The following is a 113,062-nucleotide window of genomic DNA, read 5'->3' on the forward strand; positions in this document are numbered from 1 at the left end:
CTGATCGACTGAGGCGCGATCTTCATGGTGTCGGCCCACTCGGCGAGGCTGAGCGCCGGATCCGCCGCGAGCGCGGCGGCGAGCAGGTCCGGCCAGTCATCGAGCCGGGCGGGGCAAGGGCGGAAGGTCTGCCGCAGCAGCCCGGCCGCCTGGACGGGATCGCGCTCGGCGAGGCGGACGATCGCGTCGGGGTCGTGGACATGGCCGAGCGGCTCGCCGCATCCGCCCGCGGGCATCGGCAGGTTCAGCACCTGCGCGCCGATGCCGAGGAACTCGTTCTGATGCGATTCATGCGCGGCGTGGAACACCGCCTGGCCGGCCTGGACACGCATGCGCCCGCGATCGCCAGCTTCCACGTAGCCGCCGGCGAGCACCAGCGCGACATAGCCCTGCGCATGGCGGTGCCGGGGCATGCGCTCGAAGGCCGGGTGAAGGGAGATCGCGGTCGACATCGGTTCAGCCTCTCGCCAGGACGTGAGGCCGCGCTGCGAGGCAGCGCGGCCGAGCCGGGGAGTATGGCCGGCGCTCGCGCGCCGGCTGAAGGTCAGGCCCGCGCCGGCGCCACCAGTTCCTTCACCAGATCGGCGTAGCGGCGCAGTGGACGGCCGAGCATCGACTCCAGCCGCCGCACGGTGCCCTCGGGCGATGTCATGCCGTGCTGCTGGATGCGCGCCATCATCAGCCGCATGTCGTAGGCCATCCAGCTGGGCATCGCCGCGGCCAGCTGCGCCTCGAAGGCCGGGAGGTCATTGCCGCCGAAATGGATCTCGCGCCCCAGCGCCTCGCGCCACACGCCGGCGGCGGATTCGCCGGTCATGGCCTCCGGCCCGATCACGTCCAGCGTCAATCGCGGCAGCGGCGCCGGAGCCGCGTCGCGACGCAGCAGCTCGGCCACCGCCAGGTCGGCGATGTCGCGTGTGTCCACCATCGACACGCCCGCCGAGCCGATCGGCATTGGATAGACGCCGTAGCCCTCGATCACCGGCTTCACCTGCAGGTCGTTCTGCATGAAGTAGGCCGGACGCAGGATGGTCACGGGCAGGTCCAGGCTCTCGATCATCCGCTCGATCGTGTGCTTGCCAGTGAAGTGCGGCACGTCGGTGAAGCGGTCGGCATGGATCACCGAGAGATAGACGATGCGCTCGATGCCAGCCTCGCGGGCCAGGCTCAAGGTCTGCAGCCCTTGCGTGACTTCGTCCGGCGTGACGGCGTTCAGCAGGAACAGCGTCCGCGCGTCCGCCAGCGCGGCGCGCATCGACGCGACGTCGGACAGATCGCCGACGACTTCGCGCACGCCCGGGGGCAGGGTGGCCTTGCCGGGCTTGCGCACCAGCGCGCTCACCGAAGCGCCTTGGCGCGCCAGACCTTGAACGACGAGGGAACCGATGGTGCCGCTGGCACCGGTGACGAGGATGCTCATGGAAATCTCCTTGGGAGCGGTTGGGGTTGCGATGACTGAACAATAGGGCGTTGCACTTCATAAACACAGACGCCAGAATGAAGACACGTCGTCTTGGATATGAAACACATGGCCGATATGGACCTCAACGCGCTCGCCGACTTCAACCTGGTGGCGACGCATGGCGGCTTCGGCCGGGCGAGCCGCGCCAGCCGGCGCTCGAAGGCCACGCTGTCGCGGCGGGTCGCGGATCTGGAGGAGCAACTGGGCGTGCGGCTCATCGAGCGCAGCACCAAGGGGCTGGAGCTGACCGAGGCGGGCCTGCAGCTGCTGAGCCGCACCGAGGGTCCGATGCACGAGGTGGCCGATGCGATCGCGTCGGCCCTCGACGGCGCCGGCAAGGTGCGCGGGCAACTGCGGATCGCGGCGCCGCTGCTGTTCTCTCAGCTCGCGATGGGCCGGCTGTGCGCGGCGCTGCGGCGCGAGTACCCGGAGCTGCGGGTGGACGTGGTCGCGGAAGACCGGGTGGTGGACCTGGTGGAGGAGCGGTTCGACGTCGCGATCCGGCCGAATCCGCGGATGGACTCGGCGCTGGTGGGGCGCTGCTTCGCGACGGACCGGCTGGTGGTCGTGGCCGCGCCGGAGATCGCGATGCCGGCGCCCAGCCCCGAGCCGGTGAGCGTGCCCGCGGTCGTCTCGACGGCCCGCGAGGGGGAGCTCTGGTCGCTCGAGGGCAGCGGCCTCGCGTTGGCGCCGCAACCGGTGCTGCGGCTGTCGTCGATGCAGATGGTCCGCGACGCGGCGATCGCCGGCGCCGGGGTCGCGTTGCTGCCGCAGTCGATCGTGTGGCATCAACTGGCGCGCGGCGAGCTGGCGCAGTGGGGCGTGGTGCCCGGCAAGGAGGTGGAGCTCTGGGTGCTGCACACTTCGCGGCGGCTCGCCAGCCCGAAGGTCAAGGCCTTCGTCGAGTTCCTGGTCGGGCAGTACCGCCAGGGGCAGTTGATGCTGCCCGGCTGATCCGCCGGCCCAGCCTGTCACCCATGTCCTGGCACACCTTCACCGCAACGACCCCACCTACCTCATGAAACTCATCGTGGCTGTTCATTTCGATGGCGAGCAGGCCAACGCCGCCGCCGTAGCCTTCGACGCCTGGGACGCGGCGGAGCCGGTGAAGACCTGCTTCACGCGCGTCGCCCAGGTCGAGAAGGCCGCGCGCGGCGAACTCGACCTGCGCGAGCTTCCCTGCGTGATGCAACTGCTGGGCGAGCACCGCCTGGAGCCCGAGCTCCTCGTGATCGACGGCTTCGTGCACCTCGATGCCGATGACACGCCGGGCCTGGGGCAGCACCTGTTCCAGGTGCTGGGCGGCAAGGTGCCCGTCGTCGGCGTGTCGAAGAAGCGCCTGCCGGGCCTGCCGGCGCAGTTCGAGGTCGTGCGGGAAGAGGAGTCGCCGCCGCTGGTCGTGACCTGCGCGGGCCTCGACATCGGCGCGGCCAAGGTGCGGGTGCGCGCGATGCACGGCAGGAAGCGCGTGCCCACGCTGATGAAGCTCGCGGCCCGCCTGGCCAAGAACCAGGAGTGATCCCGGGCCGCCGGCTCACCACGTTGGCGCCGTGGTTTCATGGGGCCCGGATTCAAGCTGGCGCGGGCGTGGCCGATATTGCTGGAATGAACATCACCAACTCCCCCAGCGTCGACGCAGCGGTCAGGAATGCATCCAACGGCACGCCCGGCACCGCCGGCAACGGGGCTGGCCTGTTGGTGCTCCGCAAGGCCCTGGACGCACAGGAAGCCGGCGCCGCCGCGCTGCTCGAGGCCCTACCGCAGGCGCCCGCCCTGGCCACCGAGGGCAGCCTCGGGCGCAACATCAACACCTACGCCTGAGCGGGCCGCTTCGCCCAGAAGCGCGCGCAGGTCGATCGCCTCGGCCATCCGCCGGTAGCCGGCGTCGCCGGGATGCAGGTGGTCGCCGGAGTCCAGCGCGGGATCGAGCCGCGACGGATGCGCGGCGTCCCGCAACACCGCGTCGAAGTCGACGACGCCGTCGAACGCGCCCGCGTGGCGGATCCATTCATTGAGCGCCTGACGCAGCGCCTCCTTCGCGGGGCTGTGGTGGCCTTCCAGCGGCGTGCCTTGCAGCGCGTGCTCGAAGGGCGGCACGGTGCCGGCGATCACCCGCACGCCGCGCGCATGCGCCTGCTTGACAAGGCGCTGGAACGCCGCCGTCAGATCGGTCAGCGTCGCCGGCGCTTCGGCGGGCGCGAACGGACTGCCCGGGAAGCCGATGTCGTTGGTGCCCAGCAGAACGACCACGGCCCTCACGCCGGCGTGCGCCAGCACGTCCCGTTCGAAGCGCGCGATCGCGCTGTCGCCCCAGCCGCCGCGCAGCAGCCGGTTTCCCGCGATGCCGGCGTTGAGCACCGCCACGCCATGCGGCGCGAGCCGTCGTGACAGGTGATCGGGCCAGCGCTGGTCCCGGCCGATGCTGGAGCCGTTGCCATCGGTGATGGAGTCGCCGATGGTCACCACCACCGGCGCGGGCTGGCCTGACGCAACCTGCAGCTCGGTGACGAAGGCGCGGGTGGTGAAGGTCTGGAGCACCGGCGCGTCGCGGCGGCCCACGGCATTGCCCTCCAGCAGGAGCGTCTGCTCCTGGGCATCCCAGTGAAAGCCGCCGAGCGTGGCGCGTTCGGGCAGATGGAGGTCCACCTCGAGGCGATCGCCCGCCGTGATGGGCAAGGAAAGCGGATCGGAGACGGCACGCCCGCCGGGCGCGACGAGCGTGCCGCCGCGGCCGTTGAATCGGACCGCGACCGCGGGGCCATCGCCGATCGTGCGCACGGTCGCGGAGCCGAGCTTCAACGGCGCGGCGCTGTACTCGTTGCTGAAGACCAGCCGCAGCTGCTCGCCGCCAACGCTGGTACGCAGTGTCTGTCGCAGCGTGACGTCGCGCAGCTCGGGCGGCATGCCGAGCGGCGCCACCCAGTCCTTGCTCCAGACGGGCTGAGCGGGCGAGATCCAGCTGGGCTGCCAATGCACCGGCGCGGCGTCAGGCGCGGCGGCCGTGGCGCTCGTCGCGAGCAAGGCCGCGAGCGAAGCGGAGAAGACGGAGCCGGCGAGGAAAGAGGCGAGGCGGTATGTCATGGCCGCACTCTCACCAATTCCATAGGCGTTGGGAAGGCGACAGAATGGCAGCCCGCCCATTCGAAAATGGAATGCCATGGACCGCCTTCGCGCGATGCACGTGTTCGTCCGGGTCGCGGAGCTGGGCAACCTGTCAGCCGCGGCGCGCTCGCTGTCGACCACGCAACCGACGGTGAGCAAGCTGATCGCGTCGCTCGAGGCGTCGCTGGGCGTGCGGCTGTTGCAGCGGGGGCCCGCGCGCGTGGTGCTCACCGACGAGGGCCAGCGCTTTCTCGAACGCGCGAGGCGACTGCTCGAGGACTACGACGAGGCGGTGGCCGACCTCGATGAACGCACGCGGCAGCCACGCGGGCTGGTGCGGATCTCGGCGCCCGTCGCGCTGGGCGAGCTCAAGCTCAACGCGCTGATGCTGCGTGCGCTGCGGCAGTACCCGGAGCTGCAGATCGACCTGATGCTGGAGGACCGCTTCGTCGATCCGGTGGAGGAGCGCGCCGATCTGATGGTGCGCATCGGCGGGGTGCTGCCGCCGGACCTGGTGGCGCGCGAGCTCGCGACCTGGCCCCGCTACATCGTCGCGTCGCCCGACTATGTGAAGCGCCACGGCCGGCCGCGCGCGCCGGCGGACCTGGCCCGTCATGACTTCCTGCGGTACGCGCACGTGTCCGATGACGCGATCACCCTCAGCGGCCCCGATGGCATCGTGGCTCTGACGATCCCGGCCCGCTACCGCGTCAACCATGCGGCGGCCCTGCTCGAGGCCGTGCGCGAGGGCGCGGGCATCACGTTCCAGCCCAGCTGGATGGTCAAGGACCTGCTCGCGCGCAAGGCGCTCGTGCGCCTGCTGCCGCGGTGGAGCGGCCCGGCGCAGACGGCTTTCCTCGTGCACGCGCCACGCCGGCAGCAGCCCATGCGGGTGCAGGTGGTGAGGGATCTGCTGGTGCGCGGGATCCAGTCGCTGTAGGGCCGCGAACAACCCCTAGATGTCGACTTGAGGGGCTCCCCGGCCACGCCTAGATTCGCTAGCGAGTGGTGAGCACCGTCCGGATCACCGGGCGGGCCGCCACCGTCGACGCGTCATCTTGCGCGTCCAATTCAAGGGAGAACTTCAATGAACGAGCCCAAAGTTGGCCTGGCCAATCCGTATGCAGTCGCTGAACTCGCGGTTGGCCGAAACGTGCGATGGCAGGCGATCACGGATCGCGATGCCTTCGTCAAGAAGACGCTTGGCGCGTCGGTGGAGGAGCTGACGTCCCCGGTCCGGGGCAATCTGCTCGTGAGCGGCCTGGCCGACACGCATCAGTCGCTGGCCGGCATCCAGGAGATGAAGCCCGAGCAGCGGGCCAAGGCGGTGGGGTCGCTCGCCAAGGGCGGACCGATGGAGGCGATGCTGTCCAAGCTGTCCCCGGACGCCGTGGCGCGCGTCGTCGGCGCGCTGGCGGGCGGGGACAAGAGCGCCGCGCCGGCGACCACGGCGACCAAGGGTGTCTCCGCTCCCGGCTATACGCCGCCCGGGGCCACCTGGGCCGATCCTGGCGACTTCTTCGAGGAGGCCGCGGAGTACTTCGACCCGGTGCAAGGCGCGCTGGGCGACTGCTACTTCATCGCGGCGCTGTCGGCGGTGGCGTGGTCGCGTCCCTACGTGGTGGCGCAGCGCACGCGGGCGACCAGCGCCTCGCCGGCGGATTTCGCCGATCGCATCGACTTCTATTCCGGCGGCCTGAAGACGATGGAGGTGACGGAGCGCGTGCCGCTGGTGACGAGCACGCATGCCTGGATCTATGCGCGCTCGTCCGAAGCCGGCGAAATCTGGCCGGCGGTCTACGAGAAGGCCTTCGCGAAGTGGAAGACCAATGACGCGACCGACGAGCCCAACTACGGCCCGATCGCCGGTGGATGGCCGGTGCAGGCGACGACGGAGCTGACCAACCTCACCGGCGTGACGAAGACCTGCTCGGCGATGAGCGAGGACGACATCTGGACGGCGGTGCGGTCCAACTGCCTGTCGTATCGGACCTTCAATCCGATGACCGCGTGGACCTTCTGCCAGACGCCATCACCGGTGGACTACGCCGGGAGCGGCATCGTCGGGTACCACGCCTACACGATCCTCGGCTGGGCGTACGTGAACAACACGAAGTACGTGGTGCTGCGCAATCCCTGGGGCTTCAACAGCCCGGTCATCAACAGCCTGGCCGGCAACTGGTCGGCGTATGACCAGAGCTTCTGGCGCTCGGTGCCGTTGAACGCCGGCGGCGTGTTCGCGATCCCGGCGGCCACCTTCAAGAAGTACTACTGGCAATTCGGCTGGGCGAGCTGAGCCGGGACGAGGCCAGTGCTGAGTTCGCCGGCGGCGCTCACGCGCGGTAGCCCGCCATGAAGACCCGCACGGCCTCGCGCAGCAGGGCCCGGTTCTCCCGGGCATCCGGTATCTCGAGCTTCAGCATGCCGCGGATGTGCGCGGAGCCGAAGAACATCGACAGGAACAGGTCCGCGGCCTGAAGCGGGTTGCGCACCTTCAAGGTGCCCGCCGAGTGAGCGCGGCGCAGATACGCCGCCAGCTCGTCTTTCACGCGCTGCGGGCCTTCCTCGTAGAACGCGCGGCAGGCCTCCGGCTGCGCCCCGGCGACGCCGTAGACGGAGCGCAACGCGCCCAGGGCATCGTCGCCGCGCGCCAGCGCCAGAAACCGGGTGCCGACCGCGAGCAGTGACTTCTCAGGCTGATGCGGATCCAGCGCCTCGGAGCCCGGGACGCCGGTCACCACGGGCGCCGTCCGATCGCGCACGACCGCCTGGAACAGCCCCTCCTTGGAGCCGAAGTTGCTGTACACGGTCATCTTGGAGACCCCGGCGTCCGCGGCGATGGCATCGACGCTGGCGCGCTCCAGGCCGTGTTCGTTGAAGTGCTTCTGAGCGGCTTCCAGGATGCGCCGGCCGCGCTCGGGATCGCGGGGCCGGCCGCGTGGGGGCTTGGGGGCGGGAAGTGGAGGCTGGGCCATGGGCGTATTTACTGGACTTGACAGTCCACTATAGCCAACGCACATTACTGGACTTGTGAGTCCAGTAATTGACGGAACTCGCCCCTCTCCCCCCTGTACGCAACACGGAGCCCATCACCATGGATGACGTCATCATCGTCGGCGGCAGCTTTGCCGGCCTCGCCGCCGCCCTGCAGCTCGGCCGCGCCCGCCGCAAGGTCACCGTCCTCGACACCGGGCTGCCGCGCAATCGCTTCGCGGGTCATTCGCATGGCCTGCTTGGCCACGATCACAAGCCGCCGCTGGACATCCTGGCCGAGGCGCGGCGGCAACTGGCGCGCTATCCCACGGTCAGGCTGGTCAATGCCCGGGCCGACGGCGTATCCGGGGCCATCGACGATTTCTCGGTCCTCACCGGTGAGGGCGAACGCCTCGGGGCGCGCCGCGTGATCCTGAGCTATGGCGTCGCCGATCAGATGCCGGGCGTGCCGGGCTTCGCCGACTGCTGGGGCACCTCCATCGTGCCCTGTCCCTATTGCGATGGCTTCGAGGTCGCCGGCCGGCACTGGGGTCTGGTCTGGTCCAGCCCGCAGTCCCATCAGTCTGCGCGGCTGTTCCAGGACTGGACCGACAAGCTGACGGTCTTCGCCGATGGCCACGACCTTCCGCCTGAGATCCGGGCCGATCTGGCGAATCGCCACATACCGGTCGTCGATGGCCGGATCGTCGAGATCGCCCATCGCGACGGTCACATCGCCACCGTGAATCTCGATGCCGGCCGCAAGATGGCGGTCGACGTGCTGTTCGCGCATCCGCGCAACAAGCCGTCCGCGAGCCTGCATGAGTCGCTGGGTCTCGCGACGCTCGAAACCCCCGTGGGCATCGCGCTCAAGGTCGACGAGCGCCGCCAGACCAGCGTGCCCGGCATCTACGCCGCAGGCGATCTCGCGACGCCCTTCCTGCCCTCGGTCACCCAGGCGTCGTCGCAGGGCGCGATGGCGGGCATCTTCGCCCAGCAATCGATGCTGGCTTGAGCGCACGGATGCCTTTCTCCGGTCGCCGCGGGCGATCGCCGCAAGGGTGATCCCGGCGAGGCGAGCTCCCTTTGCTTCCTGCCCGCGGCGGCGCGGCGCTTCAGCGCACGCGCAGCGAATGCGTCCAGTTGTGGTCGGAGGCCTGCACCATCCAGTAGTAGTTCGCCTCCGAATTGCCCTCGCCTGGCCACGGATTCATGTAGTTCACATAGGGAGTGCCATTGGCGACGTGATAGCCGGTGCCCACCATGATGTGACCGCCGCCCGACGTCCAGCCGAAGCGGATGACGAAGGGCTTGTTCGCGTTGATGTCAGAGACGATGGTGTTCCACGAGGAGGCGGAGTCGAATGGATTGCTGCCGATGCCCCAGTGGGCGAGCACGTCCTGAACGCTGCCGGCCGCGCCGTAAAGGTAGTCGGGCTTGTTGGCGTTGCTGCTCCAGTTGAAGGTGCTGTTGCCGCAGGCGTAGTTGATGCCGAAGGCCCAGTTGACGATGCTGCACTGGCTGGGCGGCGTCTTGTAGAAGCCGATCACGGCCTTGCTCGAGGCGGCCCAGCACCAGTTGTCGTGTTCCTGGGTGGTGGAATTCACGCTCAGCGTCTTGTGCTGGGCGAAGGCCAGGGGCGCCAGCAGGCACAGGCCCAGGCAGGCGAGCGTCTTCTTGAGTTTCGCGTTCATGCGATGTCCGTTCGATGTTGTGGAGGGATGTCGTGGGGCGGTGCGGCTCAGCGCTGCACGTCGAGGTTCTTGCTGACTGCGGCGCGCAGCGACTCCATCAGCTGCGAGGCGTCAAACAGGCCGGCGTCCGGCTGGGCCTTGTTCAGGCCGAAGCGCAGCAGGGATTCCTGGGCGGACTTCATCGCCGCAAAGCGGGCCTTGCCATCGTTGGTGGAGATCACTTCCAGCAGGTCGGACTGCGCCTGGTAGACGCGGATGAAGCGCAGGTTGCTGCCGTCCGCATTGCCGTGAGCTGCGCGCACGGCTTCGTACTCACGAGCGAGGCCGGCGCCGCCGAAGGAGACGGCCTGCCAGCGTCCTCCCATCACCTCCACGGTCACCAGGCCGATGGGCTTGTCGCCCACCTGCACGACGAAGCGCCAACTGCCGGTGGGTGTGGCCATGCCGCTGAGATCGGTCCGGCCGCCGGCCACGTCCTGCGGTTTGACCGTGTGAATCTCGAAGCCGTGGCCAATGCGTGCCTGCATGAGTTCTTCCATGCTGGACACGTCGAATGCCATGTTGTCGGGCGCCAGGCCGGCGTAGGCCTGCAGCTTGCTCTGCTGGTACTCGGCCAGGCCCTGTTGCGCGGCGAGCTGGGCCTGGCTGCGCGCCAGCTGGCTCTGCGCGAAGGAGGCCGGGCCGTTGCCGGCGGCCGATGCGGCAAGGGGCTGCGTCGCCAGGACGATGGCGCACAGCAGTGCGCCTGGAAGGGTCGATGCTTTCTTTTTGAACATGAGGTTTCTTTCGGTTGGAGGACAACTGCGCGGAGATCCCGCAGGCTTGGCGGCTGCGCCGCCTGCGCTGCGATTCGATGAAGACCGGCTCTTCTCGCGGAGACGGCGTTCAGCGACGGGTCGTGGCGCCGTCGGGTTGCGGCGCGCACTGGGGGTCAGGCCCATTCGATGAGGGCGAGCGAGCCCGGCCGCCGGGGCGCAGCGGGGTTTCGGACATGGCTCCGCCCTGACCTGCAACTCGGCAGGCCTGTCGGACTCAGGGAATGGAAATAAGGTCGCTGCGTTACAGCGGCGTCAGGCGCAGAGCACGCCCGGCTGCAGTTTCACGAGCGCCATCAAAGCCCCTCAGGGCCTTCGTCGGTGAGCGGAATTCGGGATTTGCGTGCGCCGGATATGGGCGGTTTCGTACCCATGGCTGTGCATATGGGGAAATCCCAGGCGCTGATGGAGAAAATATGTCGGGCGCATATCAACCAGGATGGATCAGTGCTGCACCACAAAGTCCGCACGAGTATGGGGCGAAATACCCGCATACCTGCACCAACTTCGCGCCGCTCCCACTGTCCTTGGTACCTGAGAGATTCGCATGAGGCTCCGCCCCTGCTTGCTCCTTCGGTGGAGTTGTCGGATGTGTCCGAAAACTCACTCTCCAGCGTCGGCTGTTTGCGAATCCAGTACTGGGCCTGAGCGTGTATGGGAGATTGCGCCTTCGGCGTCACGTGCGGCTGATTTCAATCAGCTTGCACGGCACTCTCCTGGATTCGTGAATCGATCTTGCCAATATCGACCAATCTCCCTATGAGAGGTTTCCCGAGGGCGAATTTCATGCGCCGGTCATGACTTTTTACGGGAAATGATGCAGGAATATCCTGGGGCGTAAGACCGACCGTCCCTATTCGGGCCGCTTCATGAAGAACTTCTCTCCAAGCTCGAAGTAGTCGCCCGGGCCCCCACCCCTCAGGATGAGGCCGGCCGCAGCGGTGTCGAACGTTCCGTCCTTCAGCAGGGTCGGCGAGATATGCATGAGCAGGACCTGCCCCAGGACCATCCAGGTGTCGACGGCATCGCCGCCCACCGTGTTCAACCGGATGAGCTGGGAGACCTTGCATTCGAATGCGACTGGACTCTCTCCAACGCGGGGCGGGGCCACCTTGATGGACGCGATCTCGGTCAGGTTCCCGAGCTCGAATTCATTGACATCGTGAGGAACCTGGGCGCAGGCGGCCTCGATCCGACACAGAGGTTTCCGAGCTGATTGACGCGCTGCATGGAGCGATGAAGCAGGCGCTACGCGTCCCGGATGACGATCATGACATCCGCTATCAGGAGCATCGCGCCGCGCATGCGCGCCTGCCAGGCGGGAAGAGCGCCGACTACCTGCTGGTCGTGGTGCACATGTTCCAGGGACGTTCGCTGAATGCGAAGCGAGCGCTGTATCGGGCCATCGTCGAGCGATTTGCCGCAGCCGGCGTACCGGCCTCTGAAGTGAACATCCTGCTAAATGCGCCGCCGCTCGAGGATTTCGGCTTGCGGGGCGGTCAGCCGGCCTGCGATCTCGACCTGGGGTTCAAGGTGGACGTCTAGCGGGATAGGGCTCGCTTGCTGAGGCACTGCATTTGCCCCCGGAGGAGCACTTCGGAGGTCACGCCGTGTCAGAACTCAACAAGAGAGCCCTCACTGCCGCCAATGCCGCCATCGCGTCAGGCGATATCGAGCAGTTCCTGCTTCATTGCGCGGATGACATCGTCTGGACCACGGTCGGCGAACCGCCCATCGTGGGGAAGGAGGCCGTGCGGCAATGGATGAAGGACGCTTACGCCGAGCCGCCCCGCTTCACCGTGGAGCAGCTCGTGGCGGAAGGCGACTGGGTAGTCGCTTTGGGCACCATCCAGGCCGAGGACGCGCAGGGCGTCACCTCCCCGCACTCGTACAGCGACGTCTGGCGCTTCGAGGACGGCAAGATGGTCGAGTTGCGCGCCTTCGTCATCAAGCACGCGTAGCGGTCTTCACCGTGGAGCGTGACGCGACGTCACCTCGACGCCGCGCTCGAGGGTCCGGATGCCGCGGCCGGTGGCAAGTCGCACAGCGGCCGGGAGCCGGCCGGCGGCGTCGAGCTGATGTGGTAATCCATCTCGCCCTCCGCGCGGGCGCGCACCATCTCGGCGACCACCGCCTCGCGGGTCAGCGGCGCGCCCGAGCGGATCTCCGCGCCGACATTGCGGCAGTTCCTGTCGAGCTTGCGAGGGGCTGGCTCCGTCTTTGGTTGAGACATCGCCAGCATGGGCGCGAGAGAGAGCAGCACGGCGGCTGAAGCAGTGGCCAGGCGCATGGGAACCTCTTCATCAAGGAACGAAAGGACCGGACGCGCGAGGCGTCCGGCGCATCAAGACAATCCGAAGGTCTTGCGCAGCCCCGCATCGACGGGACCGGCGGGCATGAAGCGGCGCAGCCGTTTGAGCAGCGTGGCCTCGCCCTTGGGCGTGGTCCGCATCCGCCACGGACCGAGCGCCGCGTCGACGATCGTCCTGGCCACGCCCTCGGGCTCCGGCGCCTTCCTGATGTTCTTCTCCATCGCGGCGACCACGAGCTGGCGCTCCGCGTCATAGGCGGCGATGGGCGAGGCCGCCTGCGGCGCGTTCAGGTCCAGATTGGTCCGGGTGAACGACGGCTCGACCAGCGCGACGCGGATGCCGAAGGCCCGCAGCTCGTGGTCCAGCGTCTCGGACAAACCCTCGACGGCGTGCTTCGACGCCGAGTACGCGCCCATGTACGGCGACGGCAGGAAGCCCACCACGGAACTGACATTGACGATCCGGCCCGCCCGGCGCTTGCGCATCGACGGCAACACCGCCTGCGCGGTGCGAAGCACGCCGAACACGTTGGTGTCGAAGAGCGCTTTCGCCTCTTCCACCGAAGTCTCCTCGGCCGCCCCAAGCAGCGTCACGCCCGCGCTGTTGACCAGCACGTCGATGCGGCCGGTCTGGGCCAGGACCGCCTGGATCCCGCGCTCGACGGACGCGCTGTCCCGGACATCCATCTCCACCAGGGTGACGCCCGCGATCGGCGATGCCTTGGCGACATCGCGCACCGTGCCGAACACCTTGCAGCCGCGCTTGGCGAAGAGTTCGGCGCTTGCTCGACCGATGCCCGACGACACGCCGGTGATCACGACAACTTGAGAATCAGACACGGGAATCCTTCGTAGGGGAGTGGGGAGGAGAGCGCCGATTCAGCCCCGCGGGCTAGCCGGCTTGAGCTTGAACCAGATGGCATACATGGCGGGCAGGAACACCAGCGTCATCGCGGTTCCCGCGAGGGTCCCGCCGATCAGCGTGTAGGCCAGCGTTCCCCAGAACACCGAATGGGTCAGCGGAATGAAGGCCAGGATGGCGGCGAGCGCGGTCAGGATCACCGGGCGCGCCCGCTGCACCGTCGCCTCGACCACCGCGTGGAAGGGCGCCAGGCCGGCCTGCTCGTTGTGATGGATCTGCCCGATCAGGATCAGCGTGTTGCGCATCAAGATGCCCGACAGCGCGATCAGGCCCACCAGCGCGTTGATGCCGAAGGGCTTCTGGAACAGCAGCAGCGTCGGCACCACGCCGATCAGGCCCAGCGGACTCGTGAGGAAGACCATCACCATCGCGGACAGCGAGCGCACCTGCAGGACGATGATCAGCAGCGTGACCGCGACCATGATCGGGAACAGCGGCAGCATCGCGGCCGTCGCCTTGCCCGACTCCTCGATCGAGCCGGCCTGCTCGATGCGATAGCCGCTAGGCAGCTTCGCGATCAGCGGCTGGAGCTGACGCGTGATGGCGGTCGAGACATCCGGCGGCTGCAGGCCTTCGGCGATGTCGCCCCGGACCGTGATGGTCGGCACGCGGTCGCGCCGGCGCATGACGGCCTCTTCCGGACGGACCTCGATCTCGCCGACCTGCGACAGCGGGATGCGCTGCCCGTTGGCGCCGGTCAGCGTGAAGTCGCCGAGCCGGGCCGGGTCGAGCCGGAAGTCGCCGGCCGCGCGGGCGATGACCTGCACGCTGCGGATGTCCTGCCTCACTACCGTGACCGGCACGCCGTTGAGCAGGAACTGCAGCTGCTGCGCCACCGCGCTGGAGCTCAGGCCCACGGCCTGCAGCCGGTCCTGCTGCAGCGTGAAATGCAGCGCCGGGACGCGCGAATCCCAATCCGAGTTCACCGTGCGCATCAGCGGACTGTGGTCCATCACCTGCCGCACCTCGGCGGCGATGCCGCGCAGCACCTCGGGGTCGGGGCCGCTCACGCGATAGGCCACCGGATAGGGCGAGTAAGGCCCGAACACGAGCTGCGTCACGCGCAGCCGGGCCTCGGGCGCGAGGCCGTCGGCGATCGCCCGCCGCAGCCGCAGCTTCAGGGCCTCGCGCTCGTCCTGGCTGTCCGTGCGCACGACGATCTTCGCGAACGAGGGATCAGGCAGCTCCGCGCCCATCGAGAAGTAGAAGCGCGGCGCGCCCTGGCCGATGTAGGAGGTCACGATCCTGGCCTCGCCCTGCTTGGCCAGCCAGGCTTCGACCTTCGCGGCGGCGCCGCTGGTCTGGCCGATCGACGAGCCATAGGGCATCTGCACTTCGACCAGGACCTCCGGCCGGTCCGAGACCGGGAAGAACTGCTTCTTCACCGCGCCCATGCCCAGCACCGACAGCACGAACAATCCGACGACCGAGGCGGCGACCAGCCATTTGCGGCCGATGACCCAGCTCAGCATCCGGCGGAAGCGCTGGTAGTTCGGCGTGCCGTAGAGCGCGTCATGCCCGCCCTCGACGCGCTGGAGGTCGGGCAGCATCTTCACGCCGAGGTAGGGCGTGAAGACCACCGCCACCACCCACGATGCGATCAGCGCGATGCCGACGATCCAGAACATGTTGCCGGTGTACTCGCCGGCCGAGGACCGGGCGAAGCCGTTGGGCATGAAGCCCACCGCGGTGACCAGCGTGCCCGAGAGCATCGGCGCCGCGGTGTGGCTCCACGCGTAGGCGGACGCGGCGATGCGGCTGTAGCCTTCCTCCATCTTCACCACCATGGTCTCGATGGCGATGATGGCGTCGTCCACCAGCAGGCCCAGCGCCAGGATCAGCGACCCCAGCGTGATGCGGTCGAAGTTCTTGCCGGTGGCCAGCATCACGACGAAGACCACCGCCAGCGTCAGCGGCACCGCCGCCGCGACCACCAGGCCCACCCGCCAGCCCATGCTGACGAAGCACACCAGCATGACCACCAGCAGCGCGGCGAAGAACTTCACCATGAACTCGTCCACGGCCGCGTCGATGTTCACCGCCTGGTCGGTCACCTTGGTCAAGGCCTGGCCCAGGGGCAGGGCGGCGTTGATCGCGCCGACCTCGTGGTCCAGCGCCTTGCCCAGGTCCAGCCCGTTCCATCCCTCGCGCATGACCACGCCCAGCAGCAGCGCCGGTTCACCGCCATTGCGGACCAGGAAGGTGGCCGGGTCCTCGTAGCCGCGCGTGACCGTGGCGATGTCGGACAGCTTCAGCGTGCGTCCCTGCGCCACCAGCGGCGTGTCGCGGATCTTGCGCAGTTCATCGAAGGCGCCGTCCAGGCGGACGAACACCTGCGGCCCGCGCGTCTCCACCGAGCCGGACGGCGTCAGGGCGTTCTGGTTGTTGAGCGCGGCGAAGACGTCCTGCGGCGACAGACCCAGGGTCGCCAGGCGCTCCTGCGAGAACTGGACCTCGATGCGTTCGGCCTGCTCGCCGACGATGTTGACCTTCTTGACGCCCGGCACGTGCAGCAGCCGCTGGCGCAGGGTCTCCGCGTCGCGCACCAGCAGCCGCGGCTCCTCGCCCTTGGCCTTGAGCGCGTACAGCGCGAAGGTGACGTCCGAGTACTCGTCGTTGACGAACGGGCCGAGCACGCCGGGCGGCAGGTTGCGCGCCTCGTCGCCGATCTTCTTGCGGGCCTGGTAGAACTCATCGAGCACCGCCGACGGCGGCGTGCCGTCCTGCAGCGTCAGCGTGGTGAAGGCCAGGCCCGGGCGGGTGTAGGTCTCGCTGCGGTCGTACCAGCGCAGCTCCTGCAGGCGCTTCTCGATCTTCTCGGCCACCTGGTCCTGCATCTCCTGCGCGGTCGCGCCGGGCCAGGCCGAGACGATGGTCATCACCTTGATGGTGAAGGCGGGATCCTCGGCGCGTCCGAGCTTGAAGAACGAGACCACGCCCGCCACCGAGATCAGCAGGATCAGGAACAGCGTGATGGCGCGCTCGCGCACGGCCAGGGCCGACAGGTTGAATCGGCCTTCGCTCACGGACGCGCTCCCGCCGCGGACGGCAGCGTCGCGCCGGACCCGACGCGGACCTGCTCGCCCTCGCGCAGCAGATGCGCGCCAAGCGTGACGACCCGCTCGCCCTGCCGGATCTGGCCGCCGATGCGCGCGCCCGATTCGTCCAGGCGCTCGACCGCGACCGGCCGCCACGAGACCTTGGCCGGCTCGCCCTGGACGACCCACACGCCAGGCCCCTTGCCGGCGTCGAACAAGGCGCCGAGCGGCACATAGGCGCCCGCGCCCGGAGCAGCCGGGCCCTCCGGGATCTGCAGCGTGACGGTGGCGCCCAGCGGCGCGCTGGCGAGCTCGCCCTGCAGCACATAGCGGGCCTCGAAGGTGCGGGTCAGCCGGTCCGCCGCGCTCGAGAGCTGCCGCAGGGTCGCGGGCGACCCGTCGCCGCTTCGGCCGAAGAGCGTCGCCTGGCCGCTGGAGCCGAGGGCGGGCCTCAGCGTCTCGGGCAACTGGACGATCGCCTCGCGCCGCCCCGCATGCGCCAGACGCAGGACGATCTGTCCCGCCGCGACGACCTGCCCAGGTTCCGCGAGCGTCTCGGTGACGACGCCGTCGCCATCGGCCAGCAGTTCCGCGTAGCGGCTCGCGTTGCCCGCGACTTCCGCCTGCGCCAGCGCCGCGTTGAGCTGCGCCTGCGCGGCATCGGCCGCCGCCTTGACCTGGTCATAGGCCGACGAGGAAATCGCGCCGGTGCCGCGCAGGTCGCGGTAGCGGGCCTCGTCCTCGGCGGCCTGGCGGGCCCGCGCCCGCGCCGCCGTCACGGCTTCCTGCTGCGCGTGCGCCGCGAGCTTCAGATCCTCGGGATCGATCCGCATGAGCACCTGGCCGCGCTTGACGGCCTGCCCGGCGTCCACGCGCCGCTCCAGCACCTTGCCCGCGACCCGGAAGCCCAGGTCGCTCTGCACCCGCGCGGCCACCGTGCCGGTGAACGAGCGCGACGCGGGCGCCGCGGCCTGCACGGTGGCCACGCGCACCAGCGGCGCCTCGGTCCGGGGATCTGCGACTGGCTTTTCGCCGCATGCCGCCAGCACGGCCGGCAGGGTGAGAACAAGCGTGAAAACAGGAAGGCGACGCCGGCGCATGAAAGCCCCAATGACGAGTGATCAGGCTTTCATTTTGGAACTGGTGACCAATTTAGTCAATGGTCACTTGGTGCGAACGGCGAAAGATTCAGGGCGACAGGCTTCTCAAGACCAGGCTGGCCAGATGCGCCGGGGCTTCCTCGGACAGGTGCAGGCTGTGCTGGAGCAGGAGCGGGTTGAAGCAGGGGCGCATGACCAGATAGATGGCCGTGACGGTCTCGTCGAGCGGGGTCTTGCGCTCGAAGTCGCCGCTGGCGCGGCCTTCCTGGAGCACGTCGCGGAGCAGCTGCTGCACGCGCCGGTCGTAGGCGTCGACCACGGCCCATTGCTCCGTGGCGGCCGAGGCGGCGATCTCGTAGAGCTTGCGGTCCTGGAAGAGCAGCCGCAGGCTGGCCTCGGTGAACGCCTTGAACAGGCGGCGGATCTTGTCCGGCGGCGACACCGCCTCCGCCAGCGAGGCCGCGACCGAGGCCTCGATCCTCTCGATGCACTGGGCGCAGATCATTTCGCCGATGGCCTGCTTGGATTCGAAGAACTTGTAGATGTAGGCCTTGGAGAAGCCGACCGCCTTGGCGAGATCGGACACCGTCGTCTTCTCGTAGCCATAGCGGCTGAAATGCTCGGTGGCCGCGGCCACGACCTGGTCGCGGACCTCATGGTCGGCGGGGCCCCGCGACGGGGCAGGAGTGCTGCTTGTCGTTTTCATGGCGGCAGCTTACGCGACCCGGCGAGACTGGACAACGAGTGACCATTTGGTAATATGGTCACTTCCGGCCCCCGATCCCGTTCTTCGTTCTTGAGAGGTTTCCCATGTCGCGCAGCATCGCCGCCGCATCCCTTGTTGCATCGCTGATGGCGGCCGGCCTGGCCGCAGGGTGCGCCGTCGGGCCCGATTACGTCCAGCCCCGGCCCGTCCTGCCGGAGCGGTTCCACGGGCAATCGCCGGTGGATCAACGGCGGGCGGCGGTGGACGCCGACCTGGTGCGATGGTGGGAAGGCTTTGGCGATCCGCAACTGACCCGGGTCGTCGCGCTGGCACTGGCTCAGAACCTGGACCTGGCCCGCGCGGCCGCCCGCGTCGCCCAGGCGCAAGCGGGCGTGGGCGCCGCCAACGCCGCGCTGCTGCCCATCGGCACCGTCAGCGGCCAGGCGGCGCGCGCCTACCAGTCCGTCGAAACCCCGCTGGGACGCGTGCTCGATGCGAGGCCCGGATTCGACCGCCATGGCAGCGCCTACGAGTTGAATGGCAACGCGAGCTGGGAACTGGACGTCTTCGGCGGCCTGCGCCGCGAGCGGGAAGCCGCGATCGCGGAATACCAGGCCTCGGAAGCCGGCGCCGTGGCGGCGCGGCTGGCGGTGGCGGCCCAGACGGCCGACCTCTACATCGCCATCCGCGGACTGCAGGCGCGTTTGACGATCGCCCGGGATCAGGTCCGGACGCGCCAGGACCTGCTGTCCACCGTCCGTTTGCTGAATGGAAAGGGACTGGCGGCGGATCTGCAGGTCAGCCAGGCCGAAGGCGCGCTGGCGCAGGCTCAAGCGGGCGTGCCTGAACTCGAACAGGGTCTGGATGCGGCCATGAACGCGCTGGACGTGATGCTCGGAAGCCCGGCGGGCACCGGCGCGGCCGGGCTCGAGGCAGCGGATGTGCCCATCGCGCCGGGCATCGCCGGCATCGGCGCGCCCGCCGACCTGCTGCAGCGTCGCCCTGACCTCATCGTCGCCGAGCGGCATCTGGCCGCGTCCAACGCGCGCATCGGCGCCGCCATGGCCGAGTACTACCCCAAGCTCTCCCTGAGCGGCCTGATCGGCAACGCGACGTCGGTGTCGGCGGGCCATCTCTTCACCGGCGGCGCGAGCCAGGCGGCCGGCGTCGTGGGCCTGCGCTGGCGGCTGTTCGACTTCGGCCGCATCGACGCGCAGATCCGCCTGGCGCGGGGCCAGGAAGCCGAGATGCTGGCCGCGTACCGCCTGGCCGTCCTGCGCGCCGGCGAGGACGTCGAGAACGCCTTCACCGCGCTGGTCAAGCGCGAAGAGCAGGCGGCGGTGCTCGCCCAAGGCGTGGACGCGCTCCGGCGCGCGCGCCAGGCCTCGTTCGCGGCTTACCAGAAGGGCGTCGTCAGCCTGATCGAAGTGCTGCAGGCCGACGAGAACCTGCTTCGCGCCTCCGATGCGCAGGTCCAGGCGCGGGCCGGATCGGCGCGCGCGGCCGTCGGCGCCGTCAAGGCGCTCGGCGGCGGGTGGCAGCCGGCCGGGTCCACCGCCACGGCCGCGCTCGCCCAGCCCGCCGGCAACCGCTGATTCAACACCACGGGCCAATGAGCCCGATCACAGGAGACAACCCCAGCATGAAGATCAACCAGGTTCAGCGCCGCGCGCTTGCCGTCCTCGCGGCCGGACTCGCCGGCACCGGCATGGCCCAGGCGGCCGCATTCCAACTCAAGGAGCAGAGCGCCGCGGGCCAGGGCCGGGCCTTCGCGGGCTCGATCAGCCAAGGGGGCGATGCGACCGTGGTCGCCAACAATCCCGCCGCCATGACGCTGCTGGACGGGCGCCTGTTCCAGGCCGACGTCGCGGTCATCGACTACTCGGTCAAGTTCCGCGGCGCGGGCAGCGATGCGCTGGGCCGGCCCTTGACGGGCGGGAACGGCGGCAACGCGGGCGAGACGTCCCCGGTGCCGTCCCTGTACTTCCACACGCCGCTGAGCGACCGGATCCACCTGGGTCTGTCCGTGACGGCGCCGTTCGGCTTCAAGACCGAGTACGACGAGGGCTGGGTCGGCCGGTATCACGGCATCAAGACCGATCTGAAGGCGGTCGACGCGGGCGCCGCGCTGTCCTACCAGGTCAACGACGTGCTGTCGCTCGGGGCCTCCGTCTTCGTCGAGCGCCTCGAGGTGAAGCTGCGCGACGCGGTCGACTTCGGCGCCTTGCTGGCTGCTTCGCGGGTGCCCGGCTTCCTGCCCGGCAGCGCCGATGGCCGCCTGGACATCGACGGTCACAACACCGAGCTGGGCTACACGCTGGGCGCGCTGCTGCGGCCCGCCGACGGCTTGTCCATCGGCCTGGCCTATCGCTCCGAGGTCAAGCATTCGCCGGACAACGCGAAGGTCGGCTTCACGGTGCCGGCGGCGGCCAACGCGATCCTGTCCGCCGCCCGGCCCGGGACCTTCGTCAACACGACGGCCAGCACCGACATCACCTTGCCCGCGTCCTGGACGCTCAGCGCGACCCAGCGCTTGGACGACCGATGGACGGTGATGGCGGACTACTCGCACACGTCCTGGGGCAAGTTCAGCAACGTCGTCCTGGACTTCCAATCCCAGCTGCCCAGCGAGACGCTGCACTTCGGTTATCGGAACACGTCCTTCTATTCGATCGGCGCGGAGTACCGGGCCAATGACCGCTGGACGCTGCGCGGGGGCCTGGCCTACGACCAGACGCCCGTGACCGACGCCGTGCGCGATGTCCGTGTTCCCGACGTGGACCGCCGATGGCTGTCGCTCGGGGCGACCTGGCGCGCGAGCAAGCGCCTCACCTACAGCGTGGGCTACACGCACCTGTTCCTCAAGGATCCCTCGGTGGACCTGAGGTCCGCGTCGGGGAGCACCTTGCAGGGCTCGTACAAGCTGGGAAGCAACATCCTGGCGGTCTCCGCGCAGTACGCCTGGATGCCGTGAGGGCGCGAGGGGAAGGGCATGCCGTCAATCGACGGCGGCGGACTCGTTCTCCGTGTGCCGGTCGGGCTCCGCCGCGCGGAGGATCTCGTTCAGGACGGACGTGGCGTAATTCCCGGCGGGCAAGGCGAACGTGAGCACCAGTTGATCGGCTTGCGGCCATTCCCACGACAGGTCCGCCGGGCTCGCCACGAGGGCCCGGCGCTCCTGATCCAGACCGGCGTGCTCCATGCCGTCGCACAAGGTGGCGTGACGCTCGGCCACACCGTTCTCCAGCGCCTGCGTTTGATCGGTGGTGCTCACGCGGCCCCGTCCCCAGAGGGGGCCGGTGGGCCGGCCGGCCTCGTCCATCACGTCGCCGGCCAGGGTCTGGCCCCAGAGTCCCTGCTGAATCCGCAGCGCCAGCACTTCATTGAAGACGAAGGAGCGCACCGCCGACAGGTAGATGCCCTTCTTCTTCGGGTTGCGCACGCGGATCTCGCGCGCCAGCATGGCGCGGCCCTGCTCGACGTTGCCGCCGTCGTGGCCGAAACGCTGAGCGCCGAAGTAGTTGGGCACGCCCTGTGACGCGACGGCCTGGAGATTGGCCTCGATGGCGCCGCGGTCGCCGCTCACGTCACGCAGCACGATGCGGAACCGGTTGCCCTGCAGGTCGCCCGGGCGCAGCTTCTTCACATGGCGGCTCTGGCTCAGCACCTTGAATTCCGGATGCTGGAGCTGGGTCAGGTCGGGCGTCTCGCCCTTGGGCAGATAGATGCTGAACCACTGGCGGGTGATGGCGTAGCGGTCCTTGAGGCCGGCATAGCCCACGTCCCGTTCGCCGACACCGGCCGCTTCGGCCAGCTGCTGGGCGACGAAGGCGGTGTTGGCGCCGTTCTTCTCGACGTCCAGCCAGAGGTGTTCGCCCTCACCGGAGGGAAGCTGCAGCGGCAGCTCGGTCACGATGAAATCCTCGTTGAGGAGCTTCAGCGTGGCGCTGGCGCCGGTGACGGGATAGGCGTTGGGCCAATGCGGCAGGGCCGTGTATTGAGCGTCGGTCATGAGGGATTCTCCCCCGTGACGCACGGGGTGCCTGCCGCACGCCGTCTTCCCTCAGGGGAAGGTCAGGTCCAGGCCGAGCCTCGTGCCGAGGCTGAAGGTCAGCAGCACCAGGCCCGTCACCAGCAGCACGAAGACCGCGGCCGCCATCGCGCCCGCGCGGAGCACCGCGCGCTGTTTCTGCGCCCCGTTCTCCTTTCTCGCCTGGTCGTAATGCCACTTGATGGCGAAGAACATGCCGATGCCCAGCACGGCGACCTTGAACGCAATGAAGACCGTGGGGACCCATTCCATGATTTCTGACTGCCGTCTTTGTCGAGCCGCCACTGTGCGCCCGGCGGCATGAAAAATACAGATTCAGATGCATCGAAAAAGACCGGATCAGAATCCCACCCCTCATGAAGCGTTATGAAGTCCTTGCCGACGACCTGGCGGCGTCCATCGCCGCGGGGCAGTTGCGTCCCGGAGACCGCCTGCCGTCGGTCCGTGGAGCGAGCCGGGACCGCGGCGTGAGCCCCTCCACCGTCTTCGAGGCCTACTACCTGCTGGAGGCGCGCGGCCTGATCGAGGCGCGGCCGCGGTCCGGCTACTTCGTCAGCCAGGCGGCGATTTCCCATCCCGAGCCCCATGCCTCGGACCCGCTGGGCGAGGAGCGCCGCGTCGAGATCTCGGAGCTGGTGTTCCAGGTGCTCGGCCTGTCGCGCAACCGGGCCGTCGTGCCACTGGGCTCGGCGTTTCCGAGCCCGGCGCTGTTCCCCCTGGACAAGCTGGCGCTGGCGCTTGGCAAGGCCGCGCGCGGGCTGGACCCGTGGCGCACGGTCGAGGACCTGTCGCCGGGCAGCGCCGAACTGCGGCGCCAGATCGGCCTGCGCTACCTGGGCGCCGGATGCAAGGTCGACGCGGACGAGATCGTCGTGACCAACGGCGCGATGGAGGCGCTGAACCTGTGCCTGGAGGCGGTCACGGCGCCCGGGGACCTCGTCGCCATCGAGTCGCCGGCCTTCTATGGCGCCTTGCAGGCGCTGGAGCGCCGCGGGCTCAAGGCGGTCGAGGTGGCCACCCATGCGCGCACCGGCGTCGACGTGGCCGCGCTGGCGGCCGTCGTCGAGCGCCATCCCGTCAAGGCGTGCTGGCTGATGCCGAATTTCCAGAATCCGCTGGGCAGCCTGATGCCCGACGCGGCCAAGGCGGCGCTGGTGGCGCTGCTCGCCGAGCGCGGGATTCCGCTGATCGAGGATGACGTCTACGGGGAGCTGTATTTCGGCTCACGCCCGCGCCCTGCCAAGGCCTGGGACAAGACCGGCCTGGTGCTGCATTGCAGTTCGTTCTCGAAGTCGCTGGCGCCGGGGTTCCGCGTCGGCTGGGCGGCCGCGGGCCGGTTCGCCCGGGACGTCAGCCGTCGCAAGCTCATGAGCTCGCTGGCCACGCCGGTGCCGATGCAGGAAGGCTTGAGCGAGTACCTCCGGCGGGGCGGGTACGACCGGCATCTGCGGCAACTGCGGCAAGCGCTCGTCACCAACCGTCAAGCCGTGCTGAAGACCATCGCCCAGTGCTTTCCGCCAGGCACCCGCGTCACGCAGCCGGAGGGTGGCTATTTCGTCTGGGTCGAGTTGCCGTCTCGAATCGACGCGCTGGCACTGCACCGCGTCGCGCTGTCTCATGACATCGGCATCGCGCCGGGGCATCTGTTCTCGGCCGATCGCCGTTTCACGCACCACCTGAGGCTGAATTTCGGGCATCCGGACCACCCGCGGGTCGAGGGCGCGCTGAGGAGCTTGGGGCAGCTTGCAACGGCGCTGGGGCGCTAGCGTCGCTTCGTCGAGCTGCTGCCCAGCGGGCGGTTCTGACGCCACGTCCGCGGCACTCCAAATCTCAGCCCACCCGGCCGAAGGAAACACCCCTTCCAGCACGAGTCTCCAGTTCACGTTAGGGTGGCGGATCCTTGAGGTTCCGCCATGACCACCACCGCCATTCCCACCGACGCCACCGCCTCGCCCATCCTCTCCGTCCAGCCCCTGGGCATGCCCTGGGAGACGGTCGACCCCTTCCTGTTCTGCGTGCACCACAACGACGCCTATCCGCGCGGCAACGGCCGCCACGGCCCGGACGCGTCGCTGCTGGCGGGGCGGCAGATGGGCTCGGACTTCTCGGGCAAGGACGGCTGGAGCATGTATCACGGTCAGCAGGTGCCCGGCTTCCCCGCCCACCCGCACCGCGGCTTCGAGACCGTCACCATCGTGCGGCAGGGCCGCATCGACCACGCCGATTCGCTGGGCGCGGGCGCGCGTTTCGGCGGCGGCGACGTGCAGTGGCTGACCGCTGGCAGGGGCATCGTCCACGCGGAGATGTTCCCGCTGCTGCGCACCGACCGCGCCAACCCGCTGGAGCTGTTCCAGATCTGGCTCAACCTGCCCGCCGACAGCAAGATGGTGGAGCCGCACTTCACGATGTTCTGGTCGCAGGACATCCCGCGGCACACCTTCGTCGACGACGCCGGACGCGCGACCGAGGTGGTGGTCATCGCGGGCGCCCTCCCCACCGCCGGCGAGGCCGGCGGACCAGTGATCAAGCCGCTTTCGCCGCCGCCGGATTCGTGGGGCTCGCGACTGCATTCGGACCTGGCCATGTGGACACTGCGCCTGGAGCCTGGCGCGCAATGGACCTTGCCCGCGGCGCTGGGCGACGGCACGCGACGCAAGCTGTACTTCTTCGCCGGCAGCCGCATCACCCTCGGCGGCGAGCCCGTGACCGCCGGCCATGGCGTCGAGGTGCGGGCGGGCGCCGATGTCGTGCTGGCCAATGGCGACGAACCCGCCGAGCTGCTGATGCTGCAGGGCCGCCCCATCGGCGAACCGGTGGCGCAGTACGGCCCCTTCGTCATGAACACCGAGCAGGAGCTGCGACAGGCCTTCGACGACTACCGCCGCACCGAGTTCGGCGGCTGGCCGTGGCCGGATCAGGCGCCCGTGCATGGCGACGAGGAGGACCGGTTCGCGCGACATGCGGACGGCCGGACGGAGCGGCCGCCGGCGCAGGACTGAGCCACCGCGGCGGGCGCCGTCACACGATCCGCCAGGGCACGCGGTTAAGCTGGCCGCAAGGAGCCTGCGATGAACGTTTCCCAGCGCGTCGGCGCCATCAGCTACCGTTTCGACAGCCTGCGCGAGCTGATGGCCAAGGCCACGCCGGAGCGCTCGGGCGACCGGCTCGCGGGCATCGGCGCCGGATCCGAGCAGGAGCGCGTGGCCGCCCAGATGGCCTTGGCCGATCTGCCGCTGAAGACCTTCCTCAGCCAGGCCCTGATCCCGTACGAGGACGACGAGGTCACCCGGCTGATCGTCGACGGCCACGACGCCGTGGCCTTTCAGCCGATTGATCACCTGACGGTCGGCGGGTTGCGCGAATGGCTGCTCTCGGACGCGGCGGACACGGTGGCACTGACGCGCCTGGCGCCCGGCCTCACGCCGGAGATGGTGGCCGCGGTCAGCAAGATCATGCGCAATCAGGATCTGATCCTGGTCGCGCGCAAGTGTCAGGTCGTCACGCGCTTTCGCAACACGCTGGGACTCGCGGGCCGGCTGGCCACGCGCCTGCAGCCGAACCATCCGACCGATGACGTCAGCGGGATCGCCGCCAGCGTGCTGGACGGGCTGATGTACGGCAGCGGCGACGCGGTCATCGGCATCAATCCCGCCACCGACAACGTGACCCAGGTCTCGCACCTGCTGCGCTTGCTGGCGGAGGTCATCGAGCGCTTCGAGATCCCCACGCAGAGCTGCGTGCTCACGCACGTGACCAACACGATGCAGTGCATCGAGCGCGGCGCGCCGGTCGATCTGGTGTTCCAGTCCATCGGCGGCACGGAGGCGACCAACCGCGGCTTCGGCGTCGACCTGACGCTGCTGGCCGAGGCGCGCGCGGCGGCCTTGTCGCTGGCGCGGGGCGCTGTCTTCGACGACGGCGGGCGCGGCCGGCACGTGATGTATTTCGAGACCGGCCAGGGCAGCGCGTTGTCCGCAGGCGCCCACCACGGCTGCGATCAGCAGACGATCGAGGCCCGGACCTACGCGGTGGCGAGGCACTTCGAACCGCTGCTCGTGAACACGGTGGTCGGGTTCATCGGGCCGGAGTACCTGTACGACGGCAAGCAGATCATCCGGGCCGGGTTGGAGGACCACTTCTGCGCCAAGCTGCTGGGCCTGCCGATGGGCTGCGACATCTGCTACACCAACCATGCGGCGGCGGATCAGAACGACATGGACGTGCTGCTGACGCTGCTGGGCGTGGCGGGATGCAACTTCATCATGGGCATCCCGGGCTCGGACGACGTGATGCTCAACTACCAGACGACGTCGTTCCACGACGCGTTGTACGCGCGAAGGGTGCTGGGCCTGCGCGCCGCGCCGGAGTTCGAGCGCTGGCTCGAACGGATGCGCATCGCGCAACCCGGCGCGCCCGGTCATCTGCTGGACGGCATGTCCCCGGCCTTCGCCGCCTTGCTGCCGTCGCCTTGAGCGAGTCACCATGAGCGACACCCTGACCCCCAACCCCTGGCACACGCTGCGCCGCCACACGCCGGCGCGGATCGGTCTGGGCCGGGCGGGCATCAGCCAGCCGACGGCGGCGCACCTGGCGTTCCAGCTGGCCCACGCGCAGGCGCGGGACGCGGTGCATCGCGAGTTGGACCACGTGGCGCTGGCGGCCTCCCTGAACGGCGCGGGGCTGGAGACGCTCGACCTGCACAGCGCCGCGGCGGATCGGGCGGCGTATCTTCAGCGGCCGGATCTCGGACGCCAGCTCGACGACCGGTCGATGGCCGTGCTGAGCGCGCGCGACAGGGCGCCGCAGCCGGATCTGGCGCTGGTCGTGGCCGACGGTCTGTCCGCGTTGGCGATCGAGCGGCATGCCCTCGCGTTCATCGAGGCGCTCCGGCCGCTGCTCGCCGACGGGTGGCGCTGGGCACCCGTCGCCATCGTCCGTCAGGCACGCGTGGCCATCGGGGATCCGATCGGTCAGGCGCTGGGCGCGAAGCTTGTGGTGGTGCTCATCGGCGAGCGCCCGGGCCTGAGCTCCCCCGACAGCATGGGCGTCTACGTCACCTGGGCGCCGCGCGCCGGCCGCGTGGACGCGGAGCGCAATTGCATCTCCAACGTGCGGCCGGAAGGCCTGGCGCCGCAAGCCGCGGCGCGGCGGCTGGCGTGGTTGCTCAACGAAGCGCGGGCCCGTCAGGTGACAGGTGTTGCGTTGAAGGATGAAAGCGCGGATGCGGCGCCGCCGGTCGAGACGCGCGAGTCGTTCCGGCTCGGTGGGCGCTGATCACTGCAACGGCCGCCTCAAGGCTCATCCCCTCAAGGCTCCGAGAGCTGATTCCCCCACGACTTCACAAGCGACTGGATGGTCTGCGCGGCCACCTTGCAGGCCGGCGTCAGCTTGCCGTGCCGCGGCGTCGCCAGCGTCACGTGACGCATCAGGTCCGGCCGCACGAGCTTCGCCGCCTGCACTTTCCCGGCGCGCAGGTCCTCCGCGAAGGCGTAGGGACCCAGGATGGAGTACAGCCCGGGCTGGGTGGCCACCAGCGTGCGCTGCACCGTGAGCGAATCCGCCTCGGCCACCGGCTCCAACTGGAAGCCAAGTCCTCTGGCGGTCTCATCAAGCGCATTGCGCCAATGGCTGGGACGTCGCGGAAGGACCAGGCGAAGCCCCTTCAGTCGCGAGAAGGGCAGCGTCGGCTGCTGCGTGAGCGGGTCGCCCGGCGCGCTCACCAAGTAGGTGCTGACGCTGCACAGCAGCTTTTCGTCCCGCCCAGACGGCTTGCTGAAGCGGAACAACACCGCGAGGTCCAACGACCGGCTGTCCAGAAGCGCATCGAGCTCGGTCCCTTGCGCCTCCACCAAGTCGAGCGAGATGCCGGGATGCTCGCTTTGCAACCGCTCGAACAGGCGAGTGGCGAGCGGGTGCGCCGCCGTGGGGATGATGCCTAGCGTCACCCGGCCGACGATGCGTCCGGAATCGGACTTCAGCTCGAGCGCCATCTGCTCGGTCTCTTGAAGCCAGGGACGCAGCCTGGCCGCCACGCGCGCGCCGAGCTCGGTGACCACAACGCCGCGGCCGGTCCGGCGGAACAACGGGCCCGCGTATCCAGACTCGAACTCCGTGATCTGGCGGCTGACGTGCGACTGGGCGGTCTGCCTATGGGCCGCCACCTTGCTCAGACTGCCGGCCTCGACGACCTCGAGGAACAGGCGCACCGCCGCGATGTTCATGCGTGTCTCCGTGAGATATGCCAATTCTGGCATGGCTGATTCATCTGACGTGTGGCTAGGCGGATGGTCGACGGATTTCTACATTCACGCCAACCGACCCGTATCCGCAACCGGCGCGACGCCGGCGACAGAGAGAAAACGGCCAGGTTATCCACCCATTCCCGGCACTGCGATATCAGGAGACATCCATGCAAGCCCCAGACCTCCGCGGCCTCGTGCCCGCACCCGTCACCCCCTTCACCCGCGACGGCGCCGTCGACTACGCCGCCATCCAGCGCCTGGGCAGCTGGCTGGGCGGTATCGACGGCGTCAAGGGCCTGACCGTTCTGGGTCACGCCGGCGAAGGCACGTTCCTGGAGCGGGACGAGCAGCTGCGCGTCATCGAAGCCTTCCGCGAGTCGGTGGGCGGCCGCCTGCCCATCATTGCCGGCATCACGCTGGAAGGCACCCAGGTCGCGGCCGAAGAAGCCAAGCGCGCGGTCAAGGCGGGCGCTTCGGCGGGCCTCGTGTATCCGTCGCACGGCTGGCTGCGCTTCGGCTACCAGGACGGAGCGCCGCAGGACCGCTACAAGGCCATCCACGAGGCCAGCGGCCTTCCGCTCATCCTGTTCCAGTACCCGGACGCCACCAAGGCCACGTACAGCCTGAAGACGCAGCTGGACATCGCCGCGCTGCCCGGCGTCTTCGCGATGAAGAACGGCGTGCGCAACATGAAGCGCTGGGACACCGAGATTCCTGTCATCCGCAAGGAACGTCCGGACCTGCAGATCCTGACCTGCCACGACGAGTACCTGCTGCACACCATGTTCGACGTGGATGGCGCGCTGGTCGGCTACGGCAGCCTGACCCCGGAACCGCTGATCGAGCTGATCGCCGCGGGCAAGGCCAAGGACTACGCCAAGGCCCGTGCCATCCACGACCGCCTCTTGCCCGTGACCAAGAACGTGTACCACCGCGGCAGCCATATGGAGGGCACCGTCGCGCTCAAGCACGGCCTGGTGGCGCGCGGCATCCTGGAACACGCCACCGTGCGCAGCCCGCTGCTGCCGCTGGCGGAGGGCGCCGGCGAGGAAATCGCCGCGGCGCTGCGCTCCGCGGGTCTGGCCAGGTAAGCGAGCAGCCAGGGCGCCGCGGGAGACGGTCGAACCGCTCCCGCGGTGCCGCCGGTGGCTGGCAACCGGCGTCAGTGGCGCGCCGGCGCCCCGTGGCACGAAGAAGACTTCGGTCACCCGGCACACCTACACGTCCGGCGAGGAACGCCGGCATAGGAGACAAAACATGTTCCGTTTCTCCGTCGCCGCGCTCGCGGCCGTGGCAGGGATGGCCGGCGGGCAGTGCCACGCGCAGACTTCGGTCGCGCTGTCCGGCACGGTCGACGTCGGCGTCCGCCATGTCAAGAATGGCCGGCTGGGCAGCATCGACTCCGAAGTGAGCGGCGCCAACACCACCAGCAAGCTCGTCGTCCAGGTACGGGAAGCGCTCGGCGATGGCCTGAATGCCAGCGTCTATCTCGACAGCACCCTCCTCGGAGACACCGGTGCGGTGAACACGCCGTTCTGGGACCGCCGAGCGACCGTCAGCCTGGCGCATGACCGCTTCGGCGAGATTCGTCTCGGCCGTGACTGGGCGCCGACCCACATCCTGTGGTCCGACCTGGACCCCTTCATCACGCTGGGCATCGCCGGCGCGAACAGCTTCCGCTCCGTCTTCGCGTCGCGGGCGCTCGGCCAGGCTTTCGGCGTGAGCACCGATGCCAACCAGCTCAACCCGACGCTGCGCATCGCCAACACCGCCCAGTACTTCCTGCCGACCGGACTGGGCGGCGTATTCGGCTCGCTGCTGGTGAGCGCGGGAGAAGGCGGCTCCGCCGGGGCGGGCTCGGCCAAGACCGACGGTGGCCGCCTGGCCTGGCGCGGGGAGCGGCTGATGGCCGGTGTCGCGCAGGTCACGACGCGCAACGCCAACGCCGGCCGCGACTTCACCGACCGCGTGTGGGGCGCCTCCTACGACTTCAAGGTCGTGAAGCTGAGCGTGGGACAGCGGCAGTGGCGCTACGGCGCGGACAAGACCACCAATACGCTCTTGGCCGCATCGGTGCCCATCGGCGCCGGCGACCTGAAGTTCACCGTCATCCGAGCGGACCAGAAGGGGGCGACCGCGGCACAGAGCGCCAACGATGCGATGCTGATCGGTGCCGGCTACGTGCACCATCTGTCCAAGCGCACTGCGTTGTACGCGCATGCCTCGCGCATCGCCAACAAGGGCGGCGCCTCGTTCTCCGTCACGGGCGGTCCGGCGGTCAGTGGCGTTGCCACCGCGGCCAACTATTTCGGGGGCCAGAACTCGACGGCCTTCGAAAGCGGTATCCGACATAACTTCTGAGGTCCGTTCCCATGGAAGAAGCGATGAACCCCGGCGCCGCCAGGGCGAGGTGCACGAGCGAGGCAGCGCCAGCGCCGTCCCCAGCCGCGCCGGACGAGGCGCCTTCGCCTGCGGCGCTCAAGGCGGCGAAGCTGTTGTTCCGCCTCGAGAACGTGCCGTTCTGCCGGTGGCATACGAAGACTCGCGTCGTCATGGGGACGGCCACGTTTCTGGATGCCTTCGATGCGCTCAGCCTCGCTTTCGTGCTGCCGGTGCTGGTCGGCCTCTGGCATCTCAGCCCAGGTCAGGTCGGCATGCTCATCGCGGCGGGCTACATCGGGCAGGTGATCGGCGCCTTGCTGTTCGGTTGGCTCGGTGAGAAGTGGGGGCGCGTTCCGGCTGTCTCCACCGCGGTCGCGGTGATGTCCGTCATGAGCGTTGCCTGCGCGTTCGCCGGCAGCGTGCAGATGCTGTTCCTGCTGCGCTTCCTGCAAGGCATCGGCGTGGGCGGAGAGGTCCCGGTCGCGGCGACGTACATCAATGAGATGTCGCAGTCCAAAGGCCGCGGACGCTTCTTCGTCCTGTACGAGCTCATCTTCCCGCTGGGTCTGATGGCCGCGGCGCAGGTCGGTGCGTTCGTCGTGCCGCACTACGGTTGGGAGTGCCTGTTCCTGGCGGGCGGCATTCCCGGCCTGGTGGTCCTGATGTTCATGACCCGGCTGCCCGAGTCGCCGCGCTGGCTGGCGTCAAAGGGACGCTGGGACGACGCCGACCGCGTCATCCGTTCGCTGGAGGCGGCCACGCCGCGCCGGCAGATGGACGTGCATCGCGAGCAGGACCAGGTCCAGGCGCGCGAACGCAGCCTGGCGGCGGGTTTGAAGTCCACCAGGAAAGCCAGCTGGAAGGAGCTCTTCTCGCCGCTCTATCGCCCGCGCACGCTCATCGTGTGGGTGCTTTGGGCCTCCTCCTACTTCGTCGCCAACGGCATCAACAACTGGTTGCCCACGCTCTACAAGACCGTGTATCACCTGCCGCTGCAAGACGCGCTGCGACTGGCCTCGGTCACGAACGTCCTGAGCGTTTGCGCCGTCTTCGCCTGCGCCATGCTGGTCGACAAGGTGGGGCGCCGCCGCTGGGCCACCGGGAGCTTCATCGTCGCGGGCGCGCTGCTCCTGGCGCTGGTCGCAACGGGGGCGCAGGGCGTCTGGGCGGTGGTGATCTTCGCTTCCGCCGCCTATGCGGTGATGGGGACGACCACCGTGCTGCTGTACCTCTACACGCCGGAGATCTATCCGACGCGCATGCGGGCCATCGGCACGGGGCTGGCGACCTCCTGGTTGCGAGCCGCCTCCGCGGCGGCACCGGCGATGGTGGGAATGATGCTCACGGCTCAGGGCGTGGCCAGCGTCTTCCTGATGTTTGCCGGCGCGACCGTCGTGGGCCTCTTCGCCTCGAGAAAGATGATTGAGACGACCGACAAGGCGCTCGAGGAAATTTCGCCCTGAGCGACCCTGGGCGACCCTGGGCGGCAGCGACGCGTCCTACAGGAATGAACACGGAGACACCATGAAACTCGTGAATCTGCTGGCCGCCATGATGGCCACCGCCTTGATTCCGCTGGCGGCGCATGCACAGCCGTTCCCGGAGAAGGGCAGCACGCTGCGCATCATCGTGCCGTTCGCCGCCGGTGGCGGAGTCGACAACGCGGCGCGCTTGCTCGCCGAGCAGCTCCGCAAGCAATTCGGCACGCCAGTGGTCGTTGAGAACAAGGCCGGGGCGAGTGGCACGCTTGGCGGCAAGGCCGTCCAGACGGCCCCGGCCGACGGCTACACCATGCTCTTCTCGGCTGCGACTCATGTCCTGGCCAGGCAGGTGATGGCGACACCGCCCTACGACCCGCAGACGGACTTCGTGCCGGTGGCGCGAGTCGGAGAAGCGCCACTGATGCTGGTCATCGCGCCGGCACTCGAGCCCAGGACGCTGGGTCAGATGATTGACGCCGCCAGGTCCAAGCCGGACGAGTGGATGGCCGCCATCCCGGCGGCCGGTGCGCCCAGCCATCTGGCGACGCTTCTCTTCGCCAAGCAGGCCGGGTTGAAGCTCACGTACGTTCCGTACAAGGGGACGCAACCGGCGCTCGTCGACGTCGGCGGCAATCACGTCAGTCTTCTGCTGGATTCCATGGTGTCGCTCCTGCCGCTGGCGAAGTCGGGCAAGGTCCGTCCTCTGGCCATCACGGCGGAGAAGCGCAGCCCTCTGGCGCCGGATGTCCCGACGATGCAGGAGGGCGGACTCAAGGCGTTCAAGTACACGTCGTGGTACGGCGTGTGGGTGCCGAAGGGAACGCCCGCCGACCGGGTCGCCAAGTTGAGCGCGGCGGTGACGCAAGCCTCGGCAGCGCTGGGGCGTAGCGGTGCCTATGGGGCAATCGGCATCGATGCGCTGTCGGAAGGCAGTGAGCAGTTCAGGAAGTTCATCGCCGCCGATGTCGCTCAAGGGACCGAGCTTTTGAAGAGCTCCGGGTTCAAGCCTGAGTGACGCGGTAACGACGGCGGCCGGAGGTGGGGAGGTAAGCGAGAACGTCTTGCGGCGGCCAGGATCGACCGGCCGCGGGTGACCGCTTTTGACCGAAGAAGCTCTAAGCCTCGCGCATGGCGCGCGCGTAGTCTCCTGGCGTCTTGCCGACCAGCCGGCGGAAGTCGGCGCTGAAGTGGGCCTGGTCGAAGTAGCCGAGATCCTGCGCCAGCGCCGCCCACGACACCGGCTGCCCGGCCTGCACGCGCGCCACCGCCTCGTGCATGCGATAGCGCTTGATGACCCACTTCGGGCCTACGCCCACATAGTCATTGAACAGGCGCTGAAGCGCGCGCACGCTCGTGGCGAAGCGGCCCGCGAGCGCATCGACCGAGTGCAACTCGAGGTCGTCGGCGGCGCAGTCGACGATGCGGCCGGCGAGCCGCGCGGGCTCGTCCAGCGCGGGCAGGCGAGCGCGCAGGAAGGCTGAGGCGAGGGCGATGGCCTCCGCGTCCTCGCAGTCCAGCACTTCGTTCAAGACGAGCGCATCGGCGCCGAAAAGTGTGGCCAGCGGCAGCGACTGGTCGGCCAGTTCCGACACCGGCCGACCGAGGAGGCCCCGAAACGCGCCTGGCCGGAACTTCATGCCAAACGCCATTGAGCGGCCCGTCAGCACACGCGTCCAGCGCCCCGTATGCACACCCCACGCGGCGGACGACTGGGGTTCGATGACGATGTGGACATTGGGGTGCGGCAGTGTCTCCTGCACCTGCGGTTCGAGCCCCTCCAGATTCCAGCGCACGCTCCAGAAATGCTCGATCCGGTCGGCCAGGTCGGGCGGCGGCGCGAAGCGGGCGTGGGCAAACTCGCCTGGCGACAATCGATGCAGGACGCCGCGTGCTTCGCGGCTCAAGGGCTGTCGCGTTTTTCCAATCGTCGACATCAGGTTCGTTGCTTCAATGCGAGCTGACGGCCGATCCCCGGCCGATTCGATTCATGATGCCATGAAGATTTTTCGACCCTTGATCGGCGCCATGCTGTGTGCCTCCCTCGGAGCGAACGCCGCCGATGCGACGTCGCCAGGTTCTGCGAAGGGGCCTGCCTTGACCCCCCACACCGCCAGCGGAACGTTCGACGTCCAGCTCTCACCGCAGCCGCCCACCGAGGCGGCGTCCCAGGCCGGCCTGGGCCGGAGGACGCTGGACAAGCGGTTCCGCGGCGCGCTGGAGGCCTCCAGCGTCGGCGAGATGCTCTCGTTCCGCAGCGCGGTCGCAGGCTCGGCTGGCTACGTGGCGATGGAGACCGTGCGCGGCACGCTGGATGGCCATGCCGGCAGCTTCGTGCTGCAGCACAGTTCGACGATGGACCGTGGCGTGCCCACGCAGTCGATCACCGTGGTGCCGGACTCGGGCACCGGCGCACTCGCCGGGCTGGTCGGCCGCATGGTGATAGACGTCGCGCCGGGCGCTGGCCATGCCTATCGCTTCGAGTACACATTGCCGGATTCGGCACCTTGAGAGCGCCAAGCCATGTCATCGCCCGCGCGGGTCGCTGCGCTGGGCGGTACATGGGAAGAAGCAGGCCGGTCGAGTGGCTCAGCTTTGCTGATCCGACGGCTGGGGCGCTGCTTCCGCGCTCTCCTCACTCCCCAGCGAGCCAAGCGCGCGCCGAAGACCGCTCGCACTCGGCGACTCGATGTAGACGCATTTCTTGTTGTGCCGTTTGCAGTGGTCCTTCACGCGCCAGTACGCGTCGTGGCTGATGCAGCCCGTCTGGCAGATCACCAGGTCCGCGGCTGCCAGGCTCGCGTCGAGCTTCGCGACCGCGTCTTCCTCTCCGCCGTCGTGATGGAGGAACCGGCCGCCCGTGCGCTCGATCAGCTGCCGGTAGATCGGCACCACCGCCGGCCTGCCGCCGACGCACAGCACCGAGCGCTCGTCGAGCGACGGCAGCGCCGCCTCGGGCATCTGCACCGCATCGCCCGGCCGCGCCGATTCCGCCTGAAGTTCCAGCTGCCGCTCCCGCTGCGACAGCGCCTGCTGCAGTTCCTCCGCCCGGCGTTGCTCGCGCTCCGCCTGCTGCCGCGCGGTCAACAGCGCGCGCTCCAGCTGATGAATCCGATCCTGCTGCGATTGCAGCTGCCTGGCCTGTTCGTGCCGATGGCGCAACCCCGGGATGCTGGCCTCGAGCTGCTGCATCTCATCGCGCAGGCCCGCTGTCAGCGTGTCCTTCGCCATCAGCTCACCGCGCAGCCGCAGGCATTCCGCCTGCGACGCCTCGAGCGCCTGCGCCCGCTCCGCCAGCAGCCGCGTGCTGCGCGACTGCGCTTGCGCCAGCTCGCGCGTCAGCACGGCGTTCTCGTCCTCCAGGGTCTCCATGCGCTGCAGGTCCGCGCGGTTCGCCGCGCCCACCTGGTGCTGCAGCATGTGAATGTCGCGCAGCACCTGCTCCTGCAACGCCGCGTCGCAGCGCGCATGCGTCAGCGCGCCCCACAGCGCGCCGCCGACATCGTTGCCTTGCTGCGCCGCGTTCCACCAGCGCGTCAGCGCCTCCGCCGTCTTGTGCTGCGAGGACTGCTTCAGCGCGAGCGCGAAGCGCTGGTCCAGTTCCTTCTGCAGCAGCTCCGAGACCGGACCGCGCCGCGCGCATTCATTGATCGCGCCGCAGTGAAGCTCGTAGTCGTTGGCCAGCGTCTGCCCGCCGAGCACCTTGCCCAGCTTGCGCCGCAGCACCGGCATCGGCAGGCAGACGCCGATCACGGGGCACAAAGCCTGCGACGGCAGCTCCCACAGGCGCCGCCGGCGCGAGCCGCGTGACACCGGCGTGTCGTCCGCGGATGCCGATGGCGACGTGCTTCTCGGCGCATCACCGCGTGCCAGTGCTTGAGCCAGTGGCAGGCCCGCGACCGCCGCGGGCACCGCGTCGCCCTCCTGCATGAAGACGCCGGCGCCGGTGACCGGTCCCGCCGGCGCGGCCTCGGGCCGGGCCAGCAGGTTCAGCATCGAAAGGGAAGAAGGCTTGTCGCACATGGAGATGGACTCCTCACTGCAGGGTGGACGGCTGGAGCGCGAAACGCACCGGGTACTCGACCCAGCTGACCAGGCGCTGTTCACCGCGCCGGGCCGGGATGTAGGGGCAGGACTCGGCAACGCGGCGCGCCGCCTCGTCGAGCAGACGCCAGCCGCTGCCGCCGGATATGACGACCTCGGACGCACGGCCGTCGGCATCGACCTTCACGCGCAGCACGACCTGGCCCTGGATGCCGCGCTCGCGCAGCAGGGCGGGGTAGTGACGCGCGGTCTGGCGCTCGCTGCAGAAGCGGTGATCGGCGGGCAGCGCCGCGGGAGTCTCTGAGGACAGGGCTGTCGAGGGCATCGTCACGACCGGCGTCGAATCGGCGGTAACTGCGACGGCAGCCGCGATTGCTGGGGCCGGGGCCACCGCGACCGTGACAGGTCGCGGCGCGCTGGTGGCGTGCTGATCGAGGGCCGCAGCCGGCGTGATCTGAACCGGAGGCGGCGGGATGTCCGGCGTGGGCGGTGCGCTCAGCATCGAACGCGGCAGTGTCACCTGCAACGGAGGGGGCGTGACCGCAGGCGCCACCGCCGATGGCAGCAGCCGAGCGCTGATGGTGATCGGCGCGGGCGCCTTCGGCCGCGGCGTGAAGGCGCTCGCGAGCGCGAGCAGCAGGGCCGCGTGAATCGCGCCCGCGACCGCCCAGCCGGTCCAGCGCGGCAGACCGCCGTGCAGCCGCAGCGCCGGCGCGCTCACGTCCGCGCCTCCAGCGCGCCGCCCAGCATCGGCAGGATCGCCAGGCCGTGCTCGTCCTTGAGCAGCCGCAGGCGCGTGTCGTAGAGCTGCTCCAGCAGCGGCAGCGTCGCCGGCAGCGCGTCGCAGTCCGCGAGCAGCCGGCCGGCCTTCATCAGCCATAGCCGGTCGAAATGATTCATGGCGAGGTTCAGGTCGTGCAGCACCGCGATCAACGCATGTCCGCGCGCCTCGGCGAACGCCGACATCGCCGCCATCAGCGAGACGCTCAACCCCGGATCGAGCGCGGCCACCGGCTCGTCGACGAGCAGCAGGCCATCGCGCGCGTCCCAGGCCTGCGCGAACACGCGCGCGAGCTGCACGCGCGCCTGCTCGCCGCCCGACAGCGTGTCGAAGCGGCGGCCGTGGAGATGCTCGGCATGCGCGTGGGCCAGCGCCTCGCGCACGATCGCCTCCTGGCGGCCATCGCCCTGGCGCGCGACGCGTCCGAGCGCGACCACCAGCTCCACCGGCAGCCCGAACGCGACGCCATGCTGCTGCGGCAGCACCGCGCGGCGCCGCGCCAGCTCGGCCGGCGACCAGGCCGCCAGAGGCTGTCCGGCGAATCGCAGCGAGCCGCCGTCAGGCCGCAGCTCGCGCGCGATCAGGCGCAGCAGCGTCGACTTGCCCGCGCCGCTGGGGCCGAGGATCGCGATGCGCTCGCCCGGATCGACGCGCAGCGTCACCGGTCCGATCGCGGCGGCGCCCAGCCTCACGCGCACGTCCTGCAAGGTCAGCAGCGCGGTCATCAGGCGCTCCCCATGCGGCGCACCGCGCCGCGCAGCAGGACCAGGAACCACGGCGCACCGATCAGCGCGCTGAACACGCCGACCGGGATCTCCGCCGGCACCGCCAGCGTCCGCGCGAAGGTGTCCGCGATCACCAGCAGCAGCGCGCCCGCGAGCATCGCGCTCGGCAGCACCCGGCGCTGGTCCGCGCCGACGAGCTGCCGCGCCAGATGAGGCGCCATCAGGCCGATGAAGCCGATGCTGCCGCACCAGGCGACCGCCAGCGCCGATAGCAGCGCCACCATGCCGATGCACTGCCAGCGCAGCCGCTCGACATCGATGCCCACGTGCGCCGCCGCGGCCTCGCCGAGCGCGAGCGCGTTCAGGCGCGGAGCGGCGCGCAGCGCCAGGGTGCCCAGCGCCAGCAGCGCGCCGCCCATCACCGCGGCCATGATCCAGTTCGCGCCGGCCAGCGAGCCCAGCGTCCAGAAGTTGATCGCGCGCAGCTGCTCGTCGCTCGCGATGAAGCTGCACAGGCCGACGATCGCGAAGGTCATCGCTTGCAGCGCGAGTCCGCACAACAGCAGCGCCGCGATCGAGCCCGGCGCGAGCCAGCGAGACAGCCGGTCCAGCGCGAAGCACACCGCCACCGCGCCGGCGAAGCCCACCAGCGGCAGCAGCCACAGCCGCGCCTGCGCAGGCAGTGCCGTGTGCAGGCCGGCGAAGACCGTCAGCGTCAGCGCCACCGCGGCGGCGGCGCCGCTGGTGACGCCGAGCAGGCCAGGCTCCGCCATCGGATTGCGGAACAGCGCCTGGCTCAGCGCGCCGGACAAGCCGAGCGCCGCGCCCACGGCGAGCGTCAGTCCGATGCGCGGCAGCCGCAGTTGCCACAGCACGTGGGCGCCGCCGCTCTTGGGGGCCTCGCTCCAGGGGCCGTTCAACCAGTCGGCCGCGGCGATCGGCACCGCGCCGAACTGGATGACGGCGATCACCGTCAGCACCAGCGTCAGCGCGAGCAGCATCGGTCGTGGCCAGGCGCGGCGCGCCGGCCCGGTGGCCAGCGGCGAGGGCAGGGCGGATCCGAGCGTGCTCATCGCGTCGTCCGGGCAGTGGCGCTCACGCCGTCCTGGCCGTGCCCGCCGGCGCATGCAGGCCCTGCGCGAGCGTCGCCAGCGCGCGCGGCGCGCGGGGACCGAAGCCGAGCAGCGCCATCGTCTCCATCACGAGCACGCGCTTGTGCTGCCCGGCCGGCGTCTGCGCCAGGCCAGGGAGCGTGAGCAGGCCGTCGATGCCACCGCTGGCCTCGACGCCCTGCGTCGTCGCGAGGATCACGTCCGGCGCCGCGGCGATCGCCGCCTCCGGCGACAGCATCTTGTAGCCCTGCGTGTCGCCCAGCGCGTTGACCGCGCCCGCGTAGCCGATCATCGCGTCGGCCGCCGTGGCGGCGCCCGCGATGCGCGCCTGATTCGCGGCGTTCGACAACACGAAGAGCACGCGCGGCGCGCGATGGCCGGCAGCAAGCCTGGTGACCTGCGCGCGGCTCGCCGTCCATTCGGCCTGCAGCTTCTGCGCGAGCGCGCCGGCCTGCTCTTGGCGGCCCAGCAGCTCGCCCAGGCGCCGGGTGCGGTCGATGACGCCTTCGAAGCGATGCTCGGCGCGCAGCACGTGCAGCGGCACCTTGGCCGATTCGAGCTGGCGCAGCACCGCCGGCGGGCCGGCGTCCTCGGTGGCGACGATCATCGTCGGCGCCAGCGACAGCAGACCCTCCGCGGCCAGCGTGCGCGCGTAGCCGACGTTGGGCAGCTTCGTCGCCGCGGCCGGGTACAGCGAGGTGCTGTCCACGCCCACCAGCTCGGCTTGCGCGCCGAGTTCGTAGATGAGCTCGGTCAGCGCGCCGCCGACGCTGATGACACGCTGCGGCGCCGCGGCCGCGCGGCCGCCGATCGTCAGCAGCGCCGCGGCCGGCGCGAGCGTGAGCACATGGCGCCGGCTCAGCACGGCACCGCCTCCGGCGCGCCCTCGGCCAGGCTTTCCAGCAGCTGGCGCCAGTCGCAGCGCTCGGCCTGGCCGGGCTTGCGTTCGCCGAACATCATCGCGATGGTCCGGCCCTTGGCGTCGAACAGCTCCAGCGAGCACACCAGCCCATCGACGGTGGGCTTGCGCACGATCCAGGCGCTGGCGATGTGGTCCTCGCGCAGGTGCAGGTTGAAGCGCGGATCCAGCACGTTGATCCAGGGGCCCATCATCGCCACCTTGTGCACCGGGCCGCTGTGGATCTGGATCATTCCGGCATTGCCGACGAAGACCATGAGGGACACGCCTTCCTGGGCCGCGCGGCTCAGCAGCTCCTGCGCGCTGGACAGCGCCACCGGCTGCGCGAAACGCGGCTCGGCCAGGCGCAGCGCCTGCGTGCGGCTCAGGCCGTGGCGCTTGAGCAGCCCGAAGAAATCGTGCGTGTCGCGCAGCGAGGCCCATTCGGCGCGGAAGCTGGCGACGTCGATCGCCTCGTCCGGCGATTCGGCCGGCTCCTGCCAGGCGGCGCCCGGCTCGAGGCCGGGCTGCTGATCCTCGGCCGCGAAGCGCTCGACCAGTGCCTCGTAGGCCGGCAGGTCGCTGTCGGGACGCAGGAAGATCTTGTGGATGGCCTGGCCGGCCGCGTCGAAGAACTGCAGGCTGCGCTGCTCGGCGCCATCGGACAGCCGCTCGATGACGGCGAAGCCATGGCGCCAGTGGCTGTAGAAGACGCGCAGGTCGATGTCGCCGGCCAGCACCAGGCCGATCAGCCGCTGCGGCCCCTGCGCGCTGGCGCCGCGGTAGACGCCGACCTTCTCGTGCACGCAGGACTCGTTGCGGGTCAGCGCCATCAGCGGGCCCAGCGGCTCGAGCGCGCCGATCAGGTCCTGCCAGTCGGCGCGCAGGCGGCGCGCGCGCAGCGGGGACTCGCCGTCGGCGAACGGGCCGGCGTGGGCGGCGAGCAGCTCGCCTTCGGACACGCGCAGCGCGCTGGCGATGTCGCGGTGGCGGGCCTTGCGCTCCTGGCGCGCGGTGGCGAAAGCCTGTCGCAGGGCGGTGAAGCTGGCATGCATGGAAAGGAACTCCTGGTCAGAAATCGGCGCGCAGGGACACCTGGAAGGCGCGGCCCGGCGCGGTGAAGGCATCGATGGTGGACAGCGACCGGGCGTCGTTCGCGACGCCGTTGACGTCGCTCCAGCGCCAGTACTTCTTGTCGAAGACGTTGGTGATCGCGGCGGTGACGCGGAAGGTCTTGTCGAAGCGGTATTCGCCGCCGAGGTCGATGACGTCGTACTTCTTCGGCGTGAAGAAGGTCGACGCGCTGACATCCGAGGGCTTCTTGCCGGAGCTGTGGATCCAGGTGGCGTCCAGTGACCACGGCCCGGCGTCGTAGCGCGCGCCGACCTTGCCGCGCAGCGGCTGCACCGTGTCCAGCGGCGTCTCGACGCCGTTGCGGAGGCTGTGGCCGCGCGACTTCGCGACCGAGGCGTTCAGGTTCAGCCCCGGCATCACGTCCCAGACGACGCGCGCCTCGACGCCCTTGATGCGGGCCTGGTCCAGGTTGATGTACTGGAACACCGCCGGGTCGTTCGGCCGGAACGAGCCGCTGACGATCTCCTGCGAGATGAAGTCGCGGTAGCGGTTGTCGTAGGCGCTCAGCTGCCAGCGCAGCGTCTCGTCGACGCGGCCGCGCAGGCCCAGCTCCCAGCTGTTGGCATGCTCGGCCTTCAGGTCGGGATTGGCGATGCTGGTGTAGCCCGCCGCGGGATTCGAGAAGCTGTTGTTGACCTGGTCCGGTGCCGGCGCGCGGAAGCCCTGCGCCCATTGCACATAGGGCTGCACCAGCGAAGAGACGCGCCAGATCACGCCAAGCCGCGGCGTGACGGCCTGGTCGCTGAGCGTGGCCACGGCGCCGGTGTAGCCGCCGGTCTTCGGCGCGAGCTTGTAGTGCTCGAAGCGCAGCGCGGGGATGATGGTGAAGTCGCCGGTCTCGATCTCGTCCTGCACGAAGGCGCCCGCCAGCGTGTAGGTGGTGTCCGGGAAAGGCTTGTTGGGGAACTCGCCGCTGTTGGGCGTGCCATCGCGCAGTGCGCGCACCTGGTTGCGGCTGGCGTCCAGGCCGTAGGTCAGGCGCTGGTTCGCGAGCTGCGTCTGCGCCTGCGTGCTCAGCCCGATCAGGCGCTCCTTGTAGGTGCCCGTGCGGGTGCGGTCGGCCGCGGTGCTGCGGTCCTCGAAGGACCATTGCCGCGTCTGGCTGTCCTGCACGTACACGGTGGTCGTGACCTGCTGCACCCATGGCGCGTTCAGGTCCTCGTAGCGGTGCTCCAGCGACACGCGGCCGCGCTCGAGCTTGTCGCTCGCCTGCGTGCCCAGGATGGTGCCGCTGGTGGTCACGGCGCTCAGCACGTCGGTGTCGGTCTTGCGCTGGCGGTACTCGACCGTGCCCATCAACCGGTGGTTCGCGTTGACGCGATAGCCGAGCTTGGCCATCACGCTGTCGGTGTCGATGTCGGAAGGATTGGGCATGGTGCGCAGTTCGTCGGGACGGCCATCGTCGCCGCGGTTCTTCGTCTCATGGCCGCGCCGCGCCGAGGCCTGCACCAGGCTGCTCCAGTCGCCTGACTTGAAGGCGAGCGCCGCGCTGGCGTACTTCGAGCTGTCCACCGTCGCCAGGCCGATCCGCGCGGTGCCGGCGAAGGTCTTGCCGTCGACCAGCAGGTCCTCGGGCGACAGCGTGCGCAGGCTCAGCGCGCCGGCCAGGCCGTCGCTGCCGTAGGACGTCGACGTCGGCCCGCGCAGCACTTCGGCGCCGGCCAGGCTCGCCAGGTCGACGAAGTCCGCGCGGCCGCTGTAGAACGGTCCGAACGAGAAGCTCTGCGGCACGCGGATGCCGTCCACCATCATCAGCACGCGGTTGCCCTCGAGGCCGCGGATGTTGAGGCCCTCGTTGCCCGCGCGGCCCAGCGACGAACCCACCGCCGTGAAGCGCGGCGCCATCGCGGGAACGTCGATGTCGACCTCGTCGGAGAGGAGGTCCTTCAGGTCGCGCGCGTCGCGGCGCTCGAGCTGCTTGCGGTTCTTCACCGTGACCGTGTTGGGCACGGCGTCGACCGGACGTTCGGTCCGGGTCGCGGAGACGGTCAGCTCACCGAGCTGCCGGGGCTGGTCGGCGGCGGGCGCATTCGTGGAAGCCGGCGTGGTCTGGGCGAAAGCCAGTGGGAACGCGAGCGACAGGGCGAGCGCGACGGGCGTCGGGCGCAGGGGCATGGTGTCGAAATCCTTGTAGTTCTTGGATCTCGCACGGGCTGGCACGACGCGGGCTGGTGCGGGCGGTCCTCGCGGACGGCCGGATGCGGGGAAAGGAATGGAACGCCGCAGGGGACCGGTCCTCGGCCGGCCGCCGTCCGGCGGCTTCAGGCGATCACTTGGTCAGGATGAGCTTGCCCAGCGACGTCACGCGCAGCCGGTAGAGCTGGCCGGCGTGCTCGATCTCGACCTCGCGGTCGTTGCCCATCAGGGCCTGGCTGCTGATGCGCCGGCGCTGGATCAGCGGAGCCGCTTCGCGCGGCGATCCTGCGGCGACCCGCGCGCCGTCCAGCGCAACGGCTTGCAGGGCCTCGATGTGGGGGTGGTGATGGGCATTCATGGGCTCATCTTAATGAGAACCATTCGCAATAGCAACCGATGATCGCGGCGATTGATCTTTTTGTTCTTTTCTTGATCGATGGGGGCGGCGTCAGAGAGCGAAACGTGGCTGCGAACGCTTCGCATGCAGAGCGGGCAGGGTGGGTCTTGTCCCCATTCGCCGTAGGGATGACGACAATGCGCGCCATTCCACACGGACTCTGAGGAGAAGAACATGAAGGGCGACGCCAAGGTCATCGAGTACTTGAACGCGCAGCTGAAGAACGAGCTCACCGCGATCAACCAGTACTTCCTGCATTACCGGATGCTGAAGAGCTGGGGCTTCGAGAAGCTGGCCAAGCACGAGTACGCCGAGTCCATCGAGGAGATGAAGCACGCCGACAAGCTGATGGATCGCATCCTGATGCTGGAAGGCCTGCCGAATCTGCAGGACCTGGGCAAGCTCTACATCGGCGAGAACGCCGTCGAGGTCCAGCACTGCGACCTGAAGATCGAGATGGGCAGCCATCCCCTGCTCAAGGAAGCCATTGCCTACTGCGAAAGCGTGCGCGACTACGTGTCGCGCGAGGTGCTCGAGGAGATCCTCTCCGACACCGAAGAGCACATCGACCACCTGGAGACGCAGATCGACCTGATCGCCCAGGTCGGCGAGCAGAACTGGCTGCAGAGCCAGATGGGCGACGCCAGCTGAGCGCCAGCCACGCCCATCCCCGGGGACCCAGCCCGCGCCAGGACCCCGAAGCCCCGCCCCGGCGGGGCTTTTTTGCGTCTGGCCGGCGCTGGCGTGCCGTCGTTCACGGCGAGTTCTCCGACGCGGCGCAGGGCTTCCCCAATCTTATTGAGAGGAATTCGCGTTTGCGTTAGTATCGCGGCCATCCCAGGTTCATCGTGATCTGCCGCCGCCATGATCGTCTGCCTCTGCCACCGAGTTTCCGACCGCGACATCCGCCGCAGCGTCGCCGACGGCGTGCACAACTTCGAGGTGCTGCAGGACGAGACGCAGGTGGCCTCCGCCTGCGGCAGCTGCCATGACTGCGCGCGCGAGGTGTTCGACGAGGCGCTGCGCGCCTGCGCCGCGGCCCATGGCGTGACTTGCGCCAGCCCGGCCCGCGTCATTCCGATCGCCCTGGCGGCCTGACCCGAGAACGCGCGCGCTGGCCGCGCCCTGGCCGCGCGCTGACCGAAAAGGCCGCCGCAAAGAAGAAAACCGCAGACCGGTTGCCCGGTGCTGCGGTTTCTTTTTTGGTCGCCTGGGACGCCGGCGAGGCGCCCCGGGCTCCGTGGCCGATTACTTGGCGGCGGAAGCGCCGTCGGCGGGCTTCTCAGCCTTGTCGGCCTTCTTGTGGGTCTTGTGAGCGGTCTTTTCGCCGGCCTTGTGGTGCTTGCCCTTGTGCTCGGCCTTGGCGTCGGACGCCGGCGCGGCGGTCGCCGCCGGCGCGGCTTGCGTGGCGGGGGCAGCCGGGGTGGCGGTGCCTTGGGCCATCGCGGCGCCAGCAATCAGCAGGGCGGGGATCAGGGCCAGGGTCTTGACGGTCTTGAAGGCTTGCATCTGGTTTACTCCAGCGGGTTGAACAAGGTGATCAGACAACGGCGCGGCGACACGATGTGTTGACATCGATCGTCAGCTTTGCAATGCGTTACGAGATCCGCACGGGTCCTTCACGCGTCAGGTCTTGCGCGCTGTCGCCGCCGGGAGCGCTCGGGCAAGATCGCCCGGACGCCCATTGGGCATTCGACAAGATCCTGGAGACCCTTCGATGACCGCCACCCCCCATGCCTTCGACTGGACCTGCGGCTATGCCAGCCAGCGCAGCCCGGTGTTCGCGCGCAATGTCGTGTCGACCTCGCATCCGCTTGCCGCGCAGGCCGGCTTGCGCATCCTGGCGCAAGGCGGCAACGCGGTGGACGCCGCGATCGCGACCGCCGCCTGCATGACCCTGGTCGAGCCGTGCAGCAACGGACTGGGCTCCGACGCCTTCGCGATCGTCTGGGACGGCAGTTCCCTGCAAGGGCTGAACGCCTCCGGCATCGCCCCGCGGGCATGGACGCCGGACTACTTCGACCGCAAGCATGGCGCCGGCACGGCGATGCCGCGTCGCGGCTGGGACACGGTGACGGTGCCGGGCGCGGTGGGGGGCTGGGTCGCGCTGAGCGAGCGCTACGGCAAGCTGCCCTTCGCCGACCTGATGGCCCCGGCGATCGAGATCGCCGAGCGCGGCTACGCCGTCCCAGTGGTGGTGCAGGGCAAGTGGCGCATGGCGTCCGAAGTCCAGGACCTGGTCTCGCAGCCTGGCTTCGCGCAGACCTTCCTGCCGAATGGCCGCGCGCCGCGGGTGGGCGAGCAGTTCCGCTTCCCCGGCGCGGCCCGGACGCTGCGGCTCATCGCCGACACGCGCGGCGAGGCCTTCTACCGCGGCGAGGTCGCCCAGGCCACCGCCGCCTTCGCGCGCGAGACCGGCGGCGCCATCACCGCGGCCGACTTCGCCGCCTACGCGCCGCAATGGGTGGACACGATCTCGATGGACTACGCGGGTCACACCCTGCACGAGATCCCGCCGAACGGGCAGGGCATCGCGGCGCTGATCGCGCTGGGCATCCTGAAGCACTTCGACCTGGCCGGACTGCCGGCGGACTCCACCGCCTCGCAGCACCTGCAGATCGAGGCGATGAAACTGGCCTTCGCCGACGTCTACCGCTACGTCAGCGATCCCCGGACGATGAAGGTCCAGGTCGACGAGCTGCTCGATCCCGGCTATCTCGCCACGCGCGCGAAGCTCATCGACAGGCACAAGGCCCAGGACTTCCAGGCCGGCAATCCGGTCAAGGGCGGCACCATCTACCTGACCGCGGCCGACGAGAGCGGCATGATGGTCAGCTTCATCCAGAGCAACTACATGGGCTTCGGCTCCGGCGTCGTGGTGCCGGGCTACGGGCTGTCGCTGCAGAACCGCGGCCACGGCTTCACCCGCGAGGCGGGCCATGCCAACGTGGTCGAGCCGGGCAAGCGGCCCTTCCACACCATCATCCCGGCCTTCCTGATGAAGGACGGGCAGCCGCAGATGAGCTATGGCGTGATGGGCGGGAACATGCAGCCGCAAGGCCACACGCAGACGCTGGTGCGCATGCTCGACTACCGCCAGCACCCGCAGGCCGCCTGCGACGCGCCGCGCTGGCGCTTCAACGAGGGGCTGTCGATCAACGTCGAGCCGACGATGGCGCCGGCCACGATCGAGGGGCTGCGCGCGCTCGGCCATCAGATCGGCGACATCCACGACAGCTATCAGGACTTCGGCGCGGGCCAGTTCATCTGGCGCCTGGGCGATCCGGCGGTCGACGGCTACGTCGCCGCGAGCGATCCGCGCCGGGACGGCGCGGCGGCCGGCTGGTAATACAAGGACAAGGCGCAAGGCGCCGCGCCGGGCCTGCGCGGCGACCCCTCCCGCTAGCGTTTCCATCAAAAGGTGAACCACTCCACTCCTGCTCTCTGACTAGGGCCTGGTCAATCCTTGCTGATGGAGAGCCCGTGAATGTGTTGACCAAGCCCCTCTTTGTTGCCATCGCCGCCAGCCTGATGGGGTGTGGCGGTGGCGGCGATGCGGCCCCCGCCGCCCTGGCGTTCGAGGCGCCTCCCGTGGAGATGGCGACGCCATATCCCGCCGACGTGGTCCACCGGACGGTGCTGGGCATCCTCGTGTCCACGCCGACGCGGCCCAATCAGCGCTCGGTCGAGGAACTGCGCCAGATGCTGTTCTCGAGCGAAGCGCCGAGCCTGAGGTCGTTCTACCGGCTCGCGTCGGGCGGCCGCCTGAACGTGACCAGCCGGGCGCTGCTGCCGCCGGACAGTCCGGTCACGGGCGAGGTCATCGAGGTCACGATCCCCGAACCCTCGGGCGGCGACTGCTCGACCGACACCTGGGCCGTCGCGGCCAAGGCCGAGGCGGTGAAGCGCGGCCACGACCCGTCCGGCTACGGCACGGCGTTCTACATCTCGCCCCGGGTGACCGGGTGCGCCAACGGCGTCGGCACGGTGGGCACGATCGGCAAGGTCAATCACGGCATGCGGGTCGTCTACTTCGACAAGTCGGACACGCCCGCCACGTCGCCGCTGACCCTGCGCACGCTGGTCCATGAAATGGGCCACAACCTCGGGCTGGGCCATGCGCGCACCTTGACCTGCCTGGACGCGGCGGACCGGCGCGTGGCCATGTCCGACCGCTGCACCGAGGACGCCCAGGGCGATCCGACCGACGGCATGGGCTCGACCGGCCGCGTCTCGCGTCCCGGTCCGAAGCCGGGCGACGACTACAGCCCGATGGATCCGAATCCCCGGCTCTTCGCCGCCTCGCGGGCCCACGACCTGGGCTGGCTGACGCCCGATGAGGTCGTCACGGTCAGCGCGCCCGGCACCTTCCGGCTGCGGCCGCTGTACTGCGCCATCGGCAATGGCGCGCCGCGCGCGCTCCGCGTGGCGTCGACGACGCCGGGCCGTGACTACTGGCTGGAGACCCGTATCCCCTGCGGCGGGCCCTACGACGACTTCCGCAACGGCTCGACCCATCACAGCGTGCCGGAGACGACCGTTCATGGCCTGCTGATCCGCCAGGCCAGCGCGGGTCCGGGACCGTCGGCCAGCACCTGGCTGCTGGATCTGCACCCCGGCACGACCAACGCCAGCAGCGGCTTCGTCGACGCGGCCCTGAGCCTGGGGGAAGTCTTCGCCGACCCGCTGCCGGGCGGCCAGCGCTTCGAGATCACGGCCGTCGAACCCGACGGCACGATCCACGTCCGCCTCTGGTGACGATGGCGGCGGCAGGCGGTCCTGCCCTGTCTTTCCTCACTTGTCGATCGCACAAAGGCGCTGATAGCATCGGCGCCTTCTTCCTCCCCGGAAGCTCTCACGCCACGATCCCCGATCGGAGCCGACTGATGACCAAGCTGCTCGACCGCACCAAACACGACGCCCTGGCGTCGGTGCGCGCGCCTGGCATCCGCGGCCTGGCGCGACGACCGTAGGCGTCCAGCGCGACGCCTTGCCGGCTCGGCACGAGCCGGCGCACCAGGTCCCTGTCTTCCGCGATCGAGGCGCCTCCCGCGCCGCGACCGCCCGGTCCGTTCCCGGCGCACGACGCCGCGCGCGGACCGCTTCCGGAGTTCCGTCATGCTGCCCAAGAGGCCTTCCACGTGGGTCGACCGTCTGCTCGACCGCTTCCTCGACCTGCTGCGGCGGCCCGCCGGCGACCTGCTGCGCAACCTGGTCTACCGGCGCCTGTGGACATCGATCCTGATCAGCTCGCTGGGCGGGCAGATCACGCTGCTGGCGCTGCCGCTGACCGCGGCGGTGCTGCTGCACGCGTCGCCGACGCAGATGGGTCTGCTCACCGCGATGGAGCTGGTGCCCTTCGCGCTGTTCTCGCTGCCCGCCGGCGTCTGGCTCGACCGCGTCCGCAAGCTGCCGGTCTACATCGTGGGCGAGCTGACGCTGGCCGTGGCCGTCGGCTCCGTGCCGCTCGCGCACTGGATGGGCTGGCTCGGCATGCCGTGGCTCTACTTCGTCGGCTTCCTGCTCGGCACCGTCTACACGATCGCGGGCAGCGCCTCGCAGATCGTGCTCACCCAGGTCGTCAGCCGTGACCGGCTGGTCGAGGCGCACGCGAAGAACGCGCTCGCCTCGTCCGGCGCCGAGGTCGCCGGCCCCGGCGTCGCCGGCGCGCTCATCAAGCTGGCCGGCGCGCCGCTCGCGCTGGCGGTGGATGCGCTGCTGCTGGTCGTCTCGGCGGCGATCCTGCGCGGCGTCAAGGTCAACGAGACCCTGCACCGCCTGGACGGCGCGCACTTCTGGCGCGACCTCAAGGCCGGCATCGCCTTCGTGCGCGGCAAGCGCATGCTGGTCGCGCTGGCCTGCGCGGTCGGCGGCTGGCAGATGTTCAACCAGGCGGCGCAGGTGGTGCAGATCCTCTTCGCCACGCGGGTGCTGGGGCTGTCGGCGCAGAGCGTCGGCCTGTCCTACATCGCGCTGGGCGCGGGCACCGTGCTGGCGAGCGCCATCGGCCACCGCGTCAGCGCGCGCATCGGTCCCGGCCCCTGCCTGGTGAGCGGCTTCGCGCTGTGCGGCATCGGCTGGGCGGCGCTGTGCGTCGCGCCGGCCAGCGCGCTCGGCGTGGCGGCCTTCGCGTTCACGCTGTTCATGTTCGGCGTCGGCGCGGTGTTCATCTTCATCAACTTCCTGTCGCTGCGGCAGGCCGTCACGCCGGCGCCGCTGCTGGGCCGGATGACGAGCACGATGCGCTGGCTGATCCTCATCCCCGCCGGCCCCGGCGCGCTGATCGGCGGCTGGCTGGGCGAGCACGTCAGCCTGCGCGCGGCGCTGGCCTTCGCGGGCGTGGGCGCGCTGCTGCTGGCGGTGCTCGCGTGGCAGGTGCGGGCGATCCGCACGGTGAAGGCGCTGCCCAGGGTCGAGGACGAGGAGTCGCCGCTGGGCGCCGAGGCCATGCCCGGCACGCCGCCCGCCGCCGCGAACCTGCAACCCGTCAACGGCAACTGATCGCCCCAATCCGCCATGCATCCCATGCCCGCCGACGATCCCATCCTCATCGAAGTTCCCCAGCGCCTGGAGACCGAACGCCTGGTCCTGCTCAGCCCGCAGGCCGGCGACGGCATCGCGCTGAACCGCGCGGTGCTCGAGGCCCGCGAGCACCTGCTGCCGTGGATGCCCTGGGCCCGCGAGGTCCCGGGCGTCGAGCAGTCCGAAGCCGTCGCGCGCCGCATGCAGGCCCAGTTCCTGCAGCGGCAGCACCTCGCGTACCACCTGCACGAGCGCAATGCCGATGGCCACGCGGGCCGCCTGATCGGCGGCGCGGGGCTGCATGCGCTGGAGTGGAAGGTGCGGCGCTTCGAGATCGGCTACTGGCTGGGCCCCGCCCATACCGGGCGCGGTCTGGCCAGCGAGGCCGTGCGCGCCCTCGCGCGCATGGGCTTCGAGCGGCTGCGCGCCAGACGCATGGAGATCCGCACCGATGCCCGCAACACCGCCAGCCGCGTGGTCGCCGAGCGCTGCGGCTTCACGCTCGAAGGGCAGTTGCGGCAGGACGCGCTCGATGTCGCCGGCCGGCCCTGCGACACCTGCATCTATGGCATGACCTCGCTCGCCGAGCTCAGCGGCCCGTCCCGCTGAGCGGGCGGCCCTCAGGCGGTCGGGCTGAAGCGGTCGACCGCGTCGGTGATGATGCCGTCCACGCCGTTGGCGATCAGCCATTGCGCGGCCGCGGCGTCGTTGACGGTATAGACCAGCGCCTTCATCTCCGCCTCGTGCAGCCGCGCGACCAGCGCCTGGTCCATCAGCGCGTAATGCGTGATCACCGCGCGGCAGCCCAGCGACTGCGCGAGCTGCAGCCAGCCGTCGCCATCGAGCTTCTCCAGCAGCAGCCCGCGCGGCACCTGCGGCGCGGTCTCGCGCGCGCCGCGCAGGGCCTCCGGCTGGAAGCTGCTGAACAGCACCGACACCGGCGCCGTCTCGCCCCACAGGCGCAGCACCTCGCGGCCGACGACCTCGCCAGTGAGGAATTCGCTGCCGGGCGTGGGCTTGAGCTCGATGTTCAGCGCGTGCTGGTTGCGGCGCACGAAGGCCGCGACCGCATCGAGGCTGGGCGGCGGCTCGCCGGCGAAGGCGCGGCTGTGCCAGCGCCCCGCGTCCAGCCGCGACAGCTCGCTCCAGGTCAGGTCGGCGGCGCGGCCGCGCGTCGTGGTCGTGCGGTCCAGCGTCGCGTCATGCAGCAGGAACGGCACGCCGTCGGCGCTCAGCTTCACGTCGCATTCGAAGGCGTGATAGCCGTGGCGCGCGCCTTCGCGGAAGGCGGCCAGCGTGTTCTCCGGGGCCAGCTTGCCCGCGCCGCGGTGCGCCACCCAGAAGGGCAGGGACCAGGGCCACGCGGGCTCGTCGAGCGGATGGGTCGAGGCTGTCATGTCGTTCTTCCTGTCTCTGGCGCGAGTGGCGGTCTCAGTCGACGCGCTGCCCGGTCGCGGGGTCGAACCAATGTAGCCGTTCGCCGGGGGCCTTCAACAGCACCGTGTCGCCGGGACGGGGCGGCGTGTCGGTGCCGTCTATCCGCAGCGTGAAGGGGTCGCCGCCGAGACGGCCGTACACCAGGCGCTCCGCGCCCAGCATCTCGACCATGTCCACCGTCAGCGGCCAGGCGGTGGCGTCCGCCGCGGCCGCCTGTCCGTCGTGCGGCAGCGCATGCTCGGGCCGCAGGCCCAGGATCAGCTCGCCCTCGCGCGGCGCCGGATGGGGAAGATGCAGCGCGCTGCCGCCGATGACGAAGCGCGCGCCCGCGGCGTCCGACTCGGCGCGCCCCTTGACCAGGTTCATCGCCGGCGAGCCGATGAAGCTCGCCACGAAGGTGGTGGCCGGCCGGCCGTAAACCTCCTCCGGCGTGCCGAACTGCTCCATGCGGCCGCCGTTCATCACGACGATGCGCTGCGCCAGCGTCATCGCCTCGACCTGATCGTGGGTGACGAACAGCGAGGTCACGCCCAGCTCGCGGTGCAGCTTCTGGATCTCGAGCCGGGTCTGCACGCGCAGCTTGGCGTCGAGGTTGGAGAGCGGTTCGTCGAACAGGAACACCTGCGGGTCGCGCACGATCGCGCGGCCCATCGCCACGCGCTGGCGCTGGCCGCCGGAGAGCTCGCGCGGCTTGCGCTGCAGCAGGTGGCCCAGCTCCAGGATGCGCGCGGCCTTGTCGACGCGCTCGCGGATCTGCCCGGCGGGCAGCCGGCGGATCTTCAGGCCGTAGGCCATGTTCTCGAACACGCTCATGTGCGGGTAGAGCGCGTAGTTCTGGAACACCATCGCGATGTCGCGGTCGGCGGGCTCGACCTCGTTGACGACGCGGCCGCCGATGGCGATCTCGCCGCCGCTGATCTCCTCCAGCCCCGCGACCATGCGCAGCAGCGTGGACTTGCCGCAGCCCGACGGGCCGACGATGACGACGAACTCGCCATCGGCGATCTCGGCATCGACGCCGTGGATCACCGGATTGGCCTTGGCGCCGGTGCCATAGCGCTTGACGACGTTGCGCAGGGAGATGCTGGCCATCGGACTCTCTCTCTTCTCTTGTCTCTTTTGCGGGGCCTGCCCGGCCTACTTCTCGGCGTCCACGAGGCCCTTCACGAACCATCGCTGCATCAGCACCACGACCAGCGCGGGCGGGATCATCGCCAGCATCGCGGTGGCCATGATGACGTTCCAGTCGTTGGCCGCGTCGCCGCCGCCGATCATCCGCTTGATGCCGATGACCACGGGATACATGCTCTCGTCGGTCGTGACCAGCAGCGGCCACAGGTACTGGTTCCAGCCGTAGATGAACTGGATGACGAAGAGCGCCGCGATGCTGGTGCGCGACAGCGGCAGCAGCACGTCGCGGAAGAAGCGCAGCGCCCCGGCGCCGTCGATGCGCGCGGCCTCGACCAGCTCGTCGGGCACGGTCAGGAAGAACTGCCGGAACAGGAAGGTCGCCGTCGCCGAGGCGATCAGCGGCACCGTCAGGCCGGCGTAGCTGTTGAGCATCTTCAGGTCGGAGACGACCTGGTAGGTCGGCCCGATGCGCACCTCCACCGGCAGCATCAGCGTGACGAAGATGGCCCAGAAGAAGAAATTGCGCGCCGGGAAGCGGAAGTAGACGATCGCGAAGGCCGACAGCAGCGAGATCGCGATCTTGCCCACCGCGATGACCATCGCGCAGACGAAGCTGATCCACATCATCTGGCCGACCGGCGCCTTGGAGCCGGCGCCATTGCTGCCGAACAGCGCCGCCGAATAGGTCTCCAGCAGATGACCGCCGGGCAGCAGCGGCATCGGGGCCTGGACGATCTCCGCGGCGGTGTGCGTCGAGGCGACGAAGGCGATGTACAGCGGGAACGCGACGATCAGCACGCCGAGCACCAGGACCAGGTGCGACAGCATCGTGAGGGCGGGGCGGCGCTCGACCATGTCAGTACTGCACCTTCTTTTCGACGAAACGGAACTGGAGCACGGTCAGCGCGATCACGATGGCCATCAGCACGACGCTCTGCGCGGCCGAGCCGCCCAGGTCCAGCGCCTTGAAGCCGTCGTAGTAGACCTTGTAGACGAGGATGGCGGTGTCCTTGCCGGGGCCGCCCTGGGTGGCCGCGTCGATGATGCCGAAGGTGTCGAAGAACGCGTAGACCACGTTGATCACCAGCAGGAAGAACGAGGTCGGCGACAGCAGCGGGAAGGTGATGGTCCAGAAGCGGCGCCACGGGCCGGCGCCGTCGATGGCGGCGGCCTCGATGAGCGACTTGGGAATGGACTGCAGCCCGGCCAGGAAGAACAGGAAGTTGTAGGAGACCTGCTTCCACACCGCCGCCATGACGACCAGCGCCATGGCCTGGTCAGGGTCCAGCAGGTGGTTCCAGGCGATGCCCAGGCGCTGCAGGCCGTAGGCGACGACGCCGATGGACGGCGCGAACATGAACAGCCACAGCACGCCCGCGATCGCCGGCGCCACCGCGTAGGGCCAGATCAGCAGCGTCTTGTAGACCGGCGCGCCGCGCACGACGCGGTTGGCCATCGTGGCCAGCAGCAGCGACACCGCCAGCCCCAGCACCGCGACCAGCAGCGAGAACACGGCCGTCGTCTTGAACGAGGCGAGGTAGCTGTCGTCGTCCAGCAGGTGCTGAAAGTTGGCCAGTCCGACCCACTCGGTCGACAGGCCGAAGGCGTCCTGCTGCTGCAGGCTCTGCAGCAGCGCCTGGCCGGCCGGCCAGAAGAAGAACACGCCGATCACCAGGGCCTGCGGCGCCAGCAGCAGCCAGGGCAGCCAGCGCGACCGGAACACCACGCGTTTTTGTTGGGACATCCTGGGCGCCGCCTCGATCCCGCGGGGTCAGGACTTGTTGGCCTTCTGGAAGCGCTCCAGCAGCTCGTTGCCGCGCTTGACCGCCGCGTCCAGGCCGTCCTTGGGCGACTTGCGGCCGGCCCAGACCTGTTCCAGCTCCTCGTCGATGACGGTGCGGATCTGCGCGAAGTTGCCCAGCCGCACGCCGCGCGACTTGTCGGTCGTCTTGCGGATCATCTGCTGCACCGCGACGTCGGTGCCGGGGTTCTGCTTGTAGAAGCCGCTCTTCTCGGTCAGCTCATAGGCCGCCCTGGTCACCGGCAGGTAGCCGGTGCGCTTGTGGCTGTCGGACGCGACCTGGGCCTGCGCCAGGTACTGGAAGAACGCCGCCACGCCCTTGTACTCGGCCGGCTTCTTGCCGGACATCACCCACAGGCTGGCGCCGCCGATGACGGTGTTCTGCGGCGCGCCGGGCACGTCGGGGTAGTAGGGCAGGGTCGAGATGCCGAAGTTGAACTTGGCGTTCTTCTTGACGTTGGCGTAGAGGCCGGAGGAGCCGGTCATCATCGCGCACTCGCCCGAGAAGTAGCTCGAGTCCGCGCTGTTGCCGCGGCCCTTGTAGACGAACAGCCCCTGCTTGGCCATGTTGGCCAGGTTCTCGATGTGGCGCACGTGCAGCGGCGAGTTGAACGCCAGCCGCGCGTCCAGGCCGCCGAAGCCGTTGTTCTTCGTGGCGTACTCGACGTTGTGCCAGGCGGAGAAGCTCTCCAGCTGCGTCCAGCTGACCCAGCTGGTGGTGAAGGGGCACTTGGAGCCGGCGGCCTTGAGCTTGGCCGCGGCGGACACGACCTCCGGCCAGGAGGTGGGCGGCTTCTCGGGATCGAGGCCGGCGGCCTTGAACGCGTCCTTGTTGTAGTGGAAGACGGTGGTCGAGCTGTTGAACGGGAAGCTCAGCATCTGGCCATTGGGCGCCGTGTAGTAGCCGGCGACCGCGGGCACGTAGGCGGCGTTGTCGAACTTGACGCCGGCCTGCTGCATCACCTGGCCCACCGGGACGACGGCGCCCTTGCTGGCCATCATCGTGGCGGTGCCGACCTCGAAGACCTGCAGGATGTGCGGCGCGTTGCCGGCGCGGAACGCGGCGATCGCGCCCGCCATCGACTCGTCGTAGCTGCCCTTGTAGGTCGCAACGACCTTGTAGTCCTTCTGGCTGGCGTTGAAATCCTTGGCCAGGTCGTTGACCCAGTCGCCGAGCGCGCCGCTCATCGAATGCCACCACTGGATCTCGGTCTGCGCCGAGGCGGCGAGGGGGGACAGCAACGCGGCCAGCGCGATGGCCGCGGCCGGCAGGGAGGTCTTGACGGGCTTCATGGGTCTCCGATGCTCGATGGGATGGTGTTGCGCGGCGATCCGGAGCACGTCGGAGGGGACGGTCCGGCGACGGCCGGCGAGCTTATCGGGGCATTGTGACACTGGCGAACAACGCGCCCTCCCTGGATTGCTCCACAGAGTCCCTCGGCCGGGATTGCCCTCTGGCGCTGGGGTAGGATTCCGCCCATTGCCCAGTCCGGGCCGGCCGCCGATCGCGGCCATTCGCGAACGCCACATCCAAGCCCGTGTCCGACGGGGGCGGGGACCACAAGTCCGGGGCGCTGTCCGGACGCGGGCCCCACGCTTTCCCCCAGCCTGGCATCGGCGTTCCACAGGGACGCCGGGTTGCCGCAACCCCGGTGCGCGAGCACCTGGCCGCCATGAACGCACCGCATCCGCCGATGCCCGCCGACCCCGCGATGGCCGGCGAAACGACCCAGCCGCAAGCCACCGCCGCCCGGCTGCGCGAGATCCCGTACAACTACACGTCCTTCTCCGATCGCGAAATCGTCCTTCGCCTGCTCGGCGCCCGCGCCTGGGAGCTGCTGGACCAGCTGCGCGGCGAGCGCCAGACCGGGCGCTCCGCGCGCATGCTCTACGAGGTGCTGGGCGACATCTGGGTGGTGCAGCGCAACCCCTACCTGCAGGACGACCTGCTGGACAACCCCAAGCGCCGCGAGGCGCTGATCGGCGCGCTGCGGCACCGGCTGGGCGAGGTGCAGCGCCGCCGCCATCCCGAGGACGACGCGCAGCGCGACGCCTGGGTGGGCGAGCTGCTGACCGCGGCCGAAGCGGCGGTGGGCGCGTTCTCGCACCAGTTCGAGCAGGTGGCCGAGCTGCGCAAGCGCGCGATCAAGGTCTTCGCGAAGACGACCGCGAAGGACAACGTCAAGTTCGACGGCCTGTCGCGCGTCTCGCACGTGACCGATGCGACCGACTGGCGCGTCGAGTACCCCTTCGTCGTGCTGACGCCCGACACCGAGGCCGAGATGGCCGCGTTGGTGGCGGGCTGCTTCGAGCTCGGCCTGACGGTGATCCCGCGCGGCGGCGGCACCGGCTACACCGGCGGCGCGGTGCCGCTGGTCTGGAACAGCGCGGTGATCAACACCGAGAAGCTCGAGGCCATGCGCGGCGTCGAGATGAAGGCGCTGCCGGGCCTGGACCGCGAGGTCCCGACCATCTGGACCGAGGCGGGCGTCGTCACGCAGCGCGTGTCGGACCTGGCCGAGCTGCATGGCTTCGTGTTCGCGGTCGACCCGACGTCGGCGGAGGCCTCGTGCATCGGCGGCAACATCGCGATGAACGCCGGCGGCAAGAAGGCCGTGCTGTGGGGCACGGCGCTGGACAACCTCGCCTCGTGGCGCATGGTGACGCCGGACGCGAAGTGGCTGGAGGTGGTCCGCGTCGGGCACAACCTGGGCAAGATCCATGACGTCGAGGTGGCCAGCTTCGACCTGCACTACTACGACGCCACCGGCAAGACGCTGGAGCGCACCGAGCGCCTGGACATCCCGGGCCGCACCTTCCGCAAGGAAGGGCTGGGCAAGGACGTCACCGACAAGTTCCTGGCCGGCCTGCCCGGCATCCAGAAGGAAGGCTGCGACGGCCTGATCACGAGCGCGCGCTGGATCGTGCACCGCATGCCGGCGCACGTGCGCACGGTCTGCCTGGAGTTCTTCGGCAATCCGAAGGACTGCGTGCCGTCCATCGTCGACATCAAGGACTTCATGTTCGGCGAGATGAAGAAGCCCAATGGGGCCATCCTCGCCGGCCTGGAGCATCTCGACGACCGCTACCTGAAGGCGGTCGGTTACGCGACCAAGAGCAAGCGCGGCGGCCTGCCGAAGATGGTGCTGATCGGCGACATCGTCGGTGACGATGCCGATGAGGTCGCGCGCGCCACCAGCGAGGTGGTGCGGCTGGCCAACGGCCGCTCGGGCGAGGGCTTCGTGGCCGTGAGCGCCGACGCGCGCAAGAAGTTCTGGCTGGACCGCAAGCGCACGGCGGCGATCTCCAAGCACACGAACGCGTTCAAGGTGAACGAGGACGTCGTGATCCCGCTGCCCCGCATGGGCGAGTACACGCTGGGCATCGAGCGCATCAACATCGAGCTGTCGCTGCGCAACAAGCTGGCGCTGGTGGAGGCGCTGCGCGGCTTCTTCGCCGCCGGCAACCTGCCGCTGGGCAAGAGCGACGACGCCGGCGAGATCCCCAGCGCCGAGCTGCTCGAGGACCGCGTGCAACAGGCGCTGGCGCTGCTGGACGAGGTGGGCGCGCAGTGGCGCACCTGGATGCAGGAGCTCGATGTCGAACGTGGCGGCGAGCGCAGCTTCTTCGAGCAGCTGCAGGACTACACGCTGCGCGCGAGCTGGAAGCGGCAGATCCTCAAGCCGCTGCAGGACGTGTTCGCGGGCGCCTCGTTCGCGCCCATCCTGGCCGAGTGCAAGCGCATCCACAAGGAGGTGCTGCGCGGCCGGGTGTGGGTGGCGCTGCACATGCATGCCGGCGACGGCAACGTGCACACCAACATCCCGGTGAACTCGGACAACTACGAGATGCTGCAGACCGCGCACGAGGCGGTGGCGCGGATCATGACGCTGGCGCGCTCGCTGGACGGCGTGATCTCGGGCGAGCACGGCATCGGCATCACCAAGCTCGAGTTCCTCAATGACGAGGAGCTCGCGGGCTTCGCCGGCTACAAGGCCAAGGTCGACCCGGAAGGGCGCTTCAACAAGGGCAAGCTGCTGCGGCCCGGCACCGGCGGCCATGGCAGCCAGAACACCTTCGCCGACCTGACCAATGCCTACACGCCCAGCTTCGGGCTGATGGGGCATGAGTCGCTGATCATGCAGCAGAGCGACATCGGCGCGATCAGCGAGTCCATCAAGGACTGCCTGCGCTGCGGCAAGTGCAAGCCGGTCTGCGCGACGCATGTGCCGCGCGCCAACCTGCTCTACAGCCCGCGCAACAAGATCCTGGCCACCTCGCTGCTGGTCGAGGCCTTCCTCTACGAGGAGCAGACGCGCCGCGGCGTGTCGATCAAGCACTGGGAGGAATTCGAGGACGTCGCCGATCACTGCACGGTGTGCCACAAGTGCGTGAATCCGTGCCCGGTGAAGATCGACTTCGGCGACGTCACGATGAACATGCGCAACCTGCTGCGCAAGATGGGCAAGAAAAGCTTCCGGCCGGGCAACGCGGCCGCGATGCTGATGCTCAACGCGACCAATCCGGAGACGATCAAGGTCGCGCGCGCGGCGATGGTGGGCGTGGGCTTCAAGGCGCAGCGCCTGGCCAACAGCCTGCTCAAGCGCGTGGCGCGCAAGCAGACCGGCGCGCCGCCGGCCACGGTCGGCACCGCGCCCGTCAAGGAGCAGGTGATCCACTTCATCAACAAGAAGCTGCCGGGCGGATTGCCGAAGAAGACGGCGCGCGCGCTGCTCGACATCGAGGACAAGAACTACGTCCCGATCATCCGCAATCCGCAGAAGACGTCGGCGGACGCGGAGGCGGTCTTCTACTTCCCGGGCTGCGGCTCGGAGCGGCTGTTCAGCCAGGTCGGGCTGGCGACGCAGGCGATGCTCTGGCATGCCGGCGTGCAGACGGTGCTGCCGCCGGGCTACCTGTGCTGCGGCTATCCGCAGCGCGGCTCGGGGCAGTTCGACAAGGCCGAGCAGATCATCACCGACAACCGCGTGCTGTTCCACCGCGTGGCCAACACGCTGAACTACCTCGACATCAAGACGGTGGTGGTCAGCTGCGGCACCTGCTATGACCAGCTGCAGGGCTACAAGTTCGAAGAGATCTTCCCGGGCTGCCGGATCATCGACATCCATGAATACCTGCTCGAGAAGGGCATCCAGCTCGATTCGAAGCAGGCGTATCTCTATCACGACCCCTGCCATTCGCCGATGAAGCTGCAGGAGCCGATGAAGACGGTGAAGGCGCTGGTCGGGCCCGAGGTGATGAAGAGCGAGCGCTGCTGCGGGGAGAGCGGCACGCTCGGCGTGACGCGGCCGGACGTGTCGACGCAGGTGCGCTTCCGCAAGGAAGAGGAGCTGCGCAAGGCAGAGACGCAGCTGCGCTCGGCGGGGAAGGTGGGCGCGCAGGAGAACCTGAAGATCCTCACCAGCTGCCCGTCCTGCCTGCAGGGGCTGAGCCGCTACGGCGGGGACCTGCAGAACGGGCTGCTCGAGGCGGACTACATCGTCGTCGAGATGGCGCGCAAGATCCTGGGCGAGCACTGGATGCCCGAGTACGTCGCCAAGGCCAACAACGGCGGCATCGAGCGCGTGCTCGTGTGATCCCTGCGCCCGGCAGGGCGAAGGCCGGGCTCGGCAGGGCTCGGCAGGGCTCGGCAGGGCGAAGGCGTAAGCAGCACCGAGCACCGAGCGCTGAGGGAATGAACTCCCTCGCCCCCCGCGAGGGGGGAGAGGGCAGGGGAGAGGGGGCGGTTCGAAGGGCAGCAGCGCCTTGCCACCAGCCCCTCTCCCCCAGTCGGGGGCGAGGGAGTTGGTGGTGGCGGCGCTGGAGGCGGTCGCGCGCTCCCGGGTTCAGACCCGGAACTGCCCGACCTGCGCCACCAGCCGATGCGCCTGCTCCCGCAGGCTTTCCGCCGCCGCGGTGCTTTCCTCGACGAGCGCCGCGTTCTGCTGCGTGCCTTGATCGAGCTGCGCCACCGCGCCGTTGATCCGCGTCACGCCCTGCGACTGCTCGCGCGCCGCGGTCGAGATCTCGCCAATGATGTCGGTCACCCGGCGCACGCTGGACACGATGTCGCGCATCGCCTCGCCGGTATCCCCGACGAGCTTGGCGCCCGATTCCACGCGTTCGCCGCTGGCGGTGATGAGCCCCTTGATCTGCTTGGCCGCTTCCGCGCTGCGCTGCGCCAGCTGACGCACTTCCGACGCGACCACCGCGAAGCCACGCCCCTGCTCGCCCGCGCGCGCCGCCTCGACCGCCGCGTTCAGCGCCAGGATGTTGGTCTGGAAGGCGATGGAGTCGATGGTGCCGATGATGTCGCCGATCTGGCGGCTGGCGGCGCTGATCTCGTCCATGGTCGTGACGACCTGCGCCACGACCTGGCCGCCGCGCTGCGCGGCGCGATCCGACTCGCCCACCAGCGAATGCGCCTGCGCCGCCGACGCCGCGGTCTGGCTCATGGAGCTGGCGAGCTCCTCCAGCGCCGAGGCCGTCTCCTGCAGATGGCTGGCCGACTGCTCGGTCCGCGACGACAGGTCACGGCTGCCCGCGGCGACCTCCGCCGACGCGGTGCCGATGCTGTCCGACGCCTGGCGCACCTCGTTGATGGTGCGCGACAGCTGCAGCCGCATGCGCTCGATGCCCTCGGCCAGCGCGCCCAGGTCATCCCGCTGACGCACGCTCACCGGCCGGGTCAGGTCGCCCGCGGCGACCGCGCCCACGGCCTCGTTGAGATCGGCGAGCGGCTGCCCGACCCAGCGGCCCAGCATCCACGTCACGCCCATGCCCAGCAGCGCCACCGTGGCGAGCATCAGCCCCCATAGCACCCACAGCGTCGTGTTGTGCGCCGCCAGCGCCTGCGCCCGCGAGGCCTCGGCCACCACCCACCAGCCGGTCGCTTCCGACTTGCGCGCCACCGCGAAGGCGTCCTGGTACTTGTCGCCGTAGACGGCCTGAACCTGTTCCAGCACGCCGTCCTTGTCGCCGGTCAGCGTCTTGACCAGCTGCTCCGCCTGATCGGCGGGCATGACCTCGGACAGCTTCTTGCCCTGGGCGCGCGGATGCGCGCGCAGCAGCGCGTCGGCCGGCGTCTTGCCCGGGTCGAGCAGGTACAGGCCGCCGCTCTCGTAGAGCTTGACCGCGTCGGCCATCTTCACCAGTTCCTGGTGCAGCCCGCGCATGTCGAAGCCGATGTACAGGATGCCGACCGTCTTGCCGCCGGCGTCCTTGATCGGCGAGTAGCGCGTCATGTAGGGGATCTTGAACAGCGTCGCCGGCCCGACGTAGGTCTCGCCGGCCGTGATGCGCGCATAGGCCGCGCCCGCGCGGTCCAGCGTGGTGCCGACGGCGCGCGAGCCATCCTCCTTCTTCACCGAGGTCGTGACCCGGACGAAGTCGTCCGTGCCCTTGCGCGCGAAGATCGTCGCGTTGCCGCCGGTCAGCCGCGTGAAGCGGTCCACCGCGTCGAAGTTGCCGTTGAGCTTCTGGCCGTTGAAGGCCAGCTCGCCATCGCCTTCCAGCGTGAAGGCGCCGCTGGCGAAGTCGCCGGCCAGCACGTCATAGAGCCGGTTGGCCGAAGCGCGCGCCGTGCGATCCAGCGCATCGGCCACGCGCGCGACCGAGGCGGCCTCGGCGGACATGTAGTCCAGCGTGCGCTGCTGCGCCTGCTTGGTCAGCACCCACGACAGGGTGCCGCAGATGATGATCAGCAGCGCCGCGATCGCGGCGCTCGACCAAAGGGAAACGCGACGGGCCACCGTCGCGCGCACGGCATTGTTGTTGTTCATGACTGACGGCTCCGGGCGAAGCGGAGCGGGAGTGGCAGGAGGTCCCCTAGCGCGTCGTTGTCGTTTTGTCTTTGCGCTTTGTCAGACTTTATTCGCCTGAAGGGGAGTCCTCGAGGTTTCATCTACCGCCCTTTGAGGGTTAACCCGCGTTATTCCCACCCCTCGTGAAGTAATACGCGGCTCGCCCATCACTTGACGCTCGCGTCACTCGGCCGTGATGCCCCGGCTGTGGATCAGCGCGTGCCATTTCTGCGTCTCCGCCTGGAGGAAGCGGGCGAGCGACGCGGCGTCGCCCGGCGCGACCTCGAGCCCGAAATCCTCCAGCCGCGCCTTCAATTCGGGCTGGCCGAGCGCCTTCGCGAGCTCGGCGCCCAGGCGCGCCACGATGGGCTCCGGCGTGCCCTTGGGCACGAACAGCCCCTGCCAGGCGCTGACGTCGACGCCGCTGACGCCGAGTTCCTCGAAGCTGGGCACGTCGGGCAGCGCGGCGATGCGCCGCGGCGCCAGCACGGCCAGCGCCTTGAGCTTGCCGGCGCGCAGGTGGGGCAGGGCGGCGGCCGTGTCGAGGATGCCCATCGGCACGACGCCGGCGATCAGGTCCTGCGTCGAGAACGCGGTGCCGCGATAGGGCACGTGGACGATGTAGCTGTGGGTGCGGTCCTTCAGCAGCTCCATCGCCAGATGATGCGGGCTGCCGATGCCGGGCGAGGCGTAGCTGTATTTGCCTGGCTTGGCCTTGACCGCCTCGAGCCATTGCTGCGCCGATGCGAATCCCGCCATCGGATTGACCACCAGCAGCAGCGGGAAGCGGGCCATCAAGCCTACGGGCGCGAAGTCGGCCGGCGAGTAGGGCAGCTTCTTGTAGAGCGCGCTGTTGAAGACCATCGCGCCGTTGTCCCCGGTGAGCAGGGTGTAGCCGTCGGGCGGCGACTTGGCGGCGTTGTCGGTGCCGATGATGCCGGCCGCGCCGGGCCGGTTGTCGATCACCAGGGTCTGGCCGAGCGCCTTGCCGAGCACCGGCGCCAGTTGCCGCGCCAGGAAGTCGGAGCCGCCGCCGGCGGGATAGGCGACGACCCAGCGGATCGGCTTGGACGGCCACGCGTCGGCCCGCGCCGGCCCGGACCAGCCCAGCGCCATGGCCGCCGAGCCCGCGGCTCCGGACATCAACAGGCAGCGGCGGACGGGATCGATCGGGTGAGCGGACATGGATGGGTCTCCTTTGGAAGCGGCCAGCATAGCCAGCCGCGCCGGGGACCCGCTCGGGCACTATCCCGCAGTCGCCTCGCCTCGCCTCGGCCACCGGGCGCGAGGTGCCGCCGTCAGCGGCCCTCGACCATCGCGGCGCTGGCCGCGATGCCGGCGGCGCCCGCGGCCGGCGGCGCCAGCTCGATCAGCGCGACGCGCTGGTCGATGTCGCCGGTGGAGGGCTGGTTCCGGAACGAGAGCTGCATCACGTAGAGCGTGTCGCGCGCCACGCCCTGGCACTGCAACTCGCGCACCGCCCGCAGGACGTCGCGGCGATAGACCCACGGGCCCTTGGCCTGCGCGACCTCGCTGACGGTATTGCCGTTGAGGCGGAAGCTCACCGTGGAGACGCCCTCGATGCCATGCAGGTACTGGGCCCTCGCCAGCTTCTCGCCGAGCGCCTGGTCGATGCCGGGGCAGCTGGCGCGGACATCGGTGCGCGGCAGCTCGCCGGGACGGCGGCCGGAGATCTCGACGCGCTGCAGGTCGTCGGGCGCGGCCTGCGCGGCGCCGGCGGCCAGCACGGCAAGGAGCGCGCCGAACGTGGCGCGGACGAGGGTCGTGTGGAGGGGGCGTTGGGTCGCTTGCATGGTCGTGCTCCTGAGGACTGAAGAACCGTCGCGGCCCGCGTTCGTGCGGCCTGTCGTATCGGTCTTTTTTCAGCGTAGGCATCGCGGGACCGGCCACCAAGCGACGAGCGACCAAGCGTCGAAGGCGAGGACCGGAGCGCAGGAAACACGCGACGAAATGCAGTCGGCGGCGACAGGCCGGAACGGGACTTTCCCCCGTATCCATCGGGTCAAAAGTCATGCATGACCTTGAGCCGCGCGGCGCGTGACGAAGCGATGACAAGACCTGGCCCCGCGCGTGAACCCGCCGATGAAGCCGCCGATGAGGCCGCCGATCCATGACTTCCGCGCCGAAGTGCCGGAAGGCACGTGTCCGGAATGGCACGGGGCCCCCGCGTGGGTTCAGCGCGTCACCAGACCTTGATCGGGTCGGCCGCCACCATCGCGTCGCCGCTCTTGCAGTTGAAGGCCTTGGCGAACTCCGGCATGTTGGACATCGGCGCCAGCACGCGATACTTGCCCGGCGAATGCGGGTCGGTGCGCAGCTGGTTCAGCAGCGCGGCCTCGCGCGCCTTGTTGCGCCACACCATCGCGTTGGACAGGAAGAAGCGCTGCTCCGGCGTGAAGCCGTCGATCTTCTCCGCCGCCTGGTCCGGGCCGGCGCGGCGCAGCGCGTTCTGCAGCGCGTCGAAGGCGATCGGCATGCCGGCCATGTCGGAGATGTTCTCGCCCAGCGTGAGCCGCCCGTTGATGTGCGTGCCCTTGACCGGTTCATAGCTCTCGTAGAGCGCCACCACGCGGTCGGCGCGCGCCTGGTAGTGCTGCGCGTCGGCGGCGGTCCACCAGTCGTCCAGACTGCCGATGCTGTCGAACTGGCGGCCGCGGTCGTCGAAGTGGTGGACGATCTCGTGGCCGATCACCATGCCGATGCCACCGTAGTTGACGGCATCGTCGGCCTTCGCGTCGAAGAAGGGCGGCTGCAGGATGCCGGCCGGGAAGGTGATCTCGTTGAGGCCGCCGGCCTGCGCGTTGACGATGTAGGGCGACATCGTCCAGCGCGTGCGGTCGCTGGGGCGGTCCAGGTCCTTGATCTGCTCGCCGTGGAACCAGGCCGCCGCGCGCAGCTGGTTGCCGGCGAAGTCCTTGGCGTCCAGCGCCAGGCCGTCGTACGTGGGCCAGGTCGCGGGCGCGCCGATCTTGGGCTGCATCGCCTCGAGCTTCTCCAGCGCCTTGAGCTTGGTCTCGGGGCTCATCCAGGTGAGGTTCTGGATGCGCGTCTTCATCGCCGCCTTGACGTCGCCGATCAGCAGCGTCGCGCGGCGCTGCGCCTCGGGCGAGAAGGCCTTGGCCACGAAGGCTTCGCCCAGCGCCAGGCCCAGCGGATTGCCGCCGGTGCGGCCGCCGATCAGCAGGATCACCTCCTCGTCGCGCGGCGCGTGCTTCTCCTGGCCGCCGATCGCGACGCCGTGATAGTCGAAGTCCGCGTCCGCGAAGGCCTTGGGCAGGCGCGCCGCGCTGTTGGACAGCACGCGCATGCGCAGGTAGGTCTGCCAGGTGGCCAGCGGGATGTGCTCGGCCATCAGCGCGACGCGGGTCATGAACTCGGGCTGCGCGACGATCAGCCGCTCGACGCCACCGGCGCGCGTGTCGCTGCGCGTCAGCGCCTGGAGGTAGGCCTCCCAGGCCAGGCCGGGCGCCTTGCCGGCGAGTTCCGGCGCCGTCATCGGGTTGTAGACCTTGAGCGGATCGCGCAGTTGCGCGCGCGGCGTGGTGGCCTCGGCCAGCTGCGCCTCGAAGCCCATCAGCGCGTCCAGCGCCGCGGGCGTGGCGTCGAAGCCGGCCGAGGACAGCAGCCGCTGCGCATACAGCCGGTAGGCGGCGCGCAGCTTCTTGGCGATGTCGGTGTCCTTGAAGTAGTCGTCGCGGTCCGGCAGGCCCAGGCCCGACTGGCCCAGCGTCAGCACGTTGACGCGGGTGTTCTTCACGTCGGCCCGCACGGAGGCGCCCACCGGCGCGGCGATGCCGACGCGGCCCAGCTGGGCCAGGACGAAGGGCAGGTCCTGGGCGGACTTCATCGACGCGACGCGGTCCAGCAGCGGCTTCACCGGCTTGAGGCCTTGCGCCTCGATCGCGGCCAGGTCCATGCCGCTGGCATAGAAGGTGGCGGCCTGCTTCAGGCCCGGCGTCTTGCGCAGCTCCGGCTTGGCGACCAGCTCGGCCAGCGCGGCGGCCAGCACCCGGTCGTTGTTGACGCGCAGCGCGTCGAAGCTGCCGATGCGCGTGCGCTCGGCCGGCACCTCGGTGCCGGCGACCCAGGGACCGTTCACGTAGTCATAGAAGTCGGCGCAGGGCTGGACGTCGGGCGAGAAGCTCGCCACGTCCAGCGCGCGGGCCGGCGAGGCGGCCAGGGCGAGGGCGGAAGCGGCCGCGGCGGCGATCAGGCGTAGAGGGAACATGGTTATTTGTCACCAATGTGTGGCGAAAACGACAAGCCGCACAGGCTAAACGAGCCCCACCACCCCTGCCATCGGCGCGGTCCCGTGCATGCCTTCCGGCACCCCGGGCACGCCGTTCGCGCAGCCGCGCAAATCGCGCGCAAACCTTACGAATCAGGCCTTTAGGCGTAAGAAAGGGGCGATTAGCAGACCAAAGTCTGCGTTCTGACACAAATAAGTTATAGGGGTATTCCTTCCTGTTAACTGTTGCAGGTGGGGCGGTTGGCGCCCGTTGGCCTTCCTAAACTGCGCCGCACGCTGATCGGCAAAGGGGCCGGCTGGTGTGCCCCCCACAGGTGTCAACGCGCCAGGGCGTTTGGGGGCGAGTGGCGCCGGCTATCCCCGGCGGCGATGGAAGAACGGAGATGACAAGCATGTTGCGAATGAACAAGCTCAGCCTTGCGCTGGCTCTGGGTCTCGCCGGTCTGGGCGTGGCCCAGGCGGGTGTGTCGTCGGTGGACATCGACAAGGCCCCCCAGCAGCGCGATGAGCAGACCGACCGTCTGATCGTGAAGTACAAGGACGGCAGCACCGTGGTGCAGCAGCGCCTGGGCGTGGCGGTGCAGTCGCAGGCGGTGGCCAGCGACGCGATCGGCGCCCGCACCGAGCGGCTGCAGCAGCTCGCCGCGCCGCTGGGCGCGCAGATGACGCTGCTGCGCCAGATGGGCACCGGCGCCCACGTCTACAAGCTGGGCAAGCGCCTGTCGCTGCAGGAGCTGCGCCAGCTCGGCGAGCGGATCAAGGCGTCGGACGCCAACGTCGAGTACGTCGAGCCCGACCGCAAGATGTATCCGCTGTTCACCCCGAACGATCCGTCGTTCACCGCGCAGTGGGATCTGAACGAGACGACCGGGGGCATCCGCGCGCCGGCCGCGTGGGACCAGGCGACCGGCACCGGCGTGGTGGTCGCGGTGATCGACACCGGCTACCGGCCGCACGCGGACCTGTCCGGCCAGATCGTGGCCGGCTACGACATGATCGCGGACACCGCCGTCTCGGTGGACGGCAACGGCCGTGACAACGACCCGAGCGACCCGGGCGACTGGCACGCGGCGGGCACCTGCAGCGCCCAGGATGCGGGCGGGAACTCGAGCTGGCACGGCACGCACGTGGCCGGCACGATCGCGGCCAAGACCAACAACGGCACCGGCGTGGCGGGCATCGCCTTCAACGCCAAGGTGCAGCCGGTGCGGGTGCTGGGCAAGTGCGGCGGCTACACCTCCGACATCGCCGACGGCATCACCTGGGCCTCGGGCGGCAGCGTCTCCGGCGTGCCGGCCAACGCGACCCCCGCCAAGGTGCTGAATCTGTCGCTGGGCGGCGGCGGCACCTGCGACACCACCACGCAGACGGCGATCAACGGCGCGCGTTCGCGCGGCGCCAGCGTCATCGTGGCCGCGGGCAACGAGAACCAGAACGCCTCGAACTCCAGCCCGGCGAACTGCTCGGGCGTGGTGGCGGTGGCGGCGACCGACCGCTACGGCGCGCGGGCGTACTACTCGAACTACGGCTCGATCGTGGCGCTGGCCGCGCCGGGCGGCGACGTGCGCTCCAGCGCCAGCAACGGCATCCTGTCGACGCTGAACGCCGGCACCACCACGCCGGGCGCCGACAACTACGCCTACTACCAGGGCACGTCGATGGCCACGCCGCACGTGGCCGGCGTCGCGGCGCTGATGTACAGCGCCAAGCCGACGGCCACGCCGGACCAGATCACGGCCGCGCTCAAGAGCAGCGCCCGCGCCTTCCCCGGCAGCTGCAGCCAGTGCGGCTCGGGCCTGCTGGACGCGAATGCCGCGGTCACGGCGATCCTGGGCGGCGGCGGTGGCGGCACGGTCGCGGAAACCGAGCCGAACAACTCGATCTCCGCGGCGCAGGCCATCACCGCGCCGATGACGGTCAGCGGCAGCATGAGCTCGAGCAGCGACACGAACGACTACTTCAAGGTCGTGCTGCCCGCCGGCAAGACGCTCAGCGCGACCCTGACGCCGGCCAGCGGCAAGGACTTCGACCTGTATCTGGTGGATGGCTCCGGCACGCAGCTCAAGGCCAGCGAGAACGGCGCCGGTTCGGTCGACAGCTTCACGTACCAGAACACCACGGCCTCGTCGGTCACCGTCTACGTGCGGGTCCTCTACTACTCGGGCACCAGCGGGTCGTACACGCTGGGCCTGAGCTGGTAAGGCGCCGCCAGCCCGTTCCCACTCTCCTCGTTTGGTAAGCCGGGTGCCTTGGGCCCGAACTGGGCACCCGTTGAATCCCGCCGGTGAAAGCTGGCGGGATTTTTTTCGTTCATGCGCGCCGGGCCGGCCACTAGGCCGCGCCAACACCCGGTGCCGCCATGTTGCCGTCCGTCTCCTTCTCTGTCCCCGCCGCCGCGGCCACGCTGGCGGCCGCCCTGGCCGTCACCGCCGCGGCCATGCCGGCGCTGGCCGGTCCGGCCGCGCGCCGGGGCGATGACAGGCCGGCGCGCCGCCTGCTGATCGGGGAGAGCCGCGATCCCGGACGGGTGGACACCGTTTCGGTCGCGGAGGACGCGCGCGCGCGGCGGAGCCTGGCGCGGGAACTGGGCCTGGCCCCGGAGCAGGTCACCGTGCTGCGGCGGTTGTCGACCGGAGAACTGGTGGTCGAGCTGGCGGTGCCGGTGGCGGCGCAGCGCATCGGCTGGCTCGAGCCGGCCAGCCTGGGGCCGGGGATCACCGGTTCCCCGCGCGCCGCGATCCGCGTCGACCGGTGGGTCCAGCCGCAGCGGGTCGACTTCCGCCAACTGGCGCTGGAACCCCGTTACTCGCAACAATGGAACCTGCATCGCATCGAGGCATGGGCGGCGCTGGACGCGGTGGACGGCAGCGGGGTGCGCGTGGCCGTCCTCGATTCCGGCCGGATCGAGCATCCGGAGTTGCACGGGCAGTGGGACACGGGCTGGGACTTCGTCTCCTTCGTCGGGCCGCAGGTCTCCTCCGACGGAGATGGCCAGGACGGCGTTCCGGACGAGCCGCTGCCGGCCCAGCCGCGCCCGCGGGGCCGCGCGCCCGGCCATGGACTGGCGGTGGCCGGCGTGATCGCCGCGCGGCTCGATCGGGAGGGCGTGGTCGGCATCGCGCCGCGCGCCCGGATCCAGCCGGTGCGCGTCATCGATCCGGGCGGAGGATGGGAGTCGGACATGATCGACGGCATCGTCTGGGCGGCCGGCGGCGGTGTCGCCGGCGCTCCCTTGAACGTGCCGGGCGCGCGGGTGCTGAATGTGTCGCTGGCCACGTCGGGCCCCTGCAGTCCGGCCTTGCAGGCGGCCATCGACTTCGCGCGGGCGCGCGGGGCCGTGGTGGTGGCCGCGGCTGGCAACCAGGGGTCGGACGTGAGGCATCGATCGCCGGCCAATTGCCGCGGCGTGGTGGCCGTGGCCGGGGCGACGCGCCACGGCGCCCTGTGGACCGGCTCGAACCGCGGCGCCGGCATCACGGTGACCGCGCCATCCGGGGACAACGGCCCGTGGGCCCGGACCCGGGACGGCGTGCCCACGACGGCCCTGGCGTTCGTCGATGGCGCCTGGCGGCCCGTCGTCGCGTGGCAGGTGGGCACCAGCCTGTCGGCGCCGCATGTCTCGGCCGTGGTGGCGCTGATGCTGCAGGCGCGGCCGCAGGCCACGCCCGCGCAGATCGAGGAGGCGCTGCGCGTCAGCGCGATCGAGATCCCTGGCTGTCCGGCCTGCGGCGACGGGCTGCTCAATGCGCGCCAGGCGCTCGAGCTGATCCGGAACCTGGTGGACCACCAGGAGCCGAGGCGCCGCCGCCGGCCTTGAATCCGCGATGGCGGCGGGGCAGGCCCGCCCCGCTACACTGCGACCCTCGATTTCTCCGCGACCCGTTCCGCGACCCCATGGCCGGCCTCGACAGCAATTCGCCGCTCCCGACTGACATCGTCGTGCACCAGCAGTCCAAGGTGCTGGAGCTCGCCTTCAACGACGGCGCGCGTTTCCGCATCCCCTTCGAGCTGATGCGCGTGTGCAGCCCGTCGGCCGAGGTGCAGGGACACGGCCCGGGCCAGGAGACGCTGCAGACGGGCAAGCGCGACGTCGGCATCGTCGCCGTGCAGCAGGTCGGCCATTACGCGCTGCAGCCGCTGTTCTCCGATGGCCACGAGAGCGGCCTGTTCACCTGGGCCTATCTCTACGAGCTGGGCCGCGACCAGGACCGCCTGATGCGCGAGTACGAACAGAAGCTGGCCGCCGCGGGCCTGGACCGCGACGCGCCGATGCCGGTCAAGGCCGGCGGCCATGCCCACGGCGGCGGCAGCTGCGGCAGCCACTGACCGCGATCGCGCGCCATCGACCGCGACCGTCTTCCCCGGACGCCCCCCTTCAGCAGGACCCCACCATGAGTTCCACCCATTTCGGCTTCGAGACCGTCGACGAGACTGTCAAGGCCCGTCGCGTGCGCGGCGTGTTCGACTCGGTCGCGGCGCGCTACGACGTCATGAACGACCTGATGTCGATGGGCCTGCACCGCGCCTGGAAACGCTACACGCTGGCGGTGGCCAACCTGAAGCCGGGCGACCGCGTGCTGGACATCGCGGGCGGCACCGGCGACATGGCCCGGCTGTTCGCGAGGAAGGTCGGCGAGCGCGGCATGGTCGTGCACACCGACATCAACGAGGCGATGCTGCGCACCGGCCGCGAGCGCCTGATCGACGAGGGCCTGGTGCTGCCGACCAACCTCTGCGACGCCGAGGCGCTGCCGTACAAGGACGGGTCGTTCGACCTGGTGTGCGTGGCCTTCGGCCTGCGCAACATGACGCACAAGGACAAGGCGCTGGCGGAGATGAACCGGGTGCTGCGCCCGGGCGGGCGGCTGCTGGTGCTGGAGTTCTCTCAAGTGGCGGAGCCGCTGCGCAAGCCCTACGACTGGTACTCCTTCAAGGTCCTGCCCCGCATCGGCTCGATGATCGCCGGCGACGCCGACAGCTACCGCTACCTGGCCGAGTCCATCCGCATGCACCCGCCGCAGGCGGAGCTCAAGGCGCTGATGAAGTCGGTGGGTTTCGGCCATGTCGACGTGCACAACCTGACCGGTGGCGTCGTGGCGCTGCACGCGGGCATCAAGTGCTGAGCGGCGGCTGACGCGATCCCATGAAGCAGGGCCCCGATCGGGGCCCTGCCGCATTGGGGACCAGGAAAGAAGGGCCTCAGCAGGGCGCCTTCCACTCCCGCAGCTCGGTGGCGAGGATCGGATGCCCGTCCTGCTCGGCGCGGCGGGCGAGTTCGTCGACGTTGGCGTCGGTGACGAACTCGTGGCCGACGCCCTTCACGAGCTGGCCATAGACGCTGTCCAGGTCATCGGCGTCGATGTCGGCGTCGGAGGACGGGAACGGCGGCACGTCGGGCGGCAGTTCCGGCTGGAGCTGTTGCGTCGGACGGGAGGAGGAGGGGGAAGCGGCCATTGGAATGCTCCTTGGGTCGATGAGGTCGAGGGGGGAGATCGAACGCAGTGGCGAAGCGCCGTCATTTCTGGCGGACGGCCTTGCGATTGGAATGGGGCAGCTTGCCCTCCCGCAACTGCTTGACCGCGTCGCCGACGAGGTCGGCCACGACGCGGACTTCCTGCTGGAGGGCCTCGTCGCGGTCCAGCGCCTCGTGGCTGTCGTAGTACGGCTGGTAGTACCCGAGATAGCGATCCAGCCGGGCAAGCGCGCCCGCGTCGACCAGTCCCATCCAGTCCAGCCAGTCGGAGAGGTTGCGGCGCTGCGATTCGACGCCCGCGACGTCGCCGTGCACGACCAGTCCGTAGACGCGCCCCGCGAGGTGCTTGGGATAGTCCCAGCCCTGGGCCTCGAGGGCCTTGGCCTCGGCGACGGTCTTGCCATGGGTGCTGGTCGGATCGGGGTTGCCGCCGTCGGCGCAGACCAGACGGTCGATCATCAGCTTCAGCGCGCTGGGCGACTGATACCAGTAGGTGGGGGTGAAGAGGATCACCCCATGCGCCGAGACCCAGCGCTCGTAGATCTCGTTCATCCAGTCGCTGGACTGGCCCAGCGCGTGATTCGGATAACAGCTGCAAGGCCAATGGCACAGCGGCATCGCGGTGGAGACGCAGCCCTTGCACGGGTGGATCTCGCGGCCGTACTCCGAGACCATCAGGCTGAGGTCGAGCACGTCGACGATGAGGTCGCGGCGGCTGAGCTGCTCCCGGGCGATCTGGGTGAGACGCCAGGTCTTGGACATCTCGCCGGGGCAGGTGCCGTCGTTGCGGTCGCTGCCGCAGACCAGCAGCACGCGCGAGCGCGTGGCCGGATCGCTCCAGCGCTGCTGCGCGAGCTTCAGGCGCTGATGGGCGTCGAGCCACTCGACCGAGGTCTCGTAGGCCGGGTCCTTGAAGCCGTTGCCGGCGGGCCGGGTGACAGGCGCCTTGCGGCCTTCCTTCATGGCCTGGAAGGCGATGGTCTCGAGGCGGGCGATGGCGTCGGCCTCGGCGCGGAAGGCGGGGTCGTGGAAGCGCCGCATGAAGCGCTCGTGGAACTGCTCGCGGGTCAGCTCCGGCGGCTGCTGGCCCTTGCGGATGTCGGTCATCGGCGGCCCTTCGGGTGGCGATGGGGCCAGTATTCAAGGACCTGCTGAGAGGGGCCGTCGGACGGGGGAGGGTTGTGGGGAGGGGCGGTGTCCTACGAATTCCTATGCCTGATTCCGCATATCCAGTTGGTTATGCCTCATTCAGCATGTCTTGCATTTATGCTTCTTGACGCATATTCTGGTTTCATGCTTGATTTGGCATGCAATATCCCTTCCTCGAACCATGCAGATGAAGGTCAGCCATGAACTTCCGTCTACAGACTCCCCGGCAGCTGGGTCCCCATCTGAGAGCGCTCCGTCGGCGCCAAGGACTGAGCCAGGCGGAACTGGGCCAGCGGATCGGCGTGAGCCAGAGCCGCCTGGCTCGCATCGAAGGCGATCCTTCCAGTGTCAGCTTTGACCAGTTGTTGGATCTGCTCCACGCGCTCGGCACGCAATTGGTGCTCGAAACCGATGATCGAAGGCTCGCCGGCGACAGCGCGCCCGCGGCGCCGTCCGCCTTGGATGAGCCCTGGTGAGGCGATCACGGAAGGAACGGGATGACGGCTCTGCACTTGTGGATGAACGGCCAGGCAGTGGGTGTCTGGAATGTCCATCCGCGTACCGGTTTTTCGACGCTGCGCTATGAACGCTCCTGGCAGGACTCGCCGCAAGCCCGCGCGCTGTCGCTCTCGTTGCCGTTTGATGCCGACCTCCGTTCCGAGGTCATCAACAACTACTTCGAGAACCTCCTGCCGGACAGCCATTACATCCGTCGTCGCATCCGCGAGCGTTTCACGACCGGCTCCGACAGCGCCTTCGATCTGCTCAAGGCCATCGGTCGCGATTGCGTTGGAGCCTTGCAGATCCTCCCTCCGGAAGAATCGCCGGAAGGTTGGGATCGCGTCGTAGCGGATCCGTTGGAGGAAACGGACGTCGCTCGCATCCTGGCGGGCGTGACCTCGCCGAGCGCGCTGGGCCATCGCGAAGAAGACGACTTCCGTGTGTCGATCGCGGGAGCGCAGGAGAAGACGGCGTTGCTTCGCATCGACGGACGTTGGCATCGGCCTGGCGGCGCCACGCCGACGACGCACATCCTGAAGCTGCCGCTCGGGCTCGTCGGCAACATGCAAGCCGACATGACCGAGTCGGTTGAGAACGAATGGCTCTGTGCGCAGATCCTTCGCGCGCTCGGCTTGCCGGTGGCGACCACGGAAATCGGCCTGTTCGCGGGGATGAAGGCGCTGGTGGTCGAACGCTTCGATCGCCTCTGGCAAGGCGACGCGCAGCCTCGGATCCTGAGGCTGCCTCAGGAGGATTTCTGCCAGGCGATGGGGATGCCTCCTGAGCTCAAGTACCAAGCGGACGGCGGCCCCTCCATGTTGGCTTGTCTGCAGCAGCTGCGTACCAGCGAGCGTCTGGAAGACCTGGCGACATTCGCGCTCGCGCAGTTCTCGTTCTGGCTGCTCGCCGCCACGGACGGGCACGCCAAGAACTTCTCCATTCAGCATCTACGGGCCGGCCGTTTCGCGATGACGCCGCTGTACGACGTGTTGTCCGTATGGCCGGTCATCGGCCGTGGCGCGAATCACATCGACTACGGCCGCGCGAAGCTGGCCATGGGCATCAAGTCCCGGAACACGCATTACCGCCTAGGCGAAATCAAGGCGCGGCATTGGCGCCATCTCGCTTCATTGGCCGGAGGCAACGCCTGGCCCCGCATGGTCGGCTTGGCGCAACAAGTCTCGAAGACGCTCGACGAAGTCGAGCAGCAACTTCCTCCCGGCTTTCCAGAGTCCACTTGGCGTCCCATCGCCAGCGGTGCCCGCCGTCACGCGCAGCAGTTCCTCGAGGACGCAAGCTCCCTCAGCCCCTCCGGCTTGGCCTGAACCGATCCAGCCGCGGGCCGCTGGACCACGCGCCTTCCCCCCTCAAACACGGGGGCTGGTGTTCCCCACCCCCGGGCTTCCCCGCAACCTGCTTGTCACGAAGCGACCCTACGCTCCGGCCGTTGCGCGTTGTCAAGCGCATGCATTCACAGATTTGCTGACAAAGTTTTGCCGTAAACGTTTGCGCAAACATTTGTTTTAACTATTGACAGTCCGAGGGTCCATGAAATTCAAATCCATCCTGCTCGCGGCCGGCGTCCTCCTGACGTCCGCCGCCTATGCCGACACGGTCGCGCTGTGGAGCTACAACCCCGACCGCAATGGCGCCTTCTCCACCAAGCCGACCTACACCGACCATGGCGGCGCCAGCTTCAACACGCTGGGCAACGTGACGACCACCTTCGCGGGCCAGTCCGGGTCTTCTGACACCACCGCCAACAGCCAGGCGCTGAACACCACCGGCTACGCCGCCCAGGGCACCGGCAACAAGACCACCGGCGTGCAGTTCTCGGTCGACACCACCGGCTTCGACCACATCGTGCTGAGCTTCGACCAGCGCAACAGCGCCACGGCGTCGGCCTGGACCTCGCTGCTCTACACGATCGACGGCGAGAACTGGCTCGAGGCCACCACCTTCCGCATGGTCCGCGACAGCACCTTCGTGAAGGGCCTGGGCTTCGACTTCACCGACATCCTGGGCGTGGCCGACAACGCCAACTTCGCAATCCAGCTGGTCAGCATGTTCGCCCCGAACACCACCAGCTACGCCGGCACCGGCAACAACTACGGCACCGGCGGCACCATCCGCTACGACATGGTCCAGTTCGCCGGCTCGTTGATCCCCGACGTCGACGTGCCGCAAGTGCCCGAACCCGCCTCGATCGCGCTGGCCCTGGCCGCCCTGGGCGTCATGGGCGTGACGATCCGCCGCCGCAAGCAAGCCTGAGCAAGCCCGAGGAGCCCCCATGAACTTCCGCACCCTGTTCCCCCTGTCCGGACGCGCCGTGCTGCGCGTCACCACGCTGAGCGCCATGGCCGTCGTGCTGACCGCCTGCGGCGGCGGCCTGAACGGCGGCGACAAACCGCAGGCCCAGTCGCAGGCCGCGTCGCCCGACGACCGCGCCGCCGCGCTGAGCGCCGATCCGTCGGCCAAGTACCCGGACCACCATGAGTTCGACGCCGCGCTCGATGTGCCGTTCAACGGCGCCGAGACCACCGGCGCGCGCGACTTCACCGTGCACCTGGACTATGTCGGCGCGCCCGCCGGCACGCTGCTGGCCTACCGCGTCGAGCTGCGCTCGCCCAGCGGCGCGCTGGTCAAGCGCTGGACCGGCGTCGAGCAGTACGCCGGCGACGTGAAGACCGTGCCGCTGAAGTGGGCCGGCCGCGGCGACGCGGGCCTGACCGACGGCGTCTACACCGCGACGCTGACGGCACTGAGCGCCAAGGCCGGCACCGTGCTGAAGAGCTCGGGCACCGACGCGCAGTTTGCCGAGATCCTGGCCGCGCAGCAGGCCGGCGAGGCGCAGGGCCACGAGGTCGAGCAGAGCTGGAACTTCGCCATCGGCAAGCCGGCGAAGATCGCGATGGGCACGCTGCGTCCGCTGGCCAGCGGCGCGTCGGGCGAAGCCAACCAGCGCGTGCGCGCGCAGTCGGCGGCGGTGGGCGCGGGCTCCTGGCCCTACACCATCTACTACGGCAGCTTCCACGGCCAGACCAACGACTCCGACGGCGGCGGCGCGATCGGCAGCTGCAGCTCCTCGCAGCCAGCCCAGACCGGCGCCTACGGTCCCGACGCCGCCTTCCCGTACGCGAAGAGCGCCGGCCTGGACATCTTCGCCAACACCGACCACAACCACTATTTCGACGGCTCCTCGAGCACCAACACCAGCGGCAGCGCGACGGCGGCCAAGGCGCGCTACCAGCGCGGCCTGCAGATCGCGTCGGACTACACCGCCGCCAATCCCGGCTTCCTGGCCGTGTACGGCATGGAGTGGGGCGTCATCAGCAACGGCGGCCACCTGAACATCTTCAACAGCAACGAGCTGTTCTCGTGGGAGTACAACGCGCAGAACGAGCTCTTCGGCGATCGCTACATCGCCAAGAGCGACTACGCGACGCTCTACTCGGTGATGCGCGCGCAGGGGCTGATCGGCCAGTTCAACCATCCGGACTCGAGCGGCCAGTTCATCATCAACGGCGCCGACATGGCCTACAGCGCCGATGGCGACGAGGTGATGGTGATGTCCGAGGTGATGAACACCTCGGCCTTCTCGTCCAACACGACCGAGAGCGAGACCTCGCGCAGCTCCTATGAGGGCGCGTGGAAGAAGCTGCTGGAGCGCGGCTTCCATGTGGCGCCGGCGACCAACCAGGACAACCACTGCGCCAACTGGGGCAAGTCCTACACGAACCGCACCGCGGTGCTGATCCCGACGGGCACGCCGCTGAGCAAGGCCGCGCTGATCGATGCGCTCAAGGCGCGCCGCGTGTTCGCGACGATGGACAAGGAGTCGCAGCTGATCTTCAGCGCCAACGGCAAGCTGATGGGCGAGCGCTTCGACAACGCGGGCGCGCTGTCGATGAACGTCGGGTTCTACAACCCGAGTGGCCGCACCGTCGTGACGACGGAGATCTGGGAAGGCGTGCCCGGCCGCAACGGCACCGTGACGCTGCTGGGCAGCAGCCCGACGGCCACGATCACGCCGGCGAACGGCAAGCACTTCTACTACGCCAAGGTGACGCAGGACGACGGCAAGGTGCTGTGGTCGGCCCCGATCTGGGTGAACCAGGGCGCGAGCGGCGGCGACACCACGCCGCCGTCGGTGACGGCCTCGGTGAGCGGCACCAGCACGCTGACCTTCTCGGCCACCGCCAGCGACAACGTCGGCGTGACGCAGGTCGAGTTCTGGCTGGACGGCGCGCTGCGCGAGGTCGACACGACAGCGCCGTACGCGATCACCGTCAACCCGACGCAGCTCGCCAACGGCACGCACAGCCTGGCGGCCAAGGCCTACGACGCGGCCGGCAACACGACGACGTCGGCGCCGGTGAGCTTCACCGTCAACAACGTGGTCGACGCCGCGGACGAGGTCGAGCCCAACAACACGATCTCCAGCGCCAACGCGGTGGGCAGCCGCAACCAGCTCACGGGCTTCATCGGCAGCGAGACCGACGTCGACTTCTTCAAGGTCACGCTGGCCGCGAACCAGCGCCTGCGCGTCGACATGACGGGCCCGACCTCGTCGAGCATCGACTACGACCTGTACGTGGTGAAGTCGACCGGCACCGGCCTGGCGCGCTCGGAAGCGGTGGGCAGCACGGAATCGCTGACCTACCAGAACGGCGCGACGGCGCAGACGGTCTACATCAAGGTGATGTCGTACACGGGATCGAGCACGACCTCGCCCTACAAGCTGACCATCAGCTATCCCTGATGACGGAACGGGACCGCCGGCGCAGCCCGGCGGTCGATGAGGAGGAGCGGCGGCCCCGGCGACGGGGCCGCCTTTTTTTGTCCTGGCTCAGCCGAGACAGCGGGAGAGGCGCCGGATCGCGTCGTCCATCTGTGCGGCCTCGATGCGGCCGTAGCCGAAGAGCAGGGCATCGTCGCGCGGCGCGACATCACGCGGCGCGAGGGCGTAGCGCGCGAGCGTCTCGACGCGCACGCCGCGTTCGATGGCGCGCAGGGCGATCTGCCGCGACGAGGCGGCGCGTCCGGTCAGCCGGATCGCCATGTGCAGCCCGGCCTCGCAGGGCAGCACCTCGGCCGCCGCGCCGAGATGCCGGCCGACCGCGTCGATCAGCGCCTCGCGCCGGCCGCGATAGATCGCCTGCATCCGCCGCGCATGCCGCAGCAGATGGCCCTCCTCGATGAAGGCGGCGACGGCCTCCTGGGTCAGCGTGCACGAGTGCCAGTCCGCTGCCTGCTTCGCCGCCGCGAGTGCCGCCAGCGCCCAGCGCGGCGCGACGATGTAGCCGAGCCGCAGCGCGGGATAGAGACTCTTCGAGAACGTCCCGACGTAGAAGACACGGCCCTCGCGGTCCAGCGTCTTCAGCGCATCCAGCGGCCGGCGTCCGAAGCGGAACTCGCTGTCGTAGTCGTCCTCGATGACGACGGCGGGCGTGTCCTGCGTCAGGCGCATCAACTGCCGGCGGCGCCCGGCGGACAGCGTAACGCCGCGTGGAAACTGATGCGAGGGCGTGACGCAGACGATGTGGCTGCCCGCGGGAATGGCGTCGACGACAAGCCCTTCATCGTCGACCGCGACCGGCGCGAGCCGCGCGCCCGCGCCGATGAATGCTGAACGCAGCGGCGGGTAGCCGGGATCCTCGATGGCCACGGCCGTCTGGCCCGGCGCCACCAGCACGCGCGCCAGCAGGTCGAACGCCTGCTGCGCGCCCTGCGTGACGATCACGTCCTGCGGCGAGCAGGCCACGGCGCGCGTGGCCGAGACATGCGCGGCGATGGCGGCGCGCATGCGCGGCAAGCCCTGCGGCGCGCCGTACTCGGCGGCCGAGCGCTCCGCATCGCGCAGCGCGCGCCCGGTCAGGCGCCGCAAGACCGCGAAGGGCAGCGGCGCGATCGCAGGAACGCCCACGGTGAAGTCATGCGCGAGCGCGAGCGCCGGCGCGCTCGTGATCACCTTCGCCGATGCCGCCGCGGCGAACCATGCCGATTTCAACCATGGCCCCTTCGGCGGCGACGCTTCGCCAGCAGCCTCCGCCGCTCGCTTGCGCGCCTTGGGCAGCGCGCCGGCCACCGACGTCCCGCCCTTCCCGCGCGCGGCGACGTAGCCCTCGCTCGCGAGCAGGTCGTACAGCGCCATCGCCGTGTTGCGCGAGATCCCCAGCGCCTGCGCCAGCGCGCGCGTCGGCGGAAGCCTCACGCCCGAGGTGAGACGCCCGCTCACGATCGCCTCCCGCAACGCGCGGTGCAGTGCCTTCAGCAACTGGCCCGGCGCTGCCGCCGAGGCGTCAGCGAGCACGCCGATGACCGTGGATTCTGGCTCTGTCGATTTGCTCATTTATGGCGCTGTGATGGAGCCAAAGAATGAGCGATTCTCCACCACGGACTTCAAGGAACCGCCATGCCGAGATTCATCTGCCAGACCTGCGGAACGCAACACGCCGAGTCCGCGGAGCCGCCCGCGCTGTGCCGCATCTGCTCCGATGAACGCCAGTACGTCGGGTGGGGCGGGCAGCGGTGGACGACCCATGAAGCCCTTGCCGCCGCCCACCGGTTGCGCATCGAGCCCGACGGCGACCTGCTGGGCATCGGCATCACGCCCGCCTTCGGCATCCCGCAGCGCGCCCTTCATCTCCAGACCGGCGCCGGCAACATCCTCTGGGAATGCGTCAGCCTCATCACGCCCGACGCCGTCGAGACGCTGAAGGCACGCGGCGGCATCGACCTGATCGCGATCTCGCATCCCCACTTCTATTCGTCGATGGTCGAATGGAGCGAGGCCTTCGGCGGCGTGCCCATCTACCTCCACGAGGCCGACCGCGACTGGATCTCCCGCCCTGTGCCCCAGCTCCGCCTGTGGAGCGGCGATGAGCTGCGGCTGTCCGAGGACGTCACGCTCCATCGATGCCCCGGCCACTTCCCCGGCAGCACCGTGCTGCACTGGCGCAAGGGCCCCGGCGGCAAGCCGGTGCTGCTCGCCGGCGACGCGCTGCACGTGGTGCAGGACCGCCGCCATGTGACCTTCATGTACTCGGTGCCGAACTACATCCCGGCCGATCCGGCCGACGTGCGCCGCATCCAGGCTCGCCTGGACGGCCTGCCCTTCGAGGATGTCTACGGCTACACCTGGGGCCTGAACATCGCCGGCGGCGGACGAGCCGCCGTCGACGAGTCCTTCGATCGCTACTTCCGGGCGGTCGAGGGCAGGCGCGCCGCGGCCTGAGCCCCGGCCGTGGTGACGGCGGTGGCCGTGGCGGATTCCCATCCGCCGCCCAGCGCCAGGAAGAGCTGCACCTGCTCGTCGATGAGCGTGGCCTCGGACGCCGCCAGCGCCGCGTCGCTCGCGGCGAGCGCGCGTTCGGCATCGAGCGCGTCGAGGTAGCCGACCTTGCCGCCTTGATAGAGCCGCCGCGCCTGCCCGGCGACGAGGGCCGCCTCGTCGCGCGCGCCTTGCAGCGCCGCGCGCCGGTCCAGTTCGCGCGCGTACTGGTTGAGCGCCGTCTCGGTCTCGCGCAGCGCGTTGAGGACGACCCCGTCGAAACGCGCCGCCGCCTGGCGGGTGCCGGCCTCGGCCTGCGCGATGCGGGCGTCGGCGACGCCGGTGTTCGGCAGCGTCCAGGAGATCAGCGGCCCCAGGCTCCAGCTCAGGGTGTCGCTCTTTCCGAAACCGGCCAGCGTGCCCGCCGAGCCGGCGGACAGGCCCAGCGTGATCTTGGGATAGCGATCCGCGATGGCGACGCCGATGCGCGCGGTCGCGGCATGCAGTTCGCGCTCGGCCTGGCGGATGTCGGGACGGCGGCGCAGCAGCGCCGCGCCGTCGCCGACCGGGATGGCGCCGGCCACGCGCGGCGCGAGGTGGCATTCGGCCAGCTCGCGCGGAAAGTCGGCCGGCAGCTCGCCGGTGAGCGTCGCGAGCCGGTACAGCGCCGACTGCCGCTGCGCGAGCAGCGGCGGCAGCGCGGCCTGCAGCTGCTGGAGCTGGCTGCGGGCGCGCGCGGCATCGATCTCGCCGACGCGGCCGGCGCGCTGCAGCTTCTCGGTGACCTCGAGCGCCTCGCGCTGCAGGTCGACCGAGTGCGTCGCCGAATCGAGCCGCTGGCCTGTCGCGCAGGCTTCCGCGTAGGCGCGGGCCGTGCCGGCCGCGACGTTGACCTTGACCAAGTCCAGCGCCGCCGCGGCCGCCTCGGCGCTGGCTTGCGAGGACTCGATGGCGCGCCGGATCTGGCCGAAGAGATCGAGCTGGTACGAGAGGCCGACGCCCGCGCTGTAGCGGTAGGTGTCGGGCGGCACGTAGTCCTTCTTCAGCATCGAGAGGCCCGACGGATGGCCGAAGCTGGGGCCGCCGTTGACGCTGATCGCGGGCTTTCCGCCGCCGCGCGCCTCGGACTCGAGGGCCTGGACGCGCTCGAGGTTGGCCGCTGCCTGGCGCAGGTCGGTGTTGCGCGCGAGCGCCTGCTCGACCAGCGCATCGAGCTTCTCGTCCTGGAAGAGCCGCCACCAGTGCGGCGGCAGCGGCGCGCTGTCGAAAGGCGCGGGCCGCGCGCCGGCCACGTCGCCGGCTTGGGTGGCGTCGGCGGCGTTGGCGGCGCCGATGGCTTGTGCGGCGCGTTGCTGTTCCAGGAAGGGCGCCGCCGCGCCAGGCTTCATGACGACGGCATCCGCGGGGACCTGGTAGTCCGGCCCCTTCGGCGCGGTTGAGCACGCGGCGAGCGCCGCCGCGGCCAGGACCGCCAGCGCGTGCTTCATCGCGCGGCTCATGATTTCGCTCCGCCAAGAACCTGGACCGTCACCGTCTGGCCGGCCACGAGGCGCTCGCCTCGCGGCAGCGGATCGAGCTTGACCCGCACCGGCACGCGCTGCGGCAGCCGCACCCAGTTGAAGGTCGGATTGACGCTGGGCAGCAGGTTCGCGCTGGTGCTGCGGTCGCGGTCGGCGATGCCGGCGGAGAAGCTCTCGACGCGGCCCGTCAGCGCGCGGCTCGCGCCCATCGGCTTGACCTCGACGGCATCGCCGACGTGGATGCGCGCGAGCTTGGTCTCCTCGAAGTAGCCCTCGACGTAGAGCGAGTCCGCGTCGACCAGCGCCAGCACCGGATGCCCCGCGCTGGCATAGGCGCCCTGGCGCAGGTCGAAGTTGGTGATGGTGCCGGAGGAGGGCGCGCGGATCTCGGCGCGCGCGAGGTTGAGCCGCGCCGAGTCGACCGCGACTTCAGCCTGCGCGACGGCGGCGCGCGCCTGATCGGCGCGGCTGCGCGTCTGCTCGCGGGCTTCCTGGGAGACCAGGCTGCCCAGGCCGCTGTTGCGCTCGGCCTCGCGCAGCGACTGCGCCAGCGCGACCTTCTGCGCGGCGAGCTGCGCCTGCGCCTGGCGCAGCGCCAGCTCGTAGCGTGCGCGGTCGACCTCGAACAGCAGCGCGCCGGCGGCGACGCGCTGGTTGTCCTGGACCGGCACGGCGGTGACGAGGCCGGAGACGTCGGGCGCGATCTGCACGACGTTGGCGCGGACCCGGCCGTCTCGCGTCCAGGGTTGGAGCTCGTAGCGGTCCCAGAGCTGATGGGCCGCCCACAGGGCGCCGCCAGCCGCGGCCAGCGTGACGAGCATCGAGACGGCGCGGCGCAGGGGGAAGGAAGAGGCTTTCATGGCGTGGGGTCCGGCGGACCGGAGTCGTTCATTCGTTCATTCATTGATTCGGCGAGGCATGCGGGCAGGGGCGCCGTCACCCGGGGCCGTGCAGCACGCGCAGCGAGGCGCTGCTCAGGCCCCAGAGCAGCAGCAGGTAGAGCGCGAGATCGAAGAGCGCCGGATGCCAGATCCAGCGGTAGGCGCCGGTCCATGCGAGCAGCCGCCGCACGGCGGAGAGCGCGATCAGCGCCAGCGCCGCGAGCGGCATCAGCCAGGGCAGATAGAGCCCGAAGAAATCCACGGCGCCGGTCATGCCCGGTCCTCCTTGTCGTTGTCCTCGATGCCGGCGGTCAGCGCAGGCGCCGGCGCATCCGGGAACAGGTTGCGGCGCAGGCCCATCAGGGCGCCTGCCGCCGGATGAGCCTCGGCGGGCAGGTCCCCGGCGCCGGCATAGGCCGCGATCAGTCCCGCGAGCGCGCCGTCCAGGCGTTCCAGCAGCGATGCCGGCGGCGCATCGAGCGCATCGAGCGCATCGAGCGCGCCGGACCGGCCATCGATGCGGGCGCGCAGCCAGTCGCCGATCGCGGCCAGCAGCGGCGGCAGCGGCTGCCGCGCCAGGGCGGGCAGTTGGCCGCGCACGCCTTGCAGCGCGACCAGGTCCGCGCCGATGCGCAGGTCGCGCAGCGCGTCGTCGGTGGGCACGCCGGGCACCGAGCCGCCCGACTGCGCGACACGCGGCGCCAGCAGCGCGATGCGGTCGAGCATGCGCAGCAGGTAGGCCCGGCCGCGGCCCGCCGAGCGCGGCAGCCGGGCGAGCTCGTCAAGCTCGCGCCAGGTCGCGCGCTGGATGCGGCGGGCGCTCCAGTCGGCGCCCACCGACCGCATCAGCCGCGTGACGCGCGACGCGACGAAGATGCCGGCCAGTTGGCCCGCCATCGAGTTCAGGAAGCTGGTGAGGTCCGCCTGCGCGGTGTCGTGCATGACCAGCGCGCCCATGACGCCGAAGAGGAAGGGCAAGGCCGCGCCGACGGTCGCGGGCCGGCCGATGAAAGCGCCCAGGATGAGGAACACCGGCGCGCACACCGCCATCAGCGTCCACATGTCCTGGACCAGCGGCAGCAGCACCAGCACGTAGAGCGCGCCGAAGGGCATCGACCAGAGCGTCCAGGTGAGGAAGCCGTTGATGGCCGGCACCGGGTCGTCCATCGCCGCGAAGAAGCAGCAGAAGATCGCGGCCATCATCGCGGCCGCGGCGCCCATGGGCCAGCCGGTGAGGATCCAGAAGGCGCAGCACACGAGGATGGCGATCAGCGCCGCCGCGCCGGACCACAGCGCCATGCCCAGGTCCAGGTGCAGCTTCGGGCCGCCGGGCCGGGGCGCCGCCGGCGCGGTCATCGGCGCGCCGGAAAGGCCGCGGTCGATGTCGGCGCGCAGCCGCACGCAGTGCAGCCAGCCATCGAGCAGCTCGCCGAGCCGCACCGCCAGCGCGACGCGCAGCAGCCGCGCCCAGGGGTCGCCGGCCAGGCGGCCGCGCGCGTCCGCGCCGGTCAGCGCGTCGAGCCGTGCCCGCAGCGCGGGCAACCGCGCCTCGGCCTGATCGGCGGGCAGCGTCAGCCAGGGACCGAGGCGGTCGAGCAGCGCGCGCACGTCGTCCGGCACGCCGCCATGCGCCTCGAGCGCCCGCAGGCGATCCTCGACGCCGGCCAGCAGCGGCGTCAGCGCCGCCACGTGATCCTGCATCGCGTGGACCGCATCGGCGGTCCAGCGCAGGTGGCTGGTGTCGAAGGGGATGTGGGTCGAGAGCACCCGCAACTGGGAGATGTCGCTGGCGACACGGCGCCGGTCGGCGCCACCGTCGCGGCGCGCGGCGATGTCGCTCAGCCAGGCGCGGGTGTCGCCCAGCGTGCGATCCAGCAGCCCCAGCACCGAGCCCGCCAGGCTGTTGGGCAGCACCAGGCTGTGCACCAGCGTGGCCGACAGCACGCCCAGGCCGATCTCCTCGAGGCGGGCGACGGCGGTGTCGAAGATCGTCAGCGGCGTGTCCACCGCCGGAAAGCCGATCAGCGCCACGGTGTAGCCGGCCAGCATGAAGGCGTAGGCGCGCGGCGTGCGATCGCGCAGCGAGAGCACCAGGCAGCCCGCGACCCACAGCGCCAGCGCGAGGCTGAGCAGCTCCGGCGCGTTGGCCAGGCTCGGGACCATCAGCACCGCGGCCGCGCCGCCGACCAGCGTGCCGGCGACGCGGAACACGCCCTTGGAGCGCACCGCGCCGGCCATCGGATGGGCCACGATGTACGCGGTCATCAGCGCCCAGAACGGCCGCGGCTGGCCCGCCCAGCTCGCGAGGAAGACCGCCAGCATCGCCGCCGCGAAGGCCTTGAGCGAGAAGATCCATTCGGCGCGCGTGAAACCCGGCCGCAGGACGGCCGGCAGCTTCGGCAGCGCGGGCAGCCGGATCGCGGTGAAGGAGAGGGCGGGGAGCTTCATGGCCGTCGTGCCGCTGGGGGGCTCACTTGCGCCGCGGCGGCACGGCCGGCGTCGGCGCGCCGACGCGCTCCGCCAGCGTGGAGAAGACCCGCAGCGCGGCCTCGACATCCGCGTCCGCGATGCCTTCGTAGAGCTCGTTGCGCAGGTCGCGCAGCGTGACCTCGATCTGCTCGCAAGCCTGCGCGCCCACGGCCGTCAGATGCAGCGTCTTGGCGCGGCGGTCATCGGGATCCTCGTGGCGCTCGATGAAGCCGCCGGTGATCAACTGGTCCAGCGAGCGCGTCAGCGACGGCCCCTCGATGCCCAGCAGCGTCGCGAGCTCGCCCTGGCGCAGGCCGTCGCCCTGCCGGCCGATCATCACCAGCGGCCAGGCCAGCGCCTGCGACAGGCCCACGTGCGCCATCGCCAGGTTGGCGCGGGCGCGGTACGCCCGCTCCAGCACCGGCAGCATCATGCCGACCCTCATCAGGGCCGCTTCACGCGCGGTGCGCGTCAGCGAGCGGGCCGGCTTGTCCTTGGAGGAGTTCATGCCCGCGAGTTTAAATAGTTAGCTTGCTATCTATTTAAGTGGGGTTATTGCCGCGGACGCGGCTCGCCCATGGTCATCTCCAAGCCCCTCTCCGTGCCCATGACGCCGGAAAGCAGAACGGCCGGTCTGTCGACCGGCCGTTGCTTTTTCGCGTCGCGGGCTGTCAAGCCCGTGTCGCGGGTTCGGGCCTCAGGGTCAATCCTTGTCCTTCATCTGCAGCATGCGGTTGGTGCGCAGCGCCACCAGCGTGCAGACCGCGCCCGAGAGCAGGTAGGCCGAGACCGCCCACAGCCCGTAGTGCGCGGACAGGCCCAGCGCCACCAGCGGGGCGAAGGCCGCGCCGATGAGCCAGGCCAGGTCCGAGGTCAGCGCCGCGCCCGTGTAGCGGAAGTGGGGCAGGAAGTTGGACGTCACCGCGCCCGCGGCCTGGCCGTAGGACAGGCCCAGCAGCACGAAACCGACCAGGATGAAGATGTTCTGACCCATGCTGCCGCTGTCCAGCAGGATGGGCGCGAACAGGCTGAAGATGCCGATCGTGGTCGCCAGCGTGCCCAGCGTGCTGCGCCGGCCGATGCGGTCCGCCACCATGCCGGAGATCGGCATCGCCGCCGCCGCCAGCAGCGCGCCAATGACCTGCACCGTCAGGAACTGGGTGACGTTCTGGTCGCCATACAGCATCACCCACGACAGCGGGAACACCGTGACGATGTGGAAGAGGGCGTAGCTCGCCAGCGCCGCGAACGCGCCGATGAAGACATTGGCACCCTGCTGCGAGAACAGCTCGCCGGCGTCGCAGGGGTCGAGCTCATGCTCCTCCAGGTTCTTCTCGTACTCGTGGGTCACGACCAGGCGCAGCCGCGCGAACAGCGCCACCACGTTGATCGCGAAGGCCGCGAAGAACGGATAGCGCCAGCCCCAGCTCAGGAAGTCGATCGTCGCCAGGCTGCTCCACAGGTAGGCGTACAGCGCCGCCGCGATCAGGAAGCCGATCGGCGCGCCGAGCTGCCCCAGCATCGCGTACCAGCCGCGCCGGCCTTCCGGCGCGTTCAGCGCGAGCAGCGACGGCAGGCCGTCCCACGATCCGCCCAGGGCCAGGCCTTGCCCGATGCGGCAGGCGGCCAGCAGGGCGATGGCCGCACCGCCCCAGGTGTTGAATCCAGGCAACACCGCGATCGTGCAGGTCGAGATGCCCAGCAGGAACAGCGCCACCGTCAGCTTCACGCTGCGGCCGAAACGGCGCTGGATCTCCATGCCCACCATGGTCCCGATCGGCCGGACCACGAAGGCCAGCGCCAGCAGCGCGAAGGCGTACAGCGTGCCCTCCAGCCGCTCCATGTGCGGGAAGAAGATGGACGGGAACACCAGCACCGAGGCGATCCCGTAGACGAAGAAGTCGAAGTACTCGGAAGCCCGTCCGATCACGACGCCCACGGCGATGTCGCCCGGGGCGATGGCGTCCTGCTCCTCCTGTGTCGCCACCCCGCTGCCTCGCGGCAGCGGCTGGCCCACGGTGGAGAGGTGTTGCCCGGCTGTCGAAAGGGTGCTGCTGTTCATACGTCTCCTACCTGGGACAAAATGTCCAATAGTTGGTTTGAGTCAATCGGGCAAAATCTGCGCCCGGCGTGCAACGGTCGACAACTGTCGTTTTCCCCTTTATCGCTTTCCCTTCGGAGGAAACCCCCAGGTTTCGGACGGAGGGAGCCGCACGACCCAGTGCGGCCCAAGTGCGGCGAACAAGGGGGGTATCCGCGTGAACTACGCCTGCTGGTCTGCTGAAGTCCCATGTACCTCAAAGCTGCTCTGAAAACAAGTCTCGCCCGCCCACTCGCCCGTCTCGGGCTGCTGGCCCTGGCGCTGCCCCTGTCCGCCTGCAACATGGTCGTGATGAAGCCCTCGGGCGACATCGCGAACCAGCAGGCGCAACTCATCGTCGCCTCGACGCTGCTGATGCTGCTGATCATCGTCCCGGTGATCATCCTGACGCTCGTCTTCGCGTTCCGCTACCGCGCGTCCAACACCCAGGCGACCTACTCGCCGGAGTGGGACCACTCCACGCGCCTGGAACTGGTGATCTGGGGCGCGCCGCTGCTGATCATCATCGCGCTGGGCGCGATGACCTGGATCTCGACGCACAAGCTCGATCCGTTCCGCCCGCTGGAGCGCCTGGACGCGCAGCGCGCGATCCCCGCCGGCGTGGAGCCGCTGACCGTCGAGGTCGTGGCGCTGGACTGGAAGTGGCTGTTCATCTATCCCGAGCAGGGCATCGCCACCGTCAACGAGCTGGCCGCGCCGGTGGATCGCCCGATCCACTTCAAGATCAGCTCGTCGACCGTGATGAACGCGTTCTACGTGCCCGCGATGGCCGGCATGATCTACGCCATGCCCGGCATGCAGAGCCAGCTGCACGCGGTGATCAACAAGCCCGGCGTGTATGACGGCTTCTCGGCCAACTTCAGCGGCGACGGCTTCTCGCACATGCGCTTCAAGTTCCACGGTCTCTCCAACGACGAGTTCGCCGCCTGGGTCGAGCGCAACAAGGCCGATGGCGTCGCGCTGACCAAGGACCTGTACCTGGACCTGGAGAAGCCGTCCGAGCGCCAGCCGGTGCGCCGCTTCGCCAGCGTCGCCCCCGGCCTGTTCGACGCGGTCGTGAACCGCTGCGTCGACGGCTCCAAGATGTGCATGGGCCAGATGATGGCGATCGACGCCGCCGGCGGCGGCGGCAAGGGCGCCATCGACGGCCTGGCCAGCAAGCCCTGGAGCAATGAGCAGAGGCGCATCTTCGTCGCTTCGCTGTGCACGCCCGACAACGCGGGCCAGTACGCCTCGCAGTGGCAGGCCTCGGCCACCCGTAACTGACCCGCTGGACCCGGCGCCGCGCTGTGACCAGACGCGCCGGGCCCGCAAGCACCATCGAGATCCAAGATGATTGACGCTCAAAAGCTCATCTTCGGGCGGCTCAGCCTGGAGGCGCTTCCGCTCCACGAGCCGATCCTGATCGGCACCTTCGCCATGGTCGCCCTCGGCGGCCTCTTCGTCCTCGCGATGATGACGAAGTTCAAGCTCTGGGGCCCCTTCTGGCGCGACTGGGTGACCAGCATCGACCACAAGAAGATCGGCATCATGTACATCGTGCTGGGCCTGGTCATGCTGCTGCGCGGCTTCGCCGACGCGCTCATGATGCGCGCCCAGCAGGCGCTGGCCTTCGGCGACCAGCTCGGCTTCCTGCCGCCGCACCACTACGACCAGGTCTTCACCGCCCACGGCGTGATCATGATCTTCTTCGTGGCGATGCCGCTGATCACGGGCTTCATGAACTACGTCGTGCCGCTGCAGATCGGCGCCCGCGACGTGGCCTTCCCGTTCCTGAACAACTTCAGCTTCTGGATGACCACCGGCGGCGCCCTGCTGTGCATGGCCTCGCTGTTCGTCGGCGAATTCGCGCGCACCGGCTGGCTGGCGTATCCGCCGCTGTCGGGCCTGCTCGCGAGTCCGGGCGTGGGGGTGGACTACTACATCTGGTCGCTGCAGGTGGCCGGGGTGGGGACGACGCTCTCGGGCATCAACCTGATCGCCACCATCATCAAGATGCGCGCGCCGGGCATGACCATGATGAAGATGCCGGTCTTCACCTGGACCTCGCTGTGCTCGAACATCCTGATCGTGGCCTCGTTCCCGATCCTGACCGCGGCCCTGGCGCTGCTGTCGCTGGACCGTTACGCCGGCACCAACTTCTTCACGACGGACCTGGGCGGCAACGCCATGATGTACGTCAACCTGATCTGGATCTGGGGCCACCCCGAGGTCTACATCCTGGTGCTGCCGGCCTTCGGCATCTTCTCTGAAGTGGTCTCGACCTTCAGCCAGAAGAAGCTGTTCGGCTACGCCTCGATGGTCTACGCGACCGTCGTGATCACGATCCTGTCGTACCTGGTGTGGCTGCACCACTTCTTCACGATGGGCTCGGGCGCCAGCGTCAACTCGTTCTTCGGCATCACGACGATGATCATCTCGATCCCGACGGGCGCGAAGATCTTCAACTGGCTGTTCACGATGTACCGCGGCCGCATCCAGTTCGAGGTCCCGATGTACTGGACCGTGGGCTTCATGGTCACCTTCGTGATCGGCGGCATGACGGGCGTGCTGCTGGCGGTGCCGCCGGCCGATTTCGTGCTGCACAACTCGCTGTTCCTGATCGCGCACTTCCACAACGTGATCATCGGCGGCGTGCTGTTCGGCCTGCTGGCGGGCATCTCGTACTGGTTCCCGAAGGCCTTCGGCTACAAGCTCGATCCGTTCTGGGGCAAGTGCTCGTTCTGGTTCTGGCAGATCGGCTTCTTCGTCGCCTTCACGCCGCTGTACGTGCTGGGCCTGATGGGCGTGACCCGCCGCATGAGCCACTTCGACGATCCCTCGCTGCAGATCTGGTTCCAGATCGCCGCCCTGGGCGCGCTGCTGATCGCCGCCGGCATCGGCTCGTTCCTGATCCAGCTGGTGGTGTCCTTCCTCAAGCGCGACCAACTGCGCGACGTGACGGGCGACCCCTGGAACGGCCGCACGCTGGAGTGGTCGACCTCCTCGCCGCCGCCGCAGTACAACTTCGCGTTCACGCCGGTGGTGCATGACCACGACGCGTGGCACGACATGAAGACGCGCGGCCATCAGCGCCCGGTCGGCGGCTTCCAGGAGATCCACATGCCCAAGAACACCGGCGCGGGCGTGATCCTGGCGGGCCTGTCGACGCTGTTCGGCTTCGCGCTGATCTGGCACATGTGGCTGGTGGCCGGCGTCGCCTTCGCGGTGACGGTGATCGCGGCGATCGTCCACACCTTCAACTACAAGCGCGACTACTACATCCCCTCGGATGAAGTGACGCGCACGGAGGACGCCCGCACCAAGGTGCTGGCCGCCCAGGCCTGAATCCGCAGCGAGCGATATCCAACATGCAAGCAACGACCATGACGAACAACACCGGCGCGCCGGTGTTCTACGACAACGGCGATCACCATCCGCAGCACGGCACGCTCCTCGGGTTCTGGATCTACCTGATGAGCGACTGCCTGATCTTCGCGGTGCTGTTCGCGACGTATGCGGTGCTGGGCCGCAGCTACGCGGCCGGCCCGTCGGGCGCCGACCTCTTCGACCTGCCGCTGGTGGCGCTCAACACCGGCTTCCTGCTGCTGTCGTCCATCACCTATGGCTTCGCCATGATCAAGATGCTGGGCAACAGGAAGTCCGGCGTCCTGGGCTGGCTGGCGGTGACCGGCATCCTGGGCCTGTGCTTCCTGGCGGTGGAGCTCTATGAGTTCGCGCACCTGATCCACGAGGGCGCGGGCCCGCAGCGCAGCGCCTTCCTGTCCTCGTTCTTCACGCTGGTGGGCACGCACGGCCTGCACGTCACCTTCGGCACGATCTGGCTGGTGACGCTGATGGTGCAGGTGGCCAAGCTGGGCCTGACCAAGGAGAACAAGCGCCGCCTGATCTGCCTGTCGATGTTCTGGCACTTCCTGGACGTGATCTGGATCGGTGTCTTCACCTTCGTTTATCTGATGGGAGCGCTGCAGTGAGCGACCATGACCACAAGCATGACGACCACGGCCACGGCCATGGTCACGACGATCATGACGACGTCGGCTACCACGCCACCGTCAAGGGCTACCTGATCGGTTTCATCCTGTCGGTGATCCTGACGGCGATCCCGTTCTGGCTGGTGATGGGCAAGGTCATCGCCTCGCCGGCGACCACGGGCATCGTGCTGCTGGCCTTCGCGGCGGTGCAGATCGTGGTGCACATGATCTATTTCCTGCACATGAACTCGAAGGTCGAGGGCGGCTGGTCGATGCTGTCGCTGATCTTCACGATCGCCGTCGTGGTGATCATGCTGGCCGGCTCCATCTGGGTGATGTTCCACCTGAACAGCAACATGATGCCGGTCCACGACATGCGCAACATGCCCTGATGGACGAGGTTCATCCGGAACCGCCGCGGCCGCGCCGCAGCACCGCCTTCTGGGCGCTGCTGCTGGGCGCGGCCCTTTTGTTTGCGGCCTTCGCCGCGCTGGGTGCGTGGCAGCTGCAGCGGCTGAGCTGGAAGCAGGACCTGATCGCGCGCGTGGACAGGCGGCTTGCCGCCGAGCCGGTGCGCGCGCCCGGCGCGGACCGCTGGCAGGCGATCACGAAGGCCGATGACGAGTACCGCAAGGTCGTGCTCACCGGCAGCTTCGACCACTCGCGCGAGACGCTGGTGGGCGCGAGCACCGAGCTCGGCACCGGCTACTGGGTGCTGACGCCGCTGCGCACGGTGCGGGGCGACTGGGTGCTGGTGAACCGCGGCTTCGTGCCGCCGGAATTCAAGACGCGCGCGTCGCGGACGGCGTCGGAGACGCAGGGCGAGGACCGCGTGGTGGGGCTGCTGCGGCTGTCCGAGCCGGGTGGCAGCCTGCTGCGCCGCAACGTGCCGGAGCAGGACCGCTGGTACTCGCGCGACGTCGAGGCGATCGCGAAGGCGCGTCACGTGATCGAGGGGCCGGTGGCGCCGTACTTCGTCGACGCGGCCGCGGCGGACGATCAGACGCGCTGGCCGCGCGGCGGTCTGACGGTGGTGCGCTTCAACAACCATCACCTGCAGTACGCGCTGACCTGGTTCGCGATGGCCGCGATGACGGCGGGCATCGGCATCTGGCTGTGGCGCGTGGAGCACCGCAGGGCGCCGGGCCTGCCGGGCCTGCCGAGTTCGAGGGACTGAGGCCCGGACCATGCTGAGCCGTCCCGATCCCGACGACGACCACCCCGACGACAGCCGCTATCTGGATGGCGCTGGCGCGCTGGCGCGCGGCGACGCCTCGGGCGCGGGCCGGGCGCTCGAGGCGGGCCGCAACAACCTGCAGCAGCTGGTGCAACTGCGCTGGCTGGCGGCGGCGGGGCAGTTCGCGACGGTGCTGTCGGTGCACTTCGCGCTGCACATCCGGCTGCCGATGCCGGAGATGCTCACGCTGCTGGCGGTGCTGGTGCTGTTCAACGTGGCCTGCTGGCTGCGCACCCGCTGGGTGCCGAGCGTGCGCAATGCCGAGCTCTTCGCCGGGCTGATGGTCGACATCGCGGTGTTGAGCGGGCAGCTGTACTACAGCGGCGGCGTCACCAATCCCTTCATCTTCCTGTTCCTGCTGCAGATCGCGGTGGGCGCGGTGCTGCTGCCGTCGCGCTACATCTGGTTCACGGTGGCGGTAACGGGCGGCTGCTTCGTGGCGCTGACGCAATGGCACCTGCCGCTGCTGGTGCCGGACATGGAAGGGCTGTCGCTGCCGCCGCATTACATCGGCGGCCTGCTGATCTGCTTCGCGATCAATGCCGGGCTGCTGGTGATCTTCATCCAGCGCATCGGCCGCAATCTGCGCCAGCGCGACGCGCGGCTGGCCGACCTGCGCCAGCGCGCCGCCGAGGAGGAGCACATCGTCCGCATGGGCCTGCTGGCCTCGGGGGCGGCGCATGAGCTCGGCACGCCGCTGGCGACGCTGTCGGTGATCCTGGGCGACTGGTCGCGGATGGCGCCCTTCGCCGGCGATCCGGAGCTGCGCGAGGAGATCGAGGAGATGCAGGTCCAGCTGCGGCGCTGCAAGGCGATCGTGAGCGGGATCCTGATGTCGGCGGGCGAGCTGCGCGGCGAGTCGCCGGTGGTGACGACGCTGCATGGCTTCCTCGACGATCTGGTGCAGCACTGGCTGACGACGCGGCCGCATCACGGGCTCGAGTACCGGCCCGATCCGCAGTTGCCGCGCCTGCGCATCGTGTCGGACGTCGGGCTCAAGCAGATGATCGACAACGTGCTGGACAACGCCTTGGAGGCGGCCCCCGGCCAGCCGGTGACGCTGCGCGCGCTGACGCAGGATGGCCAGCTGGTGCTGCGCGTCGCGGACCGCGGCGCGGGCTTCCTGCCGGAGATGCTGGAGCGCTTCGGCAAGCCCTATCAATCGAGCAAGGGGCGGGCGGGCGGCGGGCTGGGGCTGTTCCTGGCGCTGAACGTGGTGCGCTCGCTGGGGGGGCGGCTGCAGGCGCGCAACCGCCTGGCGGAAGAGGGCGGTGGCGCGGAGGTGGAGATCCGCCTGCCGCTTTCCGCCCTGGCGCCGCAGGACCTGCCGGAGAATGCGGCCCATGGATGAGCTTTCGCCCACGGACACGGACCGGCTGCTGCTGATCGTCGAGGACGACGACGCGTTCGCGCGGACGCTGTCGCGCTCGTTCGAGCGCCGCGGCTACCAGGTGCTGCGCGCGACCAGCGTGGAACAGGTGCAGAAGCTGCTCGCCGAGCGCGGTCCGGAAGAGGCGCCGGAGTACGCGGTCGTCGACCTGAAGCTCGCCGGTGGCGGTTCCGGGCTGTCCTGCGTGCAGACGCTGCACGAGCACGACGCGGAGATGGTGATCGTGGTGCTGACCGGCTACGCGAGCATCGCGACGGCGGTGGAGGCGATCAAGCTGGGCGCGCGACACTATCTCGCCAAGCCCGCGAACACCGATGACATCGAGGCCGCCTTCGCGCGGGCGCAGGGGGATGCGGAGGTCGAGGTGACGGACCGGGCGACCACCTCGATCAAGACGCTGGAGTGGGAGCACATCCACGAGACGCTGGCGGCGACCGGGTTCAACATCTCGGAGACCGCGCGGCGGCTGGGCATGCACCGGCGCACGCTGGCGAGGAAGCTGGAGAAGCAGCGGGTGAAGTGAGAGAGCCGCGACGCCGCTCGTTTTGAGCGACGCCCAGCGGCCTTATCCTGATCGTGTCGTGGCAACCCGATACGGAAGGATGATCGATGAAACCCTCGCAGGCGCTCGCCTTGAAACGAGCGCTGATCGGCCCGATCGTGGCCCGCTATCCCACAACGAACCTGCGCGTCTTCGGATCCGTGCTCCATGGGCGGGATCGCGAGGACAGTGACCTGGACCTGCTCGTCGATGCCCTGCCGAGCGCCACCTTGATTGATCTCAGCGGTCTTCATCTGGAGCTTGAAGACCTGCTGGGAGTCCCCGTGCACCTGCTCACCCCAGGGGACCTCTCTCCGAGGTTCCGCGGCGAGGTGCTTGCTGAAGCGCGTCCGGTATGACGCGCGTGGGTCTGGTTGGCTACCTCGACCACATGCACGAGGCCGCGACTTTGGCACATGGCTACGTCGCGGAGATGACCGAGGCTCAGTTCCTGAGCGACAAGAAGACGCAGCAGGCGGTGATCTTCAACATCGTCGTGTTGGGAAGAAGCCGCGACGGTGCTGATGAAGGCGCATGGCGCCTTCGTCGCAGGGCACCCTCAGATTCCGTGGCGCAGCATCAAGGACATGCGCAATCGCATCGCGCATGTCTACTTCGACATCAATCTTGATGTCGTGTGGCGGACGGTGAAGATCTGGATTCCTGAACTCTTGGCGCAGCTGCCCGCAGTGCGGGCTGCGGCAATCGCAGCGGGTTGATGCGCGGATTTCCATGAGAAAGGGGCCGCGAGGGCCCCTTGTCGCTGATGCGCGGATGCTCAGTTCGTGCTCGTCGTCGCTGGCGCGCGCACCACGCGCGACTTGCCACCGGTGGTGACGACGATCACCGGCTCGCCGGCGATCCAGTTCTCGTTGCCTTGCGCCTGAACGATCGCGCGGCGTTCGCCGTTGCGCAGCTGCAGCAGGATCTCGACGGCCTGTTCCTTGGTCACGCCGCGTTCGACGGCGTTGCCCAGTGCCGCGCCCGCCACGGCGCCCAGCACGCCGACGACCAGGCCTTCACGGTGGCCGCCGACGCTGCCGCCGGCCACGCCACCCACCACGGCGCCAGTCACCGCGCCGGCGCCGCTCTGCGAGCCGTCCACCGTCACCGGTCGCACCGACAGCACGGTCGCGTCCTGCACCTGCGACATGCGCTGCGCATCGCCGCGCTGGATCACATCGGGGCTCGTCGTCGAGCACGCGGCGAGGGCGGCCACCATCGTGGCAATCAGCAGCTTCTTCATTTCATCTCTCCAGGTCGATGCCCGGCCAACGGATGGCTGTGACCTTCCGTTGACTGTGCAACAAGTCTTTACCCGCCCGTGACACGGACCCGCGCCGCCGAGCGGACGCATGGGCCGGACTGTACCGGAGCACGCTTTGACGCCCCTTAAGGCCGCCGAACGACTGCAACGGCAGCACGGTCAAGGCTGGCGCCGCGCGACGGCCGCGGCAGGGCGCTACGACGAGTACAGCCGCGACGACTTCGGCACGCTCGCCAGCAGGAACTCCATCTGGTCGGCCAGGATGCGCCGGCCGCGCAGGATCATGTCCTCGTGCAGGCTGGGCACGTAGGGCAGGTAGAGCAGCGACATGCGCGCCTCCTCCGGCGTGCGGTTGCCTTTGCGCCCATTGCACGCGCGGCAGGCGGTGATGCAGTTCATCCACGTGTCCTGCCCGCGGCGCGACACCGGCTGGATGTGCTCGCGCGTCAGCAGGTCGGGGTGGAAGCGGTGCCCGCAGTACGCGCACACATGCCGGTCGCGCGCGAAGAGCTTGAAGTTGGACAGCGCCGGCGCCTGGCGCCAGGCACGCGTCGGAATCGCGCCACGCACCGCGACGATCGGATGCAGCTCGATGCGCGATTGCAGCCCCGTCAGCCGCTGGAAGCCGCCGCGCAGGATGTGGAAGGGCTCGCCGAGCGTCCACGCCACCGCGTCGCTGGCATACAGCACCGCTGCTTCCTTCGTCGAGATCCAGGCCTGCGGTCGGCCCGAGATGTCCAGCTGCAGAACGTCCACGGTCGATGACCTCCAGCGACAGAGGGTAATCCAGTCGCAGGGGGCAACTCAAGTGCCAGCCGCGCACGGTGGCGCCGCCGAGACGAAATTCAGGCTGTTCGCCGACGATAGGCGCCGGATCGCCAAGGTTCAACCCGGCGTATCCCCATTCCAGGCTGGTCCTTTCGGGTCAGTCCGGGTGTCCCGGCCGCGTCATGCTCACGACGGCAGCTTGCCCAGCGCCCGCAGCTCCGCCAGCGCCACCAGTCCGCCGCCGGAAAGCGCGTCCTCCGGCAGCCGTGCGCGCCCGATCCGCACGTCCGGGGCCAGGACGTCGAGCCGCTCCCGCAGCGACGGCGCGTCCTCGCCATCCACCTGCACGACGCAGAGCCGGTCCGCCTCGCCCGGATGAATCCATCCGATGAGGTCGCCGCTGTCGATGCCGGCGATCAACTGCGCCGCCAGTGGCGGCAACGCGCTCGCATGGCCGGCCAGCACATGCACGACGACCTCGGCCCCATCGCGCATCGCGAGCTTCACCGTCTGGTCGAGCTGCGCGCGCAGCGCCGCCGCATCGAGCGGCTCCGGCGCCGGCACCTCCGGCTGGCCGGTCAGCTGCCGCAGCATCTCCTCGAGCTCCTCCGCCTTGTCGAAGAACCCGTTCGCGCCCGCCGCCAGGACCGCGGCGCGATACGCCTCGGTCTGATGCGACAGCACGTGCACCTGGCCGCCATAGCCCAGGCGGCGCAGCGTCTTCAGCACCGCGATGCCGGAGCCGCCCTGCGCCAGCGACAGGTCCAGCAGCACCGCCGACGGCTTCAGGTGATCGACCAGCGCGAGCGCGGTGGCCTCGTCCGCGGCCTCGCCGACGACGCGCAGTCCCGGCACCGCGTCGAGCCGCTGCAGCAGCTGGCGCCGGATGGTGAAGGAATCCTCGACGAGGACCACGGTCAAAGGTGTCGCATTCGCTTGCATCGTTCGGTCGCGTCCTCCTCGCCGCGCGAGGTCAGTCATCCAGCGGATCGAGGTCGCCCCAGCTCGTGCGGCTGATCGCGCGCTTGACCTCGTCCATGAAATGCCCCTGCGGGCCGGCCGGCGCGCGCACGCCGGGCGCCGGCGCCGACGCCCCATTCGTGCCGCTGGCGCCATTCCCGGCCGGCGCGGCGGCCGGATCGCGCGTCGCGCGCTGCACATGGCGGTTCAGCAGCTCGCGGTCGCGCGGCGTCAGCTGCGACGCGGCGACGACGATCACCGGGATCGCCGCCGTCAGCGGATCGCGCTGCAGCGCCTCGACGACGCCGATGCCATCGACCTCCGTCATCAGCAGGTCCAGCACGATCAGGTCGGGCACATGGCGCCGCGCCAGCTCGATGCCCTCCTTGCCGCCGGTCGCGCGCAGCACCGAGAACCCCGGCTGCGACAGGTGCGCGCTGAGCGACTGCAGGTCGCCCGGCGCGTCGCTGATCGCCAGCACCAGGAACTTGCGCGTCGCGGTCGGCCTGAAGCCGAGCATCTCCAGCTCCTTGCTGAGCGCCTTGCGCGACACCGGCTTGTGCAGCACCGCCGAGGCGCCCAGCGACAGCGCCACCTCCTGGCCCGCGTCCACCGACACCACCACCACCGGGATGTGGGCCCAGCCCGGCAGGTTCTTCAGCCGCGACAGCAGCTCCCAGCCATCGAGCCCCGGCAGGTTGACCTCCAGCGTGATCAGGGCGGGCCGCAGCTGGTGCGCGAGCTCCAGCGCCGCCTCGGCCGAGTCGACATGCCGCACGCGGAAGCCGGCCGCGTTCAGCTGCGTCTCCATCAGCGCCGCCGCCTGCCGGTTGTGCTCGATGACCAGCGCCAGCGGCCGCGCGCCGGCCTCGTCCGGCAGGATGACGTCCGGGATCACCGGCTCGCGCCACGGCAGCCAGCAGGTGAAGCAACTGCCCTTCTCGGGCTGGCTGCTCACCGCCACCGCGCCGCCGTGCAGCTGCACCAGCCGCGCCACCGTCGCCAGGCCCAGGCCGGTGCCCTCGACCTTGTGCGTCATCACGTTGCGGATCTGGTTGAAGGGCTGGAACAGCTTCTCCAGCCCCTCCGGCGGAATGCCGATGCCATCGTCGGTGACGCTGATCTGGACGAACTCGTCGTAGTCGCTTTCGGGCAGCTCGGTGCGCCGCCCCGACGGGAAGCCCGGCAGCGCCTCGCGCGCCCGGGCCCGCGGCACGCGCCGCGCCTCGAGCCGGATGTGCCCCGCCTTGGGCGTGAACTTCGCGGCGTTGGACAGCAGGTTGTAGATGATCTGCCGCAGCCGCCGCCGGTCCACGCACACCCGCTGGCCGCCGCCGACGCCGATGAAGCTCATCTCGACGCGGTTCAGCCGCGCGCGCTCCTGGACGATGGTCAGCGCGTCGCGCAGCAGCTCGTCCAGGTCGACGGGCTCGATGTCGAGGTCGACGCGGCCGGCCTCGATCTTGGCCATGTCCAGCAGGTCGTTCACCAGCGACAGCAGATGCTGCCCGGCGTTGTGGATGTGGTTGCAGAACTCGGCCTGCCGCTCGCTGACCGGTCCGGCGGCGCCGTCGCGCATCAGCTGCGCGAAGCCGATCACCGCGTTCAGCGGCGTGCGCAGCTCATGCGACATCGTCGACAGGAAGGCGGTCTTGGCGCTGCTGGCGCGGCTGAGCTCCGAATTGAGCTGCTCCAGCGCGTCGTTGCGCTGCTGCAGCGCGGCCAGCAGCTCGGCGCGGCTGTCGGCCAGGTCGCGCGCGGCGCGGGCCTCGGCCGCCTCCATCGCGCTGTTGTGCAGCTCGGCATGGACGCGGCGCGCCTCGTCCTCGAACTGCTTGCGGCGCAGCTGCGCGCGCAGCCGCGCCTTGAGCAGCTCGACCTCGCCATTGGCCTTGACGACGTAATCGTCGGCGCCGGCCTCCAGGCCCGCGAGCATCGACGCGCGCCCCTCGAAGGCCGTCAGCAGCAGCACCGGGATGTCGCGCAGCGCGGGCGCGGACTTGATGCGGCGGCAGGTCTCCAGGCCGCCGATGCCCGGCATCTGCACGTCCAGCAGCACCGCGTCCACGGTCTGCACCGCGAGCAGCTCCAGCGCCTGCTCGCCATTGCCGGCCGCGATCACGTCGAAGCCGTCGTCGCGCAGCGTCGCGCCGAGCTCGGCCAGCACGTTGGCGCTGTCGTCCACCAGCAGCAGGCGCTTGGGGCCGAGCAGGCTCGCGCCCTGTTCCGGCAGGCTGGCCGTGGCGCTGCGCAGCATCGCGCCGACGCGCGCCAGGATCAGGTCGACATCGTCCTGCTTGCGCGCGAACGCGTCGGCGCCGGCCTCCAGCGCGCGCAGCTCCGCCTCCGGCCCCTCGTCGGCGGTCAGCAGCAGGCAGGGCGTGTGGCGCAGCGCCGGATCCAGCCGCAGCCGGCGGATCACCGCCGCGCCATCGATGCCGGGCATGTGCTGGTCGACGATCACCGCGTTGGGCCGCAGCGCGGCGGCCTGGCGCAATCCCTCCTCGCCGTGCGCGGCCATGTGGATGCCATAGCCCTGCGGCTCGAGCGCCTCGCGCAGCGCCTCGCGGAAGGTCTCGCTGTCGTCGATCAGCAGCACCGAGGCGGCGTGCGGCGCCGGCACCATCCGCGCCTGGCGCTGGCGCACCAGCTCGCGCGCGCGATCGACGACGTAGACGCGGTCGTAGGGCTTGCCGACGTACTCGTCGGCGCCGTGGGCCAGGCCGCGTAGCCGGTCGCCGGCCTGCGACGCGTTGGACAGGATCAGCACCACGCACTCGCTGCCCTGCGGCGCGGCGCGCAGCTCGGGCAGCCAGGCGGCGCCGTCGCCGTCCGGCAGCAGGTTGTCCAGCAGCACCAGCGCCGGCACGCCCGCGGCCAGCGCCGCCCGGGCCTGCGCCAGCGACGCGCATTCGACGCAGTCGAAGCCGGCGTCCTCGAGCGCCTCGCGCAGGTCCATCCGGACCGTCAGGCTGTCCTCGACGATGAAAGTTCTCTTGTTCATGAATGGGCTCCTCCCCAGGCCATACCGCTCAAGCCCATCAGGGCGGGGCCGATGTCGGCCAGTGGCAGCACGCGCTCCGCGGCGCCCAGCTGGGCGGCTTCGCGCGGCATGCCATAGACCATCGAACTGGCTTCGTCCTGCGCCAGCGTCGCGCCTCCCGCGCGCCGGATCGCGAGCAGGCCCTGCGCCCCGTCGCGCCCCATGCCGGTGAGCAGCGCCGCCGCGACGCCGCTGCCGATCTCCAGCGCCAGCGACTCGAACAGCACGTCCACCGACGGCCGGCACGAGTGCCGCGGTGGCGCATGGCTGAGCTGCAGCTGGCCGGACTGCAGCACCAGGTGCGAGTCCGGCGGCGCCAGCACGACCTGGCCGGCCAGGTCGTGCAGCCGCTCGCCGCCATGGGCGTAGCGCACGCGGTGCGGCGTCTGCGCGTCCAGCCATTCGGCGAAGCCGCGGCTGAACACCGCGTTGATGTGCATGACGATCAGCACCGGCAGCGGCGCCGGCGCCGGCAGCGTCTGCAGCACCTTCATCAGCGCGCCCGGACCGCCGGTGGATGCGCCCAGCGCCAGCAGCGCGCGGCGCGGCGTCAGCGGGGCGCCGGGCAGCCGCGCCGAAGGCCGGCCGCTGATGCGCGCGCGCACATGCGTGATCACGCGGATGCGCGCCACCAGGCGCAGCAGCGTCAGGTACCGGCGCTCCCATTCGCCTTCGGGCATGCCGGCGCCGGGCTTCTCCAGCACCTCGACGGCGCCGGCGGCCAGCGCCTCGTAGGTGCGCAGCAGCTCGCCCCGGTTGGTCGACGAGGACACGATCAGGATCGGCGTCGGGCAGTGGGCCATGATGGCCTCGGTCGCCGCCTGGCCGTCCATGCCGGGCAGCATCATGTCCATCGACACGACGTCCGGCCGCAGCTGCTGGCACAGCGCCACCGCCTGGGCACCGTCATGCGCCTCGCCCACGAGCTCGATGTCGGCCTGCGAGGCCAGCACCTCGCGGATGTGCGCCAGCACGGTGATCGAGTCCTCGACCACCAGCACCCGCAGCGGGCGTCCCGCCTTGGCCGCGGCCGGCCCCGCGGTCGCGCTGGCGCCGCCGAGCCCGCCGATGCCACCGATGCCGCCGATGCCACCGCTCATGCGGACGCTCCTTGGACCGCCGCGCCGCCCGCTTCGGCCTGCGCCGAGCGCGCCACCAGCCGCGCGACCTGCGCGAGGAACTCGTTCTGCGCGAACTCGCCCTTGACGATGTAGCCGTCGGCGCCGGCGGACTTGCCGCGCGCGAGGTCCTCGGGCGCGTTGCGCGAGGTCACCAGCACCGCCGGGATGTCGCGCAGCGCCGCGTCGCCGCGAATGGTCTCGACGAACTCGAAGCCGCTCATGCCCGGCATCTCGACGTCGACCAGGATGAGCGCGTAGCGCTCGCGGCGCGCCGCCTCCAGTCCGTCCTCGGCGGAGGCGGCCATGTGCACGCGATAGCCGGCGGCCTCCAGGATGCTCTGCTCCAGCATGCGCGTGGTGAGCGAGTCGTCGATGACCAGGATGGTGCCGGTGCGCGGCGGCGGCGGGGCCGCGTGCGGGCGGGCGCTGCGCGCCGCGGCCACGAGGCCGTCCGGCGCCAGCACCGGCACCGGCTGCCGCGCCGCGTCCAGCGCGAGTCCGGCGATCAGCGGGGAGGGCGGCAGCAGCGCCGGCGGCGGCCGCAGCACGACGCTGGTCACGCCGTCGAGCGAGTCCACGCCCAGCGCCGCCCGCTGTCCGCCGGCGCGCAGCACCAGCGCGGATCGCGGCGGCGCGGGCGGATCGCCGGGACGCAGCGCGTCGGCCAGCGACAGATGCGGCAGCAGCTCGTCGCCGACCGCGACATGGGAGCCGTTCAGCACCGGGCGCTGCAGCACGCACTCGACGGCATCGAGCGGCACCCAGGCCGACAGCATGCCGGCGCAGACGCGGATCGCGCGCAGCGCCGCCAGCTGCAGCGGCACGCAGAGCTCGACCGTGGTGCCTTCGCCGCGGCGGCTGCGCAGCGTCAGGCGGCCGCCGAGGCGGTCCGCCGTGTCGCGCACCAGGTCCATGCCGACGCCGCGCCCGGCCAGCGCGTCCACGCGCCGCGCGGTGCTCAGGCCGCCGCGCAGCAGGCGCTCGATCAGCGCGCCGTCGTCCAGGCGCGCCGCGCCCGGAATGCCCTTGTCGATGGCGGTGCGGCGCAGCGCGTCCAGGTCCAGCCCGGCGCCGTCGTCGGCGCAGCAGAACAGCACCTCGCGGCCGCGCCGTTCGACGCGCAGCTCGATCCGTCCCTGCGGCGGCTTGCCGGCGGCGGCGCGCTCGGCCGGCGTCTCGATGCCGTGCGCGACGGCGTTGCGCACCATCTGCACCAGCGCGCCGGCGACCGCGTTCAGGAGCGCCGCCTCCAGCTTCACGTCGCCGCCCGAGCCGGTCAGGCGCGCCTGCTTGTCCTGCGAGCGCGCCGCGTCGCGCGCGCTGCGCTGCAGCGGCGCGAACAGCTGCGACGCGGGCAGCAGCCGCAGCTGCTCGGCGCCATCGCGCAGCGCGACGAGCTCGCGCGCGAGCTGGCGCGCGCCGCGCTCGATCTGGTCCTCGATGCGCGCCAGCGGGCCGGCGAGCAGTTCCTGCTGGCCCGACAGCGTGCCGCGCAACTCGCGCAGCATCGCCGCGGCGCGCTCGATCGGCGCGAGGTGGCCTTGCGTGCGCGCGATGTCGCCAAGCAGGCCATCGAGCTCCTCCGGCAGCAGCTGCGGCACGGCGAGCAGGCCGGTGATGGGGTCGTCGCCGGGCTCCTCCGCGGCGCGGTCAGGGCCCGCCGGCCGCGGCCCGCCCGCGCCTGACGCCGATGACGGCCCATCGCTCGGACCCGGCACCCCCGCGGGACCTCCGGCATCCCGCGCCGGCGAGGGCCCCGCGGACACCGGAGCGGCCGCGGCCGCTGGCGCGTCCAGGGCCGAGATCGCGTCGCCGGCCGCGTCGATCAGCGCCAGCAGCGCGTCGATGCCGGCGCGGTCGGGCGCCTCGCCGCTGTCGCGCAGCGGCGTGAGCAGGTCCTCGATCGCGTGCGCCTGCGCCGCGATGCCGGGCTGGCGCACGACGCTCGCCGCGCCCTTGAGCGTGTGGGCCAGGCGCAGCATCCGCGGCGCGAGGTCGGGCACGGGTCCCTGCTCCGCGGCGAGCACGGCCTCGCTCATCTGGCGCAGCAGATCGCGGGCTTCGACGCGGAAGAAGCGGTAAGGGTCCTTGGCCACGGGCGCGGGGTCGTCGGGGTTGAACGGGTGGAAGGGCGCCGCTCAGGCCGGCTGGGCCTGCACCAGGCGCAGCAGGTCGCGCGACATCTCGGCCAGCTCGGTCGCCGTCTGCGAGGTCTGGCCGGAACTGGCCTCGGTCTCGCGCGAGGCCTGCGCGGTGTTGGACAGCGCCACGTTGAGCTGCTCGACGGCGGTTGCCTGCTGCTTGGTGGACAGCTCGATCTCGCGCGCCGCGTCGGTGGTCGTCACCACCAGGCCGGCGATGCGGTTGAACGTCGCCGCGACGTCGTCGAACTGGCGCGCGCCCGCGTCCACCGCCTTGGAGCCGGTCTCCGTGGCCATCACCGTCGTGTTGACCGCGCCGCGCACGTCGTCGATCTGCGCGCGGATCTCCTTGGTCGAGGCGGTCATCCGGTCGGCGAGCTTGCGGATCTCGTCCGCCACGACGCTGAAGCGCCGGCCCGCGTCGCCCGCCACGGTGGCCTCGATGGTGGCGTTGATCGCCAGGATGTTGGTCTGCTCGGCCAGTTCGCCCACCAGGTCCAGCACCACGCCGATCTGCTGCGACTTGCGGCCCAGGTCCAGCATGTGGTCCACCACCAGGTCGCTCTGGCGCCGCATCGCGGCGGTGGTTTCGCGCGCCGCCTGCAGCGTGCCATCGCCGCCGCGCGCGAAGCTGGCGGTCTGCTCGGCGATGCCGACCACGCGCTGCGCGCTGTCGGCGATCTGGCGCGAGGTGGCCAGCAGCTCGGAAATGGTGGTCGAGATCTCGGTCATCGAGGTCGCGGTCTCGCGCGCGCCGGCGGCCTGCTGGTTGGCGGCGGCCTGCAGCTCGGCCGACGAGCGCTGCACGTGCTTCACCGCCGTGCCGACCTGGCCGCTCAGCGCGCGGCTGAGCGTCAGCGCCGCCGCCAGCACCAGCAGCGCGCCGGCGATCGTGCCCCAGACGATGGTCTGGCGCACGCCGCTGGCGGTGGCCTCGACCTCCTTGGCGCGCTCGCGCAGCAACTCGGTCTCCTCATCCTCCATCTGGGTGACCACGGTGCGCAGCTCGTCCATGCGCCGCTTGCCCTCGCCCAGCTTGACGTTGCGGATGGCGGCCTCCAGGCCGTCGACGCGCCGGGTCTCGATGCGGTCCTTGTGCATCGCCATCAGGCCGTCGATCATCGCGCTCGCCTGCTCGAAGCGGGCCTGCTGCGCCGGGCTGTCGCGCAGCAGCGGCTTGAGTTCCGACATCATCCGCGGCAGGTTGGCCAGGACCCCGCGATAAGGCTCGAGGTAGCTTTCCTCGCCCGTCAGCAGGTAGCCGCGCTGCGAGGTCTCCGCGTCCTTCATCAGGCTGAGCAGGCTGGTGATGTGGGTCACCGCGGCATGCGTGCGGGTGACCTGGTAGCTGTTCTGCGTCAGGATGTCGACGCTGCGGTAGGCCAGCGCGCCGATCAGCATCAGCAGCGCGAAGGACAGCGCGAATCCCACCGTCAGCTTTCTTGCGAAGGTCCACATGGGTGCTCCCTGTCATCGGCCGGCGCGGCCGGCGGTCGTCATGGTCGTTGTCGTCGGCGCCGCGGCGCGGTCCGCGTAGGCGGCGGCATCCAGCTGCCCGCCCGCGATCGCGGCGATCACGCCTTCAAGCTCGATCAGCGGCCGCAGCGCGCCGCCGCAGCGCACGGCCCAGCCGGTGCCGGTGGCGTCGCTCTGCTGCAGCCGGTCGCCGGGCGCCAGGCGCCATTGGCCGTCGAAGCCCTCGAAGGCCAGCGCCAGCGGCGCGGCCCGCGCGATCACCCACCAGCGCGGCGCCGCCGCCGGGCCGCGGCCGATCAGCGCCTGCAGGTCGTAGAGCGGCAAGACCTGGCCCTGATGGCCGGCGAGTCCGAGCAGTCCCGGAGCGGTGGCCGGATAGGGGGCGTGTGGCATGGCGGGTGTCAGTCCGGCCAGGTCGGCCAGGTTCAGGGCGAACGGGTCGCCGGCAATCCGTATGCCCAGCACGTCGAGCGCGGCCTCGTCCTCGCGCTGGCGCAAGGGCTCGGCGAACGAGCGGTCGAAGGCCTCGCGCCAGTCGCGCAGCCTCATGCGGGTCGCTTCCGTCATGACCGGACCTCCTGGATCTCGTCGCGGCACAGGCGCCGCAGGTCATCGCGTTCGAAACCGCCGCCGAAGCGGCGCAGCCGCTCGGCGGACTCGCCGTCCAGCAGCTCGAGCGCGCGCCGCAGCTCGCGCCGCGCGGCGACGAGCTCGCCGCGGCGCCGCGCGAGCAGGCCCAGCCGCAGGTGCGGCAGCGCGAAGGCGGCGTCCTTGGCCGCCGCGCGCTGGTGATGCCACTCGGCGGCGGGCAGCTGGCCGCGCTCCTCCATCGCGAGTCCCTGCAGGAACAGCACGTCGGCCTGCAGCGCGGCGGGCGTGCGCGGCGCGATCAGCCGCGCGCAGGCGCGCAGGCCATCCTCGAGCTGACCGGCCTCCACCAGCAGCAAGGCCTCGTCGAGCAGGGCCTGGTCCGCGCCGGCGTCCGGTCCGGGCGCGGGCGAGGGAAGCGGCGTCGGGGTCTCGGCGGCCGGCGCGGGTGCCGCCCACGGGAAGGGCCAGGCGGGCGGCGCGCCGGGGCTTTCGCGCCGGTAGAAGAAGCAGCCGTGCGATTGCCGCAGCGTCAGGCCGGCCGCGCGCGCCTGGGTCTGGCCGCGCAGCGTCTCGGCATGGCCCAGGAACAACGCGCCGCCCGGCGCCAGCGAGCCGGTCAGGTGGCGGATCGCCTGCCGCAGCGCGGCCGGCTCCAGATACATCAGCACATTGCGGCAGAAGATGACGTCGAAGCGGTCCGGCGTCCAGAACGCGGCGTCGGGCTGGCCCAGCTGGCGCAGCTCGAAGCGCACCCGCTCGCGGATGGAAGGAAGCGGCGTCCACTCGCGGTCGCCGTCATTGCCGTTGTTGCCGGCACGCCGGAACCAGAGCTCGCGCAACTCGGGCGGCGTGGCGCGCAGGCTCCATTCGCCATAGCGCGCCGCCGCCGCGCGCGCCAGCGCCGCCGGATTCACGTCCAGCGCCAGCACCTCCCAATCGATGCCCTGCGCCTGCAGGCCCGCGCGATGCAGCGTGATCGCCAGCGTGTAGGCCTCCTCGCCGGTGGCGCAGCCGGCGGACAGCACGCGCAGCCGCCCGCCCGGCGGCAGGCCGCGCACCAGCGACGGCAGCAGTTCGACCCGCAGCGCGTCCAGCTGCTCGGGATGGCGGAAGAAGAAGGTCTCGCCGACCGTCAGCTCGGCCGCGAGCGCGTCCAGGCCGGCCCGCGTCGGTGCCAGTTCCATCTGATCGAGGAAGCGCTCCGGGCCCGCATCGCCGGCGGCGCGTCCGAGCGCCGCGCTCAAGCGGTCGTCCTGACGGTCGTCGAACTGCAGGCCCAGCCGCGCGGCGAGCAGCCCGCGCAGGCGCGACAGAAGCGGCGTCGGCGGCGCGGCGTCGGGCGGCCCCGCGCGCGTCATGAGGCGGCTCCCGCCTGGGCCGGCGCCAGCGGCGCCGCGGCGTGGCCGAGCAGTTCGTCAGGCAGCAGGCGGCCCTGGTCGAGCACGGCCACCAGCTCGTCGTCGCGTTCGGCCAGCGCGGCGACCGCGCCATGCCCGCGATCGCGCAGCAACGGGGGCAGGGCGCGCAGCTCGGAGAAGGGAAGTTCGTGCAGGCCGAGCACCTCGGCCACCGCGAGCGCGACGCGGCGTTCGCCCACGCGCACGACCACGTAGCGCGCGGCGGGCGCGGCGCCGTTCATGCCGAGCAGGCCCGCCAGGTCCACCACCGGGAGCCAGTCGCCGCGGATGCGCGCCAGGCCCGGCACGTGGACCACGGGCGCCGCCAGCGGTCTCAGCGGCTGCGGACGCAGCGCTTCCTCGACCGCCTCCAGCGGCAGGCCGCAGAGCCGGGACTGCACCCGGCACACCAGGACTCGAACCACGCCACTCGATGGCTTGTGCATCCTTCCGGCTCCCTGTTTGCGCCAGTCTATGCCGGCGTCAGGCGGGCAGGCGTTGCCGAAGGTCATTCGCCAGGGCGCCCGCGAGTCGTCCAGGGTCGCAGAGAAGGCCGTGACGCCGGGTTCGGGTAAACCCTTGACGCATGTTGGCGACCGCCGCCTCCGCTCCTTGTCTTTTAGGTCATCGCCACTAAAAAAGGGTGGTCAAGGATTGCCATTCCGACCCGGAACTGATCAAAATAGAACGATCGTTCGTTTTATTATTCCGGGCATCGTGTCCACCACCTCCGCCACCGCCGCCAAGCCCGCCGCTCCCGCCGTCCCTGGGGCGCGCCGCGGCACGCGCTCGCTCCAGAAGGGCGCCCAGACCCGCGCCGCGATCCTGGACGCGGCGCTGGGGCTGGCCTCGCACATGGGGCTGGAGGGCCTGTCCATCGGCGCATTGGCCGATGTGACGAAGATGAGCAAGTCCGGCGTGTTCGCGCATTTCGGCTCGCGCGAGGAACTGCAGATCGCGGTGGTGCGCGAGTATCACGCCAAGTTCGAAGAGGAAGTCTTCTTCACCGCGATCCGCCAGCCGCGCGGCCTGCCGCGCCTGCGCGCGCTGTTCGAGCGCTGGGTGCACCGCACTTCGGTCGAGGTGGACTCGGGCTGCATCTACATCAGCGGCGCGGTGGAATTCGATGACCGGCCCGGCCCGGTGCGTGACGCGCTGGTGGCCATGGTGCGCGACTGGCATGCCGCGATCCGCAAGGCCATCCTGCTGGCGCAGGAGTGCGGCCACCTGGCGCCCGATGCCGATCCCGACCAGGTCCTGTTCGAGATGCATGGCCTGATCCTCTCGCTGCATCACGATGCGCGCTTCCTGCGCAGCCCCGGCGCGCTGGCGCGAGCCCGCACGGGCCTGGAGCGCATCCTCGACAGCTTCGCCACGCCGGCCGGCCGCAAGGCCGATGCCCTGGCGCGGCAACCCAAACCCGCCGCGGCAGCGGCGGCCCCCGCCGGACGCAAGCGCGCCTGAGCGGGGTCAGGTCTCTCCCATTCCACCCATAGAACCACCATCAGGAGTTCCTCATGCCTCAGTACAACCCGCCCCTGCGCGACATGAAGTTCGTGCTGCACGAGCTGCTGCACGCGGTCGACGAGCTGAAGCTGCTCCCCGCGCATGCCGAGGTCGACGAGGACACCATCAACGCGGTGCTGGAAGAGGGCGGCAAGTTCGCGGCCGAGGTGCTGGCCCCGATCAACCTGTCGGGCGACCTGGAAGGCTGCACGCTGGACAAGACCACCCATGAGGTGAAGGCGCCCAAGGGCTTCAAGGAAGCCTACGCGCAGTATGTCGAGGGCGGCTGGCCCGCGCTCTCCTGCGATCCGGAATACGGCGGCCAGGGCCTGCCGGTGCTGGTCAACCAGTTCATGTACGAGATGATGAACTCGGCCAACCAGGCCTGGACCATGTACCCGGGCCTGAGCCACGGCGCCTACGAGGCGCTGCACGCGCACGGCACGCCGGAGCAGAAGTCCACCTACCTGCCCAAGCTGACCTCCGGCGAGTGGACCGGCACGATGTGCCTGACCGAGCCGCACTGCGGCACCGACCTGGGCCTGCTGCGCTCCAAGGCCGAGCCGCAGGGCGACGGCACCTACAAGATCACCGGCCAGAAGATCTTCATCTCCGCCGGCGAGCACGACCTGGCCGAGAACATCGTCCACCTGGTGCTGGCGCGCCTGCCGGACGCTCCGGCCGGCTCCAAGGGCATCTCGCTGTTCATCGTGCCCAAGTTCAACGTCAACGCCGACGGCTCGCTGGGCGAGCGCAACCCGGTGTACTGCGGCGGCCTGGAGCACAAGATGGGCATCCACGGCAACGCCACCGCGCAGATCGTGCTGGACGGCGCCGTCGGCACGCTGGTCGGCCAGCCCAACAAGGGCCTGCAGGCGATGTTCGTGATGATGAACGCCGCCCGCCTGGGCGTGGGCAACCAGTCGCTGGGTCTGACGGAAGTGGCGTACCAGAACGCCGTCGTCTACGCCAAGGACCGCATCCAGATGCGCGCGCTGTCGGGCCCCAAGGCGCCGGACAAGCCGGCCGATCCGATCATCGTGCACCCCGATGTGCGCAAGATGCTGCTGACCGCGCGCGCCTACGCCGAAGGCGGCCGCGCGCTGTCGGCCTACGTGGCGCTGCAGCTGGACAAGGCGCTGGCCAGCGACGACGCCGACGAGGCCAAGGCCTGCGAGGACGAGGTCGCGCTGCTGACGCCGATCATCAAGGCCTTCATCTCGGACAACGCCTGGATCGCGACCTCGCACTGCATGCAGGTGTATGGCGGCCACGGCTACATCCACGAGTGGGGCATGGAGCAGTTCGTCCGCGACTCGCGCATCAACATGACCTACGAGGGCACGAACACCGTGCAGTCGCTGGACCTGCTGGGCCGCAAGATCCTGGGCAACAACGGCGCGACGCTGAAGAAGTTCGGCAAGAAGATCGCCGAGTTCGTCGAGGAAGAGGGCACCAGCGAGGCGATGCAGGAGTTCATCAACCCGCTGGCCGACATCGGCGACAAGGTCACCAAGCTGACCACCGAGATCGGCATGAAGGCCTTCCAGAACCCCGATGAAGTCGGCGCCGCCGCGGTGGACTACCTGCGCGTCGTGGGTCACCTGTGCTTCGCCTACATGTGGGCGCGCATGGCCAAGCTGGCGCTGGAGAAGAAGGACGGCGGCGATCCGTTCTACACCGCCAAGCTGGCGACGGCGCGCTTCTACTTCGCCAAGCTGCTGCCCGAGACCGCGAGCCTGATCCGCACCGCGCGCGCGGGATTGAGCCCGCTGATGGAAATGGACGAAGCGCTGTTCTAAAAACGGCGTCACGGGCGCCCCCTCGAGCGGGGCGCCCGCGTTCACCCCTCCCTACAACACGGAAGACCGGAGAGAGACAAACGATGAAACCGCTGTTCGCCACCGCCGTCGCCCTGGGCCTGGGGCTGTCCGCCAACCTCGCGCTGGCCCAGACCGCCACCAGCCCGGTCGGGGTCTGGAAGACGATCGACGACGAGACCCGGCAGGAGCGCTCCACCGTCCGCATCAGCGAGGTGGGCGGCGTGCTCGTGGGCCGGATCGAGAAGATCACCGACCCGGCCAAGCAGACGGCCAGGTGCGACGAGTGCGCCGACGAGCGCAAGGGCCAGCCCATCCTCGGCCTGACCATCCTTCGCAACGTCAAGAAGAACGGCGACGACGCCGATCTGTGGGACGGCGGCGACATCCTCGATCCGTCCAACGGCAAGGTCTACCGCGTGCGCCTGCGCCCGGTGGACGGCGGCAAGAAGCTGGAGGTGCGCGGTTTCATCGGCATGCCACTGCTGGGCCGTACACAGACCTGGATCCGCGTCGAGTAAGCGCGGCCCCTGAAGACACATCCCCCACATCCACGAGATGTTCATTGGAGAAACCATGAGTCGATTCCAAGTTCGCAAGGTCGCCGTGCTCGGCGCCGGCGTGATGGGCGCGCAGATCGCGGCCCATCTGGTCAATGTGAAGGTGCCGGTCGTGCTGTTCGACCTGCCCGCCAAGGAAGGCCCGAAGAACGGCATCGTCACCAAGGCCGTCGACGGCCTGAAGAAGCTCAAGCCGGCGCCGCTGGGCGTGCCGGAGAACGCCGCGCTGATCCAGCAGGCCAACTACGAGGAGCACCTGGAACTGCTCAAGGACTGCGACCTGATCATCGAGGCCATCGCCGAGCGCATGGACTGGAAGCTGGACCTGTACACGAAGATCGCGCCCTTCGTCGCGCCGCATGCGATCGTCGCGTCCAACACCTCGGGCCTGTCGATCACCAAGCTGTCGGAAGTGCTGCCGGAGTCCATCAAGCCGCGCTTCTGCGGCATCCACTTCTTCAATCCGCCGCGGTACATGTACCTGGTCGAGCTGATCAACACGCCGACCACCAACCCCGAGGTCATCGACCAGCTCGAGAGCTTCGTGACCTCCGCCGTGGGCAAGGGCGTCGTGCGCGCCAACGACACGCCCAACTTCGTCGCCAACCGCGTCGGCATCGCCGGCATGATGGCCACGATGATCGAGGCCGAGAAGTTCGGCCTGTCCGTGGACGTGGTCGACGACCTGACCGGCAAGAAGCTGGGCCGCGCCTCGTCGGGCACCTTCCGCACCGCGGACGTGGTGGGCCTGGACACGATGGCGCACGTCGTCAAGACGATGCAGGACAACCTGAAGGACGACCCCTTCTACTCGACCTACGCCACGCCCAAGGTGCTGGCGGGCCTGATCGAGAAGGGCGCGCTGGGCCAGAAGGCTGGCGCGGGCTTCTACAAGAAGGTCGGCAAGGACATCCAGCGCCTGGACTTCGCCACCGGTGAGTACGTCGCCGGCGGCGGCAAGGCCGACGAGATCGTCGCGCGCATGCTGAAGAAGCCGGCCGCCGACCGCATCAAGCTGCTGAAGGAATCGAGCAACCCGCAGGCGCAGTTCCTGTGGTCCATCCTGCGCGATTCGTTCCAGTACGTGGCCGTGCACCTGGACACCGTCGCCGACACCGCGCGCGAGATCGACTTCGCGATGCGCTGGGGCTTCGGCTCGCAGCAGGGCCCGTTCGAGCTGTGGCAGGCCGCCGGCTGGAAGCAGGTCGCCGAGTGGGTCAAGGCCGACATCGACGCCGGCAAGACGCTGTCCAGCGCGCCGCTGCCCGCCTGGGTCTTCGAAGGCCCGGTCGCCGAGAACGGCGGCGTGCACTCGAAGGACGGCTCGTGGAGCGCCAAGGAAGGCAGGTTCAAGCCGCGTGCCAAGCTGCCGGTCTATGAGCGCCAGGCCTTCCCCGAGTCGCTGGTCGGCGAGGGCGCGGTCGAGCCGCTGAAGGC

At 69.9% G+C, this 113,062-nt stretch carries 101 protein-coding genes and 1 riboswitch (2 of these 102 only partly in view); of the genes, 48 read left to right on the plus strand and 53 right to left on the minus strand.

Features of this window, described 5'->3' with window-relative positions:
* Positions 1-452: the 5' portion of an AraC family transcriptional regulator gene (locus ACEN96_RS06890; protein WP_495587298.1), read on the minus strand. Its footprint begins 202 nt before the window's first position; the window shows 452 of its 654 coding nt (coding positions 1-452); it begins with the start codon at positions 450-452; its stop codon lies off the left edge, out of view.
* Positions 453-544: 92 nt separating this feature from the next.
* Positions 545-1,420, minus strand: a complete 876-nt coding sequence (locus tag ACEN96_RS06895) for an SDR family oxidoreductase (protein ID WP_495587299.1) — start codon at positions 1,418-1,420, stop codon at positions 545-547.
* Positions 1,421-1,537: 117 nt separating this feature from the next.
* Between ACEN96_RS06895 and ACEN96_RS06900 the strand changes: the two genes are divergently transcribed.
* From ACEN96_RS06900 to ACEN96_RS06910, 3 genes are all read left to right on the plus strand, one after another.
* Positions 1,538-2,416 (plus strand): LysR family transcriptional regulator, encoded by an 879-nt coding sequence (locus ACEN96_RS06900; RefSeq protein WP_495588564.1) that lies wholly within the window; start codon positions 1,538-1,540, stop codon positions 2,414-2,416.
* 64 nt (positions 2,417-2,480) lie between these two features.
* Complete coding sequence (locus ACEN96_RS06905; protein WP_495587300.1) at positions 2,481-2,981, plus strand: endonuclease V; 501 nt, start codon at positions 2,481-2,483, stop codon at positions 2,979-2,981.
* Between the two features lie 86 nt (positions 2,982-3,067).
* Complete coding sequence (locus ACEN96_RS06910) at positions 3,068-3,283, plus strand: putative motility protein (RefSeq protein ID WP_495587301.1); 216 nt, start codon at positions 3,068-3,070, stop codon at positions 3,281-3,283.
* Here the strand turns inward: ACEN96_RS06910 and ACEN96_RS06915 are convergent.
* Positions 3,218-4,543 carry an SGNH/GDSL hydrolase family protein gene (locus ACEN96_RS06915; protein WP_495587302.1) on the minus strand — a complete coding sequence of 442 codons (1,326 nt, stop codon included), beginning with the start codon at positions 4,541-4,543 and terminating at the stop codon, positions 3,218-3,220. The two genes, ACEN96_RS06910 and ACEN96_RS06915, sit on opposite strands and share 66 nt — an antisense overlap.
* 76 nt (positions 4,544-4,619) lie before the next feature.
* Between ACEN96_RS06915 and ACEN96_RS06920 the strand changes: the two genes are divergently transcribed.
* The gene (locus ACEN96_RS06920; RefSeq protein ID WP_495587303.1) at positions 4,620-5,504 is read left to right on the plus strand and encodes a LysR family transcriptional regulator; all 885 of its coding nucleotides are present in this window, start codon (positions 4,620-4,622) and stop codon (positions 5,502-5,504) included.
* A gap of 147 nt (positions 5,505-5,651) precedes the next feature.
* Positions 5,652-6,860: a C2 family cysteine protease gene (locus tag ACEN96_RS06925; protein WP_495587304.1), complete on the plus strand. Its 1,209-nt coding sequence runs from the start codon at positions 5,652-5,654 to the stop codon at positions 6,858-6,860.
* Positions 6,861-6,897: 37 nt separating this feature from the next.
* Here ACEN96_RS06925 and ACEN96_RS06930 read toward each other — a convergent pair whose 3' ends face one another.
* On the minus strand, positions 6,898-7,539 hold the full coding sequence (locus ACEN96_RS06930) for a TetR/AcrR family transcriptional regulator (protein WP_495587305.1): 642 nt from the start codon (positions 7,537-7,539) through the stop codon (positions 6,898-6,900).
* 119 nt (positions 7,540-7,658) lie between these two features.
* Between ACEN96_RS06930 and ACEN96_RS06935 the strand changes: the two genes are divergently transcribed.
* Positions 7,659-8,552: an NAD(P)/FAD-dependent oxidoreductase gene (locus ACEN96_RS06935; protein ID WP_495587306.1), complete on the plus strand. Its 894-nt coding sequence runs from the start codon at positions 7,659-7,661 to the stop codon at positions 8,550-8,552.
* Positions 8,553-8,652: 100 nt separating this feature from the next.
* Here the strand turns inward: ACEN96_RS06935 and ACEN96_RS06940 are convergent, their stop codons facing one another.
* The 3 genes from ACEN96_RS06940 to ACEN96_RS06950 form a co-directional block, all read right to left on the minus strand.
* Positions 8,653-9,231, minus strand: coding sequence for a C39 family peptidase (locus tag ACEN96_RS06940; RefSeq protein WP_495587307.1), 579 nt, complete (start codon positions 9,229-9,231; stop codon positions 8,653-8,655).
* A gap of 47 nt (positions 9,232-9,278) precedes the next feature.
* Positions 9,279-10,007, minus strand: a complete 729-nt coding sequence (locus ACEN96_RS06945) for a hypothetical protein (RefSeq protein WP_495587308.1) — start codon at positions 10,005-10,007, stop codon at positions 9,279-9,281.
* A gap of 550 nt (positions 10,008-10,557) precedes the next feature.
* Positions 10,558-10,670: riboswitch (glycine riboswitch) on the minus strand.
* 229 nt (positions 10,671-10,899) lie between these two features.
* Positions 10,900-11,091: a hypothetical protein gene (locus ACEN96_RS06950; RefSeq protein WP_495587309.1), complete on the minus strand. Its 192-nt coding sequence runs from the start codon at positions 11,089-11,091 to the stop codon at positions 10,900-10,902.
* A gap of 191 nt (positions 11,092-11,282) precedes the next feature.
* Here ACEN96_RS06950 and ACEN96_RS06955 point away from each other — a divergent pair, with 191 nt between their 5' ends.
* Positions 11,283-11,591: a tautomerase family protein gene (locus ACEN96_RS06955; protein ID WP_495587310.1), complete on the plus strand. Its 309-nt coding sequence runs from the start codon at positions 11,283-11,285 to the stop codon at positions 11,589-11,591.
* Between the two features lie 65 nt (positions 11,592-11,656).
* Positions 11,657-12,007, plus strand: a complete 351-nt coding sequence (locus ACEN96_RS06960; RefSeq protein ID WP_495587311.1) for a nuclear transport factor 2 family protein — start codon at positions 11,657-11,659, stop codon at positions 12,005-12,007.
* Positions 12,008-12,036: 29 nt separating this feature from the next.
* Here ACEN96_RS06960 and ACEN96_RS06965 read toward each other — a convergent pair whose 3' ends face one another.
* The 5 genes from ACEN96_RS06965 to ACEN96_RS06985 form a co-directional block, all read right to left on the minus strand.
* Positions 12,037-12,336: a DUF4148 domain-containing protein gene (locus ACEN96_RS06965; protein ID WP_495587312.1), complete on the minus strand. Its 300-nt coding sequence runs from the start codon at positions 12,334-12,336 to the stop codon at positions 12,037-12,039.
* A 54-nt stretch (positions 12,337-12,390) separates the two neighbouring features.
* Positions 12,391-13,197 (minus strand): oxidoreductase, encoded by an 807-nt coding sequence (locus tag ACEN96_RS06970; RefSeq protein ID WP_495587313.1) that lies wholly within the window; start codon positions 13,195-13,197, stop codon positions 12,391-12,393.
* Positions 13,198-13,236: 39 nt separating this feature from the next.
* Positions 13,237-16,305: an efflux RND transporter permease subunit gene (locus ACEN96_RS06975; protein WP_495587314.1), complete on the minus strand. Its 3,069-nt coding sequence runs from the start codon at positions 16,303-16,305 to the stop codon at positions 13,237-13,239.
* Entirely contained in the window at positions 16,302-17,417 is a 1,116-nt protein-coding gene (locus tag ACEN96_RS06980; protein ID WP_495587315.1) for an efflux RND transporter periplasmic adaptor subunit, read from the minus strand. Before ACEN96_RS06980 ends, ACEN96_RS06975 begins: the two co-directional genes overlap by 4 nt.
* A gap of 88 nt (positions 17,418-17,505) precedes the next feature.
* Positions 17,506-18,123, minus strand: coding sequence for a TetR/AcrR family transcriptional regulator (locus ACEN96_RS06985; RefSeq protein WP_495587316.1), 618 nt, complete (start codon positions 18,121-18,123; stop codon positions 17,506-17,508).
* Between the two features lie 104 nt (positions 18,124-18,227).
* Here ACEN96_RS06985 and ACEN96_RS06990 point away from each other — a divergent pair, with 104 nt between their 5' ends.
* Both ACEN96_RS06990 and ACEN96_RS06995 read left to right on the plus strand, forming a co-directional pair.
* The gene (locus ACEN96_RS06990) at positions 18,228-19,718 is read left to right on the plus strand and encodes an efflux transporter outer membrane subunit (RefSeq protein WP_495587317.1); all 1,491 of its coding nucleotides are present in this window, start codon (positions 18,228-18,230) and stop codon (positions 19,716-19,718) included.
* A gap of 47 nt (positions 19,719-19,765) precedes the next feature.
* A complete protein-coding gene (locus ACEN96_RS06995; protein WP_495587318.1) occupies positions 19,766-21,097 on the plus strand; it encodes an outer membrane protein transport protein in 1,332 nt (443 codons plus the stop codon).
* Positions 21,098-21,121: 24 nt separating this feature from the next.
* Here ACEN96_RS06995 and truD read toward each other — a convergent pair whose 3' ends face one another.
* Positions 21,122-22,135 carry a tRNA pseudouridine(13) synthase TruD gene (gene truD / locus ACEN96_RS07000; protein WP_495587319.1) on the minus strand — a complete coding sequence of 338 codons (1,014 nt, stop codon included), beginning with the start codon at positions 22,133-22,135 and terminating at the stop codon, positions 21,122-21,124.
* A gap of 51 nt (positions 22,136-22,186) precedes the next feature.
* On the minus strand, positions 22,187-22,426 hold the full coding sequence (locus tag ACEN96_RS07005) for a hypothetical protein (RefSeq protein ID WP_495587320.1): 240 nt from the start codon (positions 22,424-22,426) through the stop codon (positions 22,187-22,189).
* Between the two features lie 104 nt (positions 22,427-22,530).
* Between ACEN96_RS07005 and ACEN96_RS07010 the strand changes: the two genes are divergently transcribed.
* The 4 genes from ACEN96_RS07010 (at position 22,531) to eutC (ending at position 27,448) form a co-directional block, all read left to right on the plus strand.
* Positions 22,531-23,940: an aminotransferase-like domain-containing protein gene (locus ACEN96_RS07010; protein WP_495587321.1), complete on the plus strand. Its 1,410-nt coding sequence runs from the start codon at positions 22,531-22,533 to the stop codon at positions 23,938-23,940.
* 147 nt (positions 23,941-24,087) lie between these two features.
* The gene (locus ACEN96_RS07015) at positions 24,088-25,173 is read left to right on the plus strand and encodes a pirin family protein (protein WP_495587322.1); all 1,086 of its coding nucleotides are present in this window, start codon (positions 24,088-24,090) and stop codon (positions 25,171-25,173) included.
* A gap of 69 nt (positions 25,174-25,242) precedes the next feature.
* The gene (locus ACEN96_RS07020) at positions 25,243-26,646 is read left to right on the plus strand and encodes an ethanolamine ammonia-lyase subunit EutB (RefSeq protein ID WP_495587323.1); all 1,404 of its coding nucleotides are present in this window, start codon (positions 25,243-25,245) and stop codon (positions 26,644-26,646) included.
* 10 nt (positions 26,647-26,656) lie between these two features.
* Positions 26,657-27,448: an ethanolamine ammonia-lyase subunit EutC gene (gene eutC / locus ACEN96_RS07025; protein WP_495587324.1), complete on the plus strand. Its 792-nt coding sequence runs from the start codon at positions 26,657-26,659 to the stop codon at positions 27,446-27,448.
* A gap of 32 nt (positions 27,449-27,480) precedes the next feature.
* On the opposite strand, the gene ACEN96_RS07030 is transcribed toward eutC, so the two are convergent.
* The gene (locus ACEN96_RS07030; protein ID WP_495587325.1) at positions 27,481-28,395 is read right to left on the minus strand and encodes a LysR family transcriptional regulator; all 915 of its coding nucleotides are present in this window, start codon (positions 28,393-28,395) and stop codon (positions 27,481-27,483) included.
* 188 nt (positions 28,396-28,583) lie between these two features.
* Between ACEN96_RS07030 and ACEN96_RS07035 the strand changes: the two genes are divergently transcribed.
* The 4 genes from ACEN96_RS07035 to ACEN96_RS07050 all read left to right on the plus strand — a co-directional run bounded on the left by ACEN96_RS07035 (position 28,584) and on the right by ACEN96_RS07050 (position 33,294).
* Positions 28,584-29,507 (plus strand): dihydrodipicolinate synthase family protein, encoded by a 924-nt coding sequence (locus ACEN96_RS07035; RefSeq protein ID WP_495587326.1) that lies wholly within the window; start codon positions 28,584-28,586, stop codon positions 29,505-29,507.
* A 166-nt stretch (positions 29,508-29,673) separates the two neighbouring features.
* Positions 29,674-30,777 carry a porin gene (locus ACEN96_RS07040; RefSeq protein ID WP_495587327.1) on the plus strand — a complete coding sequence of 368 codons (1,104 nt, stop codon included), beginning with the start codon at positions 29,674-29,676 and terminating at the stop codon, positions 30,775-30,777.
* A 23-nt stretch (positions 30,778-30,800) separates the two neighbouring features.
* The gene (locus tag ACEN96_RS07045) at positions 30,801-32,261 is read left to right on the plus strand and encodes an MFS transporter (protein ID WP_495588565.1); all 1,461 of its coding nucleotides are present in this window, start codon (positions 30,801-30,803) and stop codon (positions 32,259-32,261) included.
* 61 nt (positions 32,262-32,322) lie between these two features.
* Complete coding sequence (locus ACEN96_RS07050; protein ID WP_495587328.1) at positions 32,323-33,294, plus strand: Bug family tripartite tricarboxylate transporter substrate binding protein; 972 nt, start codon at positions 32,323-32,325, stop codon at positions 33,292-33,294.
* A gap of 100 nt (positions 33,295-33,394) precedes the next feature.
* Here ACEN96_RS07050 and ACEN96_RS07055 read toward each other — a convergent pair whose 3' ends face one another.
* Positions 33,395-34,213 (minus strand): DUF6597 domain-containing transcriptional factor, encoded by an 819-nt coding sequence (locus tag ACEN96_RS07055; protein ID WP_495587329.1) that lies wholly within the window; start codon positions 34,211-34,213, stop codon positions 33,395-33,397.
* A 160-nt stretch (positions 34,214-34,373) separates the two neighbouring features.
* On the opposite strand from ACEN96_RS07055, the gene ACEN96_RS07060 reads away from it, so the two are divergent.
* On the plus strand, positions 34,374-34,787 hold the full coding sequence (locus ACEN96_RS07060) for a DUF3224 domain-containing protein (RefSeq protein ID WP_495587330.1): 414 nt from the start codon (positions 34,374-34,376) through the stop codon (positions 34,785-34,787).
* A gap of 78 nt (positions 34,788-34,865) precedes the next feature.
* Here ACEN96_RS07060 and ACEN96_RS07065 read toward each other — a convergent pair whose 3' ends face one another.
* The 8 genes from ACEN96_RS07065 to hemP form a co-directional block, all read right to left on the minus strand.
* Entirely contained in the window at positions 34,866-36,299 is a 1,434-nt protein-coding gene (locus ACEN96_RS07065) for a DUF2325 domain-containing protein (protein WP_495587331.1), read from the minus strand.
* Positions 36,300-36,312: 13 nt separating this feature from the next.
* Positions 36,313-37,041 carry an energy transducer TonB gene (locus ACEN96_RS07070; RefSeq protein WP_495587332.1) on the minus strand — a complete coding sequence of 243 codons (729 nt, stop codon included), beginning with the start codon at positions 37,039-37,041 and terminating at the stop codon, positions 36,313-36,315.
* Complete coding sequence (locus ACEN96_RS07075) at positions 37,038-37,826, minus strand: ABC transporter ATP-binding protein (protein WP_495587333.1); 789 nt, start codon at positions 37,824-37,826, stop codon at positions 37,038-37,040. The genes ACEN96_RS07070 and ACEN96_RS07075 overlap by 4 nt, the downstream gene beginning before the upstream one ends.
* Positions 37,826-38,899 carry a FecCD family ABC transporter permease gene (locus tag ACEN96_RS07080; RefSeq protein ID WP_495587334.1) on the minus strand — a complete coding sequence of 358 codons (1,074 nt, stop codon included), beginning with the start codon at positions 38,897-38,899 and terminating at the stop codon, positions 37,826-37,828. Before ACEN96_RS07080 ends, ACEN96_RS07075 begins: the two co-directional genes overlap by 1 nt.
* A 22-nt stretch (positions 38,900-38,921) precedes the next feature.
* Entirely contained in the window at positions 38,922-39,803 is an 882-nt protein-coding gene (locus tag ACEN96_RS07085; RefSeq protein ID WP_495587335.1) for a heme/hemin ABC transporter substrate-binding protein, read from the minus strand.
* Positions 39,797-40,891 carry a hemin-degrading factor gene (locus tag ACEN96_RS07090; RefSeq protein ID WP_495587336.1) on the minus strand — a complete coding sequence of 365 codons (1,095 nt, stop codon included), beginning with the start codon at positions 40,889-40,891 and terminating at the stop codon, positions 39,797-39,799. The genes ACEN96_RS07085 and ACEN96_RS07090 overlap by 7 nt, the downstream gene beginning before the upstream one ends.
* Before the next feature lie 16 nt (positions 40,892-40,907).
* Positions 40,908-43,085: a TonB-dependent hemoglobin/transferrin/lactoferrin family receptor gene (locus tag ACEN96_RS07095; protein ID WP_495587337.1), complete on the minus strand. Its 2,178-nt coding sequence runs from the start codon at positions 43,083-43,085 to the stop codon at positions 40,908-40,910.
* Positions 43,086-43,239: 154 nt separating this feature from the next.
* Positions 43,240-43,464: a hemin uptake protein HemP gene (gene hemP / locus ACEN96_RS07100; protein ID WP_343638564.1), complete on the minus strand. Its 225-nt coding sequence runs from the start codon at positions 43,462-43,464 to the stop codon at positions 43,240-43,242.
* Between the two features lie 213 nt (positions 43,465-43,677).
* On the opposite strand from hemP, the gene bfr reads away from it, so the two are divergent.
* A complete protein-coding gene (gene bfr, locus ACEN96_RS07105) occupies positions 43,678-44,154 on the plus strand; it encodes a bacterioferritin (RefSeq protein ID WP_495587338.1) in 477 nt (158 codons plus the stop codon).
* Positions 44,155-44,367: 213 nt separating this feature from the next.
* Positions 44,368-44,601: a (2Fe-2S)-binding protein gene (locus ACEN96_RS07110; protein WP_495587339.1), complete on the plus strand. Its 234-nt coding sequence runs from the start codon at positions 44,368-44,370 to the stop codon at positions 44,599-44,601.
* Between the two features lie 150 nt (positions 44,602-44,751).
* Here the strand turns inward: ACEN96_RS07110 and ACEN96_RS07115 are convergent, their stop codons facing one another.
* Positions 44,752-45,012, minus strand: a complete 261-nt coding sequence (locus tag ACEN96_RS07115) for a hypothetical protein (protein WP_343638568.1) — start codon at positions 45,010-45,012, stop codon at positions 44,752-44,754.
* A gap of 208 nt (positions 45,013-45,220) precedes the next feature.
* On the opposite strand from ACEN96_RS07115, the gene ACEN96_RS07120 reads away from it, so the two are divergent.
* The 4 genes from ACEN96_RS07120 to ACEN96_RS07135 all read left to right on the plus strand — a co-directional run bounded on the left by ACEN96_RS07120 (position 45,221) and on the right by ACEN96_RS07135 (position 50,634).
* Complete coding sequence (locus ACEN96_RS07120) at positions 45,221-46,852, plus strand: gamma-glutamyltransferase family protein (RefSeq protein WP_495587340.1); 1,632 nt, start codon at positions 45,221-45,223, stop codon at positions 46,850-46,852.
* A gap of 134 nt (positions 46,853-46,986) precedes the next feature.
* Positions 46,987-48,261, plus strand: a complete 1,275-nt coding sequence (locus ACEN96_RS07125; protein ID WP_495587341.1) for a metallopeptidase domain-containing protein — start codon at positions 46,987-46,989, stop codon at positions 48,259-48,261.
* A 360-nt stretch (positions 48,262-48,621) separates the two neighbouring features.
* A complete protein-coding gene (locus ACEN96_RS07130) occupies positions 48,622-50,004 on the plus strand; it encodes an MFS transporter (protein WP_495587342.1) in 1,383 nt (460 codons plus the stop codon).
* Positions 50,005-50,019: 15 nt separating this feature from the next.
* Positions 50,020-50,634 carry a GNAT family N-acetyltransferase gene (locus ACEN96_RS07135; RefSeq protein WP_495587343.1) on the plus strand — a complete coding sequence of 205 codons (615 nt, stop codon included), beginning with the start codon at positions 50,020-50,022 and terminating at the stop codon, positions 50,632-50,634.
* Between the two features lie 11 nt (positions 50,635-50,645).
* Here the strand turns inward: ACEN96_RS07135 and ugpQ are convergent, their stop codons facing one another.
* From ugpQ to ugpB, 5 genes are read right to left on the minus strand one after another with little or no spacing between them, the layout of a single operon-like run.
* Positions 50,646-51,422: a glycerophosphodiester phosphodiesterase gene (gene ugpQ / locus ACEN96_RS07140; RefSeq protein WP_495587344.1), complete on the minus strand. Its 777-nt coding sequence runs from the start codon at positions 51,420-51,422 to the stop codon at positions 50,646-50,648.
* Between the two features lie 34 nt (positions 51,423-51,456).
* Entirely contained in the window at positions 51,457-52,554 is a 1,098-nt protein-coding gene (locus ACEN96_RS07145) for a sn-glycerol-3-phosphate import ATP-binding protein UgpC (RefSeq protein WP_495587345.1), read from the minus strand.
* Between the two features lie 45 nt (positions 52,555-52,599).
* Positions 52,600-53,448: a sn-glycerol-3-phosphate ABC transporter permease UgpE gene (gene ugpE, locus ACEN96_RS07150; RefSeq protein WP_495587346.1), complete on the minus strand. Its 849-nt coding sequence runs from the start codon at positions 53,446-53,448 to the stop codon at positions 52,600-52,602.
* Between the two features lies 1 nt (position 53,449).
* Entirely contained in the window at positions 53,450-54,337 is an 888-nt protein-coding gene (gene ugpA, locus ACEN96_RS07155; RefSeq protein ID WP_495587347.1) for a sn-glycerol-3-phosphate ABC transporter permease UgpA, read from the minus strand.
* Positions 54,338-54,364: 27 nt separating this feature from the next.
* Complete coding sequence (ugpB, locus tag ACEN96_RS07160; protein WP_495587348.1) at positions 54,365-55,687, minus strand: sn-glycerol-3-phosphate ABC transporter substrate-binding protein UgpB; 1,323 nt, start codon at positions 55,685-55,687, stop codon at positions 54,365-54,367.
* Between the two features lie 401 nt (positions 55,688-56,088).
* On the opposite strand from ugpB, the gene ACEN96_RS07165 reads away from it, so the two are divergent.
* Positions 56,089-59,991, plus strand: a complete 3,903-nt coding sequence (locus ACEN96_RS07165; protein ID WP_495588566.1) for a DUF3683 domain-containing protein — start codon at positions 56,089-56,091, stop codon at positions 59,989-59,991.
* A 249-nt stretch (positions 59,992-60,240) separates the two neighbouring features.
* Here the strand turns inward: ACEN96_RS07165 and ACEN96_RS07170 are convergent, their stop codons facing one another.
* The 4 genes from ACEN96_RS07170 to ACEN96_RS07185 form a co-directional block, all read right to left on the minus strand.
* Complete coding sequence (locus tag ACEN96_RS07170; protein ID WP_495587349.1) at positions 60,241-62,175, minus strand: methyl-accepting chemotaxis protein; 1,935 nt, start codon at positions 62,173-62,175, stop codon at positions 60,241-60,243.
* A gap of 204 nt (positions 62,176-62,379) precedes the next feature.
* Positions 62,380-63,381, minus strand: coding sequence for a Bug family tripartite tricarboxylate transporter substrate binding protein (locus ACEN96_RS07175; protein WP_495587350.1), 1,002 nt, complete (start codon positions 63,379-63,381; stop codon positions 62,380-62,382).
* 113 nt (positions 63,382-63,494) lie between these two features.
* Positions 63,495-64,010: a hypothetical protein gene (locus ACEN96_RS07180; RefSeq protein ID WP_495587351.1), complete on the minus strand. Its 516-nt coding sequence runs from the start codon at positions 64,008-64,010 to the stop codon at positions 63,495-63,497.
* A gap of 389 nt (positions 64,011-64,399) precedes the next feature.
* Positions 64,400-66,445 (minus strand): M13 family metallopeptidase, encoded by a 2,046-nt coding sequence (locus ACEN96_RS07185; RefSeq protein ID WP_495587352.1) that lies wholly within the window; start codon positions 66,443-66,445, stop codon positions 64,400-64,402.
* A 422-nt stretch (positions 66,446-66,867) separates the two neighbouring features.
* On the opposite strand from ACEN96_RS07185, the gene ACEN96_RS07190 reads away from it, so the two are divergent.
* From ACEN96_RS07190 to ubiE, 4 genes are all read left to right on the plus strand, one after another.
* Positions 66,868-68,667, plus strand: coding sequence for a S8 family peptidase (locus ACEN96_RS07190; protein ID WP_495587353.1), 1,800 nt, complete (start codon positions 66,868-66,870; stop codon positions 68,665-68,667).
* Between the two features lie 158 nt (positions 68,668-68,825).
* Positions 68,826-70,283 carry a S8 family serine peptidase gene (locus ACEN96_RS07195; RefSeq protein WP_495587354.1) on the plus strand — a complete coding sequence of 486 codons (1,458 nt, stop codon included), beginning with the start codon at positions 68,826-68,828 and terminating at the stop codon, positions 70,281-70,283.
* 77 nt (positions 70,284-70,360) lie between these two features.
* Positions 70,361-70,792, plus strand: a complete 432-nt coding sequence (locus ACEN96_RS07200) for a gamma-butyrobetaine hydroxylase family protein (RefSeq protein ID WP_495587355.1) — start codon at positions 70,361-70,363, stop codon at positions 70,790-70,792.
* Positions 70,793-70,857: 65 nt separating this feature from the next.
* Positions 70,858-71,589: a bifunctional demethylmenaquinone methyltransferase/2-methoxy-6-polyprenyl-1,4-benzoquinol methylase UbiE gene (gene ubiE / locus ACEN96_RS07205; protein WP_495587356.1), complete on the plus strand. Its 732-nt coding sequence runs from the start codon at positions 70,858-70,860 to the stop codon at positions 71,587-71,589.
* A 76-nt stretch (positions 71,590-71,665) separates the two neighbouring features.
* Here ubiE and ACEN96_RS07210 read toward each other — a convergent pair whose 3' ends face one another.
* Together ACEN96_RS07210 and ACEN96_RS07215 are read right to left on the minus strand one after the other, a co-directional pair.
* On the minus strand, positions 71,666-71,920 hold the full coding sequence (locus ACEN96_RS07210) for a hypothetical protein (protein ID WP_495587357.1): 255 nt from the start codon (positions 71,918-71,920) through the stop codon (positions 71,666-71,668).
* 61 nt (positions 71,921-71,981) lie between these two features.
* Positions 71,982-73,046: a flavodoxin family protein gene (locus ACEN96_RS07215; protein WP_495587358.1), complete on the minus strand. Its 1,065-nt coding sequence runs from the start codon at positions 73,044-73,046 to the stop codon at positions 71,982-71,984.
* A gap of 242 nt (positions 73,047-73,288) precedes the next feature.
* Between ACEN96_RS07215 and ACEN96_RS07220 the strand changes: the two genes are divergently transcribed.
* From ACEN96_RS07220 to ACEN96_RS07235, 4 genes are all read left to right on the plus strand, one after another.
* Positions 73,289-73,564, plus strand: coding sequence for a helix-turn-helix domain-containing protein (locus ACEN96_RS07220; protein ID WP_495587359.1), 276 nt, complete (start codon positions 73,289-73,291; stop codon positions 73,562-73,564).
* 21 nt (positions 73,565-73,585) lie between these two features.
* The gene (locus ACEN96_RS07225; RefSeq protein WP_495587360.1) at positions 73,586-74,914 is read left to right on the plus strand and encodes a type II toxin-antitoxin system HipA family toxin; all 1,329 of its coding nucleotides are present in this window, start codon (positions 73,586-73,588) and stop codon (positions 74,912-74,914) included.
* A 223-nt stretch (positions 74,915-75,137) separates the two neighbouring features.
* Entirely contained in the window at positions 75,138-75,860 is a 723-nt protein-coding gene (locus ACEN96_RS07230) for a PEP-CTERM sorting domain-containing protein (RefSeq protein ID WP_495587361.1), read from the plus strand.
* 19 nt (positions 75,861-75,879) lie between these two features.
* Positions 75,880-78,351, plus strand: coding sequence for a CehA/McbA family metallohydrolase (locus tag ACEN96_RS07235; protein WP_495587362.1), 2,472 nt, complete (start codon positions 75,880-75,882; stop codon positions 78,349-78,351).
* Between the two features lie 87 nt (positions 78,352-78,438).
* On the opposite strand, the gene pdxR is transcribed toward ACEN96_RS07235, so the two are convergent.
* The gene (pdxR, locus tag ACEN96_RS07240; protein ID WP_495587363.1) at positions 78,439-79,941 is read right to left on the minus strand and encodes a MocR-like pyridoxine biosynthesis transcription factor PdxR; all 1,503 of its coding nucleotides are present in this window, start codon (positions 79,939-79,941) and stop codon (positions 78,439-78,441) included.
* A gap of 63 nt (positions 79,942-80,004) precedes the next feature.
* Between pdxR and ACEN96_RS07245 the strand changes: the two genes are divergently transcribed.
* Entirely contained in the window at positions 80,005-80,826 is an 822-nt protein-coding gene (locus ACEN96_RS07245; protein WP_495587364.1) for an MBL fold metallo-hydrolase, read from the plus strand.
* Here the strand turns inward: ACEN96_RS07245 and ACEN96_RS07250 are convergent.
* From ACEN96_RS07250 to ACEN96_RS07275, 6 genes are all read right to left on the minus strand, one after another.
* Positions 80,787-82,361, minus strand: a complete 1,575-nt coding sequence (locus ACEN96_RS07250; protein WP_495587365.1) for a TolC family protein — start codon at positions 82,359-82,361, stop codon at positions 80,787-80,789. The genes ACEN96_RS07245 and ACEN96_RS07250 overlap by 40 nt on opposite strands.
* Entirely contained in the window at positions 82,358-83,242 is an 885-nt protein-coding gene (locus tag ACEN96_RS07255) for an efflux RND transporter periplasmic adaptor subunit (RefSeq protein WP_495587366.1), read from the minus strand. Before ACEN96_RS07255 ends, ACEN96_RS07250 begins: the two co-directional genes overlap by 4 nt.
* Before the next feature lie 76 nt (positions 83,243-83,318).
* Positions 83,319-83,537, minus strand: a complete 219-nt coding sequence (locus ACEN96_RS07260; RefSeq protein WP_495587367.1) for a DUF1656 domain-containing protein — start codon at positions 83,535-83,537, stop codon at positions 83,319-83,321.
* Positions 83,534-85,711 (minus strand): FUSC family protein, encoded by a 2,178-nt coding sequence (locus ACEN96_RS07265; RefSeq protein ID WP_495587368.1) that lies wholly within the window; start codon positions 85,709-85,711, stop codon positions 83,534-83,536. The genes ACEN96_RS07260 and ACEN96_RS07265 overlap by 4 nt, the downstream gene beginning before the upstream one ends.
* Positions 85,712-85,733: 22 nt before the next feature.
* Positions 85,734-86,240: a MarR family winged helix-turn-helix transcriptional regulator gene (locus ACEN96_RS07270; RefSeq protein ID WP_495587369.1), complete on the minus strand. Its 507-nt coding sequence runs from the start codon at positions 86,238-86,240 to the stop codon at positions 85,734-85,736.
* A 195-nt stretch (positions 86,241-86,435) separates the two neighbouring features.
* On the minus strand, positions 86,436-87,794 hold the full coding sequence (locus ACEN96_RS07275) for an MFS transporter (protein WP_495587370.1): 1,359 nt from the start codon (positions 87,792-87,794) through the stop codon (positions 86,436-86,438).
* Positions 87,795-88,022: 228 nt separating this feature from the next.
* Between ACEN96_RS07275 and cyoA the strand changes: the two genes are divergently transcribed.
* The 9 genes from cyoA (at position 88,023) to ACEN96_RS07320 (ending at position 95,694) form a co-directional block, all read left to right on the plus strand.
* Positions 88,023-89,099, plus strand: coding sequence for a ubiquinol oxidase subunit II (cyoA, locus tag ACEN96_RS07280; protein WP_495587371.1), 1,077 nt, complete (start codon positions 88,023-88,025; stop codon positions 89,097-89,099).
* A gap of 66 nt (positions 89,100-89,165) precedes the next feature.
* The gene (gene cyoB / locus ACEN96_RS07285) at positions 89,166-91,160 is read left to right on the plus strand and encodes a cytochrome o ubiquinol oxidase subunit I (RefSeq protein WP_495587372.1); all 1,995 of its coding nucleotides are present in this window, start codon (positions 89,166-89,168) and stop codon (positions 91,158-91,160) included.
* Between the two features lie 23 nt (positions 91,161-91,183).
* Positions 91,184-91,807: a cytochrome o ubiquinol oxidase subunit III gene (gene cyoC / locus ACEN96_RS07290; protein ID WP_495587373.1), complete on the plus strand. Its 624-nt coding sequence runs from the start codon at positions 91,184-91,186 to the stop codon at positions 91,805-91,807.
* Positions 91,804-92,199: a cytochrome o ubiquinol oxidase subunit IV gene (gene cyoD / locus ACEN96_RS07295; RefSeq protein ID WP_495587374.1), complete on the plus strand. Its 396-nt coding sequence runs from the start codon at positions 91,804-91,806 to the stop codon at positions 92,197-92,199. Before cyoC ends, cyoD begins: the two co-directional genes overlap by 4 nt.
* Positions 92,199-92,984, plus strand: coding sequence for an SURF1 family protein (locus tag ACEN96_RS07300; protein WP_495587375.1), 786 nt, complete (start codon positions 92,199-92,201; stop codon positions 92,982-92,984). Before cyoD ends, ACEN96_RS07300 begins: the two co-directional genes overlap by 1 nt.
* 10 nt (positions 92,985-92,994) lie before the next feature.
* Positions 92,995-94,395, plus strand: a complete 1,401-nt coding sequence (locus ACEN96_RS07305) for an ATP-binding protein (RefSeq protein ID WP_495587376.1) — start codon at positions 92,995-92,997, stop codon at positions 94,393-94,395.
* Entirely contained in the window at positions 94,388-94,957 is a 570-nt protein-coding gene (locus ACEN96_RS07310; RefSeq protein ID WP_495587377.1) for a response regulator transcription factor, read from the plus strand. Before ACEN96_RS07305 ends, ACEN96_RS07310 begins: the two co-directional genes overlap by 8 nt.
* A gap of 86 nt (positions 94,958-95,043) precedes the next feature.
* Positions 95,044-95,334, plus strand: a complete 291-nt coding sequence (locus tag ACEN96_RS07315) for a nucleotidyltransferase family protein (protein ID WP_495587378.1) — start codon at positions 95,044-95,046, stop codon at positions 95,332-95,334.
* A 165-nt stretch (positions 95,335-95,499) separates the two neighbouring features.
* Entirely contained in the window at positions 95,500-95,694 is a 195-nt protein-coding gene (locus ACEN96_RS07320) for a HepT-like ribonuclease domain-containing protein (protein ID WP_495588567.1), read from the plus strand.
* A 59-nt stretch (positions 95,695-95,753) separates the two neighbouring features.
* Here the strand turns inward: ACEN96_RS07320 and ACEN96_RS07325 are convergent, their stop codons facing one another.
* From ACEN96_RS07325 to ACEN96_RS07370, 10 genes are all read right to left on the minus strand, one after another.
* The gene (locus ACEN96_RS07325; protein ID WP_495587379.1) at positions 95,754-96,221 is read right to left on the minus strand and encodes an outer membrane lipoprotein; all 468 of its coding nucleotides are present in this window, start codon (positions 96,219-96,221) and stop codon (positions 95,754-95,756) included.
* 216 nt (positions 96,222-96,437) lie between these two features.
* Positions 96,438-96,998, minus strand: coding sequence for an HNH endonuclease (locus tag ACEN96_RS07330; protein ID WP_495587380.1), 561 nt, complete (start codon positions 96,996-96,998; stop codon positions 96,438-96,440).
* A gap of 198 nt (positions 96,999-97,196) precedes the next feature.
* On the minus strand, positions 97,197-97,925 hold the full coding sequence (locus ACEN96_RS07335) for a response regulator (protein ID WP_495588568.1): 729 nt from the start codon (positions 97,923-97,925) through the stop codon (positions 97,197-97,199).
* Positions 97,926-97,983: 58 nt separating this feature from the next.
* Entirely contained in the window at positions 97,984-100,974 is a 2,991-nt protein-coding gene (locus ACEN96_RS07340; RefSeq protein WP_495587381.1) for a response regulator, read from the minus strand.
* Positions 100,971-102,113, minus strand: a complete 1,143-nt coding sequence (gene cheB / locus ACEN96_RS07345; RefSeq protein ID WP_495587382.1) for a chemotaxis-specific protein-glutamate methyltransferase CheB — start codon at positions 102,111-102,113, stop codon at positions 100,971-100,973. Before cheB ends, ACEN96_RS07340 begins: the two co-directional genes overlap by 4 nt.
* Positions 102,110-104,230 (minus strand): hybrid sensor histidine kinase/response regulator, encoded by a 2,121-nt coding sequence (locus ACEN96_RS07350; protein WP_495587383.1) that lies wholly within the window; start codon positions 104,228-104,230, stop codon positions 102,110-102,112. The genes cheB and ACEN96_RS07350 overlap by 4 nt, the downstream gene beginning before the upstream one ends.
* A gap of 42 nt (positions 104,231-104,272) precedes the next feature.
* Complete coding sequence (locus ACEN96_RS07355; protein ID WP_495587384.1) at positions 104,273-105,733, minus strand: CHASE3 domain-containing protein; 1,461 nt, start codon at positions 105,731-105,733, stop codon at positions 104,273-104,275.
* A 12-nt stretch (positions 105,734-105,745) separates the two neighbouring features.
* Positions 105,746-106,318: a chemotaxis protein CheW gene (locus tag ACEN96_RS07360; RefSeq protein ID WP_495587385.1), complete on the minus strand. Its 573-nt coding sequence runs from the start codon at positions 106,316-106,318 to the stop codon at positions 105,746-105,748.
* A complete protein-coding gene (locus ACEN96_RS07365) occupies positions 106,315-107,700 on the minus strand; it encodes a CheR family methyltransferase (RefSeq protein WP_495587386.1) in 1,386 nt (461 codons plus the stop codon). Before ACEN96_RS07365 ends, ACEN96_RS07360 begins: the two co-directional genes overlap by 4 nt.
* Positions 107,697-108,185, minus strand: a complete 489-nt coding sequence (locus tag ACEN96_RS07370; protein WP_495587387.1) for a chemotaxis protein CheW — start codon at positions 108,183-108,185, stop codon at positions 107,697-107,699. The genes ACEN96_RS07365 and ACEN96_RS07370 overlap by 4 nt, the downstream gene beginning before the upstream one ends.
* Before the next feature lie 271 nt (positions 108,186-108,456).
* Between ACEN96_RS07370 and ACEN96_RS07375 the strand changes: the two genes are divergently transcribed.
* The 4 genes from ACEN96_RS07375 to ACEN96_RS07390 form a co-directional block, all read left to right on the plus strand.
* Positions 108,457-109,203 (plus strand): TetR/AcrR family transcriptional regulator, encoded by a 747-nt coding sequence (locus ACEN96_RS07375; RefSeq protein WP_495587388.1) that lies wholly within the window; start codon positions 108,457-108,459, stop codon positions 109,201-109,203.
* A 53-nt stretch (positions 109,204-109,256) separates the two neighbouring features.
* Complete coding sequence (locus tag ACEN96_RS07380) at positions 109,257-111,047, plus strand: acyl-CoA dehydrogenase C-terminal domain-containing protein (RefSeq protein WP_495587389.1); 1,791 nt, start codon at positions 109,257-109,259, stop codon at positions 111,045-111,047.
* An 83-nt stretch (positions 111,048-111,130) separates the two neighbouring features.
* A complete protein-coding gene (locus tag ACEN96_RS07385; RefSeq protein WP_495587390.1) occupies positions 111,131-111,586 on the plus strand; it encodes a DUF2147 domain-containing protein in 456 nt (151 codons plus the stop codon).
* 55 nt (positions 111,587-111,641) lie between these two features.
* Positions 111,642-113,062: the 5' portion of a 3-hydroxyacyl-CoA dehydrogenase/enoyl-CoA hydratase family protein gene (locus ACEN96_RS07390; protein ID WP_495587391.1), read on the plus strand. It continues 976 nt past the right edge of the window; 1,421 of the gene's 2,397 nt are visible here — the first part of the coding sequence; it begins with the start codon at positions 111,642-111,644; the stop codon falls past the right edge of the window.

This window comes from Roseateles sp. Mitsp63 (assembly GCF_059491535.1).

Coding starts and splice junctions, on each gene's coding strand:
- ACEN96_RS06895 (WP_495587299.1), bottom strand. CDS start 1,420: ATGAGCATCCTCGTCACCGGTGCCAGCGGCACCATCGGTTCCCTCGTC.
- ACEN96_RS06900 (WP_495588564.1), top strand. CDS start 1,538: ATGGACCTCAACGCGCTCGCCGACTTCAACCTGGTGGCGACGCATGGC.
- ACEN96_RS06905 (WP_495587300.1), top strand. CDS start 2,481: ATGAAACTCATCGTGGCTGTTCATTTCGATGGCGAGCAGGCCAACGCC.
- ACEN96_RS06910 (WP_495587301.1), top strand. CDS start 3,068: ATGAACATCACCAACTCCCCCAGCGTCGACGCAGCGGTCAGGAATGCA.
- ACEN96_RS06915 (WP_495587302.1), bottom strand. CDS start 4,543: ATGACATACCGCCTCGCCTCTTTCCTCGCCGGCTCCGTCTTCTCCGCT.
- ACEN96_RS06920 (WP_495587303.1), top strand. CDS start 4,620: ATGGACCGCCTTCGCGCGATGCACGTGTTCGTCCGGGTCGCGGAGCTG.
- ACEN96_RS06925 (WP_495587304.1), top strand. CDS start 5,652: ATGAACGAGCCCAAAGTTGGCCTGGCCAATCCGTATGCAGTCGCTGAA.
- ACEN96_RS06930 (WP_495587305.1), bottom strand. CDS start 7,539: ATGGCCCAGCCTCCACTTCCCGCCCCCAAGCCCCCACGCGGCCGGCCC.
- ACEN96_RS06935 (WP_495587306.1), top strand. CDS start 7,659: ATGGATGACGTCATCATCGTCGGCGGCAGCTTTGCCGGCCTCGCCGCC.
- ACEN96_RS06940 (WP_495587307.1), bottom strand. CDS start 9,231: ATGAACGCGAAACTCAAGAAGACGCTCGCCTGCCTGGGCCTGTGCCTG.
- ACEN96_RS06945 (WP_495587308.1), bottom strand. CDS start 10,007: ATGTTCAAAAAGAAAGCATCGACCCTTCCAGGCGCACTGCTGTGCGCC.
- ACEN96_RS06955 (WP_495587310.1), top strand. CDS start 11,283: ATGAAGCAGGCGCTACGCGTCCCGGATGACGATCATGACATCCGCTAT.
- ACEN96_RS06965 (WP_495587312.1), bottom strand. CDS start 12,336: ATGCGCCTGGCCACTGCTTCAGCCGCCGTGCTGCTCTCTCTCGCGCCC.
- ACEN96_RS06980 (WP_495587315.1), bottom strand. CDS start 17,417: ATGCGCCGGCGTCGCCTTCCTGTTTTCACGCTTGTTCTCACCCTGCCG.
- ACEN96_RS06985 (WP_495587316.1), bottom strand. CDS start 18,123: ATGAAAACGACAAGCAGCACTCCTGCCCCGTCGCGGGGCCCCGCCGAC.
- ACEN96_RS06990 (WP_495587317.1), top strand. CDS start 18,228: ATGTCGCGCAGCATCGCCGCCGCATCCCTTGTTGCATCGCTGATGGCG.
- ACEN96_RS06995 (WP_495587318.1), top strand. CDS start 19,766: ATGAAGATCAACCAGGTTCAGCGCCGCGCGCTTGCCGTCCTCGCGGCC.
- truD (WP_495587319.1), bottom strand. CDS start 22,135: ATGACCGACGCTCAATACACGGCCCTGCCGCATTGGCCCAACGCCTAT.
- ACEN96_RS07005 (WP_495587320.1), bottom strand. CDS start 22,426: ATGGAATGGGTCCCCACGGTCTTCATTGCGTTCAAGGTCGCCGTGCTG.
- ACEN96_RS07010 (WP_495587321.1), top strand. CDS start 22,531: ATGAAGCGTTATGAAGTCCTTGCCGACGACCTGGCGGCGTCCATCGCC.
- ACEN96_RS07015 (WP_495587322.1), top strand. CDS start 24,088: ATGACCACCACCGCCATTCCCACCGACGCCACCGCCTCGCCCATCCTC.
- ACEN96_RS07020 (WP_495587323.1), top strand. CDS start 25,243: ATGAACGTTTCCCAGCGCGTCGGCGCCATCAGCTACCGTTTCGACAGC.
- eutC (WP_495587324.1), top strand. CDS start 26,657: ATGAGCGACACCCTGACCCCCAACCCCTGGCACACGCTGCGCCGCCAC.
- ACEN96_RS07030 (WP_495587325.1), bottom strand. CDS start 28,395: ATGAACATCGCGGCGGTGCGCCTGTTCCTCGAGGTCGTCGAGGCCGGC.
- ACEN96_RS07035 (WP_495587326.1), top strand. CDS start 28,584: ATGCAAGCCCCAGACCTCCGCGGCCTCGTGCCCGCACCCGTCACCCCC.
- ACEN96_RS07040 (WP_495587327.1), top strand. CDS start 29,674: ATGTTCCGTTTCTCCGTCGCCGCGCTCGCGGCCGTGGCAGGGATGGCC.
- ACEN96_RS07045 (WP_495588565.1), top strand. CDS start 30,801: ATGAACCCCGGCGCCGCCAGGGCGAGGTGCACGAGCGAGGCAGCGCCA.
- ACEN96_RS07050 (WP_495587328.1), top strand. CDS start 32,323: ATGAAACTCGTGAATCTGCTGGCCGCCATGATGGCCACCGCCTTGATT.
- ACEN96_RS07055 (WP_495587329.1), bottom strand. CDS start 34,213: ATGTCGACGATTGGAAAAACGCGACAGCCCTTGAGCCGCGAAGCACGC.
- ACEN96_RS07065 (WP_495587331.1), bottom strand. CDS start 36,299: ATGTGCGACAAGCCTTCTTCCCTTTCGATGCTGAACCTGCTGGCCCGG.
- ACEN96_RS07075 (WP_495587333.1), bottom strand. CDS start 37,826: ATGACCGCGCTGCTGACCTTGCAGGACGTGCGCGTGAGGCTGGGCGCC.
- ACEN96_RS07080 (WP_495587334.1), bottom strand. CDS start 38,899: ATGAGCACGCTCGGATCCGCCCTGCCCTCGCCGCTGGCCACCGGGCCG.
- ACEN96_RS07090 (WP_495587336.1), bottom strand. CDS start 40,891: ATGCATGCCAGCTTCACCGCCCTGCGACAGGCTTTCGCCACCGCGCGC.
- ACEN96_RS07095 (WP_495587337.1), bottom strand. CDS start 43,085: ATGCCCCTGCGCCCGACGCCCGTCGCGCTCGCCCTGTCGCTCGCGTTC.
- hemP (WP_343638564.1), bottom strand. CDS start 43,464: ATGAATGCCCATCACCACCCCCACATCGAGGCCCTGCAAGCCGTTGCG.
- bfr (WP_495587338.1), top strand. CDS start 43,678: ATGAAGGGCGACGCCAAGGTCATCGAGTACTTGAACGCGCAGCTGAAG.
- ACEN96_RS07110 (WP_495587339.1), top strand. CDS start 44,368: ATGATCGTCTGCCTCTGCCACCGAGTTTCCGACCGCGACATCCGCCGC.
- ACEN96_RS07115 (WP_343638568.1), bottom strand. CDS start 45,012: ATGCAAGCCTTCAAGACCGTCAAGACCCTGGCCCTGATCCCCGCCCTG.
- ACEN96_RS07120 (WP_495587340.1), top strand. CDS start 45,221: ATGACCGCCACCCCCCATGCCTTCGACTGGACCTGCGGCTATGCCAGC.
- ACEN96_RS07130 (WP_495587342.1), top strand. CDS start 48,622: ATGCTGCCCAAGAGGCCTTCCACGTGGGTCGACCGTCTGCTCGACCGC.
- ACEN96_RS07135 (WP_495587343.1), top strand. CDS start 50,020: ATGCATCCCATGCCCGCCGACGATCCCATCCTCATCGAAGTTCCCCAG.
- ugpQ (WP_495587344.1), bottom strand. CDS start 51,422: ATGACAGCCTCGACCCATCCGCTCGACGAGCCCGCGTGGCCCTGGTCC.
- ACEN96_RS07145 (WP_495587345.1), bottom strand. CDS start 52,554: ATGGCCAGCATCTCCCTGCGCAACGTCGTCAAGCGCTATGGCACCGGC.
- ugpE (WP_495587346.1), bottom strand. CDS start 53,448: ATGGTCGAGCGCCGCCCCGCCCTCACGATGCTGTCGCACCTGGTCCTG.
- ugpA (WP_495587347.1), bottom strand. CDS start 54,337: ATGTCCCAACAAAAACGCGTGGTGTTCCGGTCGCGCTGGCTGCCCTGG.
- ugpB (WP_495587348.1), bottom strand. CDS start 55,687: ATGAAGCCCGTCAAGACCTCCCTGCCGGCCGCGGCCATCGCGCTGGCC.
- ACEN96_RS07165 (WP_495588566.1), top strand. CDS start 56,089: ATGCCCGCCGACCCCGCGATGGCCGGCGAAACGACCCAGCCGCAAGCC.
- ACEN96_RS07170 (WP_495587349.1), bottom strand. CDS start 62,175: ATGAACAACAACAATGCCGTGCGCGCGACGGTGGCCCGTCGCGTTTCC.
- ACEN96_RS07175 (WP_495587350.1), bottom strand. CDS start 63,381: ATGTCCGCTCACCCGATCGATCCCGTCCGCCGCTGCCTGTTGATGTCC.
- ACEN96_RS07180 (WP_495587351.1), bottom strand. CDS start 64,010: ATGCAAGCGACCCAACGCCCCCTCCACACGACCCTCGTCCGCGCCACG.
- ACEN96_RS07185 (WP_495587352.1), bottom strand. CDS start 66,445: ATGTTCCCTCTACGCCTGATCGCCGCCGCGGCCGCTTCCGCCCTCGCC.
- ACEN96_RS07190 (WP_495587353.1), top strand. CDS start 66,868: ATGAACAAGCTCAGCCTTGCGCTGGCTCTGGGTCTCGCCGGTCTGGGC.
- ACEN96_RS07195 (WP_495587354.1), top strand. CDS start 68,826: ATGTTGCCGTCCGTCTCCTTCTCTGTCCCCGCCGCCGCGGCCACGCTG.
- ACEN96_RS07200 (WP_495587355.1), top strand. CDS start 70,361: ATGGCCGGCCTCGACAGCAATTCGCCGCTCCCGACTGACATCGTCGTG.
- ubiE (WP_495587356.1), top strand. CDS start 70,858: ATGAGTTCCACCCATTTCGGCTTCGAGACCGTCGACGAGACTGTCAAG.
- ACEN96_RS07210 (WP_495587357.1), bottom strand. CDS start 71,920: ATGGCCGCTTCCCCCTCCTCCTCCCGTCCGACGCAACAGCTCCAGCCG.
- ACEN96_RS07215 (WP_495587358.1), bottom strand. CDS start 73,046: ATGACCGACATCCGCAAGGGCCAGCAGCCGCCGGAGCTGACCCGCGAG.
- ACEN96_RS07220 (WP_495587359.1), top strand. CDS start 73,289: ATGAACTTCCGTCTACAGACTCCCCGGCAGCTGGGTCCCCATCTGAGA.
- ACEN96_RS07225 (WP_495587360.1), top strand. CDS start 73,586: ATGACGGCTCTGCACTTGTGGATGAACGGCCAGGCAGTGGGTGTCTGG.
- ACEN96_RS07230 (WP_495587361.1), top strand. CDS start 75,138: ATGAAATTCAAATCCATCCTGCTCGCGGCCGGCGTCCTCCTGACGTCC.
- ACEN96_RS07235 (WP_495587362.1), top strand. CDS start 75,880: ATGAACTTCCGCACCCTGTTCCCCCTGTCCGGACGCGCCGTGCTGCGC.
- pdxR (WP_495587363.1), bottom strand. CDS start 79,941: ATGAGCAAATCGACAGAGCCAGAATCCACGGTCATCGGCGTGCTCGCT.
- ACEN96_RS07245 (WP_495587364.1), top strand. CDS start 80,005: ATGCCGAGATTCATCTGCCAGACCTGCGGAACGCAACACGCCGAGTCC.
- ACEN96_RS07250 (WP_495587365.1), bottom strand. CDS start 82,361: ATGAGCCGCGCGATGAAGCACGCGCTGGCGGTCCTGGCCGCGGCGGCG.
- ACEN96_RS07255 (WP_495587366.1), bottom strand. CDS start 83,242: ATGAAAGCCTCTTCCTTCCCCCTGCGCCGCGCCGTCTCGATGCTCGTC.
- ACEN96_RS07260 (WP_495587367.1), bottom strand. CDS start 83,537: ATGACCGGCGCCGTGGATTTCTTCGGGCTCTATCTGCCCTGGCTGATG.
- ACEN96_RS07265 (WP_495587368.1), bottom strand. CDS start 85,711: ATGAAGCTCCCCGCCCTCTCCTTCACCGCGATCCGGCTGCCCGCGCTG.
- ACEN96_RS07270 (WP_495587369.1), bottom strand. CDS start 86,240: ATGAACTCCTCCAAGGACAAGCCGGCCCGCTCGCTGACGCGCACCGCG.
- ACEN96_RS07275 (WP_495587370.1), bottom strand. CDS start 87,794: ATGAACAGCAGCACCCTTTCGACAGCCGGGCAACACCTCTCCACCGTG.
- cyoA (WP_495587371.1), top strand. CDS start 88,023: ATGTACCTCAAAGCTGCTCTGAAAACAAGTCTCGCCCGCCCACTCGCC.
- cyoB (WP_495587372.1), top strand. CDS start 89,166: ATGATTGACGCTCAAAAGCTCATCTTCGGGCGGCTCAGCCTGGAGGCG.
- cyoC (WP_495587373.1), top strand. CDS start 91,184: ATGCAAGCAACGACCATGACGAACAACACCGGCGCGCCGGTGTTCTAC.
- ACEN96_RS07300 (WP_495587375.1), top strand. CDS start 92,199: ATGGACGAGGTTCATCCGGAACCGCCGCGGCCGCGCCGCAGCACCGCC.
- ACEN96_RS07305 (WP_495587376.1), top strand. CDS start 92,995: ATGCTGAGCCGTCCCGATCCCGACGACGACCACCCCGACGACAGCCGC.
- ACEN96_RS07310 (WP_495587377.1), top strand. CDS start 94,388: ATGGATGAGCTTTCGCCCACGGACACGGACCGGCTGCTGCTGATCGTC.
- ACEN96_RS07315 (WP_495587378.1), top strand. CDS start 95,044: ATGAAACCCTCGCAGGCGCTCGCCTTGAAACGAGCGCTGATCGGCCCG.
- ACEN96_RS07320 (WP_495588567.1), top strand. CDS start 95,500: ATGAAGGCGCATGGCGCCTTCGTCGCAGGGCACCCTCAGATTCCGTGG.
- ACEN96_RS07325 (WP_495587379.1), bottom strand. CDS start 96,221: ATGAAGAAGCTGCTGATTGCCACGATGGTGGCCGCCCTCGCCGCGTGC.
- ACEN96_RS07340 (WP_495587381.1), bottom strand. CDS start 100,974: ATGAACAAGAGAACTTTCATCGTCGAGGACAGCCTGACGGTCCGGATG.
- cheB (WP_495587382.1), bottom strand. CDS start 102,113: ATGAGCGGTGGCATCGGCGGCATCGGTGGCATCGGCGGGCTCGGCGGC.
- ACEN96_RS07355 (WP_495587384.1), bottom strand. CDS start 105,733: ATGTGGACCTTCGCAAGAAAGCTGACGGTGGGATTCGCGCTGTCCTTC.
- ACEN96_RS07360 (WP_495587385.1), bottom strand. CDS start 106,318: ATGACGGAAGCGACCCGCATGAGGCTGCGCGACTGGCGCGAGGCCTTC.
- ACEN96_RS07365 (WP_495587386.1), bottom strand. CDS start 107,700: ATGACGCGCGCGGGGCCGCCCGACGCCGCGCCGCCGACGCCGCTTCTG.
- ACEN96_RS07370 (WP_495587387.1), bottom strand. CDS start 108,185: ATGCACAAGCCATCGAGTGGCGTGGTTCGAGTCCTGGTGTGCCGGGTG.
- ACEN96_RS07380 (WP_495587389.1), top strand. CDS start 109,257: ATGCCTCAGTACAACCCGCCCCTGCGCGACATGAAGTTCGTGCTGCAC.
- ACEN96_RS07385 (WP_495587390.1), top strand. CDS start 111,131: ATGAAACCGCTGTTCGCCACCGCCGTCGCCCTGGGCCTGGGGCTGTCC.